This window comes from Burkholderia sp. IO2 (assembly GCF_029522185.1).
GTDB lineage: Bacteria > Pseudomonadota > Gammaproteobacteria > Burkholderiales > Burkholderiaceae > Burkholderia > Burkholderia cenocepacia.
Genome location: NZ_JAKWFH010000033.1, coordinates 1 through 84695 on the forward strand (window position 1 = coordinate 1; position 84695 = coordinate 84695).

Annotated in this window: 85 protein-coding genes; 39 read left to right on the top strand and 46 right to left on the bottom strand. The window is 68.1% G+C overall.

Annotated elements, in window-relative coordinates:
* The 9 genes from MMB92_RS21130 to MMB92_RS21170 form a co-directional block, all read left to right on the top strand.
* Window positions 1–581 (top strand): Rossmann fold domain-containing protein (locus MMB92_RS21130; RefSeq protein WP_277562907.1); only part of this gene is annotated, 581 nt, incomplete at its 5' end.
* A gap of 75 nt (window positions 582–656) precedes the next feature.
* A complete protein-coding gene (locus MMB92_RS21135) occupies window positions 657–1061 on the top strand; it encodes a dihydroneopterin aldolase (RefSeq protein ID WP_006488695.1) in 405 nt (134 codons plus the stop codon).
* Window positions 1058–2038 (top strand): tRNA 2-thiocytidine(32) synthetase TtcA, encoded by a 981-nt coding sequence (gene ttcA / locus MMB92_RS21140; protein WP_034178390.1) that lies wholly within the window; start codon window positions 1058–1060, stop codon window positions 2036–2038. The genes MMB92_RS21135 and ttcA overlap by 4 nt, the downstream gene beginning before the upstream one ends.
* A gap of 135 nt (window positions 2039–2173) precedes the next feature.
* Window positions 2174–3535, top strand: a complete 1362-nt coding sequence (glmU, locus tag MMB92_RS21145) for a bifunctional UDP-N-acetylglucosamine diphosphorylase/glucosamine-1-phosphate N-acetyltransferase GlmU (protein WP_059721723.1) — start codon at window positions 2174–2176, stop codon at window positions 3533–3535.
* A 50-nt stretch (window positions 3536–3585) separates the two neighbouring features.
* Window positions 3586–5403, top strand: a complete 1818-nt coding sequence (gene glmS / locus MMB92_RS21150; RefSeq protein ID WP_006488693.1) for a glutamine--fructose-6-phosphate transaminase (isomerizing) — start codon at window positions 3586–3588, stop codon at window positions 5401–5403.
* A 130-nt stretch (window positions 5404–5533) separates the two neighbouring features.
* Window positions 5534–5899, top strand: coding sequence for a type II toxin-antitoxin system RelE/ParE family toxin (locus MMB92_RS21155; protein WP_006488696.1), 366 nt, complete (start codon window positions 5534–5536; stop codon window positions 5897–5899).
* Window positions 5892–6212 carry a DNA-binding transcriptional regulator gene (locus MMB92_RS21160; protein WP_062884271.1) on the top strand — a complete coding sequence of 107 codons (321 nt, stop codon included), beginning with the start codon at window positions 5892–5894 and terminating at the stop codon, window positions 6210–6212. Before MMB92_RS21155 ends, MMB92_RS21160 begins: the two co-directional genes overlap by 8 nt.
* A gap of 70 nt (window positions 6213–6282) precedes the next feature.
* Entirely contained in the window at window positions 6283–6783 is a 501-nt protein-coding gene (locus MMB92_RS21165; protein ID WP_080322959.1) for a hypothetical protein, read from the top strand.
* Window positions 6783–7001 carry a hypothetical protein gene (locus tag MMB92_RS21170; RefSeq protein WP_006477594.1) on the top strand — a complete coding sequence of 73 codons (219 nt, stop codon included), beginning with the start codon at window positions 6783–6785 and terminating at the stop codon, window positions 6999–7001. Before MMB92_RS21165 ends, MMB92_RS21170 begins: the two co-directional genes overlap by 1 nt.
* 125 nt (window positions 7002–7126) lie before the next feature.
* On the opposite strand, the gene MMB92_RS21175 is transcribed toward MMB92_RS21170, so the two are convergent.
* Window positions 7127–7963, bottom strand: a complete 837-nt coding sequence (locus MMB92_RS21175; protein ID WP_006488051.1) for an FTR1 family protein — start codon at window positions 7961–7963, stop codon at window positions 7127–7129.
* A gap of 12 nt (window positions 7964–7975) precedes the next feature.
* Window positions 7976–8308, bottom strand: coding sequence for a cupredoxin domain-containing protein (locus tag MMB92_RS21180; protein WP_006488047.1), 333 nt, complete (start codon window positions 8306–8308; stop codon window positions 7976–7978).
* Window positions 8309–8638: 330 nt separating this feature from the next.
* Here MMB92_RS21180 and MMB92_RS21185 point away from each other — a divergent pair, with 330 nt between their 5' ends.
* On the top strand, window positions 8639–8839 hold the full coding sequence (locus tag MMB92_RS21185; protein WP_006477591.1) for a heavy-metal-associated domain-containing protein: 201 nt from the start codon (window positions 8639–8641) through the stop codon (window positions 8837–8839).
* 58 nt (window positions 8840–8897) lie between these two features.
* On the opposite strand, the gene MMB92_RS21190 is transcribed toward MMB92_RS21185, so the two are convergent.
* Both MMB92_RS21190 and MMB92_RS21195 read right to left on the bottom strand, forming a co-directional pair.
* On the bottom strand, window positions 8898–10388 hold the full coding sequence (locus tag MMB92_RS21190; RefSeq protein ID WP_006488053.1) for an aldehyde dehydrogenase: 1491 nt from the start codon (window positions 10386–10388) through the stop codon (window positions 8898–8900).
* Between the two features lie 88 nt (window positions 10389–10476).
* Window positions 10477–11028, bottom strand: coding sequence for a cupin domain-containing protein (locus MMB92_RS21195; protein WP_034178391.1), 552 nt, complete (start codon window positions 11026–11028; stop codon window positions 10477–10479).
* 455 nt (window positions 11029–11483) lie between these two features.
* Between MMB92_RS21195 and MMB92_RS21200 the strand changes: the two genes are divergently transcribed.
* The 11 genes from MMB92_RS21200 (at window position 11484) to MMB92_RS21250 (ending at window position 24347) form a co-directional block, all read left to right on the top strand.
* Window positions 11484–11666: a hypothetical protein gene (locus tag MMB92_RS21200; protein ID WP_006488040.1), complete on the top strand. Its 183-nt coding sequence runs from the start codon at window positions 11484–11486 to the stop codon at window positions 11664–11666.
* A gap of 283 nt (window positions 11667–11949) precedes the next feature.
* The gene (locus tag MMB92_RS21205; RefSeq protein ID WP_125332957.1) at window positions 11950–12735 is read left to right on the top strand and encodes a gamma-glutamyl-gamma-aminobutyrate hydrolase family protein; all 786 of its coding nucleotides are present in this window, start codon (window positions 11950–11952) and stop codon (window positions 12733–12735) included.
* A gap of 28 nt (window positions 12736–12763) precedes the next feature.
* Window positions 12764–14101, top strand: a complete 1338-nt coding sequence (locus tag MMB92_RS21210; RefSeq protein WP_006485614.1) for a glutamine synthetase family protein — start codon at window positions 12764–12766, stop codon at window positions 14099–14101.
* Between the two features lie 34 nt (window positions 14102–14135).
* Entirely contained in the window at window positions 14136–15578 is a 1443-nt protein-coding gene (locus MMB92_RS21215; RefSeq protein ID WP_277562908.1) for an aspartate aminotransferase family protein, read from the top strand.
* Window positions 15579–15641: 63 nt separating this feature from the next.
* Window positions 15642–16757 carry a polyamine ABC transporter substrate-binding protein gene (locus MMB92_RS21220; protein WP_006485616.1) on the top strand — a complete coding sequence of 372 codons (1116 nt, stop codon included), beginning with the start codon at window positions 15642–15644 and terminating at the stop codon, window positions 16755–16757.
* Between the two features lie 188 nt (window positions 16758–16945).
* On the top strand, window positions 16946–18100 hold the full coding sequence (gene potA, locus MMB92_RS21225) for a polyamine ABC transporter ATP-binding protein (RefSeq protein ID WP_112750227.1): 1155 nt from the start codon (window positions 16946–16948) through the stop codon (window positions 18098–18100).
* A gap of 10 nt (window positions 18101–18110) precedes the next feature.
* Complete coding sequence (locus MMB92_RS21230; protein ID WP_006485610.1) at window positions 18111–19097, top strand: ABC transporter permease subunit; 987 nt, start codon at window positions 18111–18113, stop codon at window positions 19095–19097.
* Complete coding sequence (locus MMB92_RS21235; protein ID WP_006485612.1) at window positions 19094–19933, top strand: ABC transporter permease subunit; 840 nt, start codon at window positions 19094–19096, stop codon at window positions 19931–19933. The genes MMB92_RS21230 and MMB92_RS21235 overlap by 4 nt, the downstream gene beginning before the upstream one ends.
* Window positions 19934–20049: 116 nt before the next feature.
* On the top strand, window positions 20050–21639 hold the full coding sequence (locus MMB92_RS21240) for a DUF3138 family protein (RefSeq protein WP_212203628.1): 1590 nt from the start codon (window positions 20050–20052) through the stop codon (window positions 21637–21639).
* 76 nt (window positions 21640–21715) lie between these two features.
* The gene (locus MMB92_RS21245) at window positions 21716–23020 is read left to right on the top strand and encodes an FAD-binding oxidoreductase (protein WP_277562909.1); all 1305 of its coding nucleotides are present in this window, start codon (window positions 21716–21718) and stop codon (window positions 23018–23020) included.
* A gap of 25 nt (window positions 23021–23045) precedes the next feature.
* Complete coding sequence (locus MMB92_RS21250) at window positions 23046–24347, top strand: FAD-binding oxidoreductase (protein WP_006495492.1); 1302 nt, start codon at window positions 23046–23048, stop codon at window positions 24345–24347.
* A 76-nt stretch (window positions 24348–24423) separates the two neighbouring features.
* Here the strand turns inward: MMB92_RS21250 and MMB92_RS21255 are convergent, their stop codons facing one another.
* From MMB92_RS21255 to MMB92_RS21290, 8 genes are all read right to left on the bottom strand, one after another.
* Window positions 24424–25098 (bottom strand): DUF799 domain-containing protein, encoded by a 675-nt coding sequence (locus MMB92_RS21255; protein WP_006492460.1) that lies wholly within the window; start codon window positions 25096–25098, stop codon window positions 24424–24426.
* Window positions 25099–25108: 10 nt separating this feature from the next.
* Entirely contained in the window at window positions 25109–25540 is a 432-nt protein-coding gene (locus tag MMB92_RS21260; RefSeq protein WP_048986147.1) for a DUF4810 domain-containing protein, read from the bottom strand.
* A 57-nt stretch (window positions 25541–25597) separates the two neighbouring features.
* A complete protein-coding gene (locus tag MMB92_RS21265) occupies window positions 25598–26269 on the bottom strand; it encodes a CsgG/HfaB family protein (RefSeq protein ID WP_185626066.1) in 672 nt (223 codons plus the stop codon).
* Between the two features lie 58 nt (window positions 26270–26327).
* Window positions 26328–26477 carry a hypothetical protein gene (locus MMB92_RS21270; protein ID WP_154641531.1) on the bottom strand — a complete coding sequence of 50 codons (150 nt, stop codon included), beginning with the start codon at window positions 26475–26477 and terminating at the stop codon, window positions 26328–26330.
* Between the two features lie 324 nt (window positions 26478–26801).
* A complete protein-coding gene (gor, locus tag MMB92_RS21275; RefSeq protein ID WP_277562910.1) occupies window positions 26802–28157 on the bottom strand; it encodes a glutathione-disulfide reductase in 1356 nt (451 codons plus the stop codon).
* A gap of 240 nt (window positions 28158–28397) precedes the next feature.
* Window positions 28398–28622, bottom strand: a complete 225-nt coding sequence (locus tag MMB92_RS21280) for a hypothetical protein (protein WP_011546403.1) — start codon at window positions 28620–28622, stop codon at window positions 28398–28400.
* A gap of 374 nt (window positions 28623–28996) precedes the next feature.
* Complete coding sequence (locus MMB92_RS21285; RefSeq protein ID WP_277562911.1) at window positions 28997–30118, bottom strand: porin; 1122 nt, start codon at window positions 30116–30118, stop codon at window positions 28997–28999.
* A gap of 347 nt (window positions 30119–30465) precedes the next feature.
* On the bottom strand, window positions 30466–31212 hold the full coding sequence (locus MMB92_RS21290) for a YoaK family protein (protein WP_006495495.1): 747 nt from the start codon (window positions 31210–31212) through the stop codon (window positions 30466–30468).
* A gap of 287 nt (window positions 31213–31499) precedes the next feature.
* Here MMB92_RS21290 and MMB92_RS21295 point away from each other — a divergent pair, with 287 nt between their 5' ends.
* Window positions 31500–31838, top strand: coding sequence for a hypothetical protein (locus MMB92_RS21295; RefSeq protein WP_062884266.1), 339 nt, complete (start codon window positions 31500–31502; stop codon window positions 31836–31838).
* 46 nt (window positions 31839–31884) lie between these two features.
* Here MMB92_RS21295 and MMB92_RS21300 read toward each other — a convergent pair whose 3' ends face one another.
* Both MMB92_RS21300 and MMB92_RS21305 read right to left on the bottom strand, forming a co-directional pair.
* A complete protein-coding gene (locus tag MMB92_RS21300) occupies window positions 31885–32412 on the bottom strand; it encodes a chromate transporter (RefSeq protein WP_006477572.1) in 528 nt (175 codons plus the stop codon).
* On the bottom strand, window positions 32409–33068 hold the full coding sequence (locus tag MMB92_RS21305) for a chromate transporter (protein ID WP_058901881.1): 660 nt from the start codon (window positions 33066–33068) through the stop codon (window positions 32409–32411). The genes MMB92_RS21300 and MMB92_RS21305 overlap by 4 nt, the downstream gene beginning before the upstream one ends.
* Before the next feature lie 96 nt (window positions 33069–33164).
* Here MMB92_RS21305 and MMB92_RS21310 point away from each other — a divergent pair, with 96 nt between their 5' ends.
* Window positions 33165–34049 carry a transcriptional regulator GcvA gene (locus tag MMB92_RS21310; protein ID WP_006483074.1) on the top strand — a complete coding sequence of 295 codons (885 nt, stop codon included), beginning with the start codon at window positions 33165–33167 and terminating at the stop codon, window positions 34047–34049.
* A 63-nt stretch (window positions 34050–34112) separates the two neighbouring features.
* Here the strand turns inward: MMB92_RS21310 and MMB92_RS21315 are convergent, their stop codons facing one another.
* The 13 genes from MMB92_RS21315 to flgB all read right to left on the bottom strand — a co-directional run bounded on the left by MMB92_RS21315 (window position 34113) and on the right by flgB (window position 47541).
* A complete protein-coding gene (locus MMB92_RS21315; protein WP_048986142.1) occupies window positions 34113–35420 on the bottom strand; it encodes a solute carrier family 23 protein in 1308 nt (435 codons plus the stop codon).
* 278 nt (window positions 35421–35698) lie between these two features.
* The gene (gene flgL / locus MMB92_RS21320; RefSeq protein ID WP_006495499.1) at window positions 35699–36934 is read right to left on the bottom strand and encodes a flagellar hook-associated protein FlgL; all 1236 of its coding nucleotides are present in this window, start codon (window positions 36932–36934) and stop codon (window positions 35699–35701) included.
* Window positions 36935–36951: 17 nt separating this feature from the next.
* Complete coding sequence (gene flgK / locus MMB92_RS21325; protein ID WP_006493512.1) at window positions 36952–38883, bottom strand: flagellar hook-associated protein FlgK; 1932 nt, start codon at window positions 38881–38883, stop codon at window positions 36952–36954.
* A 179-nt stretch (window positions 38884–39062) separates the two neighbouring features.
* The gene (locus tag MMB92_RS21330) at window positions 39063–39818 is read right to left on the bottom strand and encodes a flagellar brake protein (RefSeq protein ID WP_006477567.1); all 756 of its coding nucleotides are present in this window, start codon (window positions 39816–39818) and stop codon (window positions 39063–39065) included.
* Between the two features lie 220 nt (window positions 39819–40038).
* Entirely contained in the window at window positions 40039–41016 is a 978-nt protein-coding gene (gene flgJ / locus MMB92_RS21335; protein ID WP_058901883.1) for a flagellar assembly peptidoglycan hydrolase FlgJ, read from the bottom strand.
* A complete protein-coding gene (locus tag MMB92_RS21340; RefSeq protein ID WP_034195648.1) occupies window positions 41017–42201 on the bottom strand; it encodes a flagellar basal body P-ring protein FlgI in 1185 nt (394 codons plus the stop codon).
* Between the two features lie 5 nt (window positions 42202–42206).
* On the bottom strand, window positions 42207–42896 hold the full coding sequence (gene flgH / locus MMB92_RS21345) for a flagellar basal body L-ring protein FlgH (protein WP_006495504.1): 690 nt from the start codon (window positions 42894–42896) through the stop codon (window positions 42207–42209).
* 20 nt (window positions 42897–42916) lie between these two features.
* Window positions 42917–43705 (bottom strand): flagellar basal-body rod protein FlgG, encoded by a 789-nt coding sequence (gene flgG, locus MMB92_RS21350; RefSeq protein ID WP_006485706.1) that lies wholly within the window; start codon window positions 43703–43705, stop codon window positions 42917–42919.
* A 34-nt stretch (window positions 43706–43739) separates the two neighbouring features.
* Window positions 43740–44498: a flagellar basal-body rod protein FlgF gene (flgF, locus tag MMB92_RS21355; protein ID WP_006485699.1), complete on the bottom strand. Its 759-nt coding sequence runs from the start codon at window positions 44496–44498 to the stop codon at window positions 43740–43742.
* 19 nt (window positions 44499–44517) lie between these two features.
* Complete coding sequence (flgE, locus tag MMB92_RS21360) at window positions 44518–45759, bottom strand: flagellar hook protein FlgE (protein ID WP_006485700.1); 1242 nt, start codon at window positions 45757–45759, stop codon at window positions 44518–44520.
* A gap of 27 nt (window positions 45760–45786) precedes the next feature.
* A complete protein-coding gene (locus tag MMB92_RS21365) occupies window positions 45787–46533 on the bottom strand; it encodes a flagellar hook assembly protein FlgD (RefSeq protein WP_006495505.1) in 747 nt (248 codons plus the stop codon).
* A 55-nt stretch (window positions 46534–46588) separates the two neighbouring features.
* Window positions 46589–47014 (bottom strand): flagellar basal body rod protein FlgC, encoded by a 426-nt coding sequence (gene flgC, locus MMB92_RS21370; protein WP_006485701.1) that lies wholly within the window; start codon window positions 47012–47014, stop codon window positions 46589–46591.
* 38 nt (window positions 47015–47052) lie between these two features.
* Entirely contained in the window at window positions 47053–47541 is a 489-nt protein-coding gene (flgB, locus tag MMB92_RS21375) for a flagellar basal body rod protein FlgB (RefSeq protein WP_006485705.1), read from the bottom strand.
* 204 nt (window positions 47542–47745) lie between these two features.
* Here flgB and flgA point away from each other — a divergent pair, with 204 nt between their 5' ends.
* From flgA to MMB92_RS21390, 3 genes are all read left to right on the top strand, one after another.
* Complete coding sequence (flgA, locus tag MMB92_RS21380; protein WP_058902295.1) at window positions 47746–48957, top strand: flagellar basal body P-ring formation chaperone FlgA; 1212 nt, start codon at window positions 47746–47748, stop codon at window positions 48955–48957.
* A 117-nt stretch (window positions 48958–49074) separates the two neighbouring features.
* Window positions 49075–49401, top strand: coding sequence for a flagellar biosynthesis anti-sigma factor FlgM (flgM, locus tag MMB92_RS21385; protein WP_006495507.1), 327 nt, complete (start codon window positions 49075–49077; stop codon window positions 49399–49401).
* Window positions 49402–49479: 78 nt separating this feature from the next.
* A complete protein-coding gene (locus MMB92_RS21390; RefSeq protein ID WP_006495508.1) occupies window positions 49480–49920 on the top strand; it encodes a flagellar protein FlgN in 441 nt (146 codons plus the stop codon).
* 49 nt (window positions 49921–49969) lie between these two features.
* On the opposite strand, the gene MMB92_RS21395 is transcribed toward MMB92_RS21390, so the two are convergent.
* Complete coding sequence (locus MMB92_RS21395) at window positions 49970–51820, bottom strand: M24 family metallopeptidase (RefSeq protein WP_058901885.1); 1851 nt, start codon at window positions 51818–51820, stop codon at window positions 49970–49972.
* Window positions 51821–52195: 375 nt separating this feature from the next.
* Here MMB92_RS21395 and MMB92_RS21400 point away from each other — a divergent pair, with 375 nt between their 5' ends.
* Window positions 52196–52975 (top strand): XRE family transcriptional regulator, encoded by a 780-nt coding sequence (locus MMB92_RS21400; protein ID WP_043204979.1) that lies wholly within the window; start codon window positions 52196–52198, stop codon window positions 52973–52975.
* A gap of 39 nt (window positions 52976–53014) precedes the next feature.
* On the opposite strand, the gene MMB92_RS21405 is transcribed toward MMB92_RS21400, so the two are convergent.
* The 4 genes from MMB92_RS21405 to MMB92_RS21420 form a co-directional block, all read right to left on the bottom strand.
* Complete coding sequence (locus MMB92_RS21405) at window positions 53015–54256, bottom strand: multifunctional CCA addition/repair protein (protein ID WP_034201249.1); 1242 nt, start codon at window positions 54254–54256, stop codon at window positions 53015–53017.
* Window positions 54253–54900, bottom strand: coding sequence for a glutathione S-transferase family protein (locus tag MMB92_RS21410; protein WP_006495512.1), 648 nt, complete (start codon window positions 54898–54900; stop codon window positions 54253–54255). The genes MMB92_RS21405 and MMB92_RS21410 overlap by 4 nt, the downstream gene beginning before the upstream one ends.
* 62 nt (window positions 54901–54962) lie before the next feature.
* Window positions 54963–55922, bottom strand: a complete 960-nt coding sequence (locus tag MMB92_RS21415; RefSeq protein ID WP_006495513.1) for a complex I NDUFA9 subunit family protein — start codon at window positions 55920–55922, stop codon at window positions 54963–54965.
* Window positions 55923–55972: 50 nt separating this feature from the next.
* On the bottom strand, window positions 55973–57925 hold the full coding sequence (locus tag MMB92_RS21420) for a lytic transglycosylase domain-containing protein (RefSeq protein WP_112750221.1): 1953 nt from the start codon (window positions 57923–57925) through the stop codon (window positions 55973–55975).
* Window positions 57926–57933: 8 nt separating this feature from the next.
* Between MMB92_RS21420 and MMB92_RS21425 the strand changes: the two genes are divergently transcribed.
* Window positions 57934–58542: a 5-formyltetrahydrofolate cyclo-ligase gene (locus MMB92_RS21425; protein WP_048986128.1), complete on the top strand. Its 609-nt coding sequence runs from the start codon at window positions 57934–57936 to the stop codon at window positions 58540–58542.
* Window positions 58543–58614: 72 nt separating this feature from the next.
* On the opposite strand, the gene MMB92_RS21430 is transcribed toward MMB92_RS21425, so the two are convergent.
* Window positions 58615–59127, bottom strand: a complete 513-nt coding sequence (locus MMB92_RS21430) for a winged helix DNA-binding protein (protein WP_006483173.1) — start codon at window positions 59125–59127, stop codon at window positions 58615–58617.
* Between the two features lie 146 nt (window positions 59128–59273).
* On the opposite strand from MMB92_RS21430, the gene pxpB reads away from it, so the two are divergent.
* The 3 genes from pxpB to pxpA are packed head-to-tail and all read left to right on the top strand — an operon-like array spanning window position 59274 to window position 61815.
* Window positions 59274–59930: a 5-oxoprolinase subunit PxpB gene (gene pxpB / locus MMB92_RS21435; protein ID WP_006483176.1), complete on the top strand. Its 657-nt coding sequence runs from the start codon at window positions 59274–59276 to the stop codon at window positions 59928–59930.
* A complete protein-coding gene (locus tag MMB92_RS21440; protein ID WP_034201245.1) occupies window positions 59927–60994 on the top strand; it encodes a biotin-dependent carboxyltransferase family protein in 1068 nt (355 codons plus the stop codon). The genes pxpB and MMB92_RS21440 overlap by 4 nt, the downstream gene beginning before the upstream one ends.
* A 56-nt stretch (window positions 60995–61050) precedes the next feature.
* Window positions 61051–61815 carry a 5-oxoprolinase subunit PxpA gene (gene pxpA, locus MMB92_RS21445; RefSeq protein ID WP_006483671.1) on the top strand — a complete coding sequence of 255 codons (765 nt, stop codon included), beginning with the start codon at window positions 61051–61053 and terminating at the stop codon, window positions 61813–61815.
* A 558-nt stretch (window positions 61816–62373) separates the two neighbouring features.
* Here pxpA and MMB92_RS21450 read toward each other — a convergent pair.
* The 10 genes from MMB92_RS21450 to MMB92_RS21495 form a co-directional block, all read right to left on the bottom strand.
* On the bottom strand, window positions 62374–63519 hold the full coding sequence (locus MMB92_RS21450; RefSeq protein ID WP_006492839.1) for a TraB/GumN family protein: 1146 nt from the start codon (window positions 63517–63519) through the stop codon (window positions 62374–62376).
* Entirely contained in the window at window positions 63512–64525 is a 1014-nt protein-coding gene (locus MMB92_RS21455) for a peptide ABC transporter ATP-binding protein (protein ID WP_006489146.1), read from the bottom strand. Before MMB92_RS21455 ends, MMB92_RS21450 begins: the two co-directional genes overlap by 8 nt.
* A complete protein-coding gene (locus MMB92_RS21460; protein WP_006489144.1) occupies window positions 64522–65520 on the bottom strand; it encodes an ABC transporter ATP-binding protein in 999 nt (332 codons plus the stop codon). Before MMB92_RS21460 ends, MMB92_RS21455 begins: the two co-directional genes overlap by 4 nt.
* A 2-nt stretch (window positions 65521–65522) precedes the next feature.
* Window positions 65523–66440, bottom strand: coding sequence for an ABC transporter permease subunit (locus MMB92_RS21465; protein ID WP_034201242.1), 918 nt, complete (start codon window positions 66438–66440; stop codon window positions 65523–65525).
* Between the two features lie 4 nt (window positions 66441–66444).
* Window positions 66445–67455: an ABC transporter permease subunit gene (locus tag MMB92_RS21470; RefSeq protein ID WP_277562912.1), complete on the bottom strand. Its 1011-nt coding sequence runs from the start codon at window positions 67453–67455 to the stop codon at window positions 66445–66447.
* 111 nt (window positions 67456–67566) lie between these two features.
* Window positions 67567–69195, bottom strand: coding sequence for an ABC transporter substrate-binding protein (locus tag MMB92_RS21475; protein WP_006489145.1), 1629 nt, complete (start codon window positions 69193–69195; stop codon window positions 67567–67569).
* Between the two features lie 321 nt (window positions 69196–69516).
* The gene (locus MMB92_RS21480) at window positions 69517–70824 is read right to left on the bottom strand and encodes an MFS transporter (protein WP_058901889.1); all 1308 of its coding nucleotides are present in this window, start codon (window positions 70822–70824) and stop codon (window positions 69517–69519) included.
* Window positions 70825–71015: 191 nt separating this feature from the next.
* Entirely contained in the window at window positions 71016–71327 is a 312-nt protein-coding gene (locus tag MMB92_RS21485; RefSeq protein WP_012492346.1) for a high-potential iron-sulfur protein, read from the bottom strand.
* A 159-nt stretch (window positions 71328–71486) separates the two neighbouring features.
* Window positions 71487–72596, bottom strand: a complete 1110-nt coding sequence (locus MMB92_RS21490; RefSeq protein WP_006489140.1) for an NAD(P)/FAD-dependent oxidoreductase — start codon at window positions 72594–72596, stop codon at window positions 71487–71489.
* Window positions 72597–72772: 176 nt separating this feature from the next.
* Window positions 72773–73753 (bottom strand): AAA family ATPase, encoded by a 981-nt coding sequence (locus MMB92_RS21495; protein ID WP_006495523.1) that lies wholly within the window; start codon window positions 73751–73753, stop codon window positions 72773–72775.
* Window positions 73754–74002: 249 nt separating this feature from the next.
* Between MMB92_RS21495 and MMB92_RS21500 the strand changes: the two genes are divergently transcribed.
* From MMB92_RS21500 to MMB92_RS21535, 8 genes are all read left to right on the top strand, one after another.
* Entirely contained in the window at window positions 74003–74731 is a 729-nt protein-coding gene (locus MMB92_RS21500) for a nitroreductase (protein ID WP_277562913.1), read from the top strand.
* Window positions 74732–74877: 146 nt separating this feature from the next.
* Window positions 74878–75366 carry a hypothetical protein gene (locus tag MMB92_RS21505; protein WP_034201240.1) on the top strand — a complete coding sequence of 163 codons (489 nt, stop codon included), beginning with the start codon at window positions 74878–74880 and terminating at the stop codon, window positions 75364–75366.
* Window positions 75367–75371: 5 nt separating this feature from the next.
* A complete protein-coding gene (locus tag MMB92_RS21510) occupies window positions 75372–76187 on the top strand; it encodes an endonuclease/exonuclease/phosphatase family protein (RefSeq protein WP_006482036.1) in 816 nt (271 codons plus the stop codon).
* A gap of 308 nt (window positions 76188–76495) precedes the next feature.
* Window positions 76496–77266, top strand: a complete 771-nt coding sequence (locus MMB92_RS21515) for a ferredoxin--NADP reductase (protein ID WP_006482027.1) — start codon at window positions 76496–76498, stop codon at window positions 77264–77266.
* Between the two features lie 415 nt (window positions 77267–77681).
* Window positions 77682–78497, top strand: a complete 816-nt coding sequence (rqpS, locus tag MMB92_RS21520) for a quorum system sensor histidine kinase RqpS (protein ID WP_043204981.1) — start codon at window positions 77682–77684, stop codon at window positions 78495–78497.
* Window positions 78498–78504: 7 nt separating this feature from the next.
* Window positions 78505–79161 (top strand): response regulator transcription factor RqpR, encoded by a 657-nt coding sequence (gene rqpR / locus MMB92_RS21525; RefSeq protein ID WP_006477530.1) that lies wholly within the window; start codon window positions 78505–78507, stop codon window positions 79159–79161.
* A gap of 208 nt (window positions 79162–79369) precedes the next feature.
* Entirely contained in the window at window positions 79370–80776 is a 1407-nt protein-coding gene (locus MMB92_RS21530) for an amino acid permease (RefSeq protein ID WP_006492936.1), read from the top strand.
* 251 nt (window positions 80777–81027) lie between these two features.
* Window positions 81028–82053: an XdhC family protein gene (locus tag MMB92_RS21535; RefSeq protein ID WP_006482029.1), complete on the top strand. Its 1026-nt coding sequence runs from the start codon at window positions 81028–81030 to the stop codon at window positions 82051–82053.
* 57 nt (window positions 82054–82110) lie between these two features.
* Here the strand turns inward: MMB92_RS21535 and MMB92_RS21540 are convergent, their stop codons facing one another.
* The 3 genes from MMB92_RS21540 to MMB92_RS21550 all read right to left on the bottom strand — a co-directional run.
* A complete protein-coding gene (locus MMB92_RS21540) occupies window positions 82111–82845 on the bottom strand; it encodes a PepSY-associated TM helix domain-containing protein (RefSeq protein ID WP_062884263.1) in 735 nt (244 codons plus the stop codon).
* Between the two features lie 270 nt (window positions 82846–83115).
* The gene (locus MMB92_RS21545) at window positions 83116–83433 is read right to left on the bottom strand and encodes an EscU/YscU/HrcU family type III secretion system export apparatus switch protein (protein WP_060210653.1); all 318 of its coding nucleotides are present in this window, start codon (window positions 83431–83433) and stop codon (window positions 83116–83118) included.
* Window positions 83430–84695 (bottom strand): flagellar hook-length control protein FliK (locus tag MMB92_RS21550; RefSeq protein ID WP_277562914.1); only part of this gene is annotated, 1266 nt, incomplete at its 5' end. The genes MMB92_RS21545 and MMB92_RS21550, both read right to left, overlap by 4 nt.

Consider the following 84695-nt stretch of genomic DNA (forward strand, 5'->3'; position numbering starts at 1 on the left):
CCGCCGACGCGCTCGTCGCCGAAGTCGCGGCGCACGGCCGCCGCGCGGCCGTGCTCGACGCCGATCTGGCCCTGGAGGCCAATGCCGCGGCCCTCGTCGCCGCGTGCGGCGAAGCGCTCGGCCGGCCCGCATGCGCGGTGTTCGTCAGCGCCAGCGCAGGCGCCGACGACGCGCACACGGTGGACGGCGCGTCGCTCGCCGCCGCGCTCGCGCGCAACGTGACCGCGCCGCTCGCGCTGGCCCGCGCACTCGCCGATGCGACGCCCGACGCCGCGCGCGAGCACGAAGCGCTGCGCGCGTGCGCGATCCACGTACTGGATCAGGCGCTGTTTCACCCCGCACCGGCGCAGCTGTCGCACGCGCTGATGCAGGCCGCGTTGAACCGCGCGACGTCGGCGCTCGCGCTGGCGCTCGCACCGAAGGTGCGGGTCGCGGCGCTCGTGCGCGGCCACGCGCCGCACGCGGACGACATCGCGGCGGCCGCGTGCTATCTCGCGAGCGCGCCCGGCGTCACGGGCGCGACGCTGACCGTCGACGGCGGCGAGCACCTGGTGCCGCCGGCCGCCGGCCCGAATGAATGAACCGCGCGGGCGCGGCCTGACCGCCGCCGCCCGCGCCGCTTTGCGTGCGCGCACGCCAATTTGACTGGGACGACCATGTTTTCCGCTCTCCTGCACCCCCGCCTCGCGGATTGCCGCAGGCTCTACCTGCGCGACTACGAGGTGCACATCAACATCGGGGCCTTCGAACACGAGAAGCGCGGCGAGCAGCGCGTCGTCATCAACGTCGACCTGTTCGTGCCGCTCGCGCTGTCCACCCCGGTCGACGACCGGCTGCACGAAGTCGTCGACTACGATCTGATGAAGCAGAGCGTCGCGCAATGCGTGGCGCGCGGCCACATCCACCTGCAGGAGACGCTGTGCGATTCGATCGCCGCGCACCTGCTGGCGCACGATGCCGTGCGCGCGGTACGCGTCCGTACCGAGAAACCGGACGCCTATCCGGACTGCGACGCCGTCGGCGTCGAAGTCTTTCGCATCAAGGACGAGGAGCGCGCATGAACGCCCCCCACATGAACGACACGGCGGCCGACGCCACGACCGCCGAAACCGGCCGCCCCGCGCTGACGCGCCGCGAGCAGAAGGAAGCGTACGAGAACAACAAGCTGTTCAAGCGGATCGTGCGCCAGGTCGGCCAGGCGATCGGCGACTACAACATGATCGAGCAGGGCGACAAGGTGATGGTGTGCCTGTCGGGCGGCAAGGACAGCTACGCGATGCTCGACGTGCTGCTGCGCCTGCGCGAACGCGCGCCGATCGACTTCGACATCGTCGCGGTGAACCTCGACCAGAAGCAGCCGGGCTTCCCCGAGCACGTGCTGCCCGAATACCTGAAGCAGGTCGGCGTGCCGTTCCACATCGAGAACCAGGACACCTACAGCATCGTCAAGCGGCTCGTGCCCGAAGGCAAGACGACCTGCTCGCTGTGCTCGCGGCTGCGCCGCGGGATCCTGTACCGCGTGGCCGGCGAGCTCGGCGCGACCAAGATCGCGCTCGGCCATCACCGCGACGACATCGTGCAGACGCTGCTGCTGAACATGTTCTACGGCGGCAAGCTGAAGGGAATGCCGCCGAAGCTGCAGTCGGACGACGGCAAGAACATCGTGATCCGCCCGCTCGCGTACGTGAAGGAAACCGATCTCGAGAAATACGCGGAGCTGCGCGAATTCCCGATCATCCCGTGCAACCTGTGCGGCAGCCAGCCGAACCTGAAGCGCGCGGAAATGAAGGCGCTGATCCGCGACTGGGACAAGCGCTTCCCGGGCCGCGTCGACAACATGTTCAACGCGCTCGCGAAGGTCGTGCCGTCGCACCTGATGGACACGACGCTGTACCCGTTCCAGTCGCTGCGCGCGACGGGCGAAGCCGACCCGCAGGGCGACATCGCGTTCGACGAGGAACCGTGCGCATCGGGCGACGACACCGCGACGCCGGGCGCGTCCAAACCGATCTCGATCGTCCAGTTCGACGACCTGTAAGCAGGGCCGGAACACCCGCCGGAACCGGGCCCCGACCGCCCTTTCCGGCGTCGCGCGCCCGCCGCGGCAGGCCCGGAACGGCGGGGGCCGCATGCTAAAATGGACGGCTTCGAACTCCTCTGACAAGCTGGCGCCATGAATATCGTGATTTTGGCGGCAGGCACCGGCAAGCGCATGCGTTCCGCGCTGCCGAAAGTGCTTCACCCCCTGGCCGGCAGGCCGCTCCTCTCCCACGTCATCGACACCGCGCGCGCACTGCAGCCGTCCCGGCTCGTCGTCGTCGTCGGCCACGGCGCCGAGCAGGTCCAGGCCGCGGTCGCCGCGCCCGACGTCCAGTTCGCGGTACAGGCCGAGCAGCTCGGCACCGGCCATGCGGTCCGCCAGGCGCTGCCGCTGCTCGATCCCGCGCAACCGACGCTCGTGCTGTACGGCGACGTGCCGCTCACGCGCGCGTCGACGCTGCAGCGTCTCGTCGATGCCGCACGCGAGGGCCGCTACGGGATCCTGACCGTCACGCTCGACGACCCGACCGGCTACGGCCGCATCGTGCGCGACGCGTCCGGCTTCGTCACGCGCATCGTCGAGCAGAAGGATGCGTCGCCGGAAGAGCTGAAGATCGCCGAGATCAACACCGGCATCATCGTCACGCCGACGGCGCAGCTGTCGATGTGGCTCGGCGCGCTGAAGAACGAAAACGCGCAGGGCGAGTACTACCTGACCGACGTCGTCGAACTCGCGATCGAGGCCGGCTTCGAGGTCGTCACGTCGCAGCCCGACGAGGAATGGGAAACGCTCGGCGTGAACAGCAAGGCGCAACTCGCGGAGCTCGAACGCATTCACCAGCGCAACGTGGCGGACGCGCTGCTCGTCGACGGCGTCACGCTCGCCGATCCGGCGCGCATCGACGTGCGCGGCACGCTGCGCTGCGGGCGCGACGTGTCGATCGACGTGAACTGCGTGTTCGAAGGCAACGTGACGCTCGCCGACAACGTGACGATCGGCGCGAACTGCGTGATCCGCAATGCGTCGGTCGGCGCCGGCACGCGCATCGACGCGTTCACGCACATCGACGGCGCCGCGCTCGGCGCGAACACCGTGATCGGCCCGTACGCGCGGCTGCGCCCCGGCGCGCAGCTCGCGGACGAAGCGCACGTCGGCAACTTCGTCGAGGTGAAGAACGCGGTGATCGGTCACGGTTCGAAAGCGAACCACCTCACGTACATCGGCGACGCCGACATCGGCGCGCGCGTGAACATCGGCGCGGGCACGATCACCTGCAACTACGACGGCGCGAACAAGTTCCGCACCGTGATCGAGGACGACGTGTTCGTCGGCTCCGACACGCAGCTGGTTGCCCCCGTGCGGGTCGGCCGCGGCGTGACGATCGCCGCCGGCACGACGATCTGGAAGGACGTGGCCGAAGGCGTCCTCGCGTTGAACGAGAAGACGCAGACCGCGAAGAGCGGCTACGTCCGGCCGGTCAAGAAGAAAAGTTAACCTCATGCGGGTGCCGGACGGCATCCGCTTCCACATAGAAGGTAGATTTCATGTGCGGCATTGTCGGCGCAGTTGCGCAACGTAATATCGTTCCGGTGCTGATCGAAGGTCTGCGGCGCCTCGAATACCGCGGCTACGACTCGTGCGGCGTCGCCGTGCTCGAGCCGGGCGCCCCGAAGCGCGCGCGCAGCGTCGCCCGCGTCGCCGATCTCGATACACAGGTGCAGGAATCGCACCTCGAAGGCACGACGGGTGTCGCGCACACGCGCTGGGCCACGCACGGCGCGCCCGTCACGCACAACGCGCACCCGATCTTCTCGTCGAACGCGCTCGCGCTCGTGCACAACGGCATCATCGAGAACTTCGAGCCGCTGCGCGAAACGCTGCGCGCGAAGGGCTACGAATTCGTGTCGCAGACCGACACCGAAGTGATCGCGCACCTCGTGCACAGCCTGTATCGCGGAAACCTGTTCGACGCGGTGCGCGAAGCCGTGCAGCAGCTGCACGGTGCCTACGCGATCGCCGTGATCCACAAGGACCAGCCGCACACCGTCGTCGGCGCGCGCCAGGGCTCGCCGCTCGTCGTCGGTCACGGCGACGGCGAGAACTTCCTCGCATCCGATGCGCTCGCGCTCGCCGGCAGTACCGACCGCTTCACGTTCCTCGAGGAAGGCGACGTGTGCGAGCTGTCGCTCGACGGCGTGACGATCGTCGACCGTCACGGCGCCACCGTGCAGCGCGAAATCCGCGTCGTCAGCGCGTACGGCGGCGCGGTCGAGCTTGGACCCTATCGCCACTTCATGCAGAAGGAAATCTTCGAGCAGCCGCGCGCGATCGGCGACACCGTGCCGCAGACGGACGCCTTCGACGCGACGCTGTTCGGCGATGCGGCCCCCGCCGCGTTCGCGGAGATCGACAGCCTGCTGATCCTCGCGTGCGGCACGAGCTACTACTCGGGCCTCACCGCGAAATACTGGCTCGAATCGATCGCGAAGATCCCGACCCAGGTCGAGATCGCCAGCGAATACCGCTACCGCGAGTCGGTGCCGAACCCGCGCCAGCTCGTGCTCGTGATCTCGCAGTCGGGCGAGACGGCCGATACGCTCGCGGCGCTCAAGCATGCGCAGTCGCTCGGCCACACGCATACGCTCGCGGTGTGCAACGTCGCGACGAGCGCGATGGTGCGCCTGACCGAAATGCAGTTCCTCACGCACGCGGGCACCGAGATCGGCGTCGCGTCGACGAAGGCGTTCACGACGCAGCTCGTCGCGCTGTTCGTGCTGGCCGCGACGCTCGGCAAGCTGCGCGGGCACGTCGACGCCGCGCAGGAAGCGCAATTCCTGAAGGAGCTGCGCCACCTGCCGGCCGCGCTGAACAGCGTGCTCGTGCTCGAGCCGCAGATCATCGCGTGGTCGGAGGAATTCGCACGCAAGGAAAACGCGCTGTTCCTCGGCCGCGGGCTGCACTACCCGATCGCGCTCGAAGGCGCGCTGAAGCTGAAGGAAATCTCGTACATCCACGCCGAGGCCTATCCGGCCGGTGAACTGAAGCATGGGCCGCTCGCGCTCGTCACGGAAGCGATGCCGGTCGTCACGGTCGCGCCGAACGACACGCTGCTCGAGAAGCTGAAGTCGAACATGCAGGAAGTGCGCGCGCGCGGCGGCGAGCTGTACGTGTTCGCCGATGCCGATACGCAGATCGTCAACGACGACGGCCTGCACGTGATCCGGATGCCTGAGCACTACGGTCAGCTGTCGCCGATCCTGCACGTCGTGCCGCTGCAGCTGCTCGCGTATCACACCGCGTGTGCACGCGGCACCGACGTCGACAAGCCGCGCAACCTCGCGAAATCGGTGACGGTGGAGTAAGGCCGGACGTCGGGATGGCCCCTCGCCGGGCCGTCCCGACCGTATGCGGATGCGAGGTCGGCCATTCGGCCAGGTCGAAATTTGTACCACGTAGTGGTATATAATCCTGTGCTAACTCGACCGGCTCGACATGTCTGCTTCCGTACGACGCGTCTTCAAGACGAAGTGGTTTCACACGGCAGCCGGGAAAGCGGGAATCGCCGATGACGAGCTCTGCCGCGCGGTGCGGGATCTGGCCCGCGGCCAGGGCGTCGATCTCGGCGGCAACGTGTGGAAGAAGCGCCTCGGCGGCAATCGGCAGCGCGGGATCGTGCTGGGCAAGGTCGGGCACACGTGGGTGTTCGTGTTCCTGTTCGCGAAATGCGACCGCGAGAACATCGACGCACGCGAACTGCGCGCCTTCAGAAAGCTCGCCGCGGATGTCGGCCGACACACCGACAGCGACATCGCGACGCTGGTTACCCTGAAAGAGTGGGTGGAGATGTGCAATGGCTAAGAGTCGATTCAAGAGCGACGCAACGGAGGCGATCCACAGCGCCGCGTCCGGCCTTTATCGTGCGCGACTGATCGACAAGAAGACGATGCGGGAATACGACGATCTCTGCATCGAGGCCGCCCCGCAGTTCGATCCGGAAGCGATCGCCCGCATTCGCAAGTCCGTCAACGTCAGCCAGAGCGTGTTCGCGCTCTACCTGAACACGACGACCTCGACGATCCGCCAATGGGAACAGGGCGACAAGCGGCCCAGCGGCATCGCCGCGCGCATGCTCCAGATCGTCGAGAAACACGGGCTCGAGGTGTTCTCCTGAGCCGGCTTCCCCGAGTGCAGAGGCACGGCCCCGGCCGGACGCGCGCCGCAACGAATATGACGGAGAGACAATGGTAAGACTGTTTGGATGCGGATTGCTGGCGCTGACGTTCGCGTCGACGGGCTGGGCCGCCGAGCACTATGTCGAGGTCTGGAACCCGCCCGAGGCGCGGCAGCCTGCTGCCCGTACGCCGGACGCCCGTACGCCGGATGCCCGTACGCCGGATGCCCGTATGCCGGCCGCCCACACAAGCGCCGACGCACGCACCGGCAAGAGCGCGGAGAAGCACGCGAGCGCCACCACGCCGAAAGCCGCGGCGAAACCGCACAAGCGCCGCGTCGCGCAGGCCGTGAAGGCCGGCCCGCACCGCCCGGCCGCCGGCGCGCCCGACACGCCGGCCGCGCCGCGCCCGGTTGCGCAGCCGGCACCCGGGCGTCTCACGGTGATGCAACCCGCCGCACCGGATGCGACGCACGCGCCCACCTTCTCCAACATCCCGCGTCAATACACGCCGGACGGCAACGTGCTGCAGGTCGGCACGCACGGCCGCGCGGCGGAGGTGACTCGATAATGGAAGCGCAGACCTACCACGGCTACCAGATCTGGGGCCACGCGATCCTGCAGCAGGACGAGATCATGCAGCCCGAGCGCTTCGCGGCAAGCGGCACGATCACGCAGAACAATCGGCTCGTCGAGGCGTCGGGCGTGCTCGGCGTGTTCGACACCGAAGACGATGCGCGCGATGCCGGGCTCGAATGGGCGCGCGCGTGGATCGACAACCACAGCTGACGCACGCAACGCGCGCATCCGCGGCCGCCGTCAGCAAGGCCGCGCAGGTGCATCGCGCACCGCACATGAACAAGGGGCGTCCATGACGCCCCTTGTTTCATTCGAACCGGGAAACCCGGAAACACTCACGCCGCGGCGCGCGGCGGCCTCACCGTCTCCTGCGGCCGGCCGACGAACCGTGCCAGCACGAGGATCGCCACCAGCGTCGCGACGTACGCGGCGATCTGGATCCCCGCCGGGCGCGCGGTATAGCCGATCAGCGTATGCAGCGCCTTGCCGACGATGCTCGTTTCCTTGAGCAGCCACGACGTGTCCCAGACCGCATCGCCCCACGACGGCACGAGCCCGGCCGCCAGCAGGAAGCCGACGCACTGGCTCGCCATGCCCGCGGCGAGCAGCACGATCAGCCCGTTGGTGACGGAGAACAGGCGCTTCAACGGAATCTGCAGCAGGCCCGCGTACATCGCATAGCCGAGCCCCGCACCGCCGAGCACGCCGAGCAGCCCGCCGGCGATCATCTGCGGCGTCTGGCCCGGATCGCCCGCGGCGATCCCGTACAGGAACAGCACGGCCTCGGAGCCCTCGCGCAGCACCGCGACGCCGACCACGATCGCGAGCCCCGTCAGCGGCCGGCTGCCGGCCGCGACCGCGCGGCCGACCTCGCCCATGTGCAGCGCCATTTCGCGACCGTGCCGGCTCATCCAGATGCAGTGCCACGCGAGCATCAGCGTCGCGACGAACATCACGCCCGCGTTGAAGACTTCCTGGCCCATGCCGGACGCCCATTGCGAGATCACGTCGGCGAACGCCGCGATCAGGCCGGCGCCGACCACGCCGCCGACCAGCCCGCCGCCCACCCACCAGCCGCGCCGCGGCACGCCCTTCGTGGCAGCCATCACGATCGAGACCACCAGCGCGGCCTCGAGCACTTCACGAAAGACGATCAGGGCAGTAGACAGCATGTCGGTATCGGCTTACTTGACGGTCAGGTGCGTCTTCGACTGCGCTTCGTGATACTCGTCGTGGAACTCGTAGGTCCCGGCCTTCAGCGGCCCGACCAGGATCTCGACCGACTTGCCGGCCGGCACGACCTTCTCCGCCTTGAAGTCGTCGCTCTCGAATTCCGCCGGCGTCGCGTCGAGGTTCTTCACGACGAATTTCACTTTCTTGCCGGCGGGGATCGTCACGCCATCGGGCGAAAACTTGTGGTCCTTCAGCGTCAGGTTGACGACGTCGTCGGCCGCGAAGGCGGACGTGGCCGAGGCGCCCAGCAGGGCCAGTGCGAAACCGATAGCGAAACGGGTCATGTGCGTAATGAACGGAAATATCGAAGGGAATCGATACTAAGATCGATTCGCATTTTCACCTCGGAGTACCCTTACTCCGAACATGGAGATCGTACGCGATCGACGTGACACGCCCGTTGCCGCGCAAGGCTCCGCGAGATTTCGTCGACAATGGATGGCCGTCAATCGGGAAAAATTCGGACTGACGCGCGCGCGCGAATCACGATTCGTCAGACCTCAGCATTACAAATGGCTGATGCCGTACACCTCGTTGCGTGCGGCGCTTGACCTTCCCACCATGGCAAGCTTCATGCTGCACGTATTCGTCAACCATCCATCCGGGAGAACACGATGGAATTCGAAGTCCAGGACATGACCTGCGGCGGCTGCGCCAACGCAATCACGCGCGCGGTGACGGCCGCCGACCCCGCCGCGAAGCTCGACATCGACGTCGCGGCGAAGATCGTCAAGGTCGACTCGGCGCAAGGCGCCGAGCGCGTGCAGTCGATCATCGAAGCCGCCGGCTTCCATCCCGCGCTGCGGACCGCGTAACGCGCACCGAAGGCTGGGCGCGTCGCCGGACGGCGACACGCCCGCGCCCGGCCGCGCGTCAGCGCAGCCGGATCAGCGTCGACTTCAGTTCGGTGTACTTCTCGAGCGCATGCAGCGACTTGTCGCGGCCGTTGCCCGACTGCTTGTAGCCGCCGAACGGGAAGTTCATGTCGCCGCCCTCGTCATAGCAGTTCACCCACACGGTGCCCGCCCGCAGCCGGCGCGACACGTCGTGCGCGGTCGTCAGGTTCGACGTCCACACGGCCGCGGCCAGCCCGTATTCGGTGTCGTTCGCGATCCGCACGGCCTCGTCGACGTCGTCGAACACGATCACCGACAGCACGGGCCCGAAGATTTCCTCGCGCGCGATCTTCGCGTCGGGCTTCACCTCGAACACCGTCGGCTCCACATAGAAGCCGCCCGTTTCCGCGTTCACGCGCGCACCGCCCGTGACGAGCCTGCCCTCGCCGCGCCCCGCTTCGATATAGCCGAGCACGCGTTCGAGCTGGATGCCGTCGACGATCGCGCCCATCGACACCGACGGATCGAGCGGATTGCCGGGCACGTATGCGCGGGCGGCAGCGACGAGCTTCTCGATGAACGCGTCCTTGATGTCGCGATGCACGAGCAGCCGCGAGCCGGCCGTGCACATCTCGCCCATGTTGTAGAAGATCGCGCCGGCCGCCGTCTGCGCCGCGCGGTCGAGATCGGGACAGTCGGGCAGCACGATGTTCGGTGACTTGCCGCCGAGCTCGAGCCACGCGCGCTTCAGGTTCGACTGCGCCGCATACTGCATGATCAGCTTGCCGACCGCCGTCGAGCCCGTGAACGCGATGCAGTCGACGTCGCGATGCAACGCGAGCAGCTTGCCCGGTTCGCCCGCGCCCGGCACGACGTTGAATACGCCGGCCGGGATGCCGGCCTCGAACGCGAGCTGCGCGACGCGGATCGCGGTCAGCGGCGACTTCTCCGACGGTTTCAGCACGACGCTGTTGCCGGCCGCGAGCGCGGGGCCGAATTTCCATGCGGCCATCAGGATCGGGAAGTTCCACGGCACGACGGCGGCCACCACGCCGACCGGCTCGCGCGTGACGAGACCGACGAGATGATGATCGGCCGGCGCGACCTCGCCGCCGACCTTGTCGATCGCCTCGGCGAACCATTCGACGCAGTACGCGGCGCCCGGCACGTCGACCGTCGTCGTGTCGCCGATCGGCTTGCCCGCGTCGAGCGTCTCGAGCAGCGACAGTTCGTCGAGATGCTCGCGCATCAGCGCGGCCCAGCGCAGCAGCACGGCCTTGCGCGCGCGCGGGTTCAGGCCGGCCCATACACCTGCGTCGAATGCGCGGCGGGCTGCCGCGACGGCCGCGTTCACGTCCGCTTCGCCGCAATCGGCGACCTTCGCCAGCACGCGGCCGTCGATCGGGCTCACGCAGTCGAACGTCCTGCCGCCATGTGCGTCGCGCGACGCGCCATCGATGAATGCGCGCCCTTCGATCTCGAGCGACGCCGCCTTGTGTTGCCAGTCAGCCAAAGTCAACTTGTTCATCAGGATGCCTCAATGTTGTGGCATTCGCGATGCGGCGCGCCGCGCGCGAGGCATGCGGCCGGCCTGCAGCGAATGCGGTGACGCGCGGTCAGAAGGTCGCCGGCGAATTGGCCGACACGACCTCGCAGATCAGTTCCGCGCTGGGATTGCGAAAACGATGCGGCAAACGGCTTTCGAAGTAGTAGCCGTCTCCGGGGTCGAGCAGCCACGTCGCGCCGTCGACGGTCAACTCGAGCCGACCCGACACGACGACGCCGCCCTCGTGTCCCGCGTGCACCAGCATCTCGGGCCCCGTGTCGGCCAGCGGCTGGTAGGTCTCGCGCAGGATGCACATGTTGCGATCCTTCACGTTCGCGCCGACGAGCTGAAACGCGAGCGACTCGTTGCCGAGGTTCGGCATCTCGTCGCGGCGCGACACGACCGCGCGCGATTCGACGAGCTCGAACGTGAAGAACTCCGCGAGACTCATCGGGATGCATTCGAGCAGTTTCTTCAGCGAGCCGACCGACGGGCTCACGCGGCCCTGTTCGATCAGCGAGATCGTGCCGTTGGTGACGCCGGCGCGTTTCGCGAGTTCGCGCTGCGACAGGCCATGCTTGTTGCGCACGAAACGCAGGCGCTCGGCGACTTCGGTGGACATCGATTCGGTTTCGGACACGATAAGTGCGATGACAAAGTGAAACGACGCATGGGACAGCCGTTGAATATTCTAATCACTTTATGCCGCACATCAGCGGGGAAAACCCTGAAAGCCGTTCGAAATAATGAACGGCATGCCGATTATTCCTTTTGCGAATCTTTTGTTCGCACTGCTCGGGAAAGCCCTGATGCAGGACCATTAAAAAACATTTGACGCCGTTATTGGCTCGTATATGCTGGCTCTCAGGTCGGCGTCATCAGGCTTTCATAGGCATCGAAAAGCGTTATCGCAACGCAACAATTGATGCCCGTCAATGTAAATGACGCAGGACCGGCGCCTCGATTATTTTAAACGCCCCGTGCGTCGAAACGATCAGGTGTTCAATACTTTCAACAAACCAGTCGAGTGTAATCGTGAGAGTCCGTGGCCCTCTGGTGAGGTGGGATCGAGGCGATGTGCGAAGTTTGCGCAGCGCCGTTCCCGCTTCCGACGGCAGTTGCGGCTGGCATAGTCCTCGCCTGCTTCACCTGTCGATCTACACCATCCTGTCCCGTCGTTCCGTTCGGCGTCACAACGCCGTTTCCGCACGCGCATTCGTCGCCGTCGATACCGACGAAGTGGCGTCGCTGCTGCCGTAGCGCCTCTCCTTTCTTCACGTCGTTCGTTTCATGTGCCGATTCGCCAACCGCATCTTCCGTGCGGTGACGGAACGCGTTCGCGCATACGTTGCCGCGTCGCGTATCGCGAGGAAACGAACGACGGCCTGATCGTCGCGCGCAGCGCGGATCGCCACGCCATCCCGTTGCGCCCATTCACCAGCGGCCGTGCGCCTCGCGCCCGGCTGCGGGGTCGTGTCGCGCCTGCGTTTTGCCGCATCCGGCTCGATGCACGTCACGTCCCTACGGATTACTGATTGACGTCATGGAAAGGAAACCTCTCGTCGGCATCACCGCCGACCTCACCCAGATCGGCGCCCACGCGTCGCATACGGTCGGCGACAAATACGTCGCCGCGATCGTCGACGGCGCGCAGGCGCTCGCGATGGTGCTGCCCGCCCTCGGCGAGCGCCAGTCGACCGCCGACGTGCTCGACGCGGTCGACGGGCTGCTGTTTACCGGCAGCTACTCGAACGTCGAGCCGCATCTGTATGGCGGCGAACCGAGCGCACCGGGCACGAAGCACGACCCGGCGCGCGACGCGACGACGCTGCCGCTGCTGCGCGCGGCCATCGTCGCGGGCGTGCCCGTGCTCGCCGTGTGCCGCGGCTTCCAGGAGCTGAACGTCGTGTGCGGCGGCACGCTGCATCAGCGCGTGCACGACGTGCCCGGCTTCGCCGACCACCGTGAGGACGACGACGCGCCGATGGATACGCAATACGGCCCCGCGCACGTCGTGCGCCTGACGCCCGGCGGCCTGCTGCATGCACTCGCCGGCGGCCGCGACGAAGTGCAGGTGAACTCGCTGCACAAGCAGGGCGTCGCGCAACTCGGCTCCGGCCTCGCGGTCGAGGCCGTCGCGCCGGATGGCCTGATCGAGGCCGTGAGCGTCGTCGACGCACCGGCGTTCGCGCTCGCCGTGCAGTGGCATCCGGAATGGCGACATGCGCAGGACCCGCTGTCGAGCGCGATCTTCCGCGCGTTCGGCGACGCGTGCCGCGCGCGCCGCGCCGCCCGCACGCGCGCCACGGCCGCCGCCGCGCTCGCCTGAGCGCGCCCACCAGACAACGAGAACAGACATGCAAGACATCGAAGACTTTCTGAAGCAGCACCGGATCACCGAGATCGAAGCGATCATTCCCGACATGGCCGGCATCGCGCGCGGCAAGATCACGCCGCGCAACAAGTTCACGTCCGGCGAATCGATGCGCCTGCCGCAAGCCGTGATGGTGCAGACCGTCACCGGCGAATATCCGGAAGACGGCTCGCTGACCGGCGTGACCGACCCCGACATGGTGTGCGTGCCCGACACGTCGACGATCCGCCTGATTCCGTGGGCCGTCGACCCGACCGCGCAGGTGATCCACGACTGCGTGCACTTCGACGGCTCGCCGGTCGAGATCTCGCCGCGCTACGTGCTGCGCCGCGTGCTCGACCTGTACAAGGCGAAGGGCTGGAAGCCGGTCGTCGCGCCGGAACTCGAGTTCTACCTGGTCGACATGAACAAGGACCCCGACCTGCCGCTGCGTCCGCCGGTCGGCCGCACGGGCCGCCCCGAAACGGGCCGCCAGTCGTATTCGATCGAGGCCGTCAACGAGTTCGATCCGCTGTTCGAGGACATCTACGAGTACTGCGAATCGCAGAACCTCGACATCGACACGCTGATCCACGAAGTCGGCGCCGCGCAGATGGAGATCAACTTCATGCACGGCGACGCGCTGTCGCTGGCCGACCAGGTGTTCCTGTTCAAGCGCACGGTGCGCGAGGCCGCGCTGCGCCACAACATGTACGCGACGTTCATGGCCAAGCCGATGGAAGACGAACCGGGCTCGGCGATGCACGTGCACCAGAGCATCGTCGACGAGGAAACGGGCCAGAACCTGTTCACGTCGCAGGAAACCGGCGGCGCGACGTCGATGTTCTACAACTATCTCGCGGGGCTGCAGAAGTACACGCCGGCGCTGATGCCGATCTTCGCGCCGTACATCAACTCGTACCGCCGCCTGTCGCGCTTCATGGCCGCGCCGATCAACGTGCAGTGGGGCTACGACAACCGCACGGTGGGTTTCCGCATTCCGCATTCGGGCCCGGCCGCGCGTCGTATCGAAAACCGCATCCCGGGCGTCGACTGCAACCCGTACCTCGCGCTCGCCGCGACGCTCGCGGCCGGCTATCTCGGCATGACGCAGCGCCTGGAGCCGACCGAGCCGCTGGTGAGCGACGGCTACAGCCTGCCGTACCAGTTGCCGCGCAACCTCGAGGAAGGGCTGACGCTGATGGCCGCGTGCGAGCCGCTCGGCGAGATCCTCGGGCACAAGTTCCTGAAGGCGTATTTCGCGCTGAAGGAAACCGAATACGAAGCGTTCTTCCGCGTGATCAGCTCGTGGGAACGCCGCCATCTGCTGCTGCACGTGTAAGCGTGCCAACCGCATACGGAATCACGGAGGAAACATGACTTACCGCAACGAATCTGCCTGGATCCAGTCGGCCGCACCGACCGCCACGGCCGCCGCGCCGCGCGCGACGCAGGCACGCTCGACCGCCGAATACCGCGCGCTCGACGCCGCGCACCACATCCATCCGTTCTCGGACATGGGCGCGCTCAATCGTGCCGGCAGCCGCGTGATCGTGAAGGCCGACGGCGTCTACCTGTGGGACTCGGACGGCAACAAGGTGATCGACGGGATGGCCGGCCTGTGGTGCGTGAACGTCGGCTACGGGCGCAAGGAACTCGCCGACGCCGCGTATCGCCAGATCCAGGAACTGCCGTTCTACAACACGTTCTTCAAGACCACGCATCCGCCGGTGATCGAGCTTTCCGCGATGCTCGCGGAAGTGACGCCGGCCGGCTTCAATCACTTCTTCTATTGCAACAGCGGCTCGGAAGGCAACGACACCGTGCTGCGTCTCGTGCACCAGTACTGGCGCGTGCAGGGCAAGCCGCAGAAGAAATACGTGATCTCGCGCAAGAACGGCTATCACGGCTCGACGATCGCGGGCGGCACGCTCGGCGGGATGGGCTACATGCACGAGCAGATGCCGTCGAAGGTCGAGCACATCGTGCACATCGACCAGCCGTACTTCTTCGGCGAAGCGCAAGCCGGCGAGACGCCCGAAGCATTCGGCCTCGCGCGCGCGCAGCAGCTCGAAGCGAAGATTCTCGAACTCGGCGCGGAGAACGTCGCGGCTTTCATCGGCGAGCCGTTCCAGGGTGCGGGCGGCGTGATCTTCCCGCCGTCGACGTACTGGCCGGAAATCCAGCGGATCTGCCGCAAGTACGACATCCTGCTGGTCGCCGACGAAGTGATCGGCGGCTTCGGGCGCACCGGCGAATGGTTCGCGCACCAGCACTTCGGCTTCGAGCCGGACCTGATCACGATGGCCAAGGGCCTCACGTCGGGCTACGTACCGATGGGCGCGGTCGGCATTCACGAGCGCGTCGCGCGCCCGATCATCGACAACGGCGAATTCAATCACGGCCTCACGTATTCGGGTCACCCGGTGGCAGCCGCCGTCGCGGTCGCGAACCTGAAGCTGCTGCGCGACGAGGGCATCGTCGAGCGCGTGAAGACCGATACCGGCCCGTACTTCCAGGCGCTGATGCGCGAAACCTTCGCGCGTCATCCGATCGTCGGCGAAGTGCATGGCCACGGGATGGTCGCGAGCCTGCAACTGGCCGAAGCGCCGGCCGAACGCCGCCGCTTCGCGAACGGCGGCGACGTCGGCACGATCTGCCGCGACTTCTGCTTCAACGGCAACCTGATCATGCGCGCGACCGGCGACCGGATGCTGCTGTCGCCGCCGCTCGTGATCTCGCGCCAGGAAATCGATGAACTCGTGTCGAAGGCGAAGAAGGCCGTCGATGCCACCGCCCAGCAACTGGGTATTTCGTAACGGTTTTTGCCTACAGGCGTGCGGCGGGCGCCGCACGCCGCCATCATCCAGGGGAATTCCACCATGCGTGCCTGCATTCTTCGCCAAGCCTGTTCCGTCGCCGCCCTCGCCGCCGCGGCCGCGCTCACGTCGGTCGCCAGCCCGTCGGCGCATGCCGACGAACTGAACGTCTACAACTGGTCCGACTACATCGCGCCGGACACGATCCCGAACTTCCAGAAACAGACGGGTATCCACGTCAAGTACGACAACTACGACAGCGACGACACGCTGCAGGCGAAGCTGCTGGCCGGCAGCTCGGGCTACGACATCGTCGTGCCGACGTCGAACTACATGGCCAAGCAGATCCAGGCCGGCGTGTACCAGAAGCTCGACAAGTCGAAGATTCCGAACCTCGCGAACCTCGACCCGCTGCTGATGAAGATGATCGCCGACGCCGATCCGGGCAACCAGTACGGCGTGCCGTGGGCCTACGGCACGGACGGCATCGGCTACAACGTGCAGGCGGTGAAGAAGGCGCTCGGCGACAAGGCGCCGGTCGACAGCTGGGCGCTGGTGTTCGACCCGGCCAACATGGAGAAGCTGAAGGGCTGCGGCGTGTCGTTCCTCGACCAGGCCGTCGACGTGTTCGCCGCCACGCTGCAATACATGGGCAAGGACCCGAACAGCAAGAACCCCGGCGACTACCAGGCTGCCTTCGAAGTCCTGAAGAAAGTCCGCCCGTACATCACCCAGTTCAACTCGTCCGGCTACATCAACGATCTCGCGAACAACGACGTGTGCGTCGCGCTCGGCTGGTCGGGCGACATCGGCATCGCGCACCGCCGCTCGTCGGAAGCGAAGCGCTCGTACGACATCAAGTTCGCGAACCCGAAGGAAGGCGGCCTGCTGTGGTTCGACGTGATGGTGATCCCGAAGGATGCGCCGCACCCGGAAGCCGCGATGAAGTGGATCAACTACGTGTCCGATCCGAAGGTCAACGCGGCGATCACCAACACGGTGTTCTACCCGACCGCGAACAAGGCCGCGCACCCGTTCGTCACGCCGGCCGTCGCGCAGGACCCGACCGTCTACCCGCCCGAGGACGTGCTGAAGAAGATGGTGCTGATGAAGCCGATGCCGGCCGACATCCTGCGCCTCGAGAACCGTCTGTGGGCCCAGTTGAAGACGGGCCACTGACCGCCATGCATCGCGGCGGCGCAGGCATCGCGGTACGCCTGACCGCCTGAGATCCGCGGACGTCCGTCCGCTCGCGCGCCCCGCGCGCGCTGTTCCATCCGGCACGAGCCGTCGTCCGCGAGTCGCGTTGCGCGCCTCGCGCGGGGACACCCACGCCTGCAATCCGTGAAGAACGAATGGTGACTCCCATGCAATCGATACCCTCTTCCGCTGCTGCACGACAGACCCAACCGGCCACGGCGCCCCGCACGCAAAACGACGCGTTCGTGCGCATCGAAAACGTCGTGAAGAAATTCGGCGACAGCACGGCCGTCGACAACGTGAACCTGACGATCGCGAAGAACGAGCTGTTCGCGCTGCTCGGCAGCTCGGGCTGCGGCAAGTCCACGCTGCTGCGCATGCTCGCCGGGCTGGAAACGGCGACCTCCGGCAAGATCTTCGTCGACGGCGAGGACCTCGCGTCGCTGCCGCCGTACCGCCGCCCGGTCAACATGATGTTCCAGTCGTATGCGCTGTTTCCGCACATGACGGTCGAATCGAACGTCGCATTCGGCCTGAAGCAGGAAGGCACGCCGAAGCACGAGATCAAGGAGCGCGTGGCCGACGCGCTCGCGCTCGTGCAGATGAGCAAGTACGCGAAGCGCAAGCCGCATCAGCTGTCCGGCGGCCAGCAGCAGCGCGTCGCGCTCGCCCGCTCGCTGGTGAAGCGTCCGAAGCTGCTGCTGCTCGACGAGCCGATGTCCGCGCTCGACAAGAAGATCCGCCAGAAGACCCAGCTCGAACTGGTGAACATCATCGACAAGGTCGACGTGACCTGCGTGATGGTCACGCACGACCAGGAAGAAGCGATGACGATGGCGAGCCGCCTCGCAGTGATGAGCGAAGGCAAGATCGTGCAGATCGGCTCGCCCGGCGAAGTCTACGAATACCCGAACAGCCGCTTCTCGGCCGAATTCATCGGCTCGACCAACCTGTTCGAGGGGCGCGTCGTCGAGGACGAGCCCGATCACATCTTCGTCGAAAGCGACGATCTCGAAACGCGCATGTACGTGAGCCACGGCGTGACCGGCCCGCTCGGGATGCCGGTCGGCATCTCGGTGCGCCCGGAGCGCGTGCACGTGTCGCGCGAGAAGCCGGGCTCGAAGCACAACTGGGCGCGCGGCGTCGTCACCGACATCGCGTACATGGGCAGCTATTCGCTGTACCACGTGCGTTTGCCGAGCGGCAAGACGGTGGTGTCGAACCTGTCGAGCTCGCACCTGATGAACGACGGCGCGCCCGCGTGGAACGACGACGTGTTCGTGTCGTGGTCGCCGGCCAGCGGCGTCGTGCTGACGCAGTGAGGACGCCACGATGAGAACCTCCGCTTCCACGCCTTCCGCGCCGGTGCCGACCGGCGCTACCGCTGTCACCCAGGCTCATCAACGCCGCAGCCGCTTCTCCGTGCTGTCGCGCTTCCTGCCGTCGGGCCGCAACGTCGCGATCGGCGTGCCGTTCCTGTGGCTCGCCGTGTTCTTCGCGCTGCCGTTCGTGCTGGTGCTGAAGATCAGCTTCGCCGACCAGGTGATGGGCATCCCGCCGTACACGTCGCTCGTCGAGATCAAGGACGGCGTCGTGCACTTCGCGCTGCAGCTGTCGCACTACGCGTTCCTGCTGCAGGACGACCTGTACATCGCGACCTACCTCAGCTCGCTGAAGATGGCCGCCGTGTCGACGGTGCTGTGCCTGCTGATCGGTTACCCGATGGCGTACTACATCGCGCGCTCGGAGCCGAACCGTCGCAACGTGCTGATGATGGCCGTGATGCTGCCGTTCTGGACGTCGTTCCTGATCCGCGTGTACGCATGGATCGGCATCCTGAAGGACGACGGCCTGCTGAACCACACGCTGATCGCGCTCGGCATCATCCACACGCCGCTGCGGCTCTATCACAGCGACGCGGGCGTCTACATCGGGATGGTCTATTCGTACCTGCCGTTCATGGTGATGCCGCTGTACGCGCACCTCGTGAAGATGGACCTGACGCTGCTCGAAGCCGCGTACGACCTCGGCGCGAAACCGTGGGTCGCGTTCACGCGCATCACGCTGCCGCTGTCGAAGAACGGGATCATCGCCGGCAGCCTGCTCGTGTTCATCCCGGCAGTGGGCGAGTACGTGATTCCGGAGCTGCTCGGCGGCGCCGACACGCTGATGATCGGCCGCGTGATGTGGGATGAATTCTTCAACAACATGGACTGGCCGATGGCGTCCGCGGTGACGGTCGCGATGGTGATGCTGCTGCTCGTGCCGATGGCGCTGTTCCAGTACTACCAGGTCAAGGAACTGGGAGACGCGAAATGATCAAGCCGAGCAAACCGCTGTCGACGGGCGTTCTCGCCTTCGGCTTCCTGTTCCTCTACATCCCGATCATCAGCCTGATCGTGTACTCGTTCAACGAATCGAAGCTCGTGACGGTGTGGTCGGGCTTCTCGCTGAAGTGGTACGCGGCGCTGCTCGACGACGACGAGCTGCTGACCGCCGCGTGGCTGTCGCTGAAGATCGGTCTGCTGACGGCCACCGCGTCGGTCGTGATCGGCACGTGGGCCGGTTTCGTGCTCGCGCGCTTCGGCCGCTTCAAGGGCTTCACGCTGTACACCGGGATGATCAACGCGCCGCTGGTGATTCCGGAGGTGATCCAGGGGATTTCGCTGCTGTTGCTGTTCGTCGCGCTCGAGCAGATGTTCGGCTGGCCGAAGGGGCGCGGGATGGTGACGATCTGGATCGGCCACGTGATGTTGTGCGTGTCGTACGTGGCGATCATCGTGCAGTCGCGCGTGAAGGAGATGAACAAGTCGCTCGAGGAGGCCGCGCTCGACCTGGGCGCGACGCCGCTGAAGGTGTTCTTCGTGGTGACGCTGCCGCTGATCTCGCAGGCGCTGCTGTCGGGTTGGCTGCTGTCGTTCACGCTGTCGATCGACGATCTGGTGCTGTCGGCGTTCCTGTCCGGGCCGGGGTCGACGACGCTGCCGCTGGTGGTGTTCTCGCGCGTGCGGCTGGGGCTGAACCCGGAGATGAACGCGCTGGCGACGCTGTTCATCACGGCCGTGACGATCGGCGTGATCGTCGTGAACCGGATGATGATCGCGCGCGAACGACGCCGGATGGCCGACCTGAAGGCCGCGTTCGCGGTGGCCTGACGGCCGGCCTCCTGCTTCGACGATAACAAGCACTGCAGACAAGCAAGACGCGCTGCCCCAGGGGGGGCGCGCGATTCGATCCCGATTTGACAGGCGCACGACTAGGAGAATCCGCAATGAAGAAGAAACTGATCTGCCTGCTGGTGGCCGGCGCGTTGCCGGGCATCGCGCTGGCCGGTTCGACATCCGCCGAAATCAAGGCGCTGCAGGCGCAGGTCGCCGCGCTGCAGAAACAGATGAAGGCCATGCAGGCGCAGCTCGCCGCGAAGCCGGGCGGCGCAGGGGGGGGCGCGACGTCCGGCGCGAGCGACGGCATGGCCGGCGGCGGCAACGCCGTCGCGGTCGCCGCCGACCCGGGCTCGCCGGATTACGGCAAGGCACGCGCGACGCTGACCAACGACGAGGTCAGCGAGATGAAGCAGCAGATCGCGAACCAGCAGTTGAAGGTCGATTCGCTGACCGACGCGGCCAATACCGGCCCGCTCGCCGGCCTGTCGGTCACCGGCTACATCGATCCGACCTACATCTACAACCGCGCGGCCGGCACGTCGTCGTTCCTGTTCGCGAACCACGAGAACGCGTACAACTACTTCAACAGCACGTTCGGCGATCTCTACCTCGACATCAAGAAGACCTTCGGCGTCGGCCCGATGGCGCCGTCGGCCGAGATCACGTTGATGCCGAACCGCGGCAACGGCATCACGCTGCTGCAGAACTCGCGCGGCTCGATCACCGACAACCTGCTGAACACGGCGGTGATCAACGTGCCGATCACCGCCGAGACGACGCTGGTCGCCGGCCTGATCCCGAGCTTCGGCGGCTACGAAGTGCAGCAATCGAACCAGATGCTCACGCTCACGCACAACCTGCTGTACGATTTCTCCGATCCGGGCAGCTACGTCGGTGTCGGCGCGAACTACACGAAGGGCGCCTGGGCGTGGAAGTTCTTCCTCGGCAACGAGCAGTACCGCACCTACGGCTCGGTCACGCAGACGGGCACCAATGCGCTCGGCGACCCGATCACCACCAGCAACAAGGTGCCGACCTTCACCGCGCGCGCGGACTACACGTGGTCGAGCGCGCTCGATCTCGGCGGCTCGTTCAACATCGGCCGCCAGACGCTGTCGAGCGCGATCGACGCGGACGGTGTCGTCCATTACGGCCCGGGTGGCGCGGCGCCGAGCGGCTACGGTTCGTTCTTCTTCGGCGAACTCGACGCGACCTACACGCTCGCCGACGTGCAGTACAACGCCGAAGTCGACTACGGCCGGCAGCAGCATGCGGCGTTCAACGGCGGGCTCGCGCAGTGGTACGGGCTGTCGCTGCTCGCGCACCGCAAGTTCAACGCGCCGGTGGTCGGCCGCATGGGCGTGACGCTGCGCTACGACCTGCTCGCGAACTCGAAGAACGGCGGCGGCGGCGGCGGCATCGCGCTGAACGGCAACGGGATGGACCCGAGCAACGGCTTCGGCGTCGACGCGGACTGTCTCGCGCAGTCGAAGGCCGGCGGCGGCCTGGGCTTCGAGTGCAAGGGCGCGGTGCGCCAGGACGTCGCGCTCGACCTGCTGTTCTATCCGACCCAGCAGATCACCGTGAAGGTCGAATACCGGCACGACTGGGCGAACAACAAGGTGTTCCTGCGCAACGACGGGTCGTACGGCAAGTCCAACGACCTGCTCGCGACGCAGTTCATCTATTCGTTCTGATGCAGCACGCGCGGCGTCCCGCGCCGTTTTCCGGGTGGCTGCGCGCCGTTGCAGCCTTGTCGAGGGAGTCGGTTTCATGACGCAGTCTTTTACCCGCCGCGCCGATGCGCTCGCGCGCGACTCGTACTACGAAGCCACGGCCACGCGGCCCGCGGCGGACGATCCGATGCTCGACGCGGCGATCGACGTCGACGTCTGCGTGATCGGCGCCGGCTTCGCCGGCCTGTCGACGGCGCTCGACTGCCGCGCGCGCGGGCTGTCGGTCGCCGTGATCGATGCGCAGCGGCCCGGCTGGGGCGCGTCGGGCCGAAACGGCGGCCAGGCGATCACCGGTTTCGCGAAAGACGAGGTGATCGAGCAGCAGCTCGGCCCCGACGGCGCGCGCGCCGCGTGGTCGCTGTCGCTCGACGGCGTCGCGCTGATCGCCGAGCGCATCGCGCGCTACGGGATCGACTGCGACTTCACGCGCGGCTACCTGACGGTCGCGACGAAGCCGCGCCGCATCGACGACCTGCGTGCGTGGATGAACGCCGCGACGTCGCGCTGGGGCCATCCGTCGCTCGCCTGGCTCGATACCGGCGAGATCCAGGCGCGCATTGCATCGACGCGCTATCTGGCCGGCGTGCACGATCCGCTGTCGGGCCATCTGCATCCGCTCAAGTACTGCCTCGGCCTTGCCGATGCCGCACGCCGCGAAGGCGTCGCGCTGTACGCGCACACGCCGGCGCTCGACGTCGTGCGCGGCACCCGGCCCGTCGTGCGCACGCCGTCGGGCGAAGTGCGCTGCCGCTTCGTCGTGTCGTGCTGCAACGCCGGGCCCGGCGGCGTGCTGCCGGCCGCGACCGCCGCGCGCATCGCGCCGATCGCGTCGTACATCATCGCGACCGAGCCGCTCGGCCGGGCGCGCGCCGATGCACTGATCGCCCGGCGCGAAGCCGTGTGCGACAACAACTTCTTCCTCGACTATTTCCGGCTGTCGGCCGACCACCGGATGCTGTTCGGCGGCCGGGCGAATTCGGCCAGCGCATCGCCCGCGGCGCTCGCCGAAGCGATCCGGCAACGCATGGTCGGCGTGTTTCCGCAGCTCGGCGACGTGCGCGTCGACCACGCGTGGGGCGGCTTCGTCGACGTCACGCGCAACCGCGCGCCGGATTTCGGCGCGATCGATCCGAACTTCTTCTACGTCCAGGGCTTCAGCGGCCACGGCGTCGCGCTCACCGGCATCGCCGGACGCGCGGTCGCCGGCGCGATCGCGGGCGACACGCACGCGTTCGACCTGTTCGCCCGCCTGCGTCACCGACGCTTTCCCGGCGGCGATGCATGGCGGCAACCCGCGCTCGAACTCGGGATGCTGTACCACCGCGTACGCGAGCTGTTCTGAGCCCTTTCACTCCGCTTTCCTGATCATGCAGACATTCGCCAACCAGCCGCACGTCGCGTCGTACTACGCGGCGACCGCCAACGATACGACCCGCCACGCGCCGCTCGCCGGCACGATCGACGCCGACGTGTGCGTGATCGGCGCGGGCCTCACGGGCCTGTCCGCCGCGCTCAATCTCGCCGAGCGCGGCCATTCGGTGACCGTGCTCGAAGCGTCGCGGGTCGGATGGGCGGCGAGCGGCCGCAACGGCGGCCAGTTGATCGGCGGCTTCGCGTGCGACATCGACACGTTCGCGCAGTTCATGCCGGAAGGCGACGTGAAGCGCATCTGGGACATGGGGCTCGAGACGCTGTCGCTCGTGAAGTCGCGCATCGCGCGGCACGACATCGACTGCGCGCTGGTGCCCGGCTATCTGACCGCAGCCAACACCGAGCGCGACGCGGATGCGCTGAAACGCTGGCGCGACGAAGCCGCGAAGCGCTTCGGCTACGACCGCTTCCACTTCGTCGAAGCCGACGAACTCGGCGACTACGTGCAGTCGGCCCGCTATTGCGGCGGCCTGTACGACCCCGATAGCGGCCATCTCCATCCGCTCAACTACACGCTCGGCCTCGCGCGGGCAGCCACCGACGCGGGCGTGCGCATCCACGAGGACAGCTGCGTGACACGCGTGCGCGACGTGGCCGGCGGCCACGTCGTCGAGACGGGCGGCGGCAACGTGCGTGCGCGCTTCGTCGTGCTCGCCTGCAATACCTACGTCGGCACGCTCGCACCCGCGCTGTCGAGGAAGATCATGCCGGTCGGCACCTACGTGATCGCGACCGAGCCGCTCGGCGAAGCGCGCGCCGCCGCGCTGATGCCTGCCCGCGCGGCGATCTGCGACAGCCGCTTCGTGCTCGACTACTTCCGGCCGGCGCCCGACACGCGGCTCGTGTGGGGCGGCAAGGTCAGCTATTCGACGCGCGCGCCGCGCGATCTCGCGGCGGCGATGCGCGCCGACATGCTGAAGACGTTCCCGCAGCTCGCGGACGTGAAGGTCGACTATGCGTGGGGCGGTTTCGTCGACATCACGATGAACCGCGCGCCGCACTTCGGCCGCATCACGCCGACCACGTATTTCGCGCAGGGGTTTTCGGGGCACGGCGTGAACACGACCGCGCTCGCAGGCAAGCTGATCGCCGAGGCGATCGACGGACAGGCGAGCCGCTTCGACCTGTTCGACAAGATCCGGCATCGCGACTTCCCCGGCGGCGCGGCGCTGCGCACGCCGGCGCTGGTGCTCGCGATGAGCTGGTATCGGCTGCTGGATGCGTTCGGCGTGCATTGAGCGCGCGCAGCGTCACCGCGCAAAAGCAGAACGGCCGCTCGGTCCGGCGGCAGGATTCGGGAGAAGCCGCCGCGCGTCAGTCGGTGCCGTACTTCGGCGAACGCGGCCCGTACAGCAGCCCGTTCGGCGGGCCCGCCGACAACAGCCGCGTGCTCGTCAGTCCGGCGACGTCGTGCGCTTCGTCGGTCAGCGAATGCGCGACCTGCTTGACGGCTGCCTGCACGAGCGCCCCGACGATCCCGAACGCATTGACGCTCATGTTGTTGCCGACTTCCTTGCCGGTCGCGCGGCCCTCGCCCTGCCACAGCACGTCGCCGCTCTTCAGGTCGACGAGCTTCGCCGACGCGGCAACGGTCGTCGTGCTGTCGACCAGCTGGTAGACGGAGCCGTATTGCGTGACCTTCGAATACAGCACGGCGTCCGCGCCGAAGATCTCGCGCAGCTTCGCCGGCGACGTAGCCTGGATGTCGGTCGCATTCGTCAGGCCGTTCTGCTTGAACGTCTCGTCCATCACCGCGACGGGCACCACGTAGTAGCCCGACTCGGCGAGCGGCAGCGTCATTTGCGACAGCACGCCGTAAGTCGCGCCGACGTCGGTGGTTTCATTGACCGGCGGCAGCACGAGGATCGAGCGCGGCTGGCTCTTCTTGAACGCCGTGTAGTCGGGACGTTGCACCGGCTGCGCGCACGCGCTCAGCAGCGCGGCGATCGACAGCGCGAACAGCAGCTTGAATGAAAGTGTCTTGAACATGGCGGGCGTGTCACTGTTTGGCAGGATTCGAATCGGCATTCTTCCGACCGGCAACGGTCTGGCCGGCGGCCGCCGGATTCGCGGCTTTCGACGCACCGGCCTTCTTCTTCATCAGGAAATCCATATACGACGCGGATTCCGGGAACAGCTGCTTCTCGGCCTGCAGTTCCTGCTCGGCCTGCTGCTCGTTGCCGACGCTCGCATACAGCATCCCGAGATGCGCATGGAAACCCGGCGGCGGCGTATGGCCCTTCGCGCGGATCTCCTGCAGCGCTTTTTCGAGCGCATCGATCTGCTGCTGCGGCGCTTGCTGCCCCTTGAAGTATTCGTACACCTGCGGCTGATAGCCGGTCCACTGATACAGCGGCGGCGTGGTCGGCGCCGCGCAGCCCGCGAGCAGCAAGGCGGCCGCCGTCGCCGGCAGCCAGATTCCCCGTTTCATGGTCTTGTCTCTTCTGGTTGGTGAAATGATGCGTGCGCGCCGTATCGCGCGCGGCACTTACTGCGCGGCCTTCAGCACGCCGGCGTCGACCTGGTCGACGAGATGGTTCACGGCTTCCTGGATCGCGAGGTCCAGCACCTTGCCGTTGAGCGTCGAGTCGTAGCCGGCGGTGCCGCCGAAGCCGATCACCTCGCGGTTCGACAGGCTGAATTCGCCCGCGCCCTGGCTCGATGCGACGACTTCCGACGTCGTCGTGTCGACGATGTTCAGGTTGACCTTCGCGTACGCGACCTGCGTCTTGCCGCGACCGAGAATGCCGAACAGCTGATGATCGCCGACGTCCTTGCGGCCGAACTCGGTCACGTCGCCGGTCACCACGTAGTTCGCGCCCTTCACGGCCTGCGCCTTCTTCATGAAGCCCGCTTCCTGCCTGATCTCGTCGAGATTCTCGCGATCGAGCACGTTGAAGCGGCGGCTCTGCTGCAGGCGCGTGACGAGGATCGTCTTCGCCTGTCCGCCGAGGCGGTCGATGCCGTCGGAGAAGATGCCGCGCATGTAGCTCGAGCGGTTGTCGAACTTGCCGACGGCGATCGCGACGGGCTTGCCCGCGTACGGCTTCTGCGCGCTGCTGACGGCCGGCACGTCGAGCGTGCGCGACGATTCGGTCGCGCAGCCGGACAGCGCCGCGACGACCGCGGCCGCCACGAGGACGGTGCGTCGTGTCTGAATGTTCACTGCTGGTCTCCTTGCTGGAAAAGATGGCACTGCGCGGGGCACACGCACGCGTTCATCGCCGGTTCGGCGATCGCTGCAAGTCATGGAGGAGCGCGCGCAACGGATGCGTCACGGCGAAAAGCGGATCGATAATGCGATACGCGCCTGCATCGCGCGCACGGATGATTCCGTTATTCTGATTACTGCGCTGTTGATCGCGCATGGTCGGCCCCGTATATGATTTTTCGCGATCATATCAAGCCTGTTTATCAAGACGGCTTATCTTGATAATAATTGACGATTTTCACGCTTATTTTTATTCGGCGACCCATTCGCGCGCAAATCCCTGCAGGCAAGGGCTCGCGCGACATGCGCGCGATACTCGCCGGTCTTCCGTGTCGATATCGGCGGATTAACGGTCGATCCGCCGATATCGACACGCGTTAATTCATACCGTCGACCCGAACAATCGATATCTCTAAAATACGCCGTTCGGCATTCCGGCCGCACACGCGCGTGCAGCGATGCACACGCGCGTGCCATTCTGCTAATCGGCCACCTTCTGCCGCATCGTCACGAACTCCTCGGCCGCGGTCGGATGAATGCCGATCGTGTCGTCGAACTGCGCCTTCGTCGCGCCCGCGCGAATCGCGATCGCGATGCCCTGGATGATCTCGCCCGCATCGCGGCCGACCATGTGCGCGCCGACCACGCGCTGGCTGTCGCGCGCGACGACGAGCTTCATCAGCGTGCGCTCGTCGCGGCCCGACAGCGTGTGGCGCAACGCCTTGAACGACGTGCGGTAGATGTCGACGTCGCCGTGCGCGTGCCGCGCATCGGCTTCGGTCAGGCCGACCGTCGCGACCTCCGGCTGGCTGAACACGGCCGACGGCACGTACGCGTGATCGACCGCCACGCGCGACCCGCCGAACAGCGTGCGCGCGAGCAGCGCGCCGTCGCACGTCGCGACCGGCGTGAGCTGCGGCCGCGACGTGACGTCGCCGATCGCGTGGATCGACGGCACCGACGTCGCCGAATACGCATCGACGGCAATCGCGCCGCGTGCATCGAGCAGGATGCCCGCCTGCTCGAGCCCGATTCCGTCGACGTTCGGCACGCGCCCCGTCGCATAGAGCACCTGATCGTACGGCCCGTGCCGCGCGTCGCCGACGCGCACGAACAGTGCGCCGTCGTCCGCGCGTTCGATCGATTCGATCACCGCGCGCGCGTGAATCGTGACGCCCTGCTTCGTCATCTCGTCGGTCAGGAACTGGCGCACGTCGTCGTCGAAGCCGCGCAGGATTTTTTCGCCGCGATAGAACACGTCGACGTGGCTGCCGAAACCGTTGAAGATGCCCGCGAACTCGACCGCGATATAGCCGCCGCCGACCACCGCGATGCGTTTGGGCAGCGCCGCGAGCGACAGCGCCTCGCGCGACGTGATCGCGTGCTCGATGCCGGGCCGCGGCGGCAGCGACGGCCGCGAGCCGGTCGCGATCGCGAGGTGGCGCGCGCGGATCGTGCGCGTGCCGATCGCGACCGTGTGCGCATCGACGAGCGTCGCGCGGCCGGCGTGCATGTCGACGCCCGACTGCCGCAGCAGGTTGATGTAGATGTCGCTCAGCCGGTTGATCTCGCGATCCTTCGCGGCGATCAGCGCGGACCAGTCGAGCGTGCCGGCGCCGAAGGTCCAGCCGAAGCCCTTCGCGTCGTCGACCTCGTGCGGGTAGTGCGACGCATAGACCAGCAGTTTCTTCGGGATGCAGCCGCGCAGCACGCAGGTGCCGCCGATCTGCTCTTCTTCCGCTATGCCGACGCGTGCGCCGTAGGACGCCGCCATGCGTGCGAGCCTCACGCCGCCCGAGCCGGCGCCGATGACGAACAGGTCGTAGTCGAAATCCATCGCATTCCCTCATCGCAGTTCGGATGGAGGGACGATAGCAAGATTCGGGGATTCGTGCGGCGCGTGGTGCGTGCCGCGCGCCCCATAAAAAACGGCGAGAGACGAGGCCTCTCGCCGGTCAAACCGGCTGGCGGTTGTGCCATGCGTCACCGATCGACCGCATGCCCGACCTGCCGATTGCGCGGCACCGGCCGGCCCTGGCGCGCGAAGGGCGCGCCCGCGGCCGGCCGGCCGCCATGCTCATGCCTGCGACGTGTCGCTGCCGTCCGTCGCCTGCGTGTCGTCCGCCTGCTGCGGCTGCTCGTCCTTCTTCTCGAGCATGCCTTCGATCGCCTCGGCGCCCTTGAAACCCGCGACGGCCGCGGCCGCCTTGGTCAAGAGGCCCGCATCCGGATCCAGCTTTTCCGCGCCTTCGACGGCGGCGACTGCGCCGGCGATTTCACCCACGACGTTCAGGATACCCATCGTCATCCCCTTTCAAGAAAATCGTGAGCGCATCGTCCCACGAAAGAAACCGGCGGACCGTGTTTGTCATCGCCGGATACACAAGTTACGCATCAGGCCGGCCGCGCTCGCGGAGCGCCACCGGAACGACGCACGCGCACGCCTGACGGCATGCCACGAGCGATGCACGCAGCGTAGCGGAAAGCCTGCGCGCGCACTGTAAAAGTATGTTCTGGATTGCCGACGGATCGCTTACGGCGCGGGACTTCCGCAATGGAGCGCCCGCCGAATAGTCGTGCGCGCGTATGAAGATCGCGTGACGAAAAAAAAGAGGCTCCTCGCGGAGCCTCTTCGATGTGCGCCGGACGAAGCCGGCGCATGCGTTCCGACGTTCGTCAGAAGATATTGCGCAGGCCGATCGCGATGCCCGTCTGGTTGCTGCGGCCAGGCAGCTCGACGTTCGCCGCGCCGGTCGTCTTGTTGAAGTCGACGGTGCCGTAGATTTCGGTGCGCTTGCTCAGCGCGTACTCGGCGATGCCGACGACCGCGTAGCGGTTGCCGCTCGCGAGCGTGCCGTTCGTGGTCATCGCATTGCGCATGTGGTCGTAGTAGAACGCGCCCGTCAGCGTCAGCGGCACGCTGACCTGCCAGCTCACACCCGCGAACGGACCGTCGTCGATGCGGCCCGTGCCCTTCGCGACCGGAATCGTCTGCTGCGCGAGCAGGCTGTCGACGAAGCCCGTGTCGTCCTTCGAACGCAGGTAGCCCGCGTAGATCTTCGCCTTGCTGAACGCGTACACGATGTTCGCGTGGTAGATCGTCTGCTTGCGCGCCGAGTTGTCGCTGTTCTGCTGCGCGCCGGCCGCGATGCTGAGCGGACCCATCACGTACGACAGCGATACGCCCCACGCATTGCCCTTGCCGAGCGAGCCCGGAATCTGGCCCGAGAAGCCGCCGGCGCCGGTCGATTCGTAGTTGGTGCCGGTCGAGTACATCGCCTTCGCCGTCAGGCCCTCGAACTTGCCCGTGTACTTGATCTGGTTGTCCGCATACAGGCCGCCGCCGAGGGCGACCGGCAGCCACGCGTTTTCGAGGTAGTTGCCGACGGTGAGCGGATCGTACGTATCCGACAGCAGGTCGAACAGCGGCGTCTTCTGGCGGCCGAGGGTCACCGTGCCGTACGGGCTCTGCAGGCCGACGTACGCCGCGCGGTTGAACAGGCGGCCGCTGTCGGCGAATGCGCCGTTCTGCAGGTTCACGCCGCTCTCGAGGTTGAACACGGCCTTCAGGCCGCCGCCGAGGTCTTCCGTGCCGTAGATGCCGAAGCGGCTGTTGGTGATCGCGCCGTTGCTCATCGACAGCAGGCCGTCGTTCTTGGCGTTGGCGTTGGTCAGGTAACGGATGCTGGCGTCGGCGACGCCCCAGAGCGTGACCGAGCTTTGTGCGGCCGCGTACTGACTGGCGAATGCGAGCGCGGCGCCCCCTGCGATGGCTGCGAGTCGGGTGGTCTGCTTCATGAGCTTTCCTTTTTGTAGGTGTCTCCATTCATGGCCGGCCGCGTGCGCAGCCGGGTGGCGATCGCACGCGTTCATGGCGCGCACGATGTGGGCTGAATCATATGACGAGTACGAACGCTGAAAGAAATTGAAATACGCGGTAATCGCGCGATTGTCGTCCGGGAACAACGTTTCCCGCGCCGGGCCTGGCTCGCGCGGCGGCAGGGCGCGGAGCGACGGCGCCGGCGAGCGCACACGGCGCCGCAAGGTCCGGCGAGGGTGCGGCGCGGTAGCGCGGATCGGGCGAAACAGTCGGGGCGATCGTTGCGATCGGCTACCTCGGGCTGCGCGCTGCGGGCTGAGTGCCGTCAGGCGGTTTGCGCCGCGCCGTCGCTGCCGCTGCCCGCGTCGCCGCTGCCGCCCTCGCCGCCCGCACCGCCGTTCCCCGCGCGACGCCTGGCCCGTCGCACGATCTCCGCGAACGCGCCGACGAGCAGCAGCACGGCGCCCCACAGCGCGACGTCCGGCACCAGCCGCGTCACGAGGCCGCCGACCACCGCGCCCGCCAGGAAGCAGAAACTGATCGTCGCGAGCAGCGCCGAGTCGTGCAGCGCGCCCACGTCGTAGCGTGGAATCAGCCCGACGAACAGTTTCTGCGCGGCGCGCCGCAGGTTGCCGGTCGTCATCACCGACGTGTACGACAGTGCCTCGAGATGGGTGAACGACAGCGTCTGCAGCGTCGCGACGAACGAGATGCCCGGAATCAGCCATGCGCTCGACGCGCCGACGAGGCCGCTCGCGGCGACGCCGAGAAACGCGATCTCGACGATCAGGCTCACGAACGCCGTATGCCGCATCCAGCCGCGCTGCGCGGCGAGGCCCAGCAGGTGCGCGACGAACACCGCGAGCACGAAGCCGCCGAGCGGCGGCACGTGGTGCAGCGCGGCGGCCCATTCGCCGGCCGACAGGTTGATGCCGAGCAGCGCGACGTTGCCGGTCATCGTGTTCGCGAACACGTGGCCGTGGCCGACGTACGTGTACGCGTCGAGATAGCCGCCGGACAGCGTCAGCAACGCGGCGACAGTGAGATTGCGGCTGGCGCCGTCGAGATCCATCGATCCTCCGTGGTGCGCGCCGCCCGGCCGCGCGCGGCGGGCGGTGCGCAGGTCAGTCGTGCCGGCACGCGCGGGGCGCCGCCGGCACTGCGCGGCCAGGCTTCGCCGCCTGCCGCGCGCCAATATAATGTCCGTCGTCGCGGGACGGCCGAGCGCCGCACATCGCAGCCGGCCGGCACAGGTCCAACGCGCGGGTTTCACCGCCGCAAGACCGGCCGAGTATACCGGCCGGCCGCCACCGGCCGCGGCCAAGCGCGCCGCCCCGCCGTTCTTCACCGGGCCTTCGAATGACACTCGCGAAGTTCTTCCTGCGCTACACGGTCATCCCGTTCGCGGCGATCGTGCTGGTGGCCGTCTGGGCGTTCAACCGCGAATCGGACGAGATCGATGCGCGCCAGTACGCGGCGCTGGTGGCCGCCTATCCGTCGTTCACGCCGACGCTCAAGCACGAGGTGGCGGACGCGTTGCGCGGCGGCCGGCTCGCGAAGGCCGACTACGGCGCGATCATGCGCGATGCGCTCGACGCGGGGTTCGTGGTCGACTGGCCGGCCCCGACGGACGACGTCGGCGGCGAGCGCGGCCGGCTGTTCGGCCTCGTGAACGGCGACCTGCCGGCATCGCGGTAACCTGCAACCGCCGCCGCCGGCAACGGCGGGCGGCACGACGGACCGCTCATTGCCCGATGCCCGTGAGCCCGATCAGCGCGCCGCCCGCGAGCAGCCACAGCGGGTGGATGCGCGTGCGCCACGCCAGCACCGCGCACGCGGCCGTGATGCCCCACTGGATCGCGGTGCGGTTCGACGCCTCGGAAATCAGCACCGCGCTCGCCGCGACGAGCCCCGCCGTCACCGGCATCATTCCCTGTTGCACGTAGCGGCGCCACGGCCGGTCGCGAAAACGCTCCCACGCATGCAGCGCGAGCACGGTGACGATCGACGACGGCCCGAATTTCGCGAGCGACGCGACGAGCAGCCCGGCCCAGCCGGCCACGTGCCAGCCGACCAGCGACACGATCATCATGTTCGGCCCCGGCGCCGCCTGGGCCAGCGCGAACAGCGCGGTGAACTCGTGCGCGCTCATCCAGTGATGCACGTCGACGACCTGCCGCTGCATCTCCGGCAGGATCGTGTTGCCGCCGCCGAACGCGAGCAGCGACAACTGGCTGAAGATCGTCGCGATGGCGATCAGCGTATCGCTCATGGCCGGCGCTCCTGTTGCGTGTCGGACGTACCGTGCGCGCGATGCGCGGCAGCCGGCACCGGCCGCGGCGTGCCCGCGTCGCGGCGGCGCGACGCGAGCCATACGCTGACGGGCGTCAGCACGAGCATCGTGGTCAGCAGCGGAACGCGCAGCACCGCGATCGCGACGAACGCGAACACGGCGATCGCAGCCGCCGCGCGCGGCGCCCGAAGCAGCGGCTTCGCGACCTTGATCGCCATCGCGACGAGCAGGCCGGCCGCCGCCGCCGCGAGCCCCGCGAACAGGTGCTGCACGTGCGGATCGTTCTGCGTCTTCGCGTACAGCACGCCGAGCGCGACGACGACCAGCGTCGGGCCGGCGATCAGCCCGAGAATGCCGGCGAATGCGCCGGCGACGCCGCGAAAGCGCATGCCGACGGCGACCGACAGGTTGATCACGTTGCCGCCCGGCAGGAACTGGCACAGGCCGAGCAGATCGGTGAATTCGTCGGCGGAGAGCCATTTGCGCTCGTCGACGATGGTGCGCCGCGCGAACGGCAACGCGCCGCCGAACGACATCAGGCCGAGCGACAGGAAACCGGTGAACAGCTCGGCGAGGCCGACGCTGCGGGGCGGCGCGCCGGACGGCGGGGGGACGGGCGGCGAAGCGGATTGCATGGGGCTCCTCATCAAACGGTGAAGCGAGGTTACCGCCGTTCAGGATGCCGGCAAAACGATTTTATCGGCGCGCCCTTGTGATCTAGAATCACAAGCATGGCACGCGATCTCCCGCCCTTTTCCGCGCTTCGGGCCTTTGAAGCCGCGGCACGACATGAAAGCTTCAGCGCCGCCGGCGACGAGCTGCATGTGACTCACGGTGCCATCAGCCGGCAGATCGCCGGGTTCGAGGCGTGGCTCGGCAAGCCGGTGTTCCACCGCTACGGCAAGCGCGTGAAGCTCACCGACGAAGGCCGCCGCTACCTGGACACCGTGCGCGCGGCGTTCGACAGCATCGCGCTCGCCACCGAGCAGTTGCGCCACACCGGCGCGGCGCGCGTGCTGCGCATCAACGCGCTGCCGACCTTCGCGATGAAATGGCTGCTGCCGCGCCTGTCGCGGTTCCAGCGCGACGTGCCGAACGTCGAGCTGAAGCTGTCGACGTCGAACGCGCCGCTCGACACGCTGAACGGCTTCGACGTCGCGATCCGCCGCGGCCCCGGCCACTGGCCGAACTGCACGAGCGGCCACTTCCTCGACGAAAGCGTGATTCCGGTGTGCAGCCCGGCGCTGCTCAAGCGCGCGCCGATCACGCGCGCGGACGATCTCGCGCGGCACGTGCTGCTGCATTCGGATACGCGGCCGGAAGGCTGGCGCGACTGGTTCGCGGCGGCCGGCGTCGCGATGAAGGGCCGCAAGCGGCAGTCGTTCGACCACTTCTACCTGGCGCTGCAGGCGGCCGTCGACGGACTCGGCGTCGCGCTCGGCCCGTTGCCGCTGATCGACGACGAGCTCGCGAGCGGGCGCCTGGTGATGCCGCTCGACGGGCCGCGCATCGCGACGCGCAGCTACTGGTGGATCGCGCCGGGCGCGCCGGCCGACGATCCGCTCGTCGCGCAGTTCTGCGGGTGGCTGCAGGGACAGTCGAATACCGGCGCATAACGCGCACGCGCCGCCGGGATCGACAGGACGACGGCGGGCGGCATGGCACCGCCCGCGCCCGAATCAGACCACCGGGCCCGGTTCCTTTTCCTTGCGCAGGATCGCGTACAGGATGATCGCGCCGAACGTCGCGGTGCCGATCCCGCCGAGCCCGAAGCCGCCGATCTTCAGCGAGAAGTCGCCGGCGCCGAGCACGAGCGTGACGGCCGCGACGATCAGGTTGCGGTTGTCGGAGAAGTCGACCTTGTTGACAACCCAGATCCGCGCGCCCGTCACCGCGATCAGCCCGAACACCACGATCGACACGCCGCCGAGCACGGGGCCCGGGATCGTCTGGATCACCGCGCCGAACTTCGGCGAGAAGCCGAGGCCGATCGCGATCAGCGCGGCGAGCGCGAACACCAGCGTCGAATAGATCCGCGTGACGGCCATCACGCCGATGTTCTCCGCGTAGGTGGTGACGCCCGTGCCGCCGACGCTGCCCGACACGATCGTCGCGAGGCCGTCGCCGATGAACGCCCGGCCGACGTAGCGGTCGAGGTTGGTGCCCGTCATCGCGCTGACGGCCTTGATGTGGCCGAGGTTCTCCGCGACCAGGATCACCGCGATCGGCGCGAGCATCAGCATCGCGTGCGGATCGAACACCGGCGCGCGGAAGCTCGGCACGCCGAACCACGCCGCATGCGCGACGATCGCGAAATCGATCGGCTTGCCGAGGCCCATCCCGTTGGTCGCGATCGCGTAGATCACGTACGCGATCACGAGCCCGACCAGGATCAGCAGGCGCTGCATCATTCCGCGCGCGAACACCGCGACGCCGCCGACGCACAGCACCGTGACGAGCGCCATCACCGATTCGAAGGTGGAGCCCGACACGCCCTTGACCGCGATCGGCGCGAGGTTCAGCCCGATCACCGCGACCACCGCGCCGGTCACGACGGGCGGCATCAGCGTCTCGATCCAGCGCGTGCCGATCGCCTGCACCAGCGCGCCGAGCGCGACGTACACGACGCCGCACGCGACGATCCCGCCGAGCGCGACCGGAATGTTCGGGTTCGGGCCGCTGCCGCCGTAGCCCGTCACCGCGATCACGAGGCCGATGAACGCGAAGCTCGAGCCGAGATAGCTCGGCACGCGGCCGCCGACCAGCACGAAGAACAGCAGCGTGCCGATGCCCGACATGAAGATGCACAGGTTCGGGTCGAAGCCCATCAGCAGCGGCGCGAGCACGGTCGAGCCGAACATCGCGACGACGTGCTGCACGCCCATCGCGACCATCTGCGGCCACGGGAGGCGCTCGTCGGGACCGACCACGCGCGAGCTCGCGCCGGTCGGCTGGACCCGCCAGCGCGGGAAATAGGAATCGGACATGGGGAAAGCGCTCCTGTCGGTCGTCGGTCGCCGGCTGCCAGGGATGCGCCGGTCTGGAATCTGGCGCGAGTTTACGGAGCGGAAATGGGGCTGGCAAGCGAACCGGTACGCGGCGTCGGCAGGCGGAACAGCGAGGTGCCGGGTGGCAGGCCGCGCGAGAGAACCGGTGCGCGACCGCGCGGGCCGGCGACGTGCCCGCCCGCGCACGATGCGCGTGCGGCGGCGAGCGCCGGCCGTGAAGTAAGCGTGCGCTCACATCGCGGCCGGCACGTCGTGCATCAGGGGTTGATGTACTGGAACAGCGACAGGTTCTGCAACTGCGCGTAAGCCTTCTGCGAGCCCGTCAGCGCGTTCTGCATCTGCAGGAACTGGCTGATCGTCGCGACCATGTTGGTGCTCGTCAGGTCGGCCAGGTTGCTGCTGACCTGCAGCGTGTTGGTCTGGTTCACGGCCTGCATCGCCTTGATTTCCTGCTCGCGGCCGCCGACCGACGCCTGTACCGTGAGCACGTTCGTCATCATGTTGTTCAGCTTCGTCGTGCCGGTGGTCATCGCGTTCGCGAGCGCGGTCGCGGCGGTCGTGTTGCTGCTGATCGGCACCTTCAGCGCGGCGATCATCGTGTCGAGCGCCGCGAACACGTCGGTGCCGGCCTGCGGCGCGGGCGTGACCGTGAACGTGTCGCCCGGCGCCGGCTTGCCCGACACGGGCACCGACAGGCCGTTGCCGAGCGCGATCCCGGCGCCGTCCGAATACGGTTGCGCGGGGGTCGTGGTCGGCGGCACGACGGTGTTGTCGGTCACCGTGTAGGTCGGCGCGGCGGCCGTGCCGCCGAACGCGATCGTGAACTGGTGCGCGTTGGACGCGGCCGACGGGCTCGTGATCGTCACGCCGCCGATCGTGCCGGTGCCGGTGTTGCCGGTGCCGGCGAGCGGCACCGGCTGGCTGCCGAGCATCGGCACCGACAGGAACACGTTCGCGCCGTTGTCGCCCTGCGCGATCGAGCGCGTGTCGGCGATCTGCACCTCGCGCGAGCCGGTGTCGCCGCTGTAGGTCACGCCGCCGCCCGGCGCGTTCGAGAACGGCGCGGTGGCCGTCTTGAAGCCGGCGAACAGGTAGTTGCCCGCGCCGTCCGTCGAGTTCGCGAGCGTCAGCAGCTGGTCGCGATAGCCCTGCAGCTGCGTCGACAGTGCCGAACGATCGCTGTCCGACAGCGAGCCGTCGCCGGCCTGGATCACGACCGTGTGGATGCTGTTCAGCAGGTTGTTGACGCTGATGAGCGTCTGGTCTTCCTTCTGCAGCGACGACAGCGCGGCGTTCTGGTTCGCCGCGTACTGCGACAGCGTCGCCGACGTCATCGACAGCTGCACGGCCTGCGCCGCGCCGAGCGGGTTGTCGGCCGGCGTCGCGAGGCTCACGCCGCTCGAGATCTGCTGGTACAGCTGCGAGAGCTGCGCCTGCTGGTCGCTCATCTGGGCGACGTTCATCTGGTAGAACTGCGCAGTGGAAATCCGCATCGCTTCGAACCCCGAAATCAGTTGAACAGGCCCAGCACGGTCTGGAACAGCGTCGACGCGGTCTGGATCACCTTCGCGTTCGCCTGGTAGAGCTGCTGGTACTGCATCAGGTTGGCCGCTTCCTCGTTCTGGTTCACGCCCGACACCGACTGCTGCGCCTGCGTGATCTGGCCGACCAGCGCGGTCTGCGCGGCGCTCGACGACTTCAGCTGGCTCGCCGTGTTGCCGATGCCGTTCACGTAGTTCGCGTACGCGCCCGTCAGCGTGGTCGAGCCGTTGCCGAACGCCTTCGAGTTGACGAGCTTCGACAGCGCGAGCGCGTTGCTGCCGTCGTTCGTGCCGCCCGTGTTCGGCGCGACCTTGAACGTGTCGCCGGCCGCCGGCGTGCCCGACACCGTCACCGTGACACCCGCCGTCAGCGTGATCGGCGAGCCCGACTGGTACGGCTGCGCGGCGCTGGTCGTCGGCGGCACGGCCGTGTTGTCGGTGACCGTGTAGGTCGGCGCGGCCGCGGTACCGCCCATCGTGATCGTGTAGTTGTGCGCGTTGGCCGCGGCCGTCGCGCTCGTGACGGACAGCCCGCCGATCGTGCCGTTGCCGGTGTTGGTCGTCGTGGCCGACGGCACGTACGGCGCGGCCGCCGCGATCGCGGAGCCGTTCGACGTCGCGAGGCCGAAGCCGTTCAGCGCGCCGCGCGTCGGCTGCACGGTGAACTTGTCGCCGGCGCTCATCGAGCCGGACGAGAACGAGAAGTTCAGCCCGCCGATCGAGGCCGGCATCGACGTCGACGTCCCCACCACCGTGCCGGTCGCACGGTCGGTCAGCGTGTAATTCGTGCCGTCGTACGCGAGCGTGTAATCGCTGGTGGTCGGCTGCGCGGCGTTCGCGAACGACACGGACAGCGTCGCGTTGCCGGTATTGCCCTGGTTCGCGTAGGTGATCGGCGCGCCGGTCGAAAACAGGTTGCCGCCGATCTTGCCCGACAGGTCGATGCCGAGCGCGTTCTGCGCGTTGACCTGCGCGGCGAAGCTGGTCGCGATCGCGCCGAGCTGGGCCTGGGCCGGGTCGAGCGTCTGGCTGCGGAACGCGAGCAGGCCGCCGAGCGTGCCGCCCGACAGCGACGCGTCGGACAGGAACTGGTTCGGCCCCTGCGGGTTCGCGCCGGCGATGCCCTGCGACACGACGGTCAGCTCGCTCGGATCGGACGGCGACGTGACGGTCGCGAGCTGGTAGCTCTTGTCCGCGACGACGAGCGGCGTGCCGCCCGACATGAACACGCTGTAGCCGTCGCTGTTGCGCACGACCTGCACGCCCGCGAGATTCGACAGGTTCGACACCGCGAGGTCGCGCTGGTCCATCAGCTGGTTCGGCGGCTGGCCCTGGCTGCTCGCCGCGGCGATCTGCTGGTTCAGTTGCGCGATCTGCGCGGTGTACGCGTTGATCTGCGTGACGGTGCTCGTGAGCTGCGTGTTCACGCTCTGGCGCAGCGCGTCGTACTGCTGGCCGGCCGCGGTGATCTGGTTCGCGAGCGTCTGCGCATTGCTCATCGCGGTCTGCCGCACCGACGAGTCGGACGCGCTGTTCGCGACGTTCTGCATCCCGGTGAAGTAGCTCGTGATCGCGGTCGAGATGCCGGCCGTCGGGCTGCCGATGTAGTTGTTCAGCTGCGTGACGAGCGAGTACCACGTCGACAGCGCGCCGCCCTGCGTCTGCGCGCCGTTCAGCTGGTCGCTGAGGTACTGGCTGTACTGCCGCTGCACGGTGACGGTGTTCACGCCCTGGGGCATGTAGCCGCTGCTGGTGTACTGCCCGCTTGCCTCCGCATAGACGGGGCGTTCGACCGAATAGCCCGGCGTCGCGGCGTTGCTGATGTTCTGGCCGGTCGTCGTGAGGCCCCAGAGCGCGGCATTCAGGCCGCTGACGCCGAGGTTCATGAGTGTGTTGGACATGCGCGATCCTGATGAGCCGGCCGCGCTGCGGCCGCCGGGTTGCGTGACTCCCGGTATAACGGCCGCGGATCGAAAAAATTGAGGAAAAAATGCACGTGCGACGCACGGGCGTGCGTCGCCGGTCGAAGCGGCCGGCGGGGGCGCCGGCGTTGCTGCGCGGGCGGCCCGCCAGGTGCGCGTCAGGCCCGCGCGAGCGAGCGGCGCTTCATTTCGAGCTGCGTGATCAGCCGCTGCAGCGTGTTCTCCGCACTGCCCGGCAGCGACATGTAGCGAAAGCCGAGCTGGTAGCGCCGCGACCCGTTCGGCATCTGGGTCGAACGCTGCGACACCAGTTGCAGGTCGAGCGACAGCTTGCCGTGGCCGGTCAGCTCGAGTTCGACGTCCGGCAGCAGCGTGCCGACCTCGAGCGCCTCGACACGCTCGTCGGCCGTGCGCAGCCCCACGCCGCCGAGCGACAGGTTGTGCACCTCGAACAGGAAGCTTTCGCCGTCCGGCAGCTTGCCGCGGCACAGGAACGGATCGACGATCGGCGCGTCGACGCGGAAATATTCGCGGCGCTGGATGCAGACCAGCACGTCGGGGAAATCGGCGACGAACGCGGGCAGCCCCTCGTAGCGCGTCTCGCGCGGCGTGCCCGTGGTGAATTCGACGCGCACGCCCTCCGGCGAGGCCGCGAACGTGCAGTGCGACGCGCCGAGGATGCCGGCGTTCTGCTCGGACAGCGCGCCCCAGTCGAACGTAAACGTCCGCGCGCCGACGTCGACCTCGAGCAGGCGCGTGACGAGCTGGCCGCCCGGATACTGGACGGTCAGGAAATCGCCGCGATTCACCAGGTTGCGCAGCTGCACGCCGATTTCCAGCGGATTGCGGCGGGCATAGTCGGGCCCGGAGTGGCCTGCATCCAGGCTGGGGTCCGTCGACGTTTCGATATTCATGGCTAGCCGGTCTTTCTTGTCATGGGCGCCCGGGGCAACCGGTGCGCAATAAAACCGGGCCAGAACGGGGGCCCGGTCGCAGGTCTCTCACACTTAGCGGCAGTGCTGACCGAAAGTTTAGATCGAAACGGCGATTTTTTTCGCGCAAACGTTGAAACCGCGCGCGGCGGGGTGCCGGGCGCGGTCCGAAGGGGGGACAAATCGGTGGCGGGCGGGCCCGTCAGCCGATCTGCTGCATGATCGAGATCAGCTTCTTCGCGTAATTCGGGTCGGTTGCGTAGCCGGCCTTCTGCATGCCGTGCGCGAAGCCCTCGACGCTGCGGCTCGCGCTCAGCACGCCCGCATAGCGCGGATTGTTCTTCAGCAGGTTCGCGTAGTCGGTCATCGCGTGCTCGTACGAGTCGTACGCGCGGAATTTCGCGACCACGCGGCGCGGCGTGCCGTTCACGTATTCGGTGGTCAGCGCCGACACGGTGCGCCCGGTCCAGCCCTTGTTCGCCTTGATGCCGAACACGTTGTAGCTGGTCGAGCCGTCCGCCGCGCGGATCTCGCGCTTGCCCCAGCCCGATTCGAGCGCGGCCTGGCCGACGATGAACCGCGCCGGGATGCCGGTCGTCGCACTGGCCACCTGCGCGGGGCCCGCGAGCCGGTCGACGAACGCGTCCGCGTCCTGCACGCCGCTCGCGCCCTTCAGCGGCGGCGTCAGCGCGCTGCCGGCCGAGTAGCCGCGCGCGCCGGCGAGCGCGCCGTTGTTCGCCGCGTTCGCATAGGCCTTCGCCATCGCGTTCATCGCGGCGAGGCTGCCTTCGTTGCCGGCCGTGCCGAGGCCGCCGATGCCGCCCGCGCCGACGTCGGCCGCCGTGTCGCTGCCCGCGCCGACGCCCGCGTTGCGCAGCAACTGCTTCATCAGCGCGTCGGCGACGCCGATCCCGCGCGTCGACATCTGCTGCGCGAGCTGCTGGTCGAGCATCGACGTGTACATCTTCGACGTATGCGAATCGAACAGCCCGCCGTCCGGCGACGCGTCGCGCATGCTCTTGAGCATCATCTGCGTGAACATCGCGTCGAACTGGCCGGCCACCGCCTTCGCGCCGGCCTGCGGCGACTGCTTCGCCTGCGCGCGCAGCGCATCGAAACCCTGCACGTCGAGCGCGAAGCGCTGCGTCAGGTCGTTTGCGTTCGGAAGGTTCGCCGCCATTTAGATGATCTCCAGATCCGCACGCAGCGCGCCGGCCGCCTTCATCGCCTGCAGGATCGACATCAGGTCCGCGGGCGTCGCGCCGAGCGTGTTCAGCGCCTTCACGACGTCGGCGAGATTCGCGCCGGCCGTCACCATCTTCAATGCACCGTTGTCCTGCTTCAGCTGGATCTGCGACTGCTGCGCGACCACCGTCTGCCCGTTCGAGAACGGCCCCGGCTGCGACACCACCGGCTGCGTGTTGACGACCACCGACAGGTTGCCGTGCGCGACCGCGCAGCTCTGCAGCGTGACCATCTGGTTCATCACGATCGAGCCGGTGCGCGCGTTCAGGATCACCTTCGCCGCGGCCTTGTCCGGGCTCACGTCGAGGTTCTGCAGCCGCGCCATGAACGCGACCTGCTGCGCGGAATCGGCCGGCGCCGCGAGCTGGATCGTGCGGCCGTCGAGCGCCGTCGCGGTGCCCGGGCCGAAGCTCGAGTTGACCGCGGACACGATGCGCTGCGCGGTGCCGTAGTCCATGTCGTTCAGTTGCAGCTGCAGCACGCCGTTCATCTGCGCGATCGCGTTCGGCACCGCGCGCTCGACGATCGCGCCGCCGACGATCCGGCCGGCCGCGAGCTGGTTCACCTGCACGCGGCTGCCGTTCGCGCTGGCGCCCGCGCCGCCGACCGCCATGTTGCCCTGCGCGAGCGCGTACACCTGCCCGTCCGCGCCCTTCAGCGGCGTGAGCAGCAGCGTGCCGCCGCGCAGGCTCTTCGCGTTGCCGAGCGACGATACGGTCACGTCGAGCGCCTCGCCGGGCCGGGCGAACGGCGGCAGCGTAGCCGTCACCATCACGGCCGCGACGTTCTTCAGCTGCATGTTGTTCAGCGACGACGGGCCGCCGTTGGCCGAACCGTTGTTGATCGAGATGCCGAGGTTCGCGAGCATGTTCGCGAGCGTCTGCGTCGTGAACGGCGTCTGCATCGTCTGGTCGCCCGTGCCGTCGAGGCCGACGACGAGGCCATAGCCGATCAGCGGGTTGTCGCGCACGCCCTGGATCTGCGCGAGATCCTTCAGGCGTTCCGCGTGCGCGGGCGCGGCACCGAGCACGCAGGCGGCCGCCACGGCCGCGAACGCGACGGCGAGCCGCGCGGCCGCATGCGCGCGGGCCGACAGGCGGTGGAACAGGGTCGTCTGCATCGTCATCACCACGGCGCGATGTTGAGGAAGAAGCGCTGCAGCCAGCCCATCGTCTCGGCTTCGTTGATGTAGCCCTTCGACGAGTATTCGATCTTCGCGTCGGCGACCTGCGTCGAGTAGACGGAGTTCGCGCCCGAGATCGTGTTCGGGTTGACGACCCCCGAGAAACGCACGAATTCGTTGCCCTGGTTGATCAGCATCTGCTTCTCGCCGCTGACCACGAGGTTGCCGTTCGGCAGCACGTTGGTGACGGTCACCGTGATCGTGCCGTTGAACGTGTTCGCCGCGCTCGCGCCGCCGGTCGCCGCGAACTTGTTCGCACCGGTCGCCGACAGGTTCGCCTTCGCGAACAGCCCGCCGAGGAAGCCGGCGGTCGGCACGTTGAAGTCGGTGTTGCCCTGCCGGTTGGTGTTCGCGCCGGACGACTTGGTCGCGTTGATGTTCTCCGCGATCATGATCGTCAGGATGTCGCCGATGTTGCGCGGCCGCTGATCCTCGAACAGCGGCCGCCCCGCGAAGCCGGGGTTGTAGATCGAGCCGGGCGCCTGCATCGACATCGGCATCGGCGGCTGCGCCGTCATCGGCTGCTGGATGATCGGATCGCGCGGGATCTGCGCGCAACCGGCGAGCGCCGCCACCGCGACCGCGCACGCGGCGCGGACGGTGGCTGACGAGGGGAGGCGAACCTGCTTCATGGCGACGGCGGGACTTCCGGTTAGCTCTTCATCTGCGTGACGGTCTGCAGCATCTGGTCGGACGTCGTCACGGCCTTGCTGTTGATCTCGTAGGCACGCTGCGTCTGGATCATGTTGACGAGTTCCTGCACGACGTTCACGTTCGACGCCTCGACGTAGCCCTGGTTGAGCACGCCCGCGCCGTTCAGCCCCGGCTGCGACACGTTCGGCGCGCCCGACGACGTCGTTTCCGCGAACAGGTTCTCGCCCTTCGCCTCGAGGCCGGCCGGGTTGATGAAGGTCGCGATCTGCAGCGAACCGATCTGGACCGCGTTGCTCGAGCCCGGCTGCGTGACCGACACGACGCCGTCCTTGCCGATCGTCAGCGACTGCGCGTTCTGCGGCACGGTGATCGCCGGCAGCACCTGGTAGCCGCTCGACGTGACGAGCTGGCCCTGCGCGTTGGTCTGGAACGAGCCGTCGCGCGTGTACGCGTTGGTGCCGTCCGGCATCAGCACCTGGAAGAAGCCCGCGCCGTTGATCGCGACGTCCTTCGAGTTGCCGGTCTGCGTGAGGCCGCCCTGCGTGTACAGGCGCTCGGTCGCGACCTGCTGCACGCCGGTGCCGAGCTGCAGGCCCGACGGCAGCTCGGTCTGCTGCGTCGAGTTCGCGCCGGGCTGGCGGATGGTCTGGTACAGCAGATCCTCGAACACCGCGCGCGACGCCTTGAAGCCGTTCGTGCTGGTGTTCGCGAGGTTGTTCGAAATCACGTCCATCTGCGCCTGCTGCGCATTCATGCCGGTGGCGGCGATGTAGAGCGAACGATTCACTTGTCTGGTCTCCTGCTTAGGCTGGCGCGGGCGCTCAGCTGAAATTGAGCAACTGGTTCGCCGTCTGCTCGTTCTGGTCGGCCGTCTGGATCAGCTTCGACTGCAGCTGGAACGCCCGCGCGTTGTCGATCATCGCGACCATCGCAGTCACCGGGTTCACGTTGCTGCCTTCGAGAGAATTCGGCGTGACGACCACGTTCGGGTCGACGTCGGCCGGATTGCCGTCGGCGGTGCGGAACAGCCCGTCGTTGCCGCGCGTGAGCGTGGCCGGATCGGGATTGACGAGCTTCATCTGGTCGACGATCGCGACGGCCGTCGGCGGGTCGCCCGGCATCAGCGCGGACACAGTGCCGTCCTTGCCGATCGTCACTTCCGCGTTCGGCGGCACCGAGATCGGGCCGCCGTTGCCGATCACCGGCAGGTTGCTCGCGTTGACGAGCTGGCCATTCTCGTCGACATGCAGGTTGCCGGCGCGCGTGTACGCCTCGCTGCCGTCGGCCGTCTGCACCGACAGCCAGCCCGGGCCCTGCACGGCGACGTCGAGCGGATTGCCGGTGCGCGTGATCGGACCCGGCGCGTAGTCGGCGCCGGGCGTCGACGACAGCACGTAGGTGCGCGTCGTCGTCGGATCGATCTTGCTGCCGTCGCCGAAATTCATCGGCACCGCGCGATACGTCGCGAGTTGCGCGCGAAAGCCCGTCGTCGATGCGTTCGCGAGGTTGTTCGCGACCACCGCCTGCTGGTCGAGCGACTGCGACGCGCCCGTCATCGCCGTATAGATCAGTCGGTCCATGGCTGCCGGTTATCCGCGCTTACAGGTTGATGAGCGTCTGGTCGACGGTCTGCTGCGTCTTGATCGTCTGCGCGTTCGCCTGGTAGTTGCGCTGCGCGGTGATCAGGTTGACGAGCTGCGACGTGAGGTCGACGTTCGAGTTCTCGAGCGCGCTGCCCTGCAGCGTGCCGTGGTTCGTGCTGCCCGGCGCGGAGACCTGCGGCACGCCCGACGCGGCGGATTCCGCATACTGGTTGCCGCCGAGGTTCACCAGCCCGTTCGGGTTGTTGAAGTTCGCGAGCGCGATCAGGCCGAGCACGGCGGTCTGGCCGTTCGAGTAGTTGCCGGTCAGCTTGCCGTCGGCGCCGATCGAGTAGGTCGTCAGCGTGCCGCTCGCGTAGCCGTCCTGCGCGAGGTTGTTCACGCCGTCCTTGCCGCCGTACTGCGTCGTGCCGGTCAGGTCGAGCGTGAGTTTCTGCGGCGTCGCCGAGCCGTCGGTGTTCGGCACGGTGAACTGGAACTGGCCGAGCGACGCGGTCGGCGTGGCCGGCGTGCCGGTCGTCGTGCTCTGGATCGCGCCGGACGTATCGAACGTGATCGTGCCGAGATCGGTCGTCGCGCCGCCCTGCACGCCCGCGTACGCTTCCCACGTGCCGGCCGCCGACTTCACGAAGTACATGTTGACCGCCTGCGAGCCGCCGAGCGAGTCGTACACCTGGATCGACGTCGTGTAGTTGTACGTCGTGTTGTCGGTCGCGCTGAACGGCGTCTTGGTCGGCACCGTGTCCTGCGAGTTCAGGTTGAACTGGCCGGTGATCTTGGTCGTCGCGGTCGGCGCGATGTTGGTGGTCGGCGCCTGCAGCGGCACGGTCTGCGCGGTATTGATCACGCCGCCCGCGTTGGCCGCGTAGCCCATCAGGTTACGGCCCTGCGAGTCGACGATGAAGCCGTTCTTGTCGCGCTGGAACGTGCCGTCGCGCGAGTACGTCGTCACGCCGTTGTTCGACATCTGGAAGAAGCCGTTGCCGTTGATCGCGACGTCGAGCGACGAGTTCGTCGTATTGATCGTGCCCTGGCCGAACTGCTGCTGCACCGAGTTCAGCGACGTGCCGATGCCGATCTGCGTGTTGACCGACGTCGCGACCGAGTTCGCGTACATGTCGGCGAATTGCGCGGTGCTCGACTTGAAGCCGACCGTGTTCGCGTTCGCGATGTTGTTGCCGATCACGTCGAGCGCGTTCGATGCGCCGGCGAGGCCGCTCAGACCCTGTTGATAACCCATTTCGGTCTCCGTTACGAGAAAGCTCGATCAGTTGGTAGTGGTGTCGCCGGACGTGGACGACTTGGTGTTCGGGAAGATCGACGCAACCTGGGTGAGCCCCACCGTCGTGCCGTTCGACAGCACGAGCCCCGCGGTGCCGTCCGCCTGCTTGACCACGCTCTGCACCGTCGCGGCCGCGAGCGTCGTGGCCGCCTGCGGCGTGCCGGCGCTGTTGGTGTACGACGCGCTGACCGTGTACGTGCCGTCCGGCAGCGCGTTGCCGGCCGCGTCGGTCGGCGTCCAGTTGAACGGCACGGTGCCGGCCGACTGCGCGCCCGCGTTGATCGTGTTCACGACGGCGCCCGCCGAGTTCTTCACGGTGATCGTCAGGTTCGACACCGAATTCGCGAGCGACACGCCGAACGGCGACGCCGCGCCGCCCTTCACCGCGACGCCGTTGCCCGGCGCGAGCACGTTGGTGCCGATCAGCAGCGCGGCCTGCGTCTGCTGGCCGGCCGCGAGCTGCGTCGACAGCGACGTGAGCGACGTGTTCAACTGCGCGATGCCGCTCACCGTGTTGATCTGCGCGAGCTGCGACGTCATCTGCGAGCTGTCGACCGGGCTGGTCGGATCCTGGTTCTGCAACTGCGTGACGAGCAGCTTCAGGAACGTCGCCTGCAGGTCGCTCGCCGACGTGCCGTTGGTCGACGACACGTTGTTGGTGTTCATCGTGTCGGTCGGCAGCGTCGACACGTTGGTGCCGTTGCTGCCGATCGTCGTGTTGGAGGAAGTCATCCTGGGTGGCCTTCTGTCGGAACTGTCGGGTCGGTAAGGTCGGGCCGCGCGCGGCTTACGAGCCGATCGTCAGCGTCTTGAGCATCAGCGTCTTCGCGGTGTTCAGCGTCTCGACGTTGGCCTGGTACGAGCGCGACGCCGAGATCATGTTCACCATCTCCTGCACCGGATCGACGTTCGGCATCTGCACGTAGCCGTTCGCGTCGGCGGCCGGGTTCGCCGGGTCGTAGGTCGATTTCATCGGCGACGGGTCGTCCATCACCTTGGTCACCCGCACGCCGCCCACGCCCTGGCCGGACGCGGTGCGCGCGCCGCCCATCGGGTCGGTCGCGAACACGACCTGCTTGGCCTTGTACGGCTTGCCGTCGGGGCCGGTCGCGCTGTCGGCGTTCGCGAGGTTCGACGCGGTGACGTTCAGGCGCTGCGATTGCGCGGACAGCGCCGAACCGGCGACGCCGAAGATGTTCATCAACGAAGGCATGGAAGCTCCTTGTGCTGGGCGAGGTTCGGAAGCGGCGCTTACGAGTTGGTCGTGATCGCGGCGATCATCGCCTTGATCTGCTGGGTCATCACGGTCATCCCGGTCTCGTAGTGCAGCGCGTTGTTCGCGAACTGCACGCGCTCGACGTCGAGATCGACCGTGTTGCCGTCGAGCGACGGCTGCAGCGGCATCCGGTATTGCGCGCGGCCGTAGTCGTCCGCCGGGCCGCCGGTCGGGATCAGCTTCGCGGTGCCGGCCATGTGCCCGGGCGCCGTCGACACCATCGACATGCCGCTCGTCACGCCGGCCGGCTGCGTCATCGGCAGTTGCGCGGCGTTGCTCGGCGCCAGGCCGCCGCTCGTCTGCTTCAGCGAGCGCGCGAGCGTCGACGCGAAATCGACGTCGCGGGCCTGGTAGCCGGGCGTGTCGGCGTTCGCGATGTTCGACGACAGCAGTTCCTGCCGATAGGCGCGCACGTCGAGCGCCTGTCGGCCGAACGCGAATTCCGCATCGAGTTTGTCCAGCATGTGTGCGTCTCTCCGTATGAAGCGCTGCACGCCCCTCGCGCCGGATGGCGACCCGAGAGGCTTTTTTCCATGACAGCGATGGTAGGCGCGGGACGCAACCGGCAATCGGGCGAATAACGCGGCAAAGGCCCCCTCTATTCATCGTTTGCGCGACGCCCCCGCTCCCTAGAATGCGAAGCGGATCAACGGATCGGAGGCATGGCGATGACTGGCGGCGCACTTCGCGACAGGAACGGGCGGCTCGCGCACGTCCGGCGTGCGTTCGCGCTCGCCGCGGCGCTGTGGATCGCCGCGCCTGCCGCCCACGCCGACGACGGGATGATCGTGATTCCCGGGCGCGGCGAAACGGCAGAAACCGCGCTCGCGCATGCCAATGCGGCGAGCGGCGGGCAGTTCGACGGGAATGCGGGCGCCGCTTCGGTTCCGGGTGCGCAGCGCGCGGCCGGCGGGGCGAGCGCCTCGACCGGCGCCGGCTACGCGGCGCAACCGGCCGGCCAGATGGTCGTGACGAGCCTCCCGCCGCCGGCCGCTGCGGCGGCCCCCGTCTACGCAGCCGCCCGCCCGAACGCCGGTTACGGTGCGCCGTCGCGCACAGTCGATCCTTCCGCGATCGCGACGGTCGTCGCCAGCACGGCCGAGCCTGCATCGAATCCCGCGCGGCCGGCGCCGCAAACGGCCGCCGCCGCCCGCCTCGCGGCAGCCCGGGCGGCATCAGCGGTGGCGCCGCGCACGGCGGCCGCTTCCGGCAATCCGGCTCCGGCCGCCCCTGCCGCCCGGCCCGCGACGGCGCCCGGCCAGCAAGATCCCGAAACGATCCGGCGCGCGGCGCTCGCGTTCCTGCAGCAGCAGATCGCCGGCCTGCCCGGCAAGACCACCGCGACCGTCACGACCGCCTTTCCGCGCGGGCTCGCCGCGTGCACGACGCTCGAACCGTTCCTGCCGACCGGCGCGCGCCTGTGGGGCCGCACGACGGTCGGCGTGCGCTGCGCCGGCGAGCGGCCGTGGACCGTCTACCTGCAGGCGAAGGTCGCCGTGCAGGCCACCTATTACGTCGCCGCGCGCCAGATCGCGCCCGGCGAGCCGCTCTCCGCGGCCGACCTGGTCGCGCGCGACGGCGACCTGACGGTGCTGCCGCTGGCGGTGATCACCGATCCGGCGCAGGCGATCGGCGCAACCGCGCTTGCGCGCATCTCGGCCGGGCTGCCGCTGCGGCAGGACATGCTGAAGAGCGCGGCGTCGGTGTCGGCCGGCCAGACGGTGCGGGTCGTCGCGGCCGGCCCCGGCTTCACGATTTCGGCCGAAGGCAGCGTGCTCGCGAATGCGGCGCCCGGCCAGTCGGTGCGGGTACGGATGGCGGCCGGGCAGATCGTCACGGCGATCGTCAAGGACGCCGGCACCGTGGAAATTCCGCTGTAGGGACGGATCTGCCGCAAGAATGTAAAGAATTGTTTATTCGGAGCATTTCGGGCTCGCGATGCTAAAGTTCGGGCCGACCCGGCCGTTATCTGGGTCAAACCGTACAGGAAACCCATCGTGAAGATCGATTCCACTCCGAAACCGAGCCCCCTCGCGCCGACCGGCAACGGCGCGGCCCGTGCGCCGTCCGGCACGGCCCAGTCGTCCGCGCAGGCAGGCGACGCCGGATCGACCGGCGGCGACACGACCGTGAACCTGTCGGGTCTGTCCGGCCAGCTGCGTTCGGTATCCGCGTCGGGCGACGCCGATATCGACACGGGCCTGGTCCAGTCGATCAAGGACGCGCTGAACAACGGCACGCTGACGATCGACGCGAACAAGATCGCCGACGGCGTATTGAACACCGCCCGCGAGCTGCTCCAGCAGCAGCGCCCGGGCAGCTAACTCCCGGCCTCGTGGCCGGGTCACCCGGTTTGCCGGCGTGCGCAGCACTGCACGCGCCGGCGTGACGAGCATGACGCGATGAGAGAAGAGCTGCTGGCCACGGTCAACGACGAACACGCGACGGTCGAAGCGTTCGCGTCCCTGCTCGTCTACGAGGAAAAGGCGCTGACGACGGCCGAGCCGCTCGAGATGCTGCCCGGGATCGTCGAGAAGAAAAGCGCATTGATCGACCGGCTCGCGCAGCTCGAACGCACGCGCGACACGCAGCTTTGCGCGCTCGGCTTTCCCGCCGGCAAGAAAGGCATGGACCAGGCGGCCGAGCGCGATGCGCGCCTCGCCAGCCGCTGGCAACTGCTGCAACAGGCCGCCGAACGCGCGCGCCAGGCCAACGCGAACAACGGAATGCTGATCCGGATCCGGATGGACTACAACGAGCGCGCGCTCGCGGTGCTGCGCTCGGCGCCCGCGCCGGCCGGCGTGTACGGCCCCGACGGGCGCGTGTCGGCGCTCACGCGCTGACGTCGCGCCGCGCGGCCGCCCGGCGGCCGCGCTCCCGCCTCTCCCTTCGTTACAACAGCGGACACGCGGTGACCTGCGTGCCGCGCGCCACGCACAGCCGCTCGTAGTCGCGCAGGTACGCGCGCTCGGCGTCGTCCAGCAGGTCGAGATCGATCAGGTCCCAGTCGTAGCCGACCGTCACGATGTTCTCGAACGTCACGGTGTCCGGCTGCGCGTCGTCCGCCCGCACGATCACGATGTTCTCGATCCGCACGCCGCCCTTGCCCGGCAGGTAGATGCCCGGCTCGACCGAAATCACCGCATTCGGCACCAGCCCGTAGGTCGCGCCCGGCGCGAACCGCACGCCGCCCTCGTGCACGTGAATCCCGACGCCGTGCCCGGTGCCGTGGCCGAAATCGTAGCCATGGTCGCGGCACACCTGCCGCACCAGCGCATCGACGTCGCCGCCCGTCGCACTCGCCGGAAAGCGCGTGACGAGCCCCTTGATGCAGGCCTTCAGCGCGACCGTGTAGATCTCGCGCTGCCACGGCTGCGCGACCGTGTCCGGCCGCGTGCGACGCAGCACGACGCGCGTGCAGTCCGTCGCGAAGCCCGCTTCGTAGTACGCGCCGCTGTCGAGCAGCACGAGTTCGCCTTCGGTCAGCTCGACGTCGGCGCTCGCCGCCGTGTAGTGCGCGAAGGCGCTGTTCGCGCCATTCGCCGCGATCGACGGAAACGTCAGCGCGACCGCCGAACGGGCGCCGTACGCGTCGTTGATCGTGCGCGCGAGGTCGTACTCGGTGTGGCGCACGCCCGGCTCGCCGTTCTTCGCCCAGCGCATCGTCTCGGCGATCGCCGCGCAGCTGCGCGCGAACGCGTCGCGGAAGCGGTCGAGCACGGCCGGCGTCTTGCTCGCCCGCAGCGCCTCGACCGGGTTGAAATCGGCATGCCGCGCGTGCGGCCACACCCGGTTCACCGCGTCGACGAGCGCGCAGTTCACCGATTCGAAGCCGTAGCACACGTGCTCGACCGCGAACCGTGCGAGGAAGCGCTCGAGCGCCGCCACGTCGCGCCGGATCACCTGCAGCGCCGGATACGAATCGAGCGCGACCTCGCAGCGGTCGCAGCCTTCCGGCAAGAACAGCACCACCTGCTCGCCGATCGCGAACAGGAAGCCGAGGTGCGACGACACGTTCGGGATGTGATAGCCGCGGCTGTTCAGCAGATACGCGAGATCGTCCGACGCGCAGGTGAAGAACGCGGTCTTGCCGTCGGCCGCGCCGGTATGCGCGGCGAGCCGCCGGTTCAGCGCGTCGAGGTTCTGCGCGACGCTCAGGCCCGTCATCGCTGCCGGGAGCTCGAAGATCGGCCGTTCGACGTTCCAGCCCGGCAGCGCGATCGCGCGGTCGATCTCGCGATCGGCGAGGCTCGTCCAGTCAAGCGACGCGGCCTGCGTCTGCTCGAACAGCCGGTTGCGTTGCCCGACGCTGATCCGCCGCGCGTCGTAGCCGACCCGCGCGAGCCGGCTCGCGTGCGCGAGCAACCAGTCGGCCATCGCCTGCCAGATCGTCACGTTCATGCCGAGCTTCTCGACGCGCACGCGCGCCGGATCGCACTGCTGGTCGGCCTGGAAGTGATAACGGCCATCGACGAACAGCACGAACGGCGGCAGATCGAGCGCCTGCGCGGTCGCCGCGCTCAGGAAGATCCCGCAGCCGGCCGAGCCGTCGAAGCCGGACACCGCGTAGCGCGGGTTGTTGCTGCGCGGCAGGTATTCGGTCACGTATTCGTCCTGCGACGTGATCACCACCGCGTCGAGTCGCGCGGCATCGAGCAGGCGCGACAGGCCGGCCTGCGTGTCGGCGACGGACGCGTCGTACGGGGGAAGGCCGGAGAAGCTGTATTTCAGTCGATCGATCATCGGATGCCCGTTATTCGTTGTTGTCGGCGGCCGGCGGCGTGGCGCGGCATCGCGCGCCGGGCACGGCACGTCGTTGCGGCGCAGGTCACGCGCGGCACGACGCGCGGCCGGACCGCGCCGCCGGCCGGGAGGCAGGCCTTCGGTAAAATTTTTGTCTCACTTAACTTTGTTTGATGCGCGACAGAATCTAGAGCACGTCGAAATCGAGGTCAAGCCAAGATTTTCGTAGGACTAAAATCGGCGTGCCGCATGCGGATCCCCGCACAACGCCGATTCGCCTCCGCGACGCTGCGCGGTACAATGCGCCGGCCTCGCTGCCCCGGGCAGCCGCACGGCTCCTGCCCGCGCCCCGACTCGTTGCCACGAAAGAGATTCATGGATTCAGACCTCATGCGTATCGGCCAGCGCATTCGCCGCCTGCGCCGGGAAGCGAAGAAGACGCTGCTGGAAGTGGCGACCGAAGCGAACCTGTCGGTCGGGTTCCTGTCGCAGGTCGAGCGCCATCTGACGGGCATCTCGCTGTCGTCGCTCGTCAACGTCGCGAAGGCGCTGGGCGTGCCGCTCGGCACGCTGATCGAGCAGCCGCGCCAGGCGCAGCCCGATTCGCACGAGGGCAGCCGCAAGCCGTACGCGCTCGACGCCGCGTCGCAGTGGTACGAGCGGCTGTCCACCACCTTCGACGGCAGCCAGATCAACGCGCTGAAGGTGCAGATGATGGAGGGCTACCGGTCGGAATGGGTCGCGCACGGCGGCGACGAATTCGTGTACGTGCTGGCGGGCCGCATCTGCTACACGGTCGGCAAGAAGAATTACCCGCTGACGCCCGGCGACTCGCTGCACTTCGACGCGCGCAAGCGGCATCGCGTGGCCAATGTCGGCGACGGGCCGGCCGAGCTGATCACCGTCAGCACGCTGCCGCTGTTCGACGACAGTGGTGCGGAATTCGTGTCCGCGACGACGGAAATCAGGCAATCGAAGCCCGGCGAGCCGCGCGTGAGCCGGCGCGCGCCGGCGTCCAAACGGGATGACCGCGACGCCGCCGCGGCACGGCCGTCCAGGGCCGGGTCAGCCGAAAAGAAGGGAGCGGCGAAGCCGCGCGCCGCCGCCGGCAAACGCCCGGCGGCCGCGACTCCGGCACGTAAGAAGAAACCGTAACGGCTGGCCGCGCGCTGTTCCGCGCCTGCTACCTGCCGGCTATTCGCCGATCGCGAGCGCCTGCGCGACGGCCTGGATCCGCGCGCGATGCACGGCTTCCTTGATCTTCTCCGTGTCGCTGCCGATGCCGCGTGCGATCGCGCCGGCATCGACGCTGCGCGCGGCCGCGAGCGCGACGCGCAACCGCTCGGCCTGCGGATACGGCTGCGCATCGAGTCCGAGCCGGCCGCGCGCATCCGATTCGCAGGCCTGCAGCAGCTCGGCGAAGCGCGCCGGCTTGCGCAGCGCGTCGCTGCGCTCGAACAGCCGCACCAGCGCGGCCGCGCCCATTTCCATCACGCGATGCAGGTTGCCGTGCTCGCGCGCGACCACCAGCGCGAGATCGCGGCATTCGTTCGGCACCCGCAGCCGCTCGCACAACGGCTTGAGCAGCTCGACGCTGCGGCTTTCGTGGCCGACGTGGCGCGGCAGCACGTCCGCGGGCGTCGTGCCCTTGCCGAGATCGTGCGTGAGCGCCGCGAAGCGCACCGCCAGCGAATAGCCCTGCTTCGCCGCGTAGTCGACCACCATCATCACGTGCACGCCGGTATCGACTTCCGGGTGGTAATCGGCGCGCTGCGGCACGCCCCACAGCGCATCGACCTCGGGCAGGATGCGCGCGAGCGCGCCGCACTCGCGCAGCACCGCGAACATCCGCGACGGCTTCGCCTCCATCAGCCCGCGCGCGATTTCCTGCCACACGCGTTCGGGGACGAGCGCGTCGACCTCGCCCGCGTCGACCATCCGCCGCATCAGCGCGAGCGTTTCGTCCGCGACCGTGAAATCCGCGAACCGCGCGGCAAAGCGCGCGATCCGCAGGATCCGCACCGGATCCTCGACGAACGCGTCGCTCACGTGCCGGAACACACGCGCGCGCAGGTCGGCCTGCCCGTCGAACGGATCGATCACCGGGCCGACCAGCGTGCCTTCCGGGCTCACCTCGCGCGCCATCGCGTTGATCGTCAGATCGCGCCGCGCGAGATCCTCGTCGAGCGTGACGTCCGGCGCGTAGTGGAACTGGAAGCCGTGATAGCCGGCCGCCGTCTTGCGCTCGGTGCGCGCCAGCGCGTACTCCTCCTGCGTCTGCGGATGCAGGAACACCGGGAAATCCTTGCCGACCGGCCGGAAGCCCTGCGCGGTCATCTGCTCGGGCGTCGCGCCGACCACCACGTAGTCGCGGTCCTGCACCGGCACGCCGAGCAATTCGTCGCGGATCGCTCCGCCTACTGCATAGATGTTCATGGCTGCGGCTCGTATTCGGCGATCACGTTGGTTTCACGGCGTGCAGCGTCGATCCACTGCTGCACGGCCGGCAGCGCGGTCACCCGCGCCGCATAGCCGGCCGCCTCCGGCGACAGCGCCGGCGCATACGTGTTGAAGCGCATCACGACCGGCGCATACATCGCATCGGCGATCCCGAATTCGCCGAACAGGAACGGCCCGCCCGACGCCTCGATGCATTCGCTCCACAGCGCGTCGATGCGCGCGACGTCGGCGAGCGCGTCGGGTGTCGCGCCGCGCCCCGGCATCGACGCGCGGATGCTCATGCCCATCTGCGTGCGCAGCGCCATGAAGCCCGAATGCATCTCGGCGGACACGCAGCGCGCATGCGCGCGCGCGAGCGGGTCGGCCGGCCACATCGGGAATTGCGGATAGCGCTCGGCGAGCGTCTCGGCGATCGCGAGCGAATCCCAGATCGCGAAGCCGTGATCGTCGACGAGGCACGGCACCTTGCCGGTCGGCGAATATTCGCGGATGCGCGCGGCCGTGTCGTCGCGGCGCAGCTCGACCACGATCTCGTCGAACGGGATGCCGAAATGCGCGAGCAGCAGCCAAGGCCGCATCGACCACGACGAGTAGTTCTTGTCTCCAATGACGAGCTTCATGACGGGGTTCCGGAAAATGCGAAAAAGGAAAAGAAGCGCCGGCCGGCGGCGCCCCGCGGGTATTAGCGACGCGAGCGGAACCAGTCGAACCGCGAGCGCCTGGCCGCGTCGCCGAGATACGCGGGCGCAATGCTTTCGAGACTCGCGGGCGAGAGCCCGAGTTCCGGCGCGAGCGGCCCCGACAGCACGTTCGGCACCGACATCGTCGCGAGATTGTCGCGCGTGAGCACCGGTTCGCCCGGCAGGCATTCGAACACGCTCGCCTGCAGCCGCGCAAGCGCGTCGGGCAGCCGCACGATGCGTGCCTGCCGGCCGACCAGCGTGCCGCAATAGCGCACCAGTTGCTCGAGCGTGTAGACGGTCGGGCCGCCGAGTTCGTAGGTCTTGCCGTGCGCGCCCGCGAGATCGAGCGTGTTGACGAACGCGCGCACGACGTCGCCGACGAATACCGGCTGGAAGCGCGCGTCGGGCATCGCGAGCGGCAGCACGGGCACCGTGCGCTGCAGGTTCGCGAACGTGTTGAGGAATGCATCGCCGGGGCCGAACACGACCGACGGACGGAAGATCGTCAGCGCGAGCGAATCGGTGGCCGCGACCGCATGCAGCGCGGCTTCGCCGTCGCCCTTCGAGCGCTGGTACATGCTCGCGCCGTGCGGATCGGCGCCGAGCGCACTCATGTGCAGCAGGCGCCGCACGCCGACCTCGGTGCAGGCTGTCGCGAGCGCGGCCGGCAGTGCGACGTGCGCGCGCGCGAAACCCGGCCCGTACGGCGTGCCGCGGCCGCCGTGCAGCACGCCGATCAGGTTGATCGCCGCGTGCGCGCCGGCGACGAAGCGCGCGAGCGTGCGCGTATCGAGCGCGTCGAGTTCGACGATGTCGACCGGCAGCATCTGCAGGTGGCGCGCGTGCTCGCGCCGCCGCGTACCGATCCGCACCTGCTTGCCGGCATCGATCAGCGCATTGACGAGCCGGCTGCCGATGAAGCCGGTGCCGCCCAGCAGCGCAACGGTCTGGCGATCCATGTTCGGGTCCTAAAAAGAACACTGCCGCGTCTCGCGCGGCAGTTCGTGTATCAGGGCGAGATCATGCCTAGACGTTTCTTCAACGACTGCGGTTTGCCCTCGAAGAGCGCCGCGTAGTAGACGGTGTTCGACAGCACGTTCTTCACGTAGTCGCGCGTCTCGTTGAACGGAATCGTCTCCGCGAAGATCGCGCCTTCGACCGGCTGCGTCAACACCTGACGCCACTGGCGCGGCCGGCCCGGGCCCGCGTTGTAGCCGGCGGTGGCGAGCACCGGCGAGCTGTCGAAGTTGTTGTAGATGTCCGCCAGATACCAGGTGCCGAGCTGGATGTTGGTATCGATGTCGTGCATCTGCGCCCGCGAGATCGTGCCCATGCCGAGCTTCTTCGCGACCATCTGGGCCGTCGCCGGCATCAGCTGCATCAGGCCGCCCGCGCCGACCGACGAACGCGCGCTGATGATGAAGCGCGATTCCTGGCGGATCAGCCCGTACGCCCACTCGACGTCGAGGCCCGTCGACTGCGCATAGCGCTCGACGGTCGTGCGGTACGGCGACGGATAGCGCAGCGTGAAGTCGTGCTCGGCCTTCGTGCGGTCGGCGGTGTTGACCGTGCGGTCGAGCAGCTCGACGCGCTTGCCGTATTCGGCGGCCGCGAGCAGCTGGCGATCGGTCATCCCGCGCAGCGGCCAGTTCCATTCGCGATTGCCTTCGAGGCGCAGGTTCAGCGCGTAGAAGCGCTGCGCGAGCGCGAAGCCCGGGATCTTGCCCATCGCGTCGATCTCGGCGTCGCTCACCTTCGTGCGCGGCGGGATCGTCGTGCGCTGGCCGAGCTCTTCGCCGGCCAACTGCCCGTAGAAGTTGAACTGGCCAGCGACCTGCTCGAATTCCTGGTTCGCCTGCAGCGTGTCGCCGCTCTGCTTGAGCGCGCGCGCATGCCAGTAGATCCACGCCGGATCGTTGCGCAGCGACGGCGGCATCTGCTCGATCGACCAGCGCACCATCGGCCAGTTGCCGGCGAGCAGCGCGGCGCGCGTGCGCCATTCGTAGCCCGGGTTCGACAGCGGCGCGTTCGCCGATTTCGCATACCAGACCGATGCCATCGGCGAGCGCTTGATCGCGCCCTGGTAGCCGATCGCGCCCCACGCGATCGCCTGTTCCTGCTTGGTGAGCGAAGGCGCGACCGTCGTCAGCATCCCGGCGGCGGCGTCCGGATCGTTGCGCGCCATGCGGCCGAGCGCGATCAGCGCGAGCTGATGCGACGCGGCGTCGGGCCCGACGCCGCGCGCGAGATACAGCGGCGGCGCGCTCGTCGCCTGGTCGAAGCCGACCGGGCGCGGACCGAGCGCGTCGACGATCTTGCCGCCGAGCGTCGTGTAGTTCTGCTCGTACGCGAGGCGCGCCTGCTGCCACACGTCGTCGCTCGTGAACTGCTGGTTGACGGTGAGCGCGGTGATCAGGTCGACGCATGCATCGCCGTAGTTCTTCGGCTCGACGAGCAGCGCGCGCGCCGCATCGGCGACGTTCTCGTTGCGCGCCGCGCGCGATTCGAGCGCATAGCACTTGACCTGCGTGTCGTCGTCGAGCACGAAACGCTTGTACTGGTCGTCGAAATTGCGCCAGTCGTGGCGCGCGCCGAGCACGAGCAGGTAGTCGTTGCGCAGGCGATCGGCGATCGCCTGGCCGTCGTAGCGCTGCAGGAACGACTGCACGGGCGCGTCCGGCGCATCGACGCGCGCGCGGCCGGTCGAATCGAACAGCTGCGGCTTGATCTGGAAATACTCGACGTAGGACGGCACCGGATAGTTCGGGATCATCGACGCGAGCTGGGCGGCCTTCGCGGCGTCGTTGCGGCGTGCGGCTTCGCGAAGCTGCACGAAGATCTGGTCATCCCCGGCGAGCGTGTCGTCGTTCGGTGCGGCGCACGCGGCCGTGCCCGCGACGAGCGCGGCGGCCGAAAGCGTCAGCGCGACCGCGCGATATACTCGGAAAAGGCTGTTCGACATCGTTTTGAATGGAGCACGAAGTGAGCGAAAGCATAGCACGCAACCCTGTGCCGAACCCGAAGGTTGCGCTGCGCAAAACGCTGTCCGGCGCCCGTCGCGACGCCGCGTCGCAACCTGCCGCGAACGCCGCGCTCGACGCGCGGCTGCGCATGCTGCTCGACCGTCTCGCGCCGCGCACGGTCGGATTCTACTGGCCGCTGCCGGGCGAATTCGATGCGCGCGATGCGGTGCTCGCATGGTGCGCGGCAGGGGCCGGCCGCTGCGCCGCGCTGCCGGTGATCGGCGAGCGTCACACGCCGCTCGCGTTCCACGCATGGGACGCGCACACGCCGATGCGCGAAGGTCATCACCGGATTCCCGAACCGGCGTCGGGAATCGTCGTCGTGCCCGATCTTTTGCTGATTCCCTGTGTGGGATTCGATCCGCAGCGCTACCGGCTCGGCTACGGCGGCGGCTACTACGACCGCACGCTCGCCGCGTGGCCGGGCGACACGCTGCCCGTGACGGTCGGCATCGCGTACGAAGCGTGCCGCGTCGATGCGCTGCCGGCCGAGGCGCACGATCTCGCGCTGCGCTGGATCGTCACCGACGGCGCGCTTTACCCGGCCGCCGGATAATGCCGCGCGGCGCCGCGCTCGTCGCCGCCTGCCCGTGAGCGCGTCGCCGCGCCCGACCGTTGCCGCAATCGTTTACAGCGATGCCGCCGCGCGCGCGGCCGTGTCGTACAGGCCCGAGGCGTGGCGCAGCAACTGCGCCGCGTCGCCGATCTGCTCGTTGGTGAGGCCGCTGTCCTTCAGCGTCTCGATCAGGCAATGCTCGCGGACCTCGCGGTACTTCAGGCACAGGTCGCGGCCCGCGTCGGTCGCGAAGAAGAACACTTCCTTGCCGTTCTTCTCGCTCTTCACATAGCCGCGGGCGATCAGTTTTTTCAGCGCATAGGTCGCGACGTGCGTATCCTCGATATTGAGCACGAAGCAGATGTCGGCGAGCTTCTTCTTGCGTTCGCGATGGCTGACGTGATGCAGCAGCGAAACCTCGACCGCCGTCATGTCCTTCGCGCCGGCCGCCGACATGCAGCGCACCATCCAGCGGTTGAACGCATTGCCGGCCATGATGAGCCCGTATTCGAGCTCCGACAGCTCCGCGCTCGAATCGGAAACGAGGTGTTCGGATGACACGATCTTGGTCGCAGGACGCTTCATGGACAGGCGCAAGCCGGATGACAGGATGTGCCCGAGTGTACGCCAGAAGCCCCGGCCGGCGAGCTAGGCGAAAACGCTTATTGAGAAGTTGTCGATATTTTATTGACAATGTGCGCTAACATTGCCGTCCGAACCGTGCCAGTCCGATGACGCCACCCCGCATTTATCCGCTCGGCGATGCCGCCCTCGTCTGCGAGGTGCCGCCGCCCGCCACGCTCGATTGCCAGCGCCGCGTCTGGGCCGTGGCCGAGGCCGCGCGCGCGTGGCCCGACGTGATCGACGTCGTTCCCGGCATGAACAACCTGACCATCGTGTTCGACGCGCTCGCCGCGACGGCCGAGTCGCTCACGCCCGCGCTGCGCGACGCGTGGGAGACGGCCGACGTCGAGCACGCGGACGGCCGCGAGGTCGAGATCCCGGTCGAGTACGGCGGTGCCGCCGGTCCCGACCTGGCTGCCGTCGCCGCCCACACGGGCCTGTCGGCCGACGAGGTCGTCGCGCGCCACGCGGCCGGCGCCTACGTCGTGTTCTTCGTCGGGTTCCAGCCCGGTTTCGCGTATCTCGGCGGCCTCGACGCGTCGCTGCACACGCCGCGCCGCGCGGCGCCGCGTCTCGAGGTGCCGGCCGGCTCGGTCGGCATCGGCGGCGCGCAGACGGGCATCTACCCGGCCACGTCGCCCGGCGGCTGGCAACTGATCGGCCGCACGTCGCAGGTGCTGTTCGATCCGGCGCGGCCCCAGCCGACGCTGCTGCTGCCCGGCGACCGCGTGCGCTTCACCATTGCCGGAGTCGACGCACGATGACCCAGAACCACGCACCGGGCACCATCGAGGTCGTGCGGGCCGGCCCGCTGTCGACCGTGCAGGATCTCGGCCGCCGCGGCACGCGCCATCTCGGCGTCGCGCAGGGCGGCGCGCTCGACGGCCTCGCGCTCGAAGTCGGCAACCGACTCGTCGGCAACCGCCCCGACGCGGCGGCCGTCGAAATCACGATCGGCCCCGCCACGTTCCGCTTCACGCGCGCCACGCGCATCGCGATCACCGGCACCGAGTTCGGTGCAACGCTCGACGGCAAGCCCGTTCATTCGTGGTGGAGCCTGCCGGTCGCCGCCGGGCAGACGCTCGTGCTGCCGGCCGCGAAACGCGGCATGCGCGGCTACCTGTGCATCGCGGGCGGCATCGACGTGCTGCCGATGCTCGGCTCGCGCAGCACCGATCTCGCGTCGCGCTTCGGCGGCCTCGGCGGCCGCACGCTGCGCGACGGCGACCGGCTCCCGGTCGGCGTGCCGCCGGCCGGCGCCGGCTGCCTCGCGGCCGATGCGCCCGAATTCGGCGTGAAGGCGCCGGCATGGTGCGCGTTCGTGCGCGTCGACGAGCCGCCGCGCCGTCACCGCCCCGCGCATGCACCATGGGCGATGCCCGTGCGCGTGCTGCCGGGCCCCGACTACGCGTCGTTCGCGGCCGATTCGCAGCAGGCGTTCTGGGACGAGGAATGGCTCGTCACCGCGAACAGCAACCGGATGGGCTATCGGCTCGCCGGCGCCGAGCTCGTGCGCGCGCGCCCGGTCGAGCTGCTGTCGCACGCGGTGCTGCCCGGCACGATCCAGGTGCCGCCGAACGGCCAGCCGATCGTGCTGATGCACGACGCGCAGACCACCGGCGGCTATCCGAAGATCGGCACGGTGATCCGCGCCGACCTGTGGAAGCTCGCGCAGGCGCGGCTCAACCTGCCGATCCGCTTCGTGCGCACGACGCCCGACGCCGCGCGCGCCGCCCTCATCGCGGAACGGGCGTACCTGCGGCAGATCGACGTCGCGATCGAGATGCGCGAGGAAGCGCGCCGCCGCGCCCAATCGCGCGCGGCGTGACAATGGCGGAAGCAGCAACGAAAGACGCGCCACGCAACCAGTGGACGAGGAACATCATGGAAATCGATCTGAATGCCGATCTCGGCGAAGGATGCGGATCGGACGAGGCGCTGCTCGACCTCGTCACGTCGGCGAACATCGCATGCGGCTGGCATGCAGGCGGCGCGAACGCGATGCGCGACTGCGTGCGCTGGGCCGTGCAGAAAGGCGTGTCGATCGGCGCACACCCGAGCTTTCACGATCCGGAGAATTTCGGTCGCAAGGAAATGCAGCTGCCGGCCGGCGACATCTATGCGGGCGTGCTGTACCAGCTCGGCGCGCTGTCGGCGATCGCGCAGGCCGAGGGCGGCCGCATCGCGCACGTGAAACCGCACGGCGCGCTGTACAACCAGGCCGCGCGCGATCCGCTGATCGCCGACGCGGTGGTGTCGGCGATCCACGACTTCGATCCGTCGCTCGCGGTGTTCGGGCTCGCGAACAGCGTGTTCATCGCCGCCGCGCGGCAGGCGGGGCTCGCGGCGGTGGAGGAGGTGTTCGCCGATCGCGGCTACCGCGCGGACGGCTCGCTGGTGCCGCGCAGCCTGCCCGGCGCGCTGATCGACGATGAAGACGCGGTGCTCGCGCGCACGCTCGACATGGTGCGCAACCGGCAGGTGCGCGCGCTGAGCGGCGAATGGGTGCCGCTCAATGCGCAGACCGTCTGCCTGCATGGCGACGGGCCGCATGCGCTGGCGTTCGCGAAGCGGATCCGCGCGGCGCTCGAAGCCGCCGGCGTCGACGTCGTCGCGCCCGGCGCGCTGCAGGCCGACGAAGGCGCGTAACGCCGCAGCGGGCGCCTTGCCCGCGCCCCGCACGTTTTCGTCGCACCAAAGAAAAAAGCGCCCTCGTGGCGCTTTTCCGTTGGTGCAATCGGTGCGGCTTCGCCGTCTGTCGATTCACCCCCCGAAACCGTCTTTCGACGGTGACCGGAAAAACATTCCGGATTAAAAAACGTCCGCCGCCGCCCGATCACTGCCTTCCCCGGTCAGACGACGGAACGTCGCTTATGTGCAAGTCGGCCTGCATGCATGTGTTGTTCGACGACGATTGGCCCCGCCGTGCATGCAGACTCTCCGCGGCCGGCACGCGCTTCACGTGCCGGCGACGCTCACCCCGCGCTTTATTTCTGCTACCCCGTAGAACTTATCTATTCTTTTCATTTTTTCAACTTGTGGGGTGAAGAATAGATATCGGCCGAACGGGATGTCAATCGTTTTAAACGCTATTTTCCGACGATTCAAGGGTTTTCCTTATCGACCGACACCGCCGTGCAGGCGCGTCGCGCGGCGCGCGCGACGTCGATCAAACAGGGGACGATCAGCGCATGCAGCCGGGCACGATCAGTTCGCGTCGACCCGGTATCCTTGCTGGCGCAACAATTCGAGCACGCCGCGCGGGCCACCCAGATGCAGCGCGCCGATCGCGACAAACAGCGGCCGGTTCGGCGCGGCGATTGCCGTCATCCGTGCAACGAAGCGCCGGTTGCGCTCGTACACGATCTTGTTGTCGAGCGACGCCGACAACGCCTTCGAACGGGCGAGCCGTTCGCTCTTCGCGACCGCCCACGCCGAGATCGCATCGGCGTCGCCAATTCGCCACAGCCGGTGCAGTGCCTTGATGTCGTCGGCGTTCTGCGCGGGGGTCTGCACCATGTCCTGCGCGAGCATCTCGCGCTGCTCGGCCAGCGTCAGCCCGGTGAACGCGCGCATCTGTTCGGCGAGCGTCTCGAGCCCGATCACGCGGCCGCCTTTCTTCTTCAGGAACACGTTCTGCAGTTGCGCCTCGGTGCCGTATTCGGTCTGCAGGCCGGCGGACAGCGAATCGTAGGTCTCGACGACGAGCGCCGCGAGCCACGGCCGCATCTTGCGAATCTCGGCGAGCGCGGCCGGGTTGCCGCGCAGGCGCGCCGCGAGCCGCTGCCACAGCGGCTCCGGCAGCAGGCGCTGCAGGCACGGATAGCGGCACACGCCGTATTTCGACACGTCGTCCTGCGATTCGAGCAGATCGTCGGGCGACAGCTCGAGCGCGAGCGTCGGCGACGCGGCGAGCGCCGCGAGGATGCGCGGCCGGAACGGCTGCGCGCTCGGGTAATCGGACGGATCGCCCGTATGCAGCGTGCCGAGCACGTAGAGCGTGACCTTGCCCTTGGTCGCGACGTAAAACGGCATGCGCGCCGGCTGCACGCGCACGGTGCCGCGCGACACCGTGCCGTCCGAGACGGCCGGCGCATGGAAGCCCGGCAGGCTCATGCCGGGCGGCGGGACCTGCGACGGATGAATCGGCGAAGTCGCCGGCGCACGCCCTTCGGCGCGCGCCGGTTCGACGGAGACCACGACGCTGGCCGCCGCGCACGCGCCGGCCAGCGCCGCGCCCGTGACGGTACGCACGCTCCAGCGCCGCGCGTAGCGGTACGCGCGCATCACGCGCGCACTGCCGGTCCCCACACGGCGCACGCCGGACACGCGCGCCGCCAACGCTTCAGGCATTCGCCTCCCCTACCTCCTCGGCGCGATGGCAGGCCACGCGCCGGCCGTCCACTTCGCGCAATTGCGGCTCCTCGACGCGGCACCGCTCGACCGCGTACGGGCAGCGCTGATGGAACGCGCAGCCCGACGGCGGATTGAGCGGCGACGGCAGTTCGCCCTGCAGCTTGATCTGCACGCGGCGGTCTTCCTCGAAGATCGCCGGCGTCGCCGACATCAGCGCCCGCGTGTACGGATGGCGCGGCCGTGCGTAGATCGTCGCCTTGTCGCCGAGTTCGGCGACGCTGCCGAAGTACATCACCATCACGTCGTCCGCGACGTGCTCGACCACCGACAGGTTGTGCGAGATGAACACGTAGCTCGTCTTGAACTGCTCCTGCAGATCCATGAACAGGTTCAGGATCTGGGCCTGGATCGACACGTCGAGCGCGGACACCGGCTCGTCGGCGACGACGATGCGCGGATCGAGGATCATCGCGCGCGCGATCGCGACGCGCTGGCGCTGGCCGCCCGAGAACATGTGCGGATAGCGCTTCGCGTGCTCGGGCCGCAGGCCGACCGTGCGCATGATCTGCGCGATGCGCGCGGCGCGCTCGGCGGCCGTCAGGTTCGCGTTGATCTCGAGCGGCTCGGCGAGCGTCTGCTCGACGGTCTTGCGCGGGTTCAGCGACGCGAACGGGTTCTGGAACACCATCTGCACGCGGCGGCGCAGGTCGGCGACCGTGTCGCGGCTCGCGCCGGCCACGTTCTTGCCGTCGATCGTCAGGCTGCCCGACGTGGGCGTTTCGATCATCGTGAGCTGGCGCGCGAGCGTCGACTTCCCGCAACCCGATTCGCCGACGACGGCGAGCGTCTTGCCGCGCTTCAGCGAGAACGACACGCCGTTCAGCGCCTTCACCGTGCCCTGCCCGAACATCCCGCGCTTCACCGAGTAGTGCTTCGCGAGGCCGTCGGCCACCAGGACGTCCTCGTCGTGCGACGCGTGGCGCGTATCCTGGACTGCGTTCATCGTGCGCCTCCCGTCAGGTCGAGGTTGGAAACATTGAGCGGCTTGATGCAGCGCGCGCGCATCGCATCGTTGGCCGGCACCAGCGTGTCGAGCGCCGGCCGCGCCTTGCGGCAATCGTCGACCACGTACTTGCAGCGCGGCGCGAACAGGCAGCCGGACGGGCGATCATCGCGGCCCGGCACCATGCCGGGCAATGCGGCAAGGCGACGCGCCCCCTTATTGTGCTCGGGAATCGCCGCGAGCAGCGCTTCGGTGTACGGATGATGCGGCGCGCGGAAGATGTCGGGCACGCGATTGGTTTCGATGATCTCGCCCGCGTACATCACCGCGACGCGATGCGCGACCTCCGACACCACGGCCAGATCGTGCGAGATCAGCACGAGCGCCATCCCGCGCTCCTTCTGCAGTTTCACGAGCAGATCCATGATCTGCGCCTGGATCGTCACGTCGAGCGCGGTGGTCGGCTCGTCGGCGATCAGGAGCTTCGGGTTGCACGCGACGGCCATCGCGATCATCACGCGCTGGTTCATCCCGCCCGACATCTGGTGCGGGAACGACGCGATGCGGTTCTTCGCATCGGGAATGCCGACCTGGTCGAGCAGTTCGAGCGCGCGCCGGTGCAGCGCGTCGCCGCGCAGCCCTTCGTGCAGCTTCAGCACTTCCTTGATCTGGTAGCCGACCGTGTAGCTCGGGTTCAGGCTCGTCAGCGCGTCCTGGAACACCATCGCGATGTCCTTGCCGACGATCTTGCGGCGCGCCTTCGGCGACGCCTTCAAGAGATCCACGCCGTTGAACGTGACTTCGTCTGCCGTCACCTTGCCGGGCGCGTCGATCAGGCCCATCAGCGCCATCATCGTCACGCTCTTGCCCGAGCCCGATTCGCCGACGACGCCCACCACCTCGCCCGGTGCGACCGACAGGTTGATCCGGTCGACCGCGGGCAGGCCGTTGAAGTTCACCGCGAGATTGCGGATGGTCAGTAGGTTCTGGGTCATGGTCATGCCATCCGTTTCAGCTTGGGATCCAGCGCGTCACGCAGCCCGTCGCCGAGCAGGTTGATCGCGAGCACCGAAATCAGGATCGACAGGCCGGGCATCGTCACGATCCACCACGCGTTGTCGATGTAGTCGCGTGCGGAAGCGAGCATCGCGCCCCACTCGGCGGTCGGCGGTTGCACGCCGAGGCCGAGGAAGCCGAGCGCGGCCGCGTCGAGGATGGCCGACGAGAAGCCGAGCGTCGCCTGCACGATCAGCGGCGCCGTGCAGTTCGGCAGCACCTGCGAGAACATCAGGCGCAGCGTGCCGGCCCCGGCCACGCGCGACGCGGTCACGTATTCCTTCTGCAGCTCGCCGAGCGCCGACGCGCGCGTGAGACGCACGTAGGCCGGCAGCGCGACGATCGCGATCGCGAACATCGTGTTGGTGAGGCCCGGGCCGATGATCGCGACGACCGCGACCGCGAGCAGCAGCGACGGCAGCGCGAGCAGCACGTCCATGATGCGCATCACCGGCGTGTCGGCCCACTTCTGGAAGAACGCGGCGACGAGCCCGAGCACGATGCCGGGGATCAGCGCGAGCACGACCGACACGAAGCCGATCCAGAACGACATCCGCGCGCCGAACATCAGCCGCGAAAGGATGTCGCGGCCCGCTTCGTCGGTGCCGAGGATGAACTGCCAGTTGCCGCCGGCGAGCCACGCGGGCGGAATCTTCACGTAGTCGCGGTATTGCTCGACCGGGCTGTGCGGCGCGATCAGCGGCGCGAGCAGTGCGACTGCGATCAGCACGATCACGACGACGCCCGCGCCGACGGCGCCGCGGTTGCGCGAGAAGTTGGCCCAGAACTCGCGCAGCGCGAGCGCACGGCCGCCGGCCGGCGCGGATTCGGTCGGCAGGGTATTTTGCAGATTGCTCATGGGATTACCTCGTGTGGCGGATGCGCGGATTCAGCACGCCGTACAGCAGGTCGACGACCAGGTTCACGACGATCACGAGCGTCGCGATCAACAGGATGCCGCCCTGGACGACCGGATAGTCGCGGCGGCCGATCGCATCGATCAGCCACTTGCCGACACCGGGCCACGAAAAGAGCGTCTCGGTCAGCACCGCACCCGCAAGCAGCGTGCCGATCTGCAGGCCGATCACGGTGACGACCGGGATCAGCGCGTTGCGCAGCGCATGCACGACGACCACGCGCACGGGCGACAGCCCCTTCGCGCGGGCGGTGCGGATGTAGTCCTCGCGCAGCACTTCGAGCATCGACGAGCGCGTCATCCGCGCGATCACCGCGAGCGGAATCGTGCCGAGCACGATCGCGGGCAGGATCAGGTGGCTCACCGCCGACTTGAACGCGCCTTCGTCCGGCGCGAGCAGCGCGTCGATCAGCATGAAGCCGGTCGGGTGCGGGAAATCGTATTCGACCGCGATGCGCCCGGACACGGGCGTCCAGCCGAGATACGACGAAAACACCATGATGAGGATCAGCCCCCACCAGAAGATCGGCATCGAGTAGCCGGTGAGCGCGGTGCCCATCACGCCGTGGTCGACGACCGAGCCGCGCCGCAGCGCGGCGATCACGCCGGCCGGCAAACCGACCGCGAGCGCGAACACGAGCGCGCACAGCGACAGTTCGACGGTCGCCGGGAAGCGCGCGAAGAATTCGCCGCCGACGCTCGTGTTGGTGATGATCGACATGCCGAGGTCGCCATGCAGCGCACGGCCGACGTAGTGGAGGTACTGCAGCGGCAGCGGCTGGTCGAGCCCGAGGCGCTTCATCGCCTCTGCGTGCATCGCGGGATCGACGCCGCGCTCGCCCATCATCACTTCGATGGGGTCGCCCGGTATCAGGTGAATCAGCGCAAACGCCAGGATGGTGATGCCGATGAAAGTCGGGATCACCATCCCCACGCGGCGCAACACGAATCTGAACATGATGCGTCTCGTATTTTTCTTGTGGGAAATGTGCGACCGGCGACGGGAAGCTCTTGGCCTCCCGCCGCCGGATGAGTTAGCCGGTCTTCGCGACAGCTTATACGGGCCGTATTACTTCACGCCGACACCGTCGAAGCGAGCATAGCCGAGCGGCTCGATACGCATGTCGACCACGTTCTTGCGCACCGGCTGGTAGACCGTCGAGTTCGCGATCGGCGAGAACGGCAGCTGTTGCGCGAAGATCTGCTGGGCCTGCGTGTAGAGCTTCGTGCGCGCGTCCTGGCCCGTCGTCGTGCGGCCCTTCTGGACCAGCTCGTCGAACGGCTTGTAGCACCAGTGCGAGAAGTTGTTGCCCTTGATCGCTTCGCAGCCGAGCAGCGTGCCGAGCCAGTTGTCCGGATCGCCGTTGTCGCCCGTCCAGCCGATCAGCATCGTGTCCTGCTCGCCCGCGTGCGCACGCTTGATGTACTCGCCCCACTCGTACGTGACGATCTTCGCCTTCACGCCGATCTTCGCCCAGTCGGCCTGGATCATCTCGGCCATCAGGCGGGCGTTCGGGTTGTACGCGCGCTGCACGGGCATCGCCCACAGCGTGATCTCGAACCCGTTCGGGAAGCCGGCCTTCGCGAGCAGCGCCTTCGCCTTCGCGGTGTCGTAGGCCGCCATCTTCAGGTTCTTGTCGTACGACCATTGGGTCGGCGGCATCGGCGCGCTCGCGGCCTGGCCGGCGCCCTGGTAGACGGACTCGAGGATCGCCTTCTTGTTGATCGCCATGTCGAGCGCCTGACGCACTTCGAGCTTGTCGACCGGCTTGTGCTCGACGTTGTACGCGAGGTAGCCGAGGTTGAAGCCGGCCTGCGACGGCATGTCGACGTTCGAATCGGCCTTCAGCGTCGCGATGTCGGCCGGGCGCGGATAGCTCATCACCTGGCATTCGTTGCGCTTGATCTTCTGCACGCGCACGCCCGGGTCCGGCGTGATCGAGAAGATCAGCTTCGACAGCTTCACTTCGCCCTTCTTCCAGTAATCAGGATTGCCATCGAAGCGGATCGTCGCGTCCTTCGTGTAGCTGCGGAAGATGAACGGACCCGTGCCGACCGGCTTCTGGTTGATGTCGGCGGCACGGCCGGCCTTCATCAGCTGGTCGCCGTATTCGGCCGACAGGATCGACGCGAATTCCATCGCCATGTTCTGGATGAACGGCGCGTTCGGCTCGGCCAGCGTGAACTTCACGGTGTACGGATCGACCTTCTCGACCTTCGTGATCAGCTTGTCGAGACCCATGTCGGTGAAGTACGGGAACGACACCGGGTACGCCTTGCGGAACGCATTGTTCGGATCGAGCATGCGCTGGAACGAGAACACGACGTCGTCCGCATTGAATTCACGCGTCGGCTTGAAGAAGTCGGTCGTGTGGAACTTCACACCGTGGCGCAGGTGGAACGTGTACACCTTGCCGTCGGACGACACGTCCCACTTCTCGGCGAGGCCGGGCTCGACCTTCGTGCCGCCGCGCTCGAATTCGACGAGGCGGTTGTAGACGGTGAACGTGGCGGCGGTGAAGTCGACGCCGGTCGTAAATTGCGCGGAATCGAAACCCGCCGGGCTGCCTTCTGAGCAGTAGACGAGCGTTTTGTTCGGGATCTGTGCGAATGCAGAACCCGCGACGCCGAGCGATGCCGCTGCCACGCCTGCCATGGCGGTAACACGCAGGGTGTGCAACAGACGGTTGTATTCCATGTTTCCTCCAGGTCTCCAGATCGGAACCGGTCCCGCCAGGGAGCCGGCGTACGCGGATATTACTTGAGCTAACGATGCTGCAACAAGCTGGAGAAAAAACTCTTCTATACGCCCGCCGGGTTTTTGCCGATTTTTAGTGTGGGTAAAAAATGCAACCACGCGCGCGAGCGACAATTCCGTCCATTTCGCGGCATGTTTCGTTCGACGACTAAACAATTCGGGTGCGAACGCGAAGGGGCGACACACCGTTTCCCCGCGTTCTGCATCACATCATTGCGTTTGGCGAAACGATTCGATGACCGTCCTCAAATCGTCATGTCGTCACGCCGGCGCATCGAGGTCGGCGCTGCGCGCGGGCACGAACGCGACCGCGACGATCGACAGCGCGAGGCCCGCCATCACGTAGTAGGTCGGCGCGAGCGGCGTGCCGGTGACCTTGATCAGCCACGTGACGATGAACTGGCCGAAGCCGCCGAACAGCATCACCGCGACGTTGTACGCGATCGACAGCCCGGTCGAGCGCACGTTGGCCGGGAACAGCTCGGCGATCATCGCGCCGAACGGCCCGTAGTAGCCTGCCAGCGCCACCGACAGCACGGCCTGCACCGCGATCAGCCGCCCGATGCTCGGCGCCGCGTCGAGCCATGCGAACAGCGGGTACATCAGCGCGAGCGTCAGCACGAGCGACCACAGCGACAGCCCCTTGCGGCCGATGCGGTCCGACCACGCGCCCGCGATCGGCGACAGCACCATCAGCAGCAGGTTGCCGATGATCACCGCGTAGAACGATTCCGCATACGGCAGCTTCAGCTGCTTCACCGCGAAGGTCGGCAGGTAGCTGATCAGCACGTAGATCGTCACGGTGAGCGCGATCACCGAGCCGAGCCCGCACAGCACCTCGCGCGGGTGGCGCGTGAACACTTCGCCGAGCGTCGCGCGGCGCGCGTTCTGCTGCGCATGCAGGAACGCTTCGGAATCGGCGAGATGGCGGCGGATGTAGAAGCCGATCGGGCCGATCAGCAGCCCGAGGACGAACGGCACGCGCCAGCCCCAGCTGCGCAGCGCGTCGTGCGACAGCCCGCGCGTGACGGCCGCGCCGACGAGCGCGCCGATCAGCAGCGCGGCCGCCTGGCTCGCCATCTGCCAGCTTCCGTAGAAACCGCGTTTCGAGAACGGCGCCGCTTCGATCAGCAGCGCGGTCGAGCTGCCGAATTCGCCGCCCGCCGAGAAGCCCTGCAGCAGGCGGCCGAGCACGATCAGGATCGGCCCGCCGATGCCGATCGCCGCATAGGGCGGCGCGATCGCGAGCAGGAAGATGCCGGCCGTCATCAGCAGGATCACGAGCGACAGCGCGGCCTTGCGGCCCGCGCGGTCCGCGTACAGCCCGAACACGATGCCGCCGATCGGGCGCATGAAGAACGCGACGCCGAACGTCGCGGTGGTCAGCAGCAGCGACGAGTATTCGCTGGAGGTGGGGAAGAACAGTTCGGCGATCACGACCGTCATGAAGCCGAACACCGTGAAGTCGTACCACTCGAGTGCATTGCCGATCACGGCGGCCGCCACCGCGCGCCGGTTCAGCGCACGCTCGGGCCGGATCGTTTTCGTTGAATTCGCAATCGTCGCCATGCGTGCCTCGTCCTCGTGAATTCGCCGTGTCGGGCGGCGCGGCGCGCGGGCATGCCGCGCCGCGCAGGTGTGCAGCGAGTGTAGAAAGCGCCGGAACCGTTTTCAAGCAATAAAAAACGCTCGCCATCGAACGACAGCGAGCGTTTTGCGGTTTTCGCCACAATGCGGCATCGCACGATGCCGCACCGGCCTCAACCCATCTTCGAGAATGCGCTGCACCAGCCCTTCGCCGCGACCTGCTTGCCGGGGAAGGCGCCGCACGGGCCCGACGTCGAGCCCTTCTTGCCCTGGTACAGCATGCAGGCCGCGCAATCCTGGCCCGCTGCGTATTTCGGATACTTCGTCTTGTCGACCTTGGTGGCATCGGCCTTGTAGCCGAGCGCCGCCGCGGTCGGATCGGTTTCCGACAGCATCGGCGCATCGGCCAGCGCTTCACGCGACAGTGCCAGCGCGGACACGGCACCAATACTCGTAATCAGGAAACTCCGACGGGTTGCTTTCATAGGGGGACTCGCTCCAACGTTATTGGTTTGAAAGCCGTTCTGGCGACGGCCGTTCGACAGAATAACGCCCAAGCGAATAAATGTGCGCGCCGAAATGCCGGAGATAAGGGATTTCACACGGGTTTCGCGCGGCCGGCCCGCATGGACGCGGGCCGCGCATCACGCGCGCGACACCATGTCGCCCACCCGCTGCGCGAGCGCGAGCGACGCGGTGAGCCCCGGCGACTCGATGCCGAACAGGTTCACGAGTCCGCGCACGCCGTGCTGCGCGGCCCCCTGCACGATGAAGTCGGCCGGCGGCTCGCCGGGCCCCGCGAGCTTCGGCCGGATGCCCGCGTACGCCGGCTGCAGCGCATCGTCGGGCAAGCCCGGCCAGAACGCGCGGATCGACGTGTAGAACGCGCCCGCGCGCGCCGGATCGACCTCGTAGCGCAGCGAATCGCACCACTCGACGTCCGGGCCGAAGCGCGCCTGCCCGCCGAGATCGAGCGTCAGGTGCACACCGAGCCCCGCGCGATCGGGCATCGGATAGATCAGGTGCGAGAACGGCGCACGGCCCGACAGGCTGAAATAATTGCCGCGCGCGAAATAAAGCGGCGGCACCCAGCGCGGATCGAGGCCGCGCGTGCGGCGCGCGAGCGCCTGTGCGCCGAGCCCCGCGCTGTTGATCACGCAGGTGGCGTCGATCTCGGCCGGCGCGCCGCCGCCGGTGCGCACGATGAAGCGGCCGCCACGCAGCACGTCGATCGATTCGACCGGAGCGTGCAGCGCGCACACGGCGCCGTCGCGCTCCGCGTCGCCGAGCAGCGCGAGCATCAGCTGGTGGCTGTCGACGATGCCGGTCGACGGCGAGAACAGCGCCTCCACGCATTCGAGCGCGGGCTCGAGCGTCTGCGCCTCGGCGCGCGTGAGCGGCAGCAGGTCGAGCACGCCGTTTTCGGCGGCGCGCGCGGCGATCGCCTTCAACTGCTTCACCTGCGCGGCGCTCGTCGCGACGAGCAGCTTGCCGGTACGCCGGTGCGGCACATGATGGGTCTCGCAGAATTCGTACAGCAGGTCGCGCCCGTGCACGCACGACATCGCCTTCAGCGACCCGCGCGGATAGTAAAGCCCCGCGTGAATCACCTCGCTGTTGCGCGAACTCGTGCCCGTACCGATCGCGTCGGTCGCCTCCAGCACGATCGTTTCACGCCCGCGCGCGGCCAGTTCGCGCGCAATCGCCAGACCGACGACACCCGCGCCGATCACGACACAATCCGTCTGCTCCATGGCTTTTCGCGCTGCTCGCGCGTCGAAGGGAGAGAGAAGAATTGTACGTCCCGGTTCGCCCGCTTGCCGAACGCCGACGTATCGCGTCGCGACGATGCGGACGGTGGCGCAGACAACGATGCGGCCACGAATGCGACGAATGCCACGCGCGCTGCGGCCGGGCGCGCGTGGCCGCGTCAGAAGCCGATCGGCCGGCGCTTCGCCGCGCCTTCGTCGGCGCGGATGTCGGCCGGCCCGATCGCGTCGCGGCCGTCGAGCCGCGCGGCGCCGAACGCGTGCAGCAGCGCGCGGCGCATCGTGCGCGGCGGCGTCGCGGCCAGCACGTCGAGCGCATCGTCGCCGAGCGTCTCGGGGAAGCGCCGCCCCCACGCATGCGACGTGCGGATCTCGTCGTAGATCGTCTGCGCGATCCGGCGTGCGCCGGCCGCATCGGGCGGCGCGATCTCGTACACATTCATCCGGTTGAGCAGCGGCTCCGGAATCGCCTGCGCGTCGTTCGCGGTCGCGATCCAGATCACGTTGCCCGCGTCGATCGGCACTTCCGCGAATTCGTCGACGAACGCGCGCGCGGTGTCGTGCTCGAGCAACGCATACAGCGCGCCGAGCGGATCGTATTGCGCATCGCTGCCGGCCTTGTCGATCTCGTCGACCGCGATCACCGGATTCGCGTAGCTGCCGTTCACGAGCGCGTCGAACACCTTGCCGGGCTTCGCGTTCTTCCATTGCGACGACGCGCCGGACAGGATCCAGCCGGCCGTCAGCGAACTCATCGGCACGTAGTGGTACGCGGTGCCGAGCAGTTGCGCGAGCGCCTTCGCGAAATGCGTCTTGCCGATCCCGGGCGGCCCGAGCAGCAGGATCGGCATCAGTTCGAGCCGGTCGTCCGTTTCGAGACACAGCGCGATCTGCTTGCGCACGTCGTCGAGCGGCTCGCCGAAATTCGGCAACGCCTCGCCGAGCGCGTCGAACGACGGCATCCGGTTCGGCTTCACGCAAAAGCGCAGATTCCCCGTCTTGAGCATCTTCTCGTAGGTCGAGCGCAGTGCGTCGCTTGCGCTCTCGTTCAGGTCGCCCAGCGCCGTCTCGACCTGCTCGAGGTCGTACACCGTGCTGAAGGACGCCACCGCCAGTTCCTGTTTCACCATCGCCGTCGTCATACCAACCTCGCTGCCTTGCCGTCACATACTCATCAGACCCTTACGATTTCAGTGTAGCGATCCCGCATCGCCGTGCAAGCAAGCAGCCGGGGGAGTCTGCTGCTAACAGCGCGCCCGCGCTGCACGGTCGTGCGCCGCGGCGTATGATCGACAATTCACGACGCTCGCGCCGGGCGCGCCGCTGGCGTTCGCGCGCCGCGCACACGCTGCTCCCGCACCGCGCCAGACGCCTCGCCCGAAGAGTTGCCGATGTCCGTCCCCACTGCTTCCCCGCGCGTCGACGCCGATGCGATCCGTTCCGTCGATACCGTCGACGCCGCGCTCAAGTCGCGCCGCGCGATCCGCGCGTTCCTGCCAACGCCCGTGCCGCGCGACACGCTCGAGGCGATCCTCGAAGCCGCGAGCCGCGCGCCGTCGGGCACCAACATCCAGCCGTGGCACGTGTACGTCGCGACGGGCGCCACGCGCGACGCGCTCGCCGCCGCGCTCACCGCGGCCTACGACGATCCCGCGCGCGACGAGAAATACGTCGCCGAATACGACTATTACCCGCGCGAATGGGTGTCGCCGTATATCGACCGGCGCCGCAAGGTCGGCTGGGACCTGTACGGCCTGTTGAACATCGGCCGCGACGAGAAGGCGCGCATGCATGCGCAGCACGCGCGCAATTTCCGTTTCTTCGATGCGCCGGTCGCACTGTTCTTCACGCTCGACCGCGTGATGACGTTGGGGGCCTGGCTCGACTGCGGGATGTTCCTGCAAGGCGTGATGACGGCCGCGCGCGCCCGCGGCCTCGACACCTGCCCGCAGGCCGCGTTCGTGCCGTTTCACCGGATCGTCGCCGAACATCTCGACATTCCGGCCAACGAGCAGCTCGTCTGCGGCATGTCGCTCGGCCATGCGGACCCCGACGCGATCGAGAACCGCCTCGTCACCGAGCGCGCGAGCGTCGCCGAGTTCGCGCGCTTTTTCGCTTGAAAACGCATGACGCGTCCTTACCTGTCGAGCAGGACCGCATCGTGCTGCGAACCCGTCGCGGCGCGTCCCGTCACATCGCGACCGAAATCGATCGGGCGTAAGATGTGCGTCCGTTCCCCGCTATCCCGCGTTTCCGGAGACGTTTCATGCTGAAACACGGCCTGGCCGTCCTGCTTGCGAGCGTCGTGCTCGCCGCCCATGCGCAGAGCCCCGCGCCGGCCGTCGTCGCATGGGAAATCCAGGTGGTGCGCGACGGTCAGACGATCGACACGTTCCAGCAAAACACCACCGTGGGCCAGTCCCGCACCGATACCCATCGCTATCCGGCCGCCGTGCCGGTGGGCTGCGGCAATGCCGCGCGCGTCGTGCCGACCGAGCGCTCGCGCTCGGTGACGGTCGCCCCGCTCGCCGTCGACGCCAACGCGAACACCGTGTCGCTCGGGCTCGACGTGCAGGAAACGCTCGACGACGAAAACGCGACGCGCGGCGATCCGTGCGTGCCCGCGTCGCCGCGGCAAATCGTCGCGAGCCACCCCGGTCTGTCGGTCGGCGGCGAGGCGTGGACCGACTGGACGCTCGTCGAGCAGCATCCGCATCTCGTGTACCGCGTGCGCGCGCACGTCGCGAAGGACTGAGCGTCATGTCCGCCGACGCTCTCTCCCTGCCGTTCGCCGAACCGCACGCCGCGCCCGACGAAATCACCGCCGTCAGCTGGAACCTGCACAAGGGCCGCTCGCCGCTCGGCTTCACCGCGTGGAACGCGATGCGCGACTGGATGCAGTCGACCCACGCCGACGTGTATTTCCTGCAGGAAGCGATGGCGCGCCGCATGCCGCGCCCGATGCTCGCACCGGGCTTCGGCGCGCCGATGGACGACACGGTCGACGACGTGTGGCATTGCCAGGCCACCGAGATCGCGCAGGCGCTCGACTGGCAGATCGCGCTCGGGCCGAACGTGTTCAAGCCGTCGTGGCGGCACGGCAACGCGATCCTGTCGCCGCATCCGCTCGATCTCGGCGGCCGCTGGGACATCTCCGCGCACCGCTTCGAGCGGCGCGGGCTGCTCGTCGCCCGCGCGACGCTCGCGGGCGCCCGCCCGGTCACGCTGCTGTGCGCGCACCTGGCGCTCACGCGCGCCGCGCGGCTGCGCCAGATGCACTGGATCGCGCACTGGATCGTGCGCAACGCGGGCGACGATCCGCTCGTGCTCGCCGGCGATTTCAACGACTGGCGCAACGATTCGGTCGCGCTGTTCGGCGAGATCGGGCTGTCCGAGGTCGCGACGCTGCTCGGCGAATCGGGCCGCACGTTCCCCGCGTTCTCGCCGGCGCTCGCGCTCGACAAGATGTTCGTGCGCGGGCTGACGCCGCTCGAATGGCGTGCGCCGTCCGGCGAAGCCGCGTGGCTGTCGGACCACCTGCCGTACATCGCGCGCCTGCGCCTCGATCCGCAGTAACGCCCGCGGTCCCGCGGCGCCCCCAGTCACGGCGCTGCCGGAGCACGCCGCACTCGCCGCGACACGCGCGACCGATCATGGAAAGCATGTTGAAAGGATCTGTTGCGCCAAATCCGCGCAGCCGCGGGGGTCAAGCCCGCGATCCGCGTCAACAGGGTAAAATAACGAGTTCCTCAAACGTCTGTCATCGAGAAGGCGCGTGTCCGACGCGCCGGCCGGCCGATCCGCGATCGGGCCGTCGCACTCGGTTTTTTGCCCGTTTTTGGGCCCGTTACACGCGTTCGCCACGCGCGTCCGTTTTCAAAGCCATGAGCAAATACGACACCGCCACCGTCCAATCCGTCCATCACTGGACCGACACGCTTTTCAGCTTCACCTGCACCCGTGAGGCGAGCCTGCGCTTCAACAACGGCGAATTCACGATGGTCGGCCTCGAAGTCGACGGCAAGCCGCTCGCGCGCGCCTATTCGATCGTCAGCCCGAACTACGAGGAGCATCTCGAGTTCTTCAGCATCAAGGTGCAGAACGGCCCGCTGACGTCGCGCCTGCAGCACCTGAAGGTGGGCGACACGGTGCTGATCGGCAAGAAGCCGACGGGCACGCTGGTCGCCGACAACCTGCTGCCGGGCAAGACGCTGTGGATGCTGTCGACGGGCACGGGCCTCGCGCCGTTCATGTCGATCATCCGCGATCCGGACATCTACGACCGCTTCGACAAGGTGATCCTGACCCACACGTGCCGTCTGAAGGGCGAGCTCGCGTACATGGACTACATCAAGCACGACCTGCCGGGCCACGAGTACCTGGGCGACATCATCAAGGAAAAGCTCGTCTACTACCCGACCGTCACGCGCGAAGCGTTCGACAACGAGGGCCGGATCACCGACCTGATCGCGACGGGCAAGCTGTTCACGGATCTCGGCGTGCCGGCCTTCTCGCCGGAAAACGACCGCGTGATGCTGTGCGGCAGCACCGCGATGCTGAAGGACACGACCGACCTGCTGAAGCAGGCCGGCCTCGTCGAAGGCAAGAACAGCGCGCCGGGTCACTACGTGATCGAGCGCGCATTCGTGGACTGATCGATCCCCGAATTTGTGCCGCATCAAGAACCGGAGCGAAAGCTCCGGTTTTTTTTCGTCCCTACTTGGCGAATTCGTAACAAACTGGGACCATTCCATCTCAAATAGTTACATTTGGATACGTCATCGCCCGGTGTTCGGGTGTCAGTGTTTTTCCTACAACAGGTTCATTCCGATTATTCACATTTACCCTTAAATGTCCGCCCGACATGACCTTTTCAGAAATTTTGAGATATTATTCGCCGCGCGTGGTTGCCGTTCGGATGAGAGTGGAAGGGTCGGATGCAAGTGTTACAAGACGTAACTTTTGTTACCTCGGCATGGAGCGATTCTCTGGCGGCGACCGTCATCGAAACGGCAGCCGGTGCACGCAACCAGCCGGTGTCTGAACCGCTTTCTGACAGCAGGGAGAGTCATGGATACGTCGCTTAACGCGCCCTCGGGCGCCCACGCCCCGTTCCCGTCGCGGCAGCGCATGCCCGGCTGCGCCGCGACTTCGCCCCTGGCCGACGTCGCATCGAAACGCGACGCGTCCGCCGCACGGATCGCGGCACTTTCCGCCCAGTTGCTCGCCGCCGACGAAGCGGCCCGCCGCCATCTGGCCGGCGAGCTGCACGACGGGCTCGGCGCCGAATTGACCGCTGCCCGCTTCGCGCTCGCAAACGTTCAAACGTGGCTGCCGGCCGATGCGCCGGAAGGCTGCCTGCGCGCGCTGGCGCTGGCGCAGCAGGCGCTCGACGCCGCGACCGACGCGAATCGCCGGCTCATCGACGAGCGCGACACGCCGGCGCTCGACGCAGGCGTGGTCGGCGCGCTGTCGTCGTGGATCGACACCCATGCGGCGCGCACCGGCCTGCGCACGAGCTTCGTGTGCGCGGCCGACGCGCGCCTTACGCAAATCGCCGGCGCCGGCGCGCTCGCGGTGTTCCGCGTCGCGCAGGAAGCGCTGTCGAACGTCGCGAAACACGCCCGCGCGACGTCGGTCGACGTGCGGATCGTCACCGACGGCACGCACCTGTCGCTGAGTGTCACCGACGATGGGACCGGTTTCGCGCGCAATCGCCGCAGCGGCTATGGCCTCGCCGGCATGCGCGCGCGCTGCGAGGCGTTTGGCGGCAGCTTCGAGACGGCCACGCCGGCAACCGGTCGCGGCACGCGCGTCACCGCGCGCTTCGCGTGGGATTCGCTGCTCGCGGTGCCCGTCGCGGCACGCCGCACGTCGCTTTCGTGAGGTCGCGATGAGCCTGAACATCCTGCTCGTGGACGATCACGCGATCGTCCGGCAAGGGATCCGCCAGTTGCTGATCGACCGCGGCGTCGCGCGCGACGTGACCGAGGCCGAGAACGGCGGCGACGCGATGGCGGCCGTCGACAAGCAGGAATTCGACGTGATCCTGCTCGACATCTCGCTGCCCGACACGAACGGCATCGAGGTGCTCAAGCGCCTCAAGCGCAAGCTGACGCGCACGCCGGTGCTGATGTTCTCGATGTACCGCGAGGACCAGTACGCGGTGCGCGCGCTGAAGGCCGGCGCGGCCGGCTACCTGTCGAAGACGGTCAACGCCGCGCAGATGATCGGCGCGATCCAGCAGGTCGCGGCCGGGCGCAAGTACGTGAGCCCCGCGATGGCCGAGGCGCTCGCCGAATACGTGTCGTTCGAGAACGAACCGCTGCCGCACGAGAAGCTGTCCGATCGCGAATACCAGACGCTCTGCATGCTCGCGTCCGGCAAGCGGCTCACCGATATCGCGAACACGCTGTCGCTGTCGGTGAAGACGGTGAGCGTGTACCGGTCGCGGCTGCTCGAGAAGATGCGGCTGTCCAACAACGCGGAACTCACGTTCTACGTGATGAGCAACCGGCTGGTCGACATGGCGCCCACGGCCGGCGCCTGAGCCCCCCCCCGGCCCATTCGAATTCGTCCGATCCCGCGACGCGGCGCACGCCGCGCCGCGCCCAACCGCGCCCGCTCCGGGCGCAAGCGCTTGTTTTATCGGACGATTCCGCGGCGCCGCAGCGGGGCTTGCACGCCAAATCGGCTAAAATTATGGGTTTTCACTCAGTCAACGCGCCGTGCCTGCGCGCGCTGGCGATTCATCCGCAATGTCTCTCTTCCGCAAGAAAAACGTCGATCGCATGATCGCCGGCGCGCAAGCCGCCGGGCTCAAGAAAGCGCTCGGCGCGATCGACCTCACCTTCCTCGGCATCGGCGCGATCATCGGCACCGGCATCTTCGTGCTGACCGGCACCGGCGCCGTCCAGGCCGGCCCCGCGCTGATGCTGTCGTTCGTGATCGCCGCGATCGCGTGCGGCCTCGCCGCGCTGTCGTACGCGGAGTTCGCGTCGACGATCCCCGTCGCCGGCTCGATCTACACGTATTCGTACGCGACGCTCGGCGAGCTGGTCGCGTGGATCATCGGCTGGGACCTGATGCTCGAGTACGGCCTCGCGTCGTCGGCCGTGTCGGTCGGCTGGTCGGGCTACCTGCAGTCGCTGCTGCAGGGCTTCGGGCTGTCGCTGCCGACCGTGCTGACGGCCGCGCCCGGCGCGGTGCCGGGCGTCACCACGTGGTTCAACCTGCCCGCGTTCCTCGTGATGATCGTGATCACGACGCTGCTGTCGATCGGCATCCGCGAATCGACCCGCATCAACAACATCATGGTGTTCATCAAGGTGTCGGTGGTGCTGCTGGTGATCGCGGTCGGCCTGTTCCACGTGACGCCCGCGAACTGGAAGCCGTTCATGCCGCACGGCTGGAACGGCGTGTTCGGCGCGGCCGCCGTGATGTTCTTCGCGTTCATCGGCTTTGACGCGGTGTCGTCGGCGGCCGAGGAAGTGAAGAACCCGAAGCGCGATTTGCCGATCGGCATCATCGCGTCGCTCGCGGTGTGCGCGGTGCTGTACGTGACGGTCGCCGCGGTCGCGACCGGCATCGTGCCGTCGGCCCAGTACGCGAACATCTCGCACCCGATCTCGTACGCGCTGCAGGTCGCCGGCGAGAAGTGGGTCGCGGGCTTCATCGATCTCGGCGCGGTGCTCGGCATGCTCACCGTGATCCTCGTGATGAGCTACGGCCAGACGCGCGTGATCTTCGCGATGTCGCGCGACGGGCTGCTGCCGGCCGCGCTGTCGCGCGTGCATCCGCGCTATGCGACGCCGTTCCTGACCACCTGGCTGGTCGGCCTGTTCTTCGGGCTGATCGCCGCGCTCGTGCCGCTCAACGTGCTCGCCGAGCTGATCAACATCGGCACGCTCGCGGCGTTCTCGATGGTGTCGATCGCCGTGCTCGTGCTGCGCCGCACTCACCCCGAGCTGCCGCGCGCGTTCCGCTGCCCGGGCGTGCCGGTGGTGCCGATCCTCGCGGTCGCATCGTGCCTGTTCCTGATGCTGAACCTGCAGCCCGTCACGTGGGCCGCGTTCGGCATCTGGCTCGTGATCGGCCTGGTGATCTATGCGCTGTACTCGCGACACCACTCGAAGCTCGCGCACGGCCACCCCGACGCGCACTGAGCGCCGTCATCGCGCGCCGCCGCGGCGCGCGATGACGAACCCCACGCGGAGCCGCCCCGGCTCCGCACGCACCCTCTCCCGCCCCCCGGCCGCCGCGCGATCAGTGTCCGATCGTCGCGATCTCTTGCCCGATCGTCCGGATTTGCCCGCCCCCGCCGCCGCGCCGCCTGCACGCGCGCGCCGGGCGGTTCATAATCCGGCCATCGAATGACGGCGCCGCGCGGCGGGCCGTCCGGCAACAGGAAAAAACGATGGAAAGCGTCGATCTCGATGTACTGAAATCCAGCGCGCGCTGGCTCGAAGAAGGGCGCCGCGTGCTGCTCGTGACGGTCGTGAAGACGTGGGGCTCGTCGCCGCGCCCCGAAGGCGCGATGCTCGCGGTGCGCGAGGACGGCCTGGTGGTCGGCTCCGTGTCCGGCGGATGCATCGAGGACGACCTGATCGCCCGCGTGCATGCGAGCGGCATCGCGGCCGATGCGCGCCCGGAAGCGCTCAAGTACGGCGTGACCGCCGAGGAAGCGCACCGCTTCGGGCTGCCTTGCGGCGGCACGATCCAGCTAGTGCTCGAACCGCTCACGCGCGACAGCGGGATCGCCGCACTGTGCGCGGAAGTCGAGGCCGGCCGCCTCGTCACGCGCACGATGACGCTCGCGACCGGCCGCGCGTCGCTGTCGCCCGCGCAGGCGACCGACGGGCTCGCGTTCGACGGCGAACGCCTCGTGACGATCCACGGGCCGCGCTACCGGATGCTCGTGATCGGCGCCGGCCAGTTGTCGCGCTATCTGTGCCAGATCGCGGTCGGGCTCGACTACCAGGTGACGGTCTGCGATCCGCGCGACGAATACACGGATGCGTGGGACGTGCCGGGCACGCGCGTCGTGCACACGATGCCCGACGACACGGTGCTCGACATGAAGCTCGATGCGCGTTCGGCCGTGATCGCGCTCACCCACGATCCGAAGCTCGACGATCTCGCGCTGATGGAGGCGCTGAAGACCCCCGCGTTCTACGTGGGCGCGCTCGGCTCGCGGCGCAACAACGCGGCGCGGCGCGAGCGCCTGCGCGAATTCGATCTGAACGAAGTGGAACTGGCCCGGCTGCACGGGCCGGCCGGCATCTACATCGGCAGCCGGACGCCGCCGGAAATCGCGATCTCGATCCTCGCCGAGATCACCGCCGCGAAGAACAACGTGTCGTTGCCGACGATCCTGCAGGTCGAAGGCGCGAAGGCCGCGCGCGAAATCGCGGCGAACAGCGGCGCCGCCTGCGGCCTCTGACCCGCGGCGGCGGCGGGCGATCACGCCCACCGGCCGCTACCCCGGCGCGAATCGCGCTCAGGTCAGGCCGGCGGCCAGCGCCGCGGCAACCGAACCGACCACCAGCACGACGCCGACCGTGCGGCGCTTGTTCAGCTCGGTCCACAGCAGCACGCCGGTCAGCGACAGCAGGATCAGCGAGCCCGCGATCGTATCCATCAACAGCACCCAGCCGAGATTCATCCCGACACCGCGATGCAGGTTGTTCAGCGTCGTCAGGAACGTGTTGCCGGTGCGCTTCACCGACACGTAGCCGTTGCCGACCCAATACTCGGCCTGCAGGTTCTGGTGCGGCCCGAACACGCCGAATTGCCAGTGCTCGGGCTGCATCACGCGCTTGTCGCCCCATGCGACGGCCTGCGCGGGCTCCTTGCGCATGCGGCCCGGCTTGCCGTCGAACTGCAGCTCCTGCTGCAGCCACTTCGTCATCGCGGCGGGCGTCTTCGGCACCGGATCGGGCAGCGCGATCTGCATCTCCTCGACCTGCGGCTCACCGGTCGAAATCTTCAGCGGCGGCGCGCGATGGTTCAGCAGCACGCCGGTCACGCCGAACAGCAGCCCGAGCACCGCGCCCCACAGCCCGACCCAGCCGTGCACCTTGCGCAGCCACTTGATGAAGGTCGCACGGCGCGAGCGCTGGCGGCGCGCGGCCAGTTCGTCGTCGCTCAGCGGGCGGCCCGGCGGGTGCAGCACGGTGACGCCGGCGCGCGGCATGCCCGTCTTGGGCGGGTCGATCGTTTCGGGCGCGTTCACGCGAAAGTATCCATTCGTTCAAAACGACGGGCGGCGCGCAGGGAGTGCGCGCCGCCCGGGCAGCATGAAAATGAGAATGGATATCATTACATAAATCGACCGCCGGCTCAATCCATACGCATACGAAGCGACAAGGCCGGGGGCGCGCGAGAACGAGAAGGAAAGGCGTGCGTTGCCTTGCGATGACGATCGATCGACGGCAGATACCGACAGAATGATCCCGCAAGCATCGGACAGCATTTCGTAATAAGCCGCCCGTCGGCAGGCCTTTCAGCGCAACGGCGGCAGCGGGAAACGCGGCGCGGCGTCATCCGGCGCGGGTTCGGCGCGATCGAGCGCGTACAGCCACGCGAGCAGGTCAGCGACCGCCTGATAAAGCTGCGGCGGAATCCGGTCGTCGAGATCGACCTGCATCAGCAGCGACACCATCTCCGGCGCCGTATGCACGTACAGCCCCGCATCGTGCGCGCGCGCGACGATCATCTCGGCGAGCAGGCCGTAGCCCTTCGCGACCACGCGCGGCGCCGCATCGCCGCCTTTCGGGTCGTAGACGAGCGCGGCCGCACGCTTGCGGGACGTCGCGCTCATGGCAGCGCCTCGTCATCGTCGCCCGGCACCCGCACGTCGGCGCCGCCGGCCGCGCCGCGCGCATACGCGGCGGCGGCCGCCTGCGCGGCGAACAGGTCGAAGCCGTCCGGCCCGTCGTCGACCGCACGGATCGACAGCCCGCCTACCTTGAGCCCCGAGCCTTCGAGCCGCTGCCGCAGCGCGGCTTCGTTACGCGTGAGACGGTCGGCGCCCGTCTGGTTCGCGCGCAGCCGCGCGACGAGTTGCGCGCCGTTCAGCACCAGCTCGGCATCGACCGTGCCGAGCGACGGCAGCGTCAGCGTCAAGCGCGTGCGCCACGCGATGCCGTCGCCCGCGTCGTCGTCCCCGCCGCCGCGCGGCGCACGGTGGCCGCGCTCGTCGGGTTCGATCGTCCAGTCGAGCCGCGCGCCGGGCCACGCCTCGCCGGTCCAGCGAAACTGGTCGGTCGCGAGCGCGTCGAGCTGTTGCCGAACGAGCGGCACGGCGGCCGGATGCACGGTCGCGAGCGGCGGCTGCGGATCGGGCGACGCGGCGGCCAGCTCGGCACGCGCGGGCGTCCAGCGTGCATCGGCGTGCGCAGCCAGCGGATCGGCCGGGTCGGACGGCAGCGACGCACCCTGCCGGGCCGCCGCAAGTGTGGGCTGCGCGGGCTCGCGCGCGGGTGCGCCGCCCTGCGCCGGCGGTTGCGCGCTTGCCCGCGCGGCGGCCGGCAGCGGCGGGCGCTGCGCGAGCAGTTCATCGAGCACGTCGGGCGATGCGTGCGGGACGGCTTCCGGGTCGACCGGCGCGAGCGCGGTCGCGAGGCGTGCCTGCGGCTCCCGCATCAGCGCCGCGAGCGGACGCTGGCCGGCCAGCCACTGTGCGAGATGGGATTCGTAGAACAGGCCGCTTTCGCTCACGGCCTGCGCGAGCGCCGCACGCAGCGCCGCGACCGGCGGCGGCGCGAGCGCATCGCGCGCGGCCGCGGCGGACGACGCTTGAGCCGAAGCCGGCGTGGCAGGCGCGGCGGGACCGGACGCCGCCGGCGCACGCGCCGGCACGGGCGTATCGCTGAGCAGCACGGCGGGATCGGCCAGCAGCGGCAGCCGGCCGACGATCGCCGGTGTCGCATCGCCGCCCGAGCGCGAGATCGCGTCGAGCACGCGTCCGACCTCGGACAGCGCGGTCTGCGTGGAAGCCGGCGGCGCGGCGGGCGGGCTGCCGGCCGGCGGCGCGGACGATGCGCCGGCGCCCGGCGTGCCGACCTGCGCGGTCGCGCCGCC

Coding starts and splice junctions, on each gene's coding strand:
- MMB92_RS21135 (WP_006488695.1), top strand. CDS start 657: ATGTTTTCCGCTCTCCTGCACCCCCGCCTCGCGGATTGCCGCAGGCTC.
- ttcA (WP_034178390.1), top strand. CDS start 1,058: ATGAACGCCCCCCACATGAACGACACGGCGGCCGACGCCACGACCGCC.
- glmU (WP_059721723.1), top strand. CDS start 2,174: ATGAATATCGTGATTTTGGCGGCAGGCACCGGCAAGCGCATGCGTTCC.
- glmS (WP_006488693.1), top strand. CDS start 3,586: ATGTGCGGCATTGTCGGCGCAGTTGCGCAACGTAATATCGTTCCGGTG.
- MMB92_RS21155 (WP_006488696.1), top strand. CDS start 5,534: ATGTCTGCTTCCGTACGACGCGTCTTCAAGACGAAGTGGTTTCACACG.
- MMB92_RS21160 (WP_062884271.1), top strand. CDS start 5,892: ATGGCTAAGAGTCGATTCAAGAGCGACGCAACGGAGGCGATCCACAGC.
- MMB92_RS21165 (WP_080322959.1), top strand. CDS start 6,283: ATGGTAAGACTGTTTGGATGCGGATTGCTGGCGCTGACGTTCGCGTCG.
- MMB92_RS21170 (WP_006477594.1), top strand. CDS start 6,783: ATGGAAGCGCAGACCTACCACGGCTACCAGATCTGGGGCCACGCGATC.
- MMB92_RS21175 (WP_006488051.1), bottom strand. CDS start 7,963: ATGCTGTCTACTGCCCTGATCGTCTTTCGTGAAGTGCTCGAGGCCGCG.
- MMB92_RS21180 (WP_006488047.1), bottom strand. CDS start 8,308: ATGACCCGTTTCGCTATCGGTTTCGCACTGGCCCTGCTGGGCGCCTCG.
- MMB92_RS21185 (WP_006477591.1), top strand. CDS start 8,639: ATGGAATTCGAAGTCCAGGACATGACCTGCGGCGGCTGCGCCAACGCA.
- MMB92_RS21190 (WP_006488053.1), bottom strand. CDS start 10,388: ATGAACAAGTTGACTTTGGCTGACTGGCAACACAAGGCGGCGTCGCTC.
- MMB92_RS21195 (WP_034178391.1), bottom strand. CDS start 11,028: ATGTCCACCGAAGTCGCCGAGCGCCTGCGTTTCGTGCGCAACAAGCAT.
- MMB92_RS21205 (WP_125332957.1), top strand. CDS start 11,950: ATGGAAAGGAAACCTCTCGTCGGCATCACCGCCGACCTCACCCAGATC.
- MMB92_RS21210 (WP_006485614.1), top strand. CDS start 12,764: ATGCAAGACATCGAAGACTTTCTGAAGCAGCACCGGATCACCGAGATC.
- MMB92_RS21215 (WP_277562908.1), top strand. CDS start 14,136: ATGACTTACCGCAACGAATCTGCCTGGATCCAGTCGGCCGCACCGACC.
- MMB92_RS21220 (WP_006485616.1), top strand. CDS start 15,642: ATGCGTGCCTGCATTCTTCGCCAAGCCTGTTCCGTCGCCGCCCTCGCC.
- potA (WP_112750227.1), top strand. CDS start 16,946: ATGCAATCGATACCCTCTTCCGCTGCTGCACGACAGACCCAACCGGCC.
- MMB92_RS21230 (WP_006485610.1), top strand. CDS start 18,111: ATGAGAACCTCCGCTTCCACGCCTTCCGCGCCGGTGCCGACCGGCGCT.
- MMB92_RS21235 (WP_006485612.1), top strand. CDS start 19,094: ATGATCAAGCCGAGCAAACCGCTGTCGACGGGCGTTCTCGCCTTCGGC.
- MMB92_RS21240 (WP_212203628.1), top strand. CDS start 20,050: ATGAAGAAGAAACTGATCTGCCTGCTGGTGGCCGGCGCGTTGCCGGGC.
- MMB92_RS21245 (WP_277562909.1), top strand. CDS start 21,716: ATGACGCAGTCTTTTACCCGCCGCGCCGATGCGCTCGCGCGCGACTCG.
- MMB92_RS21250 (WP_006495492.1), top strand. CDS start 23,046: ATGCAGACATTCGCCAACCAGCCGCACGTCGCGTCGTACTACGCGGCG.
- MMB92_RS21255 (WP_006492460.1), bottom strand. CDS start 25,098: ATGTTCAAGACACTTTCATTCAAGCTGCTGTTCGCGCTGTCGATCGCC.
- MMB92_RS21260 (WP_048986147.1), bottom strand. CDS start 25,540: ATGAAACGGGGAATCTGGCTGCCGGCGACGGCGGCCGCCTTGCTGCTC.
- MMB92_RS21270 (WP_154641531.1), bottom strand. CDS start 26,477: ATGCGCGATCAACAGCGCAGTAATCAGAATAACGGAATCATCCGTGCG.
- gor (WP_277562910.1), bottom strand. CDS start 28,157: ATGGATTTCGACTACGACCTGTTCGTCATCGGCGCCGGCTCGGGCGGC.
- MMB92_RS21280 (WP_011546403.1), bottom strand. CDS start 28,622: ATGGGTATCCTGAACGTCGTGGGTGAAATCGCCGGCGCAGTCGCCGCC.
- MMB92_RS21285 (WP_277562911.1), bottom strand. CDS start 30,118: ATGAAGCAGACCACCCGACTCGCAGCCATCGCAGGGGGCGCCGCGCTC.
- MMB92_RS21290 (WP_006495495.1), bottom strand. CDS start 31,212: ATGGATCTCGACGGCGCCAGCCGCAATCTCACTGTCGCCGCGTTGCTG.
- MMB92_RS21295 (WP_062884266.1), top strand. CDS start 31,500: ATGACACTCGCGAAGTTCTTCCTGCGCTACACGGTCATCCCGTTCGCG.
- MMB92_RS21300 (WP_006477572.1), bottom strand. CDS start 32,412: ATGAGCGATACGCTGATCGCCATCGCGACGATCTTCAGCCAGTTGTCG.
- MMB92_RS21305 (WP_058901881.1), bottom strand. CDS start 33,068: ATGCAATCCGCTTCGCCGCCCGTCCCCCCGCCGTCCGGCGCGCCGCCC.
- MMB92_RS21310 (WP_006483074.1), top strand. CDS start 33,165: ATGGCACGCGATCTCCCGCCCTTTTCCGCGCTTCGGGCCTTTGAAGCC.
- MMB92_RS21315 (WP_048986142.1), bottom strand. CDS start 35,420: ATGTCCGATTCCTATTTCCCGCGCTGGCGGGTCCAGCCGACCGGCGCG.
- flgL (WP_006495499.1), bottom strand. CDS start 36,934: ATGCGGATTTCCACTGCGCAGTTCTACCAGATGAACGTCGCCCAGATG.
- flgK (WP_006493512.1), bottom strand. CDS start 38,883: ATGTCCAACACACTCATGAACCTCGGCGTCAGCGGCCTGAATGCCGCG.
- MMB92_RS21330 (WP_006477567.1), bottom strand. CDS start 39,818: ATGAATATCGAAACGTCGACGGACCCCAGCCTGGATGCAGGCCACTCC.
- flgJ (WP_058901883.1), bottom strand. CDS start 41,016: ATGGCGGCGAACCTTCCGAACGCAAACGACCTGACGCAGCGCTTCGCG.
- MMB92_RS21340 (WP_034195648.1), bottom strand. CDS start 42,201: ATGCAGACGACCCTGTTCCACCGCCTGTCGGCCCGCGCGCATGCGGCC.
- flgH (WP_006495504.1), bottom strand. CDS start 42,896: ATGAAGCAGGTTCGCCTCCCCTCGTCAGCCACCGTCCGCGCCGCGTGC.
- flgF (WP_006485699.1), bottom strand. CDS start 44,498: ATGGACCGACTGATCTATACGGCGATGACGGGCGCGTCGCAGTCGCTC.
- flgE (WP_006485700.1), bottom strand. CDS start 45,759: ATGGGTTATCAACAGGGTCTGAGCGGCCTCGCCGGCGCATCGAACGCG.
- MMB92_RS21365 (WP_006495505.1), bottom strand. CDS start 46,533: ATGACTTCCTCCAACACGACGATCGGCAGCAACGGCACCAACGTGTCG.
- flgC (WP_006485701.1), bottom strand. CDS start 47,014: ATGCCTTCGTTGATGAACATCTTCGGCGTCGCCGGTTCGGCGCTGTCC.
- flgB (WP_006485705.1), bottom strand. CDS start 47,541: ATGCTGGACAAACTCGATGCGGAATTCGCGTTCGGCCGACAGGCGCTC.
- flgA (WP_058902295.1), top strand. CDS start 47,746: ATGACTGGCGGCGCACTTCGCGACAGGAACGGGCGGCTCGCGCACGTC.
- MMB92_RS21390 (WP_006495508.1), top strand. CDS start 49,480: ATGAGAGAAGAGCTGCTGGCCACGGTCAACGACGAACACGCGACGGTC.
- MMB92_RS21395 (WP_058901885.1), bottom strand. CDS start 51,820: ATGATCGATCGACTGAAATACAGCTTCTCCGGCCTTCCCCCGTACGAC.
- MMB92_RS21400 (WP_043204979.1), top strand. CDS start 52,196: ATGGATTCAGACCTCATGCGTATCGGCCAGCGCATTCGCCGCCTGCGC.
- MMB92_RS21405 (WP_034201249.1), bottom strand. CDS start 54,256: ATGAACATCTATGCAGTAGGCGGAGCGATCCGCGACGAATTGCTCGGC.
- MMB92_RS21410 (WP_006495512.1), bottom strand. CDS start 54,900: ATGAAGCTCGTCATTGGAGACAAGAACTACTCGTCGTGGTCGATGCGG.
- MMB92_RS21415 (WP_006495513.1), bottom strand. CDS start 55,922: ATGGATCGCCAGACCGTTGCGCTGCTGGGCGGCACCGGCTTCATCGGC.
- MMB92_RS21420 (WP_112750221.1), bottom strand. CDS start 57,925: ATGTCGAACAGCCTTTTCCGAGTATATCGCGCGGTCGCGCTGACGCTT.
- MMB92_RS21425 (WP_048986128.1), top strand. CDS start 57,934: ATGGAGCACGAAGTGAGCGAAAGCATAGCACGCAACCCTGTGCCGAAC.
- MMB92_RS21430 (WP_006483173.1), bottom strand. CDS start 59,127: ATGAAGCGTCCTGCGACCAAGATCGTGTCATCCGAACACCTCGTTTCC.
- pxpB (WP_006483176.1), top strand. CDS start 59,274: ATGACGCCACCCCGCATTTATCCGCTCGGCGATGCCGCCCTCGTCTGC.
- MMB92_RS21440 (WP_034201245.1), top strand. CDS start 59,927: ATGACCCAGAACCACGCACCGGGCACCATCGAGGTCGTGCGGGCCGGC.
- pxpA (WP_006483671.1), top strand. CDS start 61,051: ATGGAAATCGATCTGAATGCCGATCTCGGCGAAGGATGCGGATCGGAC.
- MMB92_RS21450 (WP_006492839.1), bottom strand. CDS start 63,519: ATGCCTGAAGCGTTGGCGGCGCGCGTGTCCGGCGTGCGCCGTGTGGGG.
- MMB92_RS21455 (WP_006489146.1), bottom strand. CDS start 64,525: ATGAACGCAGTCCAGGATACGCGCCACGCGTCGCACGACGAGGACGTC.
- MMB92_RS21460 (WP_006489144.1), bottom strand. CDS start 65,520: ATGACCCAGAACCTACTGACCATCCGCAATCTCGCGGTGAACTTCAAC.
- MMB92_RS21465 (WP_034201242.1), bottom strand. CDS start 66,440: ATGAGCAATCTGCAAAATACCCTGCCGACCGAATCCGCGCCGGCCGGC.
- MMB92_RS21470 (WP_277562912.1), bottom strand. CDS start 67,455: ATGTTCAGATTCGTGTTGCGCCGCGTGGGGATGGTGATCCCGACTTTC.
- MMB92_RS21475 (WP_006489145.1), bottom strand. CDS start 69,195: ATGGAATACAACCGTCTGTTGCACACCCTGCGTGTTACCGCCATGGCA.
- MMB92_RS21480 (WP_058901889.1), bottom strand. CDS start 70,824: ATGGCGACGATTGCGAATTCAACGAAAACGATCCGGCCCGAGCGTGCG.
- MMB92_RS21485 (WP_012492346.1), bottom strand. CDS start 71,327: ATGAAAGCAACCCGTCGGAGTTTCCTGATTACGAGTATTGGTGCCGTG.
- MMB92_RS21490 (WP_006489140.1), bottom strand. CDS start 72,596: ATGGAGCAGACGGATTGTGTCGTGATCGGCGCGGGTGTCGTCGGTCTG.
- MMB92_RS21495 (WP_006495523.1), bottom strand. CDS start 73,753: ATGACGACGGCGATGGTGAAACAGGAACTGGCGGTGGCGTCCTTCAGC.
- MMB92_RS21500 (WP_277562913.1), top strand. CDS start 74,003: ATGTCCGTCCCCACTGCTTCCCCGCGCGTCGACGCCGATGCGATCCGT.
- MMB92_RS21505 (WP_034201240.1), top strand. CDS start 74,878: ATGCTGAAACACGGCCTGGCCGTCCTGCTTGCGAGCGTCGTGCTCGCC.
- MMB92_RS21510 (WP_006482036.1), top strand. CDS start 75,372: ATGTCCGCCGACGCTCTCTCCCTGCCGTTCGCCGAACCGCACGCCGCG.
- MMB92_RS21515 (WP_006482027.1), top strand. CDS start 76,496: ATGAGCAAATACGACACCGCCACCGTCCAATCCGTCCATCACTGGACC.
- rqpS (WP_043204981.1), top strand. CDS start 77,682: ATGGATACGTCGCTTAACGCGCCCTCGGGCGCCCACGCCCCGTTCCCG.
- rqpR (WP_006477530.1), top strand. CDS start 78,505: ATGAGCCTGAACATCCTGCTCGTGGACGATCACGCGATCGTCCGGCAA.
- MMB92_RS21530 (WP_006492936.1), top strand. CDS start 79,370: ATGTCTCTCTTCCGCAAGAAAAACGTCGATCGCATGATCGCCGGCGCG.
- MMB92_RS21535 (WP_006482029.1), top strand. CDS start 81,028: ATGGAAAGCGTCGATCTCGATGTACTGAAATCCAGCGCGCGCTGGCTC.
- MMB92_RS21545 (WP_060210653.1), bottom strand. CDS start 83,433: ATGAGCGCGACGTCCCGCAAGCGTGCGGCCGCGCTCGTCTACGACCCG.